We start from the raw sequence: 112,510 nt of genomic DNA on the forward strand, positions 1-112,510 counted from the left end.
GGAGGAGCAGACCGCGACCACCAACGAGATGTCCCGGTCGGTGCAGGAGGCGGCGAGCGGGTCGGGGCAGATCGCGGAGAACATCAGCGGGGTGTCCGAGGCCGCGGGGGCCACCACCCAGGCGCTGACCCAGACCCGTACCGCGGTCGACGAGCTGTCCCGGATGGCCGCCGACCTGCGCACCAGCGTGGCCCGCTTCACCTACTGATCCGCCCGGGAGGGGCCACGTCGGCCCCTCCCGGCCCGGGCCGGCCGGGGCGCAGCCGCCCGGCCGTTTGGGCTTGAGGTTCGGCCTCCCGTGTCCGATGACCCCTCCGAAGCGCGTGCAGCGCCGGAGACGAGAGAGAAGAGCAACGTGGACGGTCTGGACGACATCGTCGAGGAGTTCCTGGTCGAGAGCCACGAGAACCTCGACCAGCTGGACACCGACCTGGTCGCCCTGGAGCAGGAGCCCGACTCCCGGGAGCGGCTCTCGAGCATCTTCCGCACGATCCACACGATCAAGGGCACCAGCGGCTTCCTCGCCTTCCACCGCCTGGAGGAGGTCACCCACGTCGGGGAGAACATGCTCTCCCGGCTCCGGGACGGCGCCCTCGCGCTGACCCCCCGCCGGACCAGCGTGCTGCTGCAGATGGTCGACACCGTCCGCTCGCTGCTGGCCTCCATCGAGGCCACCGGCGGCGAGGGCTCCGTCGACGTCTCCGCCGTCGTCGCCGCCATCAGCGCGGCGATGGACGACGAGCCGGCCGTCGAGGCCGCTCCCGCCCCCGAGCCCGCTCCCGAGGTCGAGGTGCAGGCGATCGCCAAGCCGGCCCCCGCCAAGGCGGGCACCGCCAAGACCGCGGCCAAGGCGAGCACCGCCAAGACCGCCGGCAAGGCGACGGCCGCCAAGCAGCCCGCCGCCACGCTGACCGCCCCCGCGGGAACCGCTCCCGACCCCGTCGCCGAGGTGCCCGCCGCCGTGACCGACACCCCCGTGGTCCCCGCTCCCCGGCCCGAGCCGGTGGCCGAGGCCGCCGACGTGCACGAGGCCGACGTCGCGCCCGCTGCCGACAACGGCGGCGGCCAGACCCGCCGCGCCGTCGCCGACAGCACCATCCGCGTGGACGTCGACCTGCTCGACGAGCTGATGCTGCTGGTCGGCGAGCTGGTGCTGACCCGCAACCAGATCGTCCAGTACGTGGGCCGCACCAACGACACCGATCTGCTGCGCGCCTCGCAGCGGCTGAACCTCATCGCCAGCGAGCTGCAGGAGGGCGTCATGAAGACGCGCATGCAGCCGATCGACCACATCTGGTCCAAGCTGCCCCGCGTCGTCCGCGACCTGGGTCTGCAGTGCGGCAAGTCGGTCCGCCTGGAGATGGAGGGCCGCGACACGGAGCTGGACAAGACGCTGCTCGAGGCGGTCAAGGACCCGCTGACCCACCTGGTCCGCAACTCCGTCGACCACGGCATCGAGTCCCCCGAGGCCCGCGCCGCGGCCGGCAAGCCCGCCGAGGGTGTGCTGTTCCTCCGCGCGAAGCACGAGAGCGGCCAGGTCGTGGTCGAGGTCGCCGACGACGGCTCGGGCATCGACCCGGCCCGGATCGGCGCCAAGGCCGTCGAGCGCGGCCTGGTCACCCCGGACGCGCTCACCCGGATGGGCCCGCAGGACGTCCTCCAGATGATCTTCCTGCCGGGCTTCTCCACGGCCGCGGCGGTCACCAACGTCTCCGGCCGCGGCGTCGGCATGGACGTCGTCAAGACCAACATCGAGTCCATCGGCGGCACCATCGAGGTCGAGTCGATGCCCGGGAAGGGCACCGTCTGCCGGCTGCGCATCCCGCTGACCCTGGCGATCGTCCCGGCGCTGACCGTCGAGTGCGCCGGCGACCGCTACGCCATCCCGCAGATCAGCCTGCAGGAGCTCGTGTCGCTCGACGCCGAGAAGGCCGCCAACGCGGTCGAGGAGGTCGGTGGCGCGCCGGTCTACCGGCTCCGCGGCGAGCTGCTGCCGCTGGTCCGGCTCACCGACGTCCTGGGGCTGACCTCCGACCGGCACGACGGCCACGTCGTCATCGCCGTGCTCCGCTCCGAGGGCCGCCGCTTCGGGCTCGTGGTCGACCGGGTGATCAACACCGAGGAGATCGTCGTCAAGGCCGTCGGCGGCCAGCTCAAGGCGATCGGGCTGTACTCGGGCGCCACGGTGCTCGGCGACGGCACGGTCGCGCTGATCCTCGACGTCCAGGCGCTGGCCCGGCGCGCCCTGCGCACCGAGACCAGCGACCGGCAGGAGTCACGCGCGGCCGCCCTGCAGTCCGCGGTCACCGAGTCGGAGCGGCAGCGGATGCTGCTGGCCGCCATCGGGGGCGGCCGCCGGGTCGCCATCCCGCTGGACACCGTCACCCGCCTCGAGCAGGTGCGGGCCGAGGCGGTCGAGCGGGTCGGCAACCGCGAGGTCGTCCAGTACCGCGGCGCGATCCTGCCGATCGTCCGGCTCGACCGGCACCTGGGTGCCTACGGCGAGACCGACCGCGAGGTCCTCGAGGTCATCGTCTACAGCGACCACGGGCGCAGCGTCGCCATCGTGGTCGAGGAGATCCTCGACATCGTCGACGGCGAGGCGGCCGTCCGCAGCGACATCGACGACCTGGGCCTGCTCGGCTCGGCCGTGCTGGGCGACAAGGTGACCGAGCTGCTCGACGTCCGGGCCGCGATCCTCGCCGCCGACCCGGCCTTCTACTCCGCTCCCGTGACGCCGGCCGGCGTCCCCTCGTCCCTCCTGGAGGTCTGAGATGACCACGGACACCGCGGCCCCCGCCGTGGGCGGCCAGCTGGCCACCTTCTGGCTGGACGGCGACCTCTACGGCGTCGAGGTGGCGCACGTGCAGGAGGTGCTGCGGAGCCAGGGGCTCACCCGGGTGCCGCTGGCGCCCAGCGCCGTCGCCGGCCTGATCAACCTGCGCGGGCAGGTCGTGACGGCGATCGAGCTGCGCGAGCGGCTGGGCCGCCCGCCGCGGCCCGAGGACACCGACGCCGTCGTGATCGTCGTCCGGCTGCACGGCGAGGCGGTGAGCCTGCTCGTCGACGCGATCGCCGACGTCGTGGACGTCGATCCGGCCGACTTCGAGGCGCCGCCGGACACCCTCGACGGCTCCGCCCGCGAGCTGATCCGCGGGGCGTTCAAGCTCGACGGCCAGCTGCTGCTGGCGCTGGACGTCCAGAAGGCGGTCGGTGCCTGAGCGGCACCCCTGATCGTGGCGCGGCCGGACTTCCCCGGCGGCCGACGCCCTTCCCCCCGGCCCCCGGTCCGGCGGTCCTCCTCGGAGGCCGCCGGCCCGGGGGCCGGCCCCTTTCCGGTCACTGTCCGCAACCGGGCGCTGACGCTTCTGCCGAGGACACGCAGGACCCCCCTGACCGGGGTCCGGCGAACGGGTGACGACCACGTGGCGCAGCCTGGTGATCACCGTCAGCATGGGCTGACCTCACCTCGGGGGAAGTGAACTGGGAGGCGCCGCCGTGCCCTACTCGCTGGTCAGTGCCGCCACCCTCGGCTTCGACCTGGTCCGCCTGCCGGCCGGCCGCGCCGTCGCCGACGCACTGCTGGCCGGCCTCGCGTCCGACGCCACCACGCTCGAGCAGCTGGCCTCCGTGCACCCGGCCGCCGGCCGCGACCGGGAGGCGCGGGCCACGCTCGCCGTCCGGTCCCGCCGCGCCCGCGAGCTCGCCGTCGCCGTGCCGCACGTGCGCAGCGCCGCCGACCTGCCCGGCACCGACCGGGCGGCCGTCCTCATCGCCTCGCTCGAGCGCAGCACCATCGGCGACGCCGCCGCCCTCGAACGGGTGGTCCGCGACGACGTGCTGGGCCCGGAGCACCCCGCCGCCGCGCTGGTGGACGAGGACACCCGCGACGCCGCGGCCGACGTCCTCGCCGACGCCGCGGTCGGCTCGTGGGCGGCCGCCGTCCTCCCGCCGCTGGTGCGCCGCCAGCTGACCGGCCCGTTCGCGGTCGCGGTCGCCGCGGGCATGGTCGGCGCCCCGGACCTCGACCTCGGCCCGGCGACCGGCGAGCTGACCGGCCTCCTGGACGGCCTGCGCGGGCTGGACGCCGCCGGGCGGGCCCGCTGGCTGGCCGCCGTCGACGAGGGCCGCGCCCGGCGCCGGCCGTGGGCGACCGCGATGCACGAGGGGTCCTGGGCCGCGCACGTCTCCGGCCGCACCCGCACCCTGGCCATCGCCCAGCTGCTCGCCGTCCAGGCGTTCCTCGACGGCGGCTTCGACGCGGCCGGGGCGGCGGCCGGCGCGTGGAACGCCGTGGCCGGCTGCGTGCAGGGGATCGTCATGGCCGACCTGCTGGGCGCCGACGCGCTCGACGTCCTGCTGGCCCCGCGAGCCTGACCCGGCGCTCTCCCCAGGCATAGGAAGCTCTACCCGCGTCCTGAGTCGCAGGACGTGGGTAGAGCTTCCTATGCCTCGTCGTCGTCGTCGGGGTCGGGGAAGCGGGCGCCGGCGCGGAGCTCGCTGCCCGACGCCACGGTGGCCTCGCGCCCGACGAGGGTGACCTCTCCCTCGCCGCCCACCGACGCGCCCTCCCCGACGTCCACCCGGTCGTCGAGCACCGTGCGGGTGACCGTGGCGCCGGCCCGCACCCGCACCCCCGGCAGCAGCACCGAGTCGACGACGACGGCGCCCTCCTCCACGACGACGCCGGGCGACAGCACCGACCCGATCACCCGGCCGGCCACGCGGGTGCCGCCGGAGACCAGGCTGTCCTCCACCTCCGCGCCTCGCAGCACCCGGGCGGCGCTGTGCCGGCCACCGCGGGTGTGCACCGGCCAGCGGGGGTGGTCGAGGTCGAGCGGGGGCTCGGGGGAGCGGAAGTCCTGGTGGGCCGCCCAGTACGCGTCCACCGTGCCGACGTCGCGCCAGTAGCCGGTCAGCGGGTGGGCGCGGGCCAGCCCGTCGCTGGTCTGGGCCGGCAGCAGGTGCGAGCCGAGGTCCTCCAGGCCGTCCTCACCGTGCTCGGCGGCCAGGGCCTCCAGCCGGTCGAGGGTGGGGTCGGGGCTGAAGACGAACACCTCGTTGGTCGCCGTCGTCGTCCGTGGCTCGTCGGGCTTGTAGGCGTAGTCCCGGATCCGGTCGCCCTCGCCGACCTCGACGATGCCGTAGCGCGCGGCGTCGTCCGCCGCCACCTCGGTGGTGACCATCGTGACCTCGGCGCCGGAGTCCAGGTGGCCGTCGACGACCTCGCGGTAGTCCAGCTCGTAGACGGCGTCGGAGCTGACGACGACCAGCGCGTCGGCGTCGAAGTCCCGGATCAGCGGCGAGTACCGCCACAGCGAGTTAGCCGTGCCCGAGACCCAGCCGGCGCGCTCGGTGCCCTGGTACGGGGGCAGCACGAGCAGGCCGCCGGTGGTGCGGTCGAGGTCCCACGGCCGGCCGTTGGCCAGGTGCTGCGACAGCGAGGTGGGGTGGAACTGCACCGACACCCAGACGTCGGACAGCTGCGCGTGCTGGCAGTTGCTCAGCGGGAAGTCGATCAGGCGGTACACGCCGGCGAACGGCACGGCCGGCTTCGCCCGCCGCTCGGTCAGCAGTTCCAGGCGGCCGCCCGCGCCACCGGCGAGGACGAGGACGAGGACGCGGGGGAGGGCCATGCGGCGCGGGCTACCCGGCGGCCCGGCGCGTCATCCCCCGTGGTCGTCCCGGAGTTCCCGGCACAGGGCCGGAGCCGGGCGTACGGGCGGTGACCGGCCGCGGGCCGGGCGCCACGCCGCGCCGCACCCGTACCCGACGCCGGCAACGGATGTGACGTGGCTCACGCGTGTCTCGCCGGGTGCTCCGCGCTCGACCGCCACCCTCGGCGGCCCGGATCACGGAGACGAGGACGCGGAGGCCCCCATGCCCCACCCCAGCACCTGGTCGACCTGCCCGACGACGACCCGCTGGTGGACCAGCCACCCCGTGTCGACGCGGTGGCTGGTGCCGGATGACGACCTGGCCACGGAGCTCGATCGGTCCACGGCCGCGCTGCGGCGTCCGGGCGACACGGTCGGCGTGAGCGAGAAGGTCGCCGTCCTGCTGACCGGTGGGGCCATCCCCCGGGAGCGGGTCGTCCCGGGGCGGCTGGCCCGGTTCCTGTCCCGGCACGTCCGGACCGTCGGCAGCAGCTGTGGCCTGTCGATCCCGGAGAAGATGCAGCTGGTCCTGGAACGGCAGGGTCGGGTGCGGGTCGTCCTCGCCGCCGCCTGCTGCTCGGTGCTGCGGCCGCTGGGCCTGCGCGGCTCCTTCTACCGGATGGCGGGGTCGTTCGCCCGGGACCTGGACGGGATGCGGCCGCCCTACTTCGACCTGCTGCTGCCGCCCCTGGAGCCCATGGCGGCTCGGGAGCTGGCCGAGCGGCTGGAGCGGCGGCTGGGCGTCGGGGTCGCGATCGTCGACGTCAACGACCGGGGCGGCTCGGTGCGGGCGGTCTCCGGGACCGCACTGCCCGCCTCCGATCTCATGGCCGCGTTGGGGGACAACCCGATGGGGCAGGGCTCGGAGGGCCGGCCGTTCGTCATCGTGCGGCGGTCACCCGCGGGCGACCAGCCCGCGAACGGCGCGCCCCAGCTCGCCCAGCTCCCGACAGCGCAACGCCCACAGCACGACCAGGTAGACCGTCAGGCAGCTCGCCGTCGCGGCCGCCGTGCCTCCGAGCCCGTCCCCGTACCGCGCCAGGAGCGCCGCCGGTACCGCGCCGCAGGCCGCCGCGAGGGCGACCTGGGCAGAGCAGCGGCCCAGGCCGGTCAGTGACAGCCCATCGCCGGCGGAGCGCAGCCGCCACAGCGACAGCGCCGCCACGAGCAGCAGGGACAGCGACGTCGACACGGCGAGCCCCAGGACGCCGAACCGGACCCCCAGGGTGAGGTCGCCGACCACGTTGACGGCCATGCCGAGCAGCCCCAGCGCCACGGGGGTGCGTGAGTCGCCCAGGGACAGGAAGGCCCGGGTCGCCGGCTCGCGCAGGGCCAGGCCCACCAGCGAGGCGGCGTACCCGGTGACCGCCAGGGCGGTGAGCCGCACGGCCTCGGCGTCGAAGGCGCCGCGCTCGAACAGGAGCGACACCACCGGCTCGGCGGCCACGGAGAGGATCACCACGCACGGCGCCACCAGCAGGAGCAGGACGCCGCAGCCGCGCCGCACCAGGTCGTCGAGGTCGCGCGTCCGGCCCGGGCGCGCGGCCGCGGCGAGGGCGGGGTAGAGCGTGGTCGCCACCGTGGCCACGACCAGGGTGTCGGCCAGCCCGACCAGCCGCCAGCCGTAGTTCAGCGCGGTGATCGCCCCCTCGCCGGTCGCCGATCCGACCGCCCGGTCGACGAGGGTGTTGACCTGGGAGACCGCGCTGCCCACCAGGAGGGGCGGGACCAGCGCCACCATCTCGCGGAAGCCACGGTCGCGGACGTCGAGCGACGGGCGCAGCGACTGGCCCACCGCCAGGAGCGGCGGCAGCACGAGCAGCAGCCGCAGCCCGCTCCCGACGACGAACCCGACCGCCAGCGCCGTCACCCCGTACACGCTGCCGAACCCCAGCGCGGCGACGATCAGCGCGATGTTGAAGGGGATCCCCTGGGCCGCGGCCCAGCCGAAGCGCCGGTGCCCCTGGGCCGCGCCGGCCAGCACGTTGGTGGCCGCGATCAGCGCGGTGGCCGCCACCACCAGCCGGGTGAGGCGGACGGCCAGGTCGGCGGTCTCCCCGTCGAAGCCGGGGGCCAGCGCCGCGACGAGCGGGCGGGCCAGCACCGCCATGACGACGGACGCGGCCAGCATCACCAGCACGGTGACGGTGAGGGCGACGCGCACGCTGTGCCGGCCGCGTTCGGGCTCCCCGTCCGCGACCGACCGGGCCACGGTGGGGACGACGGACTTCGCCACGGCGCCGGCCATCAGCGCCAGGACGAGGTTCATCAGTCCCTGGGCGACCAGGTAGGCGTCGATCTCCGAGCCCACCCCGAACACCGCGGCCAGGACCACGTCCCGCAGGAAGCCCAGGAGCTGACTGCCCAGCGTCAGCCCGGCCACGAGTGCGGTCGACCGGGCCAGCCCCCCTCGGCTCACCGGGCGCATCCTGCCGGGCGGAGGCGGCGCCTGACACGTCAGGTCCGTCTGCGGCTCTCTGCGGTCCGTCCGAGACAGGGCTAGACGACGCTCGACGAGCCCCGGCCCACCGTTCCGGGACCCGCCGGCGGAGGTCACCCGGGGCTGCTCCGGCCACCTGTCGACAAATGCTCCGGAATGGTCGGTGATCGCATTCCCGGCCCGGCGAAAAAGGTCCGGGAAATCAGCGGGATCGGCTCAAGGACCGGTCGCGGTGGGCCGACAACTCGGAGGACGGGCACCGCCGTCGGACGCGCCCCACCGGAGCGGCGCGCCCCCGCGCCCCGCGGCCTCCGGGCGGTGCCGTCGATCCACGCACGCGAGAGCCCTGCCGGGCCTGCCCCCAGGGAGACGGAGGACGGATGGACCCGATCCGGGTGATGGTGGTCGACGACTCGGTCGTCGTCCGGAAGATCGTGACCGACGTCCTGTCCGGAGACCCCGCGATCCAGGTGGTCGGCACCGCGGTCAACGGCCGCATCGCGGTCGGCAAGCTCGAGCAGCTGAAGCCCGACCTGATCACGATGGACATCGAGATGCCGGAGATGAACGGCATCGAGGCGGTCCGGGCCATCCGCGCCGCGCGCAGCCGCGTGCCGATCATCATGTTCAGCACGCTCACCGAGCGCGGCGCGGCGGCGACCCTCGACGCACTCTCCTCGGGCGCGAACGACTACGTCACCAAGCCGGCCAACGTCGGCAGCGTCGCGCAGTCGATGGAGAGCGTGCGCGAGCAGCTCATCCCCAAGATCAAGGCGCTGACCGGCCGCCCGGTCACCCCCGGCCGGGCGCGCGCCGCGGCGCCCGCCCCGGCCCGCATCCGTCCCCCGGCACCCCGCCAGGGCCCGGTCAAGCCGCCCGCGGCACTCGTCATCGGCTCCTCCACCGGCGGCCCGGAGGCACTGGCCAAGCTGCTCCCCGTGCTGCCGGCGACCCTGCCGGTGCCGGTGCTGGTCGTCCAGCACATGCCCCCCGTGTTCACCCGCCAGTTCGCCCAGCGGCTGGACCGGCTGTGCGCCCTGCGCGTCGTCGAGGCCGTCGACGGCACCCAGCTGGCGCCGGGCACCGTGCACCTGGCCCCCGGCGACCACCACCTGACCATCCGCAGCACCGGCCGCGGCCTGACCACCGCGCTCAGCCAGAGCCCGCCGGAGAACTTCTGCCGGCCCGCGGTCGACCCGCTGTTCCGCTCGGCGGTCGACGCGTTCGACGGGGCGGTGCTGGGCGTCGTCCTCACCGGGATGGGCTCCGACGGCCGGGCCGGTGCCGGGCGCATCCGCGAGGCCGGCGGCGCCGTCGTCGTCCAGGACCAGGCCACCTCCGTCGTGTGGGGGATGCCCGGTGCGGTCGCGGCGGCCGGTCTGGCCGACGAGATCCTGCCGCTGGACCGGGTCGCCGAGGCGATCCACCGGCGGCTGTCCGCCCCCCGGGCCGCCACCGGGGTCCCGGCAACCGTCGGAGGACGGCGATGACCCTCACCGCGACCGGCTTCGACTGGGTCCGTCAGCTCGTGCACCGGGAGAGCGCGATCGTGCTCGCCCCGGGCAAGGAGTACCTGGTCGAGGCGCGGCTGCTGCCGATCGCCCGCCAGATGGGCCTGCCGGACGTCGGCCAGTTCGTCGACTCCGTCCGCACCCGGCCGAGCCCCGAGTCCACCCGCAAGATCGTCGAGGCGCTCACCACCAACGAGACCTCGTGGTTCCGGGACGGCGACCCGTTCACCGCGCTCACCTCGACGGTGCTGCCCTCGCTGCTGGCCGACCGCAGGCCGGCCGACCGGCTGCAGATCTGGTCGGCGGCCTGCTCCAGCGGGCAGGAGCCGTACACGATCGCGATGCTGCTCGAGGACGCGCTGCCCAACGCCGCGTCCCGGGTCTCCATCACCGCGACCGACATCTCCCGCGAGATGGTCGAGCGGACCCGCGCCGGCCGGTTCAGCCAGCTGGAGGTCAACCGCGGGCTGCCCGCGCCGATGCTGGTCCGGCACTTCTCCCGGGCCGGCACGGAGTGGGAGGTGGCGCCTCCGCTGCGCCGGATGGTCACCGCCAGCGAGTGCAACCTCGCTGCCCCGCTGCCGCGGATGGGCCCGTTCGACGTGGTCTACCTGCGCAACGTCCTCATCTACTTCGACCTGCCCACCAAGCAGGCGATCCTCCGCCGGGTGCGCGCGCTCATGCGCCCCGACGGCTGGCTCTTCCTCGGCGCCGCAGAAACGACCCTCGGCGTCGACGACTCCTGGGAGCGGGTCGTCATCGGCCGCAGCTCCGCCTACCGCCCGCTGAAGGGGGCCTGACCGTGCGTGCTCTGGTGATCGACGACTCACGCGCCATGCGGCGCATCGTGAGCGGGACCCTCGAGGGCTTCGGCTACGAGACCCGCCAGGCTGGCCACGGCCAGGAGGCGCTCGACGTCCTGCACGAGGGCTGGGTGCCCGACCTGTGCACCATCGACTGGAACATGCCGGTGATGGACGGGCTGCAGTTCGTCTCCGCCGTCCGCTCCAACCCCGCCTGGCGGGCGGTGACGCTGATGATGGTCACCTCCGAGGGCGAGCAGTCCCAGATCGTGCGCGCCCTGGCCGCCGGCGCGCACGAGTACGTCCTGAAGCCGTTCACCGCCGACGCCATCCGCGACAAGCTCGCGCTGCTCGGCCTGCTCCCCCAGGAGGTCGTGCTGTGAGCGCGCCGGTCATCACCGCACTGCTCGACGAGGCCACGATCCAGGAGATCGCCGACCAGGCCTGGGCCGCTCTCGTCGGCGAGGACGAGGTCCTCCTGCCGCTGCCGGGCGAGACCGGCCCCGACGCCCTGAGCTCCTGGGTCGAGATCGCCGGCCCCTGGACCGGCACCGTGGTCCTGACCTGTGACCGGGACACCGCCGAGGAGCTGACCCGCGCGCTCCTGCGCGAGCACGCCCCGGCCGAGCTGGAGGCCGAGGACGTCACCGACGCCCTCGGCGAGCTGGCCAACGTGGTGGGCGGCAACGTCAAGGCCGTCCTCCCCGGACCGTCCGTCCTCGGCCTGCCCGAGGTCGGGGTCGCGCCGCGCGCGTCCGCGCCGGCCGACACCTGCCGTGTCGACGCCCAGTGGCGCGGCCGGCCGCTGTCCATCTCCGTCCAGGGGGGCACCCCCGCCGCCCTGGAGCTCCCGGGATCGGACCTCACCCACGAGAACGGAGTGCCCCTGTGAAGATCCTGGTCGCCGACGACAGCCGCGTCATGCGGCAGATCGTCATCCGCACCCTGCGGCAGGCCGGTTACGACGACCACGACATCGTCGAGGCCGAGGACGGCCGTGACGCCTTCGACAAGGTGCGGGCCGAGAACCCGGACCTGGTCCTGTCCGACTGGAACATGCCCAACATGAGCGGGCTGGAGTGCCTGGAGGCGCTGCGCTCGTCCGGCTCCGGCGTCCCCTTCGGGTTCGTCACCTCCGAGGGCTCGCCGGAGATGCGGGAGAAGGCCGCCGACGCCGGCGCGCTGTTCCTCATCGCCAAGCCGTTCAACGAGGACACCTTCAAGGACGCCCTGGACGGGGTGATCGTGTGAGCACGCCCCTCGCCGTCGTCCTGCCGGACGCCAAGCCGGTCAAGGACATGCTCACCGGCCTGGTGGGCAAGCCGGTCGCCGTCGCGCCGGGCGCGCCGGTCACCCCCACCGCGAAGAGCCCCGTCTCGGTCGCCGTCTACGTCGACCCTGGCATGACCGTGAACGCCCTGTGCGTCATGGACCTGGGCTTGTCGGCCTACACCGGCGGTGCCCTGGCGCTCCTGCCTCCCGGCGGCGTCCAGGACGCCGTCGAGGAGGACGGCGAGCTGACGTCCATGCTCACCGAGGCCCTGCACGAGGTCGTCAACGTGCTGTCGGCGCTGTTCAACGTCCCGGGTGCGCCGCACTCGAAGCTCTACAAGCTGTACGCCCCGGGCGACGAGCTGCCCGACGACATCGCCGGCATGCTCGCCGGCTTCAACCGCCTCGACCTGGCGGTGGAGGTCCCGGGCTACGGCAAGGGCGGGCTCTCCCTGGTGGTCCCCTCGGGGGCCTGACCTACCGGACGCCCCGGGACGGCGCCGGAACGCGAGTTCCCGCCGTCCCGGGCGCACTGCACACGCGACGGCCCCGGGGCGATCCCCCGGGGCCGTCGCGTTGCAGAAGGACCCCCGTGCAGGGTCTCGCCCCTCGCACGCTCGCGGCGGGACCCTGCACGGGGACCTGTCAGGAGTACGCGGGCTGGCGGTCCTCGATCGTGGTGGGCAGGCAGGCCCACACGTGCTTGCAGTCGTCGTTGACGTACCAGCCGTGGGCCACCGACAGCCGCGCGACCAGGTACAGCCCCAGCCCGCCCTGCGCGGGGTCCCGGTCCACGGCGGGGGCGGGCATGGTCTCGGGGTCGCGGTCGCTGACGTCGAGCAGCCAGCCGCCGCTGCCGGCGATGACGGTCGCCACCACCGGCGACAGGCCGTGCCGCAGCGCGTTGGACGCCAGCTCGTCGAACGCGAGGACGAGTCGCTCGGCGGCCTGGTCGTCCTCATCGAGGAAGCCGACGCCACCGAGCCGCGAGCGGAGGACCGCCCGGGCGGCGGGCAGCTCGGACACCGTCTCCAGGTCCCAGCGCCACACCTCGCCCCGGCCGTCGGGGAGCGGGCGCAACGGCCACGCGAGTCGACTCACTTCGCCCTCTCCGTCCGTCGGTTTTCTGCGACGGGGAAGGGGTGCCCACCACCTCGGCGGCTCAATCGTCGCGGCCGGTTTCCGACCCCTCGGAGTGAGGCGTCCCTCGGGATGCGCTCAGGCGGGGGACCGGAGGCTGATGGCCACCAGCGCGACGTCGTCGTTCGGTGTGCCGTCCACCATCCGGGCCAGGACCGCGTCGCACAGCCGCTCGAGCGGGAGCGGGGCCAGCTCGGCCAGGTGCTCGCGCAGCCGGGCGACGCCCTCGTCGACGCCGGTGTCGCGCCGCTCGACCAGCCCGTCGGTGTAGAGCAGGACGGTCGCGCCCGGCCGCAACGGGACGGTGAACTCCCGGCGGGCCGCGGTCGGGTCCACCCCGAGCAGCAGGTCGCCCAGGCCGTCGGAGAGGACGGTGACCGTGCCGTCGGGATCGACGACCAGCGGCGGCGGGTGCCCGGCGCTGACCCACCGGAGCAGCGTCCCGCCGCGCTCGAGCCGGGCGATCGCGGCGGTCGCCAGCGTGCCGGGGTGCATCTGCGCCATCGCGGCGTCCAGCCCGTGCAGCACCTCGGCCGGGCCCGCGCCGCTGTAGTGCGCGATGCCCCGCAGCAGGCCGCGCAGCTGGCCCATCTCCGCGGCGGCCGCCGTGTCGTGGCCCGCCACGTCGCCGATGACCACGACCGGCTCGCCGCTGGGGTGCAGGAACGCGTCGTACCAGTCGCCCCCGACGCGGGCGGCCTCGGCGGCCGGCACGTAGCGCACGGCCACCTCGGCGCCCTCGATGGTGGGCGGGTCGGTGAGCAGGCTGCGCTGCAGCGCCTCGGCCAGCTGCGCCTGCTGGCTCTGCCGGTGCACGCGGTCCACCGCGCGCGCGGCCTGCGCGGCCACCTGGGCCGCCGCGGCCACGTCGTCGGCGTCCGCGCTGCGGCCGGGGTCGAGGTACAGGGTCAGGACGCCGACCGGCCGCTCCTCCGCCGTCAACGGCAGGACGACGGCCGACTCGGGGCCGAGCTCCTGCAGCAGCTGTCGCGCCGGCCCGGGCGGCATGAGCGTCAGGATGGCGGCCACCGACTCCTGCGCCGCGGTGCCCGACCGCAGTGCCCGCGCCACCGGCGACGCCTCCGGGAGGGTGTCCAGCCGCACCTGCGCGTAGCGCTCCAGCAGCTCGTGGCGGGCCGGGTCGGTGTGCCACGCGCCGACGTCCCGGGCCCGGCCCTCCCGGTCGATGACGGTGACGATGCAGCCGTCGGCCAGCGCCGGCACCACGAGCCGGGCCAGGCTGCCCAGCGCCGACTCGCCGTCCAGCGCCCCGGAGAGCTCGGCGGTGACCGCGGCCAGCAGGGCCATCCGGGCTCCGGCCCGCTCGGCGTCCCGACGGGCCCGGTCGGCCGCCTGCTGGGCCCGCCGGCGGGGGCTGACGTCGATCAGCGCGACCGCCGGGCCCGCGGGTGCCGGCCAGGCGTGCAGCTCGAACCACCCCTCGCCGATGCCGGGCAGCGCGAGCTCCACGGCGACCGGCCTCCCGGTGGCGACGGCGTCGGCGCACGCCGCGCTGACGGTGCCGCCGACGTCCGCCGGGAAGACCTCCGCGACCGCGCGCCCGAGCAGCTCGGGGAGCGGCCGGCCGAGCAGCCGCACGGCCTCCGGGTTGGCGTAGGCGACCCGCTCCTGCGGATCGAGCGCGAGCAGCGCCGCGGGCAGCGAGGCCAGGACGCCGACGGCGAGGACCGGGTCCTCGACCGGAGCCGGCAGCGGAAGGTGGTCCGCCACGACGACCACCCCCTCCGCTGCGCGCGCCGGGCACCACCCGGGGCGCTTCCCCCGCACCGGCCCGCCGGGGTCGTGGCGGGCTCCCGGATGGTGGCAGGGCGGACCCCCGCTGCCAAGCAGCGCGGCCGTGGCATCGTCCGCCGGCCGGGCGAGCGGTCTCGCACGCGCCGGGCGGGGTACGGCGATGAGGCAGAGTGATCACCGTGAACCGGGACTCCGGGGTGCCGCCCCCCTCCGACCTGCTGCTGCAGGCGGTGGACGGCATGGACCGGCCCCTGTTGGTCCTGGACGACGACTGGCGCTTCGCCTACGTCAACGCCGCCGGCGCCGCGGTCCTCGGCCGGACCGTCGAGGGGCTCGTCGGCCGGGACGTGTGGGCGCAGTTCCCCGAGGCCGTCGGAGGCCCGTTCGAGCAGCTGTACCGGTGGGTGCGCGCCACGGGCACGTCGGGCAGCACCGAGGCGTGGTTCGCGCCGCTGGGCAGGTGGTTCCGCGCCGACGCCTTCCTCACCGAGGCGGGCCTGGTGGTCACCTTCGACGACGTGACCGAGCGGCGCCGGGTCGAGGGGGAGCGCGCCGCGGCGATCGCCGCGCGGGAGGAGGCGGCGCGGGTCGCGGCCGACGCCGCCGCGAGCGCGGAGCGGGCCGGCCGGCACCTCATGCTGCTCGGCGACATCAACCTGGCCATGACCTCCACCGTCGACGTGGACGAGGCCGTCGACCGGTTCGCCCACCTCGTCGTCCCGCTGCTCGCCGACTGGTGCCTGGTCAGCGTGGTCGACCCGGACGGCACCCGGCGGGACGTCGGCCGGGCGCACCGCGACCCCGCCCTGGTCGAGGCGATGCACCGGTACGCCGACGCGCGGGTGCGCACCAACGAGCGCAGCGCGCCGGTGCCCACCGCGCTGCGCAGCGGCCGGCCGGTCGTGATCCAGGAGCTGCTGCCGCACCACGTGGACGAGATGGTCGGCGACCGGGCCACCCGCGCCCTGCTGGAGCCGCTGCGGCCGGCCGCCGTCGCGACCTTCCCCCTCCTGGCCCGCGGCGAGGTGTTCGGTGCGCTCACGCTGGTCAACGGCCCCGACCGCGGCGCGCACACCGAGGCCGAGCTGCGGACGGCGGAGATCGCCTCCCGCCGGGCCGCGCTCGCCCTCGACAACGCACGGCTCGCCGCGGCCGGCCAGCAGGTGGCCGAGCGGCTGCAGCACAGCCTGCTCTCGCCCCCGGTGCAGCCCGAGCGGCTCGAGCTGGCCGTCCGCTACCGGGGAGCCACCCGCGGGGTGTCCATCGGCGGCGACTGGTACGACGCGTTCCAGCAGCCCGACGGCGACACGGTGGTCGTCATCGGCGACGTCATGGGCCACGACATCGAGGCCGCGGCCGCGATGGGGCAGGTCAAGACGCTGGTGCGGGCGATCGCCTTCGACCGGCTGGAGGAGCCCGCCGGCGTCCTGCGCCGGGTCGACCACGCCCTGGTCGGGCTGGCCGTGCCGACGATGGCCACCGCGCTGGTCTGCCGGATCGAGCAGGCGCCCGCCGACCGGTCGACCGGCCGGCGCCGGCTGCGGTGGTCCTCGGCCGGTCACCCCGACCCGATGCTGCTCCACCCCGACGGCACCGTCAGCGACCTCTCCGCGCCGGTCGGGCCGCCGCTGGGCATCGGCTGGCGCGGGCCCCGGGCCGACGGGGTGGTGCCGGTCCCCGACGGCGGAACGGTGCTGCTGTTCACCGACGGGCTCTTCGAGCGGCGCGGCGTGCTCCTCGACGAGGGCCGCGACCAGCTGCGCCGGCTGGTGGCCGCCTCCGCCGGGGAGTCCCTGGACGCGCTCTGCGACCGGCTGCTGGCCGAGATGACCGGCGGCGGCGTGGAGGACGACGTCGCGGTGCTCGCCGTCAGGGCCCACCCGCCGACCTGGGAACGGCCCCGCCCGCCCGCGAAGGGCGGGGAGGACGGGCCTCCTCAGGTCCGCGCGGCGGCGTCCCGGACGGCGGCCGCGATCGCCTCGACCGCCTGCGGGGCCCAGAGGATCGAGTAGTGGTTGGTGTCGGGCACCTCGCGGGCGGTGATCCCCGAGGGCTCGAGCCCCAGCCCGGCCAGCCGCACCTCGTCGTAGAGGCCCGGCGGGCGGTCGGTCAGGCCGCGAGGGGCCCACAGCAGCGTCGCCGGCACCGGCAGGTCGGTGGTCGCCTCCAGCAGCCGCTCGTTGAGCAGCACGTCCCCGCCGTCGACGCGGACCGCCTCCTGCACGCAGGTGCTGCGCAGGGCCGGGGGCTCGCCGGTGACGTCGCGGGCCAGGTAGGCGGCCACCGAGGGGACGTCGATCCACGGCCCCACGGCCGGGTGCTGCGCCCAGAACGCGCGCACCGCGGCGAGGTCGGGGAACGTCATCGACAGCCGGTCGAGCGCCGGGCCGAGGAGGGCGGACAGCATCGCGTCGACGTCGGCCCCGGGCGGCTGGGGGAGGGCCAGGCCGCCGTCGACCAGAACCAGACCGCGCACCCGGTCGCGCGCCGTGCCCGCGGCGGCCAGCGCGGCGACGAACGCGCCCATCGAGTGACCCACCAGGACGGCGGCGTCCGCGCCGGAGCGGTCCGCGCCGAGGGAGTCGAGCAGCGCGGTGAGGTCGGCGGCGTGCGCCTCGATGCCGTAGGGGCCGGGCAGCCCCGCCGAGCCGGCCCGGCCGCGCAGGTCGGGGGCCACCACCTCGAACTCCCCGGCCAGCGCGCCGGCCACCCGGGCCCAGGCCATCGCGTTGGCGGTGATGCCGTGCACGAGGACGGCGATCGGGGCACCGGGCGCGGCCGGCGGCCAGCGCAGCGCGGCGAGCTCCCCGCCGTCGACGGGAACGGTGATCTGCACGGGGTCGACAACCGGGTCGCTCACGGGTCCCACCCTGCCCGGGGCGGGCGCGGGCCGCAGCGCGGGCCGGTCACCGTCCGGCCACGTCGATCGCGAAGGCGACGAGGAAGCCGAGGGTGGTGATGACGCCGGTCCAGGTGCGGGTCCGCTCGAACGCCTCGGGGATCATCGTGTCGGCGATCATGGTGAGGATCGCCCCGGCCGCGACGGCGGTGATGACCGCGATCGCCTCCGGCGGGGCCTCGCCGAGCGCGGCGTAGCCGACCAGCGCCGCGACCCCGCTGGTGACGGCGATCCCGCCCCACACTCCGAACACGTAGCGCGCGGAGCGGCCGCTGGCCTTCATCCCGGCTGCCGAGGAGAGCCCCTCGGGCACGTTGGAGATGAACACGGCCGCCAGCACCGAGGGGCTCACCGACCCGCCGCCCAGCAGCCCGAGCCCGAGGACGACGGACTCCGGGACGCCGTCGAGCAGCGCGCCGATCGCGATCGCGGCCCCGCTGCCGGACTGCTGGTCCTCCGAGGGCTGCTGGGACCCCGAGCGCTTGCGGTGCCGGGCGCCGCGACGGGCCAGCGCGGCGTTGGCGGCGACGTAGGCCAGCGCGCCGCCCACGAACCCGACCGCCGTCGGTCCCAGCCCGCCGGTGTCGGCGGCCTCCGCCATGAGGTCGAAGGCCACCGCCGAGATGAGCACCCCGGACCCGAAGGCCATCACCGAGGCGATGACCGTCTGCGGCACCCGCACGAACCAGGCGACCAGCGCCCCGAGCACCAGGGCGGCACCGCCCAGCAGGCCCCACAGGCCGGCCTCCAGCCACGTCGGCACGGCATCCCCGATCTCGCCAGCGCTGCGTGCACACATCGTGCCCTGTCGAGTGCAGAGACCGCGCTGGGTGTGCGGCATTGGAAGCTCTACCCACGTCAGCGGGCCGGGGACGCGGGTAGAGCTTCCTTTGCCCTAGGGGGAGCTTCAGTCCGGGTGGCTGAGCAGGTAGCGGCCGAAGTGCGGCACGGTGAAGGCGATCTGGCCGCGCTCGGCGGAGTAGACCAGGCCCTTCTTGATCAGCGAGTCCCGGGCGGGGGAGAGGGACGCCGGCTTGCGGCCGAGGGAGACCGCGACCTCCGACGTCGCCACCGCGGTGCCGCCCGGCCCGCCCAGCTCGGCCATGGTGTGCATGTACTCGCGCTCGGCGGGGGTGGCGCGGTCGTAGCGCGAGCCGAAGAAACCGACCGCCAGCTCGGCCTCGGCCACCGGCGCGGCCATGGCGACGTCCGCGGCGGTGACGGGGGAGGCGGCGGCGACGTCCCAGGTGACCTTCCCGTAGGCCTGCACGAAGTACGGGTAGCCGTCGGCGGCGGCGTAGAGGGCGTCCAGCGCACCGGCCTCGAAGGTGACGTCCTCCCGCTCCGCCGGCGCGAGCAGCGCGCGGTCGGCGGCGGGGCGGTCCAGCCGGTCGATCCGCAGGTAGCGGAACAGCCGCTCGGAGTAGCTCTTGGACGCCGAGAGCACCGCCGGCAGGTGCGGCAGCCCGGCGCCGACGACGATCAGCGGCGCGCCCTGCTGGGAGAGCTCGTGGCAGGCGGCGCAGATCGCCGAGACGTCGTCGGCCTGCACGTCCTGCATCTCGTCGATGAACAGCGCGATGCCGCGGCCGACGTCGGCGGCCAGCCCGGCGGCGTCGCTGAGCAGCTCGACCAGGTCGATCTCCATGTCGCCGGAGTCGGCCCGCCCGCCGGCGGCCGGCACGTCGATGCCGGGCTGCCACCGGTCGCGCATCTTCGCGTCCGGCACCTGCCGCAGCGCGAACGCCTTGAGCACCCCCAGGACGGCGTCCATCGAGTCCTGGTCGGGGTGCCGCAGCTCGCGCAGGGCCATGTGCAGCGCGGAGGAGACCGGCCGGCGCAGCGACTGGTCGGGCCGGGCCTCGATCTTGCCCGTTCCCCAGCCGCGGCCGATGGCCGCCGAGCGCAGCTGGTTGAGCAGCACCGTCTTGCCGACGCCGCGCAGCCCGGTCAGCACCAGCGAGCGCTCGGGGCGGCCGTGCGCGATCCGCTCCAGCACGACGTCGAAGGCCGACAGCTCGGTGTCCCGGCCGGCCAGCTCCGGGGGGCGCTGGCCGGCACCCGGGGCGTACGGGTTCCGCACGGGGTCCATGACGAGCACCGTATGGGCGCGTCTAGCCCGGGCCGTAGAGATCGGTAGAAGTGCGTAGCGCGTGTCGCCGTCGACCGTCGTCTGCCGGTGTCTAGCCGGGCGGCTAGACGTGCCTAGACCGCCCGACACGGGCCGGTTCGCGATCTCCGGCCGCTAGCGTGGGGCCGTGATCAGGTTCGCGCTCAAGGTCGTGCTCATGGCCGGCGTCTTCTACGGCGTGGCCTATCTGCTGGACGGCGTCCAGGTGGACGCCAACGCCGCGGGGCCACTGGGGGAGCTGGGCACCTGGTTGTGGATCGCGCTCATCTTCGCGGTGGTGAACGCGATCATCGGACCGATCCTGCGGTTGCTGTCGCTGCCGTTCGTGCTGCTCACCCTCGGGCTGTTCCTGCTGGTGGTCAACGCGGCGCTGCTCGGCCTGACCGCCGCGCTGACCGACCGCCTCCAGGTCGACGGCTTCGGCACCGCCATCCTCGGCGGGCTGCTGCTGGCCATCGGCGGCTGGATCGCCGACCAGCTGGTCGAGAAGGTCTGACCCCGGCCACCCGTCTCCTGGATGGTTGACCCCCCGGCGCGGCACCTCGTACGGTCAACTGCATGCAAAACAGCATTCACAGGGCCGGACCTGCATGAGGGTCATGGGACTGGCCTGGCTCGGCTCCAGCAGTCCCGAGCTCGACGCGATGACCGAGCTGCTGCACGGCCGGCTGGGGCTGCCGGTCGAACGCGAGCAGGCCGGGGCCCGCGTGTTCCGGTTCCCCGACGGCAGCGGCTTCGAGGTGTTCAAGCCGACCGACAGTGACCACGACTTCTTCGAGCACCCGGTCGCCGGGATCCTCGTGGACGACGTCCGAGAGGTCCGGGCCCACCTCGAGGCGGGCGGGATCGAGTTCGTCGGCGAGGTCCACGACGGCGTCGAGGACTCCTGGGCGACCGCGTGGTCGCACTTCCGGGCGCCCGACGGCTACCTCTACGTCCTGGTCAGTCGCCCGGAGCCGGCGCCCGTCCCGCAGCCCACCCCCTTCGACGAGCTGCGGGTCTGCCTGCGGGTCGCTGACCTCGACGGTGCCGTGCGGCTCTACCGCGACGGTCTGGGCATGCAGGTCGTCGACGAGTGGACGCACCCTGGCGGGCAGCGCGGCGTGCTCTTCGGCGCCGTGTACGCCGCGGTGGAGCTGTTCGACGACCGGCAGTGGGATCTGGTCGACCAGTCCGAGACCGGGACGACGCTGGGCCGCGACCACGGTCTGCGAGTCGAGGTCTCCGACGTCGCCGGGCTGCGCGCGCTCGCCGACCGGCTCGAGGCCGTCGGCGCCAAGGCGACCGGGGAGGTCACCCGGACCCCCTGGGAGCAGACCTGTCTGCGCATGACCGATGCGGAGGGGGAGCAGTTGACCCTCTTCGTGCTCCCCGACGAGGAGAGGACCGTCCGCGCCCGGACGCGGAGCCGGCTCACGCCCTGATCCGCCGGCTCCGCGCCGCCCAACCCGTGCTCCCGGGAGCGCGGGGTCGTCGGCGTGCGCTCGACCGGGAGCGGCCCGTCCACGGCCGGGGGACAGCCGTGGAAAACGTGCGCGGACCCATTGACTTGTGGGCTGGATCACGGTTGGTTCTCGGGCACAGAACTGCATGCATTTATGTGTGCAGTGCATCCCGTCCACTGGAGAAGCCCATGGCACTCGCACCGGACCTCTCGGCGCCGCCGCTGACGACCCGTTCCACCGACGACCCGGACGTCGTGGCGAGGCAGCTGGCCGACGACTACAGCAACCACGTGGTCCCCCTCACCGCCCGGGTGGGGCGCTGGCAGCTCACGATGTCGTTCTGGTCGCTGCTCAGTGCGATGGTGTGGCTGTTCTACGGCGCGCTGGCCTCGACCCTCTTCGGCACGCGGGATGCGCTGATCGCGATCGGCCTGTCCGTTGTCACCTATTCCCTCATCAACTGGCTGTTCACCCGCTGGGGGGCGCGCAGCGGGCTGAACAGCACACTGCTGTCGCGCCGCATGTTCGGCGTCGTCGGCGCCTCGCTCACCGCGCTGTTGATCGCGGCCAACACCACCTACTACGCGGTCTTCGAGAGCAGCACCCTCGCGGTGGCCTTCCAGCACTACACGCCGAGCTGGGACATCCGGGTCTGGTACGCGGTCATCGCGCTGGCGATGCTGCCGCTGATGCTCGGCAGCGTGCAGACGTGGATGGCCAAGCTGAACGGCTTCCTCCTGCCCTTCTACGCCGTCGGCGTCATCGCCGCGGTCATCGCAGCAGCGGTCAGGTTCCCCGACTCCGGGTGGCTCGGCTTCGAGGGGGTCGTCCCACCGGAGGCCCGGGCACTCCCCGGCTGGCTCCTGGGCACGATCCTCTACATGGGCATCTACCTGACGATGCCCACCACGGTGGACTTCGCCCGGTTCGCCAAGGTCCAGGACGAGGGGTTCCACAAGAACGTCACGTTCGGCTGGGTGTTCTACGCCTGGTTGTTCGCGGCGAACGGCGCGGCCGGCATCTTCCTCGTCCGCGCCGCGTTGCCCGGTGACCCGACGGCCGAGACCGGCGTCGTCGAGGCGATCATCGCCGCCCTCGGGTTCGTCGGCCTGCTGCTCATCGTCGTGTCGCAGACCCGCATCAACAGCCTGAACTACTACCTGGCGTCGTCGAACTGGGAGCGGCTGCTCACCAACCTGACCGGCCTGCGCCTCCGGCGGGTCGCCTGGGTCGTCGTCACCACGGTCGTGGTCTTCCTGCTCATGCTCACGAACGTCTTCAGCTACCTGCAGCAGGCGCTGAGCTGGCAGGGCGTCTTCCTCGTGGCCTGGGTCGGCATCGCGCTCACCCACTTCGCCCTGGTGCGCGAGGACCGGGACACCCCGGAGTTCCGCGCCACCCGGCTGCCGAAGGTCACCTGGGGCCTGGCGGTGTGGGTCGTGTCCGCCGGCGTCGGCATCTTCCTGCTCGAGACCACGTCCGTCCCGGCGCTGTTCACCGCCGCCGCCCAGGTGGTCGCTCTCGTCCTCAGCGTCGTCCTCTACGCGGTCGTGGTGACGGTGCTGCCGCCGCGGGTCCGCACGGGGCTGGACCCGCGCCAGGAGGTGCCCGACGCCGCGAGCACGTGGATCGAGTGCCACGTGTGCGAGGACTCCTACGTGGCCGCGGAGATGGACCGCGACCCCGGGGCCGACGACGCGCCGGTGTGCGACGCGTGCGCAACGGGACACCGTCGGGCCCACCAGCGGGCCTGACGGTGCGCTCACCGGCGGCCGGAGCCGGTCGCCGGTGAGTTGCCCGTCGCTCTTGATGTGACACGCGCCCCATGCCACACTCTCTACATACAAAAATGCATGCAGAAGGGATCCCGCGATGACGGACACCGCCTCGGCGCCCACCACCGTGAGGCCGCTGTCGATCGCCAGCCCCGAGCACGTCGAGGCCTCGGACTTCCTGGCCTACGAGGCTGAGCTGCTCGACGACCTCCGCGAGCGCGAGTGGCTGGAGACGATGGTCAGCAGGGACGTCGTCTACCAGCTGCCGCTCCGGGAGACCGTCGAGCGGGCCCGGGGGCGCGGTTTCGTCGAGGGCACCTATCACCTCAACGAGAACCACGGGTCCCTGGGCAGCAAGGTCGCCCGGAACGAGACCACCTACGCCTGGGCGGAGGACCCGCCCTCGCGGCTGCGGCACTTCGTCACCAACGTGCGGGTCCGGCGGCACGCCGACGCCGACAAGCTCCTGGTCCGCAGCAACGTGCTGATCTACCGCACCCGCCAGGACCAGACCACCCCCCAGATCCTCGCCGGCGAGCGGCACGACGTCCTCCGTCGCGAGGAGGGCGGGCTGCGCCTGCTGGAACGGGTCGTCTACCTGGACCTCACCGTCATCGGGACGCACAACCTGTCCCTCTTCTTCTGACCCACCTCCACCGACTCCGCGGCCCCTCGAGGAGAGCGACATGACCGAGATCGTCGAGCGCCCGGCCACCCCGGCCGACCCCGCCCTGCACCCGCAGGTCGACCGCCTGCTCACCCAGCTGGACGACGGGCTGCCCAAGGGCCAGGTCCCGGCCACGCTGTTCGGCAACCCGCACGTCTACCAGCAGGAGCTGCGCAGCGTCTTCGGCCGCTGCTGGGTGTTCATGGCGCACGAGTCCGAGGTCGCGGCCAACGGCGACTACGTCGTCCGCAAGATCGGTGAGGACAACTTCATCGTCTCCCGCGACGAGAAGGGCGAGCTGCACGTCCTCTTCGACGCCTGCCGGCACCGCGGCGTGCAGGTCTGCCGCGCCGACTCGGGCAACACCTCGCACTTCCGCTGCCCGTACCACGGCTGGACGTACTCCACCGACGGCTCCCTGGTCGGCGCCCCGCTGTGGCGCAACGCCTTCGGCGGCATGGACAAGGGCAAGAACGGCCTGGTCCCGGCGGCACAGGTGTCGACCTACCTCGGCCTGGTCTTCGCCACGCTCGACCCGACGGCACCGCCGCTGGAGGAGTACCTCGGCGGCATGTCCTGGTACCTCGACCTGATCTTCGGCCTGGACGCCGAGGGCCTGGAGGTGCTCGGTGCGCCGCAGCGGTTCGTCGTCGACGCCAACTGGAAGTCGGGGGCCGACAACTTCTCCGGCGACGACTACCACCTGGGCACCCTGCACCGGTCGGTCTGGGAGATCGGCGCCTTTCCGGTGCCCTTCCGCGAGAACATGATGGGCTACCACATCCAGGCGGCCCCCGGACACTCGCTGTCGTTCTCGATGGCGCCGGACGAGGACGAGCCCGGCCCCCGGTTCTTCGGCTTCCCCGAGGACCTCGCCGACACCTTCGACACCAGCCGGATCAGCCAGCACCAGCTCGACATCGCGCGCCGGTCCCGGGTCTTCGTGGGCAACGTCTTCCCGAACTTCTCGATCCTCGCGCTGCCCATGACCGAGGACGGCAGCGCCCACCCGCCGACCGGGATCATCACGATCCGCACCTGGCAGCCGAAGGGGCCCGGCCAGATCGAGATCTGGAACTGGTTCCTCGGCTACAAGCGCATGACCCAACAGCAGAAGGACCGCGCCTACCGCGCCGGCCTCGGCACCTTCTCGGTCGGCGGCGCCTTCGAGATGGACGACACCGAGCCGTGGATCACCGTCGGCCGCACCGGCCGCTCGGTCGCCGCGGAGGTGCTCGACTTCCAGCTCAACTACGAGATGGGCCTGCCCGGGATCGGCATCTCCACCCGCGTGACGGACTGGCCCGGCCCCGGCATCGCGTACTGGACCCGCTACGAGGAGGGCGTCCAGCGCAACCTCTACCGCTACTACGCGGCCATCATGCGCGCCCGTCCCGGCGACTGGCCGGACCTGCCGCCGGAGTGAGCCGGCGCGAGCCGCACGTGGACCGCAGGTCGGCACTGGGGAGGGACGCATGAGCAGCACCGGGTGGACCGCGGGGGTCCTGGACCGCTACCGGTCCGGGGGCCTCGCCGGCCGGCTCACGCCGGGGTCGTCGCCGGCCGTGGTCGTCGTGGACCTGCAGGACGGGTTCACCGACCCTGCCTGCGGGCCCGGCTTCGAGCTCGGCCCGGTCGTGGCCGGCACCCGGCGCCTCCTGGACGCCGCCCGGGCGGCCGGTGTGCCGGTGCTGTTCACGACGATCGCGTTCCCAGCCGCTGCGCGGAGCACCTGGCTGCGCAAGATGCCGGTCCTCGCCGAGCTGGTCGAGGGCAGCGGCCGGGAGCGGATAGACCCGCGCCTCGCGCCCCGCGCCGGGGAGCCGGTGCTGGTCAAGCAGAACGCCTCGGCGTTCGCCGGCACCGAGCTCGCCGGCGTCCTCGCAGGGTACGGCGCCGACAGCCTGATCGTCTGCGGCGCGACCACCTCGGGGTGCGTGCGGGCGACGGTGGTCGACGCGTGCGCCGCCGACCTGCCGACGTTCGTCGTCCGGGAGTGCGTCGGCGACCGGGAGCACGGGCCGCACGACGCCGCCCTGCTCGACCTCGACGCCAAGTACGCCGACGTGATCTCCCTGGACCGGGCGCTGGAGCTGTTGGCCGCCGTGCCGGCCGGCAGAGGTGTGCGATGAGCGCGCCGGCCGCGCCCACCGTGCCCGCCGCCCAGGCCCTGCTGTACCGGGCGGCCGGCGACCTCGCCCCCGCGCGGACGCTGCCCGGCGGCCCGGCCCGGCTGGTGGTCCCCGGCGTCGAGTCGCCGGAGTGGGGTCTCGCCGACGAGCGGCGCCTGGGCTTCCTCGCCGGCGACGCCGTCGACGGCGTCGTGGACGCGCTGGCCGCGGCCGGCCTGCGCGGCCGTGGGGGCGCCGGCTTCCCCGCCCACGTCAAGTGGCGCACCGTCGCCGACGCCTCCGGCCCGACCGTCGTCGTCGCCAACGGCCACGAGGGTGAGCCGGCGTCGGCCAAGGACCGCTGGCTGCTCACCCGCCGCCCGCACCTGGTGCTCGACGGGCTGCTGCTCGCCGCGCGGGTCGTCGGAGCCGACCGGGCGGTCGTCTACGTGTCCTCGGCCGACAGCGTCGCCGCCGCGCGGCGTGCCGTCGCCGAGGTGGCCGCGGCCGGCCTGGTCCCCGACGGGGTCCGGCTCGAGGTCTTCCGGACGACGGAGGCCTACGTCGCCGGCGAGGAGAGCGCGGTCTGCCGGGCGATCAACGGCGGCCCAGCGCTGCCGCTGGCCAAGCCGCCCCGGGTCTTCGAGAGCGGGGTCGACGGCCGGCCCACCCTGGTGTCCAACGTCGAGACGCTCGCGCAGGCCGCCTGGATCGTGCGCCACGGAGCGCGGGCGTTCCGCTCCGCCGGCACCGACGACTCCGCAGGGACGGCGCTGTTCACCCTCACCGGCGCCGGCGTGGACGGCGCCGTCGTGGAGGCGCCGCTGGGCAGCACCGTCGGCGAGCTGTTCGCGGCCGGGGGCGCCCCCCTGGAGGACCCGAGGGGGCTGCTCATGGGCGGCTGGTTCGGCGGGGTCCTGCACGGCGACCTGTCCGGGCTGGCCTGCTCGCACGCGGAGGTGGCGGCCGTCGGCAGCGGGCTCGGCTGTGCCTCGATCACCGCCCTGGGGCCCGGCGACGACGTCCTCGCCGTCGCCACCGAGCTCAGCGGCTGGTACGCCGCGGAGTCCGCCCGCCAGTGCGGCGTCTGCCGCAACGGCACCAAGGCCATCCACGCCACGCTCACCGCGCTGAGCGACGGGGACGCCGATCCCGAGCACCGGGAGAAGCTCGCCCGCTGGGGGACCACTCTCCCCGGCCGCGGTGCCTGCTCCTTCCTCGACGGCGCGGCGACGCTCGCCCGCAGCGTCGTCGCCTCCCTGACCGCACCAACGCACGGCCACTGAACGGAGAGACGCGATGCGAGTCGTCCTGGACGCCACCCGGTGCGAGGCCTACGGGGCCTGCGCCGATCACTGCCCGAGCCTGTTCGCGCTCGATGAGTGGGGCTACGCCTCGGTCATCGGCGACGGCTCCGTGCCGGCCGGCGAGGAGCAGAACGTGCGGGCCGCCGCCCACGCCTGCCCCGAGAAGGCGATCGCGGTCCTCGACTGAACGAGGACCCCTCCGCCCGACGGCAGCACACGAGAGAAGGACATCCGTTGGACCTGGAACTCACCGGCGGGACCGCCCTGGTCACCGCCGCCTCCCGCGGGATCGGCCGGGCCGTCACCGAGCGGCTGGCCGAGGAGGGCATGACCGTCGTCGCGGGCGCCCGCACGGCCGGCCGCGAGCCGGAGAAGCTGGGCGCGGGGGTCATCCAGCCGCAGGTCAGCGACCTGGCCGACGCCGAGCAGACCGCGGCCCTGGTCGACACGGTCGTCGCCGAGCACGGCCGGCTCGACGTGCTCGTCCTCAACACCCCCGGCCCGCGGATCGTGCCGGCGCTCGACACCACCTGGGCCGACTGGGCGGCCGCGCACGACCTGCTCCTGCGGCCGGTCGTCCAGCTCGCGGTGGCCGGCGGGCGGCAGATGCGCGCGCAGGGCAGCGGCACGATCGTGCTGCTCAGCTCCACCTGGGTGCGCCAGCCGGCCGCGGGCGGGGTGCTGTCGGCGTCCTACCGCTCGGCGGCGGCCGCCCTGGTCAAGACCCTGGCCGCGGAGCTGGCCCCGCACGGGGTCCGCGTCGTCCACGTCATGCCCGGGGCCACCGGAACCGACCGGATGCAGGCCATCGTCGAGAGCAAGGCGGCGAGGAACGGCACCACCACGGACGACGAGGTCGCCGCGGTGGTCAGGGACATCCCCCTGGGCCGGTGGGCGGAGGCCCGCGAGATCGCCGACGTCGTCGCCTTCGCCGCCTCCCCCCGCGCCGGGTTCATGACCGGGTCGGCCGTCGTCGTCGACGGCGGCGCGGTCCGCGCCACCTACTGACCACCAGCACCACCGAGAGAGGACGTCATGCCCAGGACCCTGACCGAGAACTTCGTCGAGCAGTTCCGGCTCTGCAACGTGCAGCCCAGCGAGACCGTCGGCATCATCGCCGAGCTCGGGCAGAAGGACGAGTACGTGGCCGCCGCCGTCGCGGCCGCCCGCCAGCTGGGCGCCAGCGCGCTGGTCCTGCACGCCTCGAGCCTGTCCAACCCGATGCTGCCCCCGTACGCCCCCGACGGCCGCGAGGTCCCGGCCCTGCTGGCCGCCGCCGGTGAGTGCGACTTCGTCGTCGACGTCACCGTCGGCGGTCTGATCCACTCCGACGTCCGCACCCGGATCACCGGCAACGGCAAGCGGATGCTGTTCGTGGCCGAGCCCAACGACGTCCTCGAGCGGCTGATGGGCGGCCCGGAGCTGCGCACGGCCGTCGAGGGCGGCGGCCGCAGGCTGCGGGCCGGCAGCACCCTCCACGTCACCAGCGCGGCCGGCACCGACCTCACCGCGGACATCTCCGGAGAGGACCTGCCGATCACCCACCAGTGGGGCTACGTCGACGAGCCCGGCCGGTGGGACCACTGGCCCAGCGGCTTCGTCGCCTGCTTCCCGAGGGACCGCTCGGCCGAGGGGCGGATCGTCCTGCAGCCGGGTGACGCCCTCATCCCGTGGCAGCGCTACGTCCGCGAGACGGTCACCATCGAGGTCGCCAAGGGCTTCATCACCGGCGTGACCGGGGACGGCGCCGACGCGCACCTGCTGCGCGACTACTTCGACAGCTGGGAGGACCCCGAGGTGTGGGCGCTCTCCCACATGGGCTGGGGCCTGCTCCCGCCGGCCCGGTGGTCGGCCTTCGACGTCTACGACCCGCGCAGCCTGTACGGGCAGGAGCTCCGCTCCACGGCGGGCAACTTCATGTGGTCGACCGGGTCGAACCGGTTCGCCGACCGCGAGACCCCGGCGCACCTCGACGTCCCGATGCGCAATTGCACCGTCGAGATCGACGACGTGGCCGTCGTGCGGAACGGGAAGCTGGTGGAGGGCTGACATGGACCGGTCGACCCTCGAGAACGCGATCCTCGCGCTGGCCCGGGACCCCGAACTGCTCGAGCGGGTGCGCAGCAACCCCGACGCCGCGGCCGCGACGCTCGGCCTGGACGCCTCCTGGGCCCGGGCGATCGTCGACGGCGACCGGGACCGGCTGCGCTCGGCCGGCGTGAACGACGGCATCACCATCCTGGTGAGCCGCTGGTTCAAGGACGACCTCGGTGACTCGGCCAGCCAGGGCGCCTTCGTCGTCGACGAGTCCTCGCCGCTGCCCCCGGCCGACGTCCCGGACGGGCTGGTCTTCGCCGGTGGGTGCTCGCACGTGCCGGACCTGCTGGCCCGGCCCGAGATCGACCCGGCCGACGGCGTCGACCGGCTGCTCGGCGGCTACCGCCGGCTCGCCGAGGACCTCGCTGCGGCGCAGCCCGACGTCGTCCTGGTGACGGCGGACTGCCACTTCCAGAGCTTCGAGACCCAGCACTTCGTGATCGGCGACGGCGCGGCGCACCGGGGGTCGATGGAGTTCTTCAAGCGGCCTGACCTGGACCTCCAGCTCACCGGCATGCCGGCGCTGGCCGCGGCGATGGCCGAGGCGGTGCGGGCGGCCGGCCAGGAGGTGGAGCTGGCCGAGCGGGTCGACCTCGACCACGGGCTGATCGTGCCGCTCCGGCTGCTGCTGCCCCGGCCGGACCTGCCGGTGATCCCGATCATCACCCAGCCGGCGCGCAGCTTCTCGCCGTTCGGGGCCCGGGCCTTCGGGCAGGCGCTGCGCACGGTGATCACGGACTCCGGCCTGCGCGTGGCCGTGCTCGCCACCGGCGGGCTGTCGCACTGGCTGGACCCCGGCAAGTTCGGCGGGGTGGACGTCGGGTTCGACACCTACCTGCTGCAGATGCTGCAGGCCGGGCGCGGGCTGGACCTCGCCTCGCTGGAGCCCTACCCGCTGCTCGACCACGGTCAGTACGAGTTCCTCAACTGGCTGATCATGCTGGGCATCGTGGGCCCGGGCGTGCGGGGCGAGGTCTACGCGTACGAGCCCATGGAGGCCTCCGGCGGTGGCTGGACGGTCGTGCACATGGACCTCGCGGCCGCCCGGGGCGCCGATGCTGGCGCCGGCCGCACCGCCGTCCCGGCGGGGGTGTGACGGTGGGCGGGACGACCAGCTGCCTCCGCGTGGGGGTCACGCAGTGGCACGCCACGACCGACGTGGCCGCAAACCTGGCGGTCGCCCTCGACCTGGTGGGCCGGGCCGCCGCCGACGGGGCGCGGCTGGTCGTCCTGCCCGAGAACGGCCTGATGCTGGGCACCAACGCCCAGATGCGGGCGCGGCTGCTGCGCGAGGACGGCCCCGAGATCCGGGCGCTGGGCGAGGCCGCGGCCGCGCACGGCGTCACGGTGGTGCTCGGCGGGATGAAGAACGCCACCGCCGACGGTGTCTTCAACTCCGCGATCGCGATCGGCCCCGACGGGCTCGTCGCCGGCCGCTACGACAAGATCCACCTGTTCGACGCGCGGGTGGGCGGTCAGTCGTTCGAGGCCAGCAGCGTCGAGCAGGCCGGGAGCGAGCCGGTGCTGCTCGACGTCGACGGGACGACGGTGGGACTGACGATCTGCTACGACGTCCGCTTCCCCGAGCTGTCCCGGGCGCTGGCGACGGCCGGCGCGGAGGTGCTGCTCGTCCCCGCGGCGTTCACGCACCCGACCGGGCGGGCGCACTGGCACACCCTGCTGCGCGCCCGCGCGATAGAGAACGGCTGCTACGTGGTGGCACCGGCGACGGTCCGGTCCCCCGAGGGGCCCGGGCACGACGCCTTCGAGACCTACGGGCACGCGCTGGTGGTCTCCCCGTGGGGCGAGGTGCTCCTCGACCTCGAGGAGCGGACCCCCGCCGTCGCCGTGGTCGAGCTCGACCTGACCACGGTGCGGGAGGTCCGCACCGCGCTGCCGGTGCTGGCTGGTACGAAGCCTGCGGCCTACCGCACGGCCCCACGGACGATCGCCGTCCCGATCCTGGAGGAGCAACGATGAGCCACGACGGTCCACCGGCCGGCACGGGGCGACCCGACGCCGCCGCGGCAACGGACCCCGAGGACCTCGCGGCGGGGGTCACCGAGGCGGGGGAGTGGTTCGGCATCGGGAACGAGTTCACCGGGGTGCGGGTCCGCAAGGTGTGGACCCGCAACGGCGAGCGGCTGGAGCTGCACGTCCCGGCGCGGAACCACCGCATCCTGCTCGACGCGATGCAGCTGGAGATCGTCGCCGCGCAGGACCCGTCGGCGTTCACCCGGCTGTTCCAGCGGCAGCTGGGCTCGGACGAGTCGGACGCGGCGCTGTGAGCACGACCAAGCGCCCCGGCACGGCGGTCGACGACCTCGTCGGTGCACTGCGGGAGCGCATCGTGTCGGGCGAGCTGCCGCCCGGCCTGCGGCTGTCGCAGCAGCAGCTGGCCGAGGACATGCAGGTCTCCCGCACCCCGCTCCGCGAGGCCCTGCAGCGGCTGGCGACCGAGGGCCTGGTCGTCACCCAGGTCAACCGCGGGATGGTGGTCGCGCCGGCGCCGCTCAGTGACGTGGAGGGCTCCTACGCACTCCGCCTGCTCGTCGAGCCGGCGATCGTCTCCGCCGTCGTCGGGACGGTGACCGAGGACGACATCGAGCGGATGACCGCCGCGCTCGCCGCCATGGAGCGGCCGGGGGCCTCCACCCGGGAGTTCCAGGCGGCGCACCTCGACTACCACCAGGTGCTGCTGAGCAGGTATCCACAGCAGGCCTGCGAACTGATCCGGCAGCTGCACACGCGCATCAACCGGCACCAGCGGATCTACTTCTCGCGGCCGCCGGCGGTCGCGGACTTCACCTGGCTGGACCGGATCTTCCTGGACGCCGTGCGGGACCGGGACGGCGACCTCGCCCGGCACCTGCTGGAGTTCCACCTGCTGGACGCGGCGATCGGTCTGGTCGCGGAGGTGGAACCCGAGCACCGCTACGACTCGCTGCGGGTCACCCTCTCCGGGATGGGCGTGGAGGTCGAGGGGCTCGACCGCGACGACCTGCGCCGGCCGGCGTCGCTGCGCTGGCTGCGCGCCACGCCGCCGGGCCTCCCGGAGCTGAAGACCTCGAACCTCGAGTACACCGGCGCGGGCTAGCCCCGCCCTCCCCCCGGTTCCACAGCACGGGCCAGCGCCCCCTCGGGGCGCTCCCACCCGTACCCACGACCAGGCGGCGCCCCTGCGGTCCGCGGAACGGAGTTCCATGACCACCCGTCGTGTCGGTCTCATCGTGCCCAGCTCGAACACCACGATGGAGACCGAGATCCCGGCGATCCTGCGGGCCCGCGCGGAGCTGCGCCCCGACGAGGAGTTCACCTTCCACTCCTCGCGGATGCGGATGAAGCACGTGAGCCCGGCGGAGCTCGCCGCCATGGACGCCGACTCGCTCCGTTGCGCCGCCGAGCTCGCCGACGCCCGCGTCGACGTCATGGCCTACGCCTGCCTTGTGGCGATCATGGCGCAGGGCCTGGGCTACCACCGCAGCTCCCAGGAGAAGCTGGCCGCACAGGCCGAGGCCGAGAGCGGCAGCGCCGTGCCGGTGGTCTCCTCCGCCGGCGCCCTGGTCGAGGGCCTGCACCACCTGGGCGCCGAGAAGGTGGCGGTGATCGCCCCGTACATGAAGCCGCTGACCGCGACCGTCTGCGGCTACCTCGAGCACGAGGGCGTGGAGGTCGTCGACTCGCTCAGCCTGGAGGTGCCCGACAACCTCGCGGTCGGCCGGCTCGACCCCACCCGCCTGGTCGACCTCGCGCAGCGGGTGGACACCTCGGGCGCCGACGCGCTGGTGCTCAGCGCCTGCGTGCAGATGCCGTCGCTGGCCGTGCTCGACGCGGTGCAGCAGCAGTTCGACATCCCGGTCGTCTCCGCCGCGGCGGCGACGGTCTGGCGCATCCTCACCGATCTCGGCCTGGACCCGGTCGCCCCGCGCGCCGGTGCCCTGCTGGCCGGTCGCTGACCCCACACCCTGGGAGGACCGACATGGGAGCACTCGACGGCAAGGTCGTCGTCTTCACGGGAGCCGGCGCCGGCATCGGCGCGGCCGTCGTCCGCCGGTACGTCGCCGAGGGCGCGCGGGTCGTCGCCGTCGACGTCTCCGCGGGCGTCAAGGAGCTCGCCGACGAGCTGGGGGAGGCGGTCCTCCCCGTCGTCACCGACGTCCGGTCGTGGGAGGGCAACGTCGACGCGGCGACGGCGGCGGTCGACCGCTGGGGCCGGATCGACGTCTTCGTCGGCAACGCCGGGATCACCGACGGCGCCCGCCCGCTCGAGCAGATCCCCGGGGAGCACCTCACCGCGGCCTTCGACGAGCTCATGGGCGTCAACGTGCTCGCGCCGATGCTGGGCGTCCGCGCCTGCCTCGGCCAGCTGATCGCCACGCGCGGCGCGGTCATCCTCACCGGCTCGTTCGCCAGCACCAACGCCGCCGGGGGCGGGGCCCTGTACACGGCGTCCAAGCACGCGGTCCACGGCCTGATCCGGCAGCTGGCCTACGAGCTGGCGCCCGACGTCCGGGTCAACGGCGTCGCCCCCGGTGTGGCGCCCACCCGGCTGCGCGGGACCGCGGCCCTCGGCCAGGAGGCGAGCGACTCCGTCCTCCAGGGCACCGAGCGGGCGCTGCCGCTGCAGGAGGTCGCGGGTGTGGACGCCTACAACGGCGTCTTCACGCTGCTCGCCTCGGCGGAGGCCGACGCGATGACCGGCTCCCTGGTGACCGTCGACAGCGGCCTGTCCGTCCGCGGCATCGCCCGCCCGGGCGGCCGGGTCTGACCCGGGCGCCCGCCGCGGAGCTGGCCGAGGCCGGCGTGCCGGTCATGACCATCGGCTCCGCGCAGGCCCCGGGACCGGGTCTACGACGCCATCCACACCGCCTACTTCGCCGCCCGGCACATCTGAGAGGACGACTCCCGTGCAGACGATCGCACCGCAGACCACCGCCCCCGTCGTCGGCGTCGCCCTCCCCGAGCCGCTGCGCGAACAGCTGCGGGCGGTCGCCGGCCCCGACACCGCCTGGTGGGCGGCCGACTCCGTCGCCGACGCCCGGGCCGCCTTGACGTCGGCGGAACCGACGGTCGCCCCGGCGGTGGTCCTGGTCAGCTACGACTGGCGGGAGGCGTGGTCGGTCCTGACGCTGCTCAGCCGGCTGTTCGCGCTCCCCGGCGGGGTGACCAGCCGGGCGCTGCTGGTCACCGAGGCGCCCAGGTCGAGCCTGCCGGTCTGCCTCGCCGACGAGCCGCGCCTGGACGTCGTTGCCCCGGACGCGGCCCAGACGGCCCTCCGGACCCTGCTCGACCGGTCCTCCTGACCGTTCGTCCACCACCCCAGTGAGGAGTGCAGTGAAACCACCGCCGTTCATCTATGAGGATCCCCGCACGGTCGACGCGGCCCTCGCCCTCCTGGCCGAGCACCGGGACGACGCGACGCTGCTCGCCGGGGGACAGAGCCTCGTGCCGCTGCTCACCATGCGCCTGGCCCGACCGGAGGTGGTCGTCGATCTCAACCGGGTCGAGGGACTGGACCGGATCCGGATCTCCGACGACGCCGTCCGCCTGGGGGCGACGGTCCGGCTCAGCACCGTCGAGGCCGATCCCGGGGTCTCGGCGGCGCTGCCGGTGCTGGCCGAGGCGGCGTCGTTCGTCGCTCACCCGCAGATCCGGGCCCGCTCCACGATCGGGGGCACGCTCTGCCACGCCGACCCGACGGCGGAGATGCCGACCGTGGCGGTGGCCCTGGGCGCCCACGTGCACCTCCGCTCGCAGGCCGGGGTCCGCACCGTTGCGGCCGAGGAGTTCTTCGAGTCGGTCTTCCTCACCGCCAAGCAGCCTGACGAGCTGCTCGAGTCCGTCGACTTCCCGCGCCGGTCCGGGATGACGTTCGTCTACAGCGAGGTCGCCCGCCGGCGGCACGGCGACTTCCCCTACGTGGGCCTCTGCCTCGGCGTCGCCCGCGACGGCGGTGTGGTGACGGCGGCCCGCGCGGCCGCCTCGGGAGTGGCCGACCGGCCGCTGCGGCTGGCCGCGCTGGAGACGGCCCTGGTCGGCCGGTCGCTGGCCGCTGCGGTGGAGGACGCGGCAGCCGCGGCGGCCGCCGAGGTGGACCCGCCGGCGGACGCGCACGGCTCGGCGGCGTTCCGGCGCGGCCTGCTCCGCACCCTGGTACGGCGGCTGGCCGCCCGACTCGAGGAGACCCGATGAGCGAGACGGTCCGCACCGTGACGGTCACGGTGAACGACGACGTCCGGACGGCGGAGGTGCCGGCTCGGATGCTGCTGAGCGACTTCCTGCGGCACCGGGTCCGGCTCACCGGCACCCATGTCGGCTGCGAGCAGGGGGTCTGCGGCGCCTGCACCGTGATGGTCGACGGAGCGGCGGTGCGTTCCTGCCTGATGTTCGCCGTCCAGGTCGACGGCTGCAGGGTGGAAACGGTGGAGTCGGTGGCTCTCGACGGCGAGCTCTCCGGCTTCCAGGCCGCGATGAAGGAGCACCACGGACTCCAGTGCGGCTTCTGTACCCCCGGGATCGTCATGAGCGTGACCGCCGCGGAGCGCAACGGCGAGAGTCTCGAACGCACGGAGGACGCCGTGCTCAACGGGCACGTCTGCCGGTGCACCGGCTACCAGGGCATCCGCGCGGCCATCCGCCAGCAGTGGCAGGGGGAGGAGTGACCGTGTCGATCGGACAGCAGGAGCCCGGGAGCACCGGGCTGATCGGTGCGCCGGTGACGAGGGTCCAGGACGACCGCATGCTCCGCGGCTCCGGGTGGTACGTCGACGACCTCGACGAGGCCGGCACCCTGCACGCCGCGCTGGTGCGCAGCCCCGTGGCGCACGGTCGGGTCATCGGGTACGACGCCTCGGCGGCGCTCGCCCTCGAGGGTGTGGCGCTGGTGCTGGGTCCCAAGGAGCTCGAGGAGTTGCTCGCGCCCCTTCCGCATCCGTGGCTCATCCCAGGGCAGCAGATCACCGACGTCCGCCTGGTGGAGAGCGTCGCCCGTTACGTCGGGCAGCCGCTGGCCGTCGTCGTCGCGCGGACCCGGGCGGAGGCCGAAGACGCCGCGGAACTGGTCGACGTCGAGTTCGAGGAGCTCGGTGTCGTGTCGTCGTTGCGCGAGGCCCGCCGCGACGGTGCCCCGCTCGTCCATCCCGAGTTCGGCGTCAACCGGGTGGGCGCCATCCACTTCGGCGACCCGCTGCCGGACCTCGAGGCGTCGTTCGCGGAAGCCGCCCTGGTGGTCGACCGGGTCTTCACCGTCCCCCGGGTGGCCCACAACCCGATGGAGCCCCGAGGGCTGGTGGCCGAGTACCAGCGCGCCACCGGCCGCCTCGACGTCGTCTCCAGCACGCAGGTGCCGCACCTGGTCCGCCAGGAGCTCGGCCGGGCACTCGGCCTGCGCGCCGACTCCGTGCACGTCGTCGCGCCGGACGTGGGCGGTGCGTTCGGGCAGAAGACGTCGCTGTTCCCGGACGAGGCGATGGTCTGCGCCGCCGCCAAGGTGCTCGGCCGGCGGGTGAAGTGGATCGAGGACCGGGCGGAGAGCCTGACGGTCGCGTACCAGGGCCGCGGTCAGGAGAGCCGCGGGCGACTCGCCGTCGCGGCGGACGGGACGTTCCTGGCGCTGCACGTCGACATCCACGGCGACATCGGCGCGTTCCCGAGCACCGGCACGGGTGGCGCGGGGCCGTTCATGGTGTCGGCCCTCATGGCCGAGGGCCCGTACCGGTTCCCTCTGGCCGGGAGCACGGTGACCGCCTGGTACACCAACGCCACCCCGACCGGCGCGTTCCGCGGCTACGGAATGCAGGAGACCACGTTCATCCGTGAGCGCCTGGTCGACGAGGCGGCCCGGTTGCTGGGCGCCGATCCGGTCCAGTTGCGTCGGCGGAACATGCTCACCGCCGCCGAGCTGCCGTTCGTGACCCGGCTCCAGATGCCGTACGACAACGGCGACTATCCCGGCGCGCTGGACCGGGCGGATGCGATGGCCACGGACCGTGCGAGGCCGTCGGCCGGCCGCGTGCGCCGCGGGGTCGGCCTCGCGTCGATGACCGAGATCACCGGCTACGCGCCCACGGCGCTGCAGGAGGCGTTCGGTATCCACTGGACGACGTGGGACTCCGCCCGCATCCGGGTGAACGAGGACGGCACGGTCACCGTCCACTCGGGGGTCACGTCGGTCGGGCAAGGGATCGAGACGTCCCTGGCTCAGGTTGCCGCCGAACGCATGGGGGTGCCGCTCTCCTGGGTCACGGTGCAGCTCGGCGACACCTCGACCGCGCAGTTCAACAACATGGGCTCGCAGGCCAGTCGGGGGCTCACGGTCGCGGGCGCGGCGTTGTGGCAGGCCGCGGCGCGGCTGCGCGAGCGGATGGACGCCCTCGCCGCCGCCCACCTCCAGGTGGAGGCCGATGGCGTCCGCCTGGACGGCGACGCCTACGTCACGGCCGATGGACGGCGGGCGCTCTGGCGAGACATCGCACACCGGGGCTGGATGGGCTGGGGCCGTCGGCCCGACGACCCGATCGCGCTGGAGGAGACCGTCGAGTACGACCCTCCCAGCATCACCTACGGCTACGCGACGCACGGCGCCGAGGTGGCTGTCGACCTCGACACCGGGCGGGTCACCGTCGAGGACTACTGGCTGGTGCACGACGCCGGCCGGGTGGTCAACCCGCTCATCGTGGCCGGCCAGATGACCGGTGGCGTGGCGATGGGCATCGGCGCGACGCTGCTGGAGGAGGTCTCCTACTCCGACACCGGCCAGCCGACCGCCACCACGTACCTCGACTACCTGCTGCCCATCTCCGAAGACGTGCCGGACGTGGAGCAGCACCACGTCGAGACCGCCAGCGATGTCACGCCCGGCGGCTTCAAGGGCGCGGGGGAGAGCGGCCTGATCCCCCCGCCGGCGGCGATCATGAACGCCGTCGCGAACGCGGTGCCGGAGATTGCCGAGCGGCTGGTGGCCATCCCGCTGACCCCGTCGCGGCTGTGGGACCTGTTGGAGGAGGCGGGTCTGACCCGCTGAGGAGGTCGAGGGTCGCCCCGGTGGCCGGAGAGCCACCGGGGCTCCCAGGCCGGGCCCGTCGTTGTGACGGCGGGCACCCGATCGGTCTAGCGTCAGGCGTCATGGCCAGCACCACCGGCACCGCCCCGGCGACCCCGGGGACGGACCCAGCGGACGACCCCACCCCGGCGTCCGCACTCGACGGCACCACGTCCGACCTCGCCGCCTTCGAGGCGGCGCGCACCGAGAAGCGCCGGCTCCTGGAGGAGGCCGCGCAGGCCGCCCTCGGCTCCGGCGACGGGCTGCCGGTGGGCTGCACCGCCGGCGACGTCCCGGCCCTGCTGCAGCGCTACTACTGGAGCGAGCCGGCCGCCGAGGTGCTCGAGCAGGACCCGGCCGACCTCGCCGCCCTCGCCCTGGGCCACCTGCGGCTGGCCGAGGTGCGCCCGCAGGGCTCGGCCACCGTCGAGATCCAGCAGCTGCCCGCACGGTCGGGCGCCGGGGCCCGCTCGATGGTCCTCGTGGTCACCGACGACATGCCCTTCCTCGTCGACTCGGTGACCGCCGAGGTGGTCCGGCAGGGCTTCCGGCTGGAGCACGTCGTCCACCCGGTGGTCGTGGTGCGGCGCGACGTCACCGGCCGGATCCGCGCGTTCTGCGACAGCGCCGAGCCCGGCGCCTGCGGCGCCGACGCCCTCGCCGAGTCGTGGATGGCCGTCGTCCTGGACGGGCCGCTGGACGAGGAGGCCTCCGGCGACCTGGTGGCCGGCCTGCGGACGGTGCTCGCCGACGTCCGCGCGGTCGACGAGGACGCCGGTCGCATGCGCGCCCGCGCCCTGGAGCTGGCCGGCCGGCTGGCGGACCTGCCCCCGCGCGAGGACGGCGACCCGGCCGACGACCCCGCCGAGGCCGCGGAGCTGCTGCGCTGGCTGGCCGACGACAACTTCGTCTTCCTCGGGGCGCGCGACGTCGACCTGCTCCCCGCGCGCGGCCGGACGACGGTCCGCGCACTGCCGGGCAGCGGCCTCGGCGTGCTGCGCAGCGACGCCGACGTGACGGCCGCGCCCGAGGGCGCCGGCGGCCCGTCGCTGCTGGTGGTCACCAAGGCCGACAGCCGCTCGACGGTGCACCGCCGGGCCTGGCTGGACCTGGTCACCGTCACGCTGCCGGACGGCGACGGCGGCCCGGCCCGCCAGCACCGGCTGGTCGGCCTGTTCCCCGGCCCCGCCTACGCGCACGGCGTCCGCGAGGTGCCGCTGGTCCGCCGGCGGGTCGCCGAGGTGATCGAGCGCTCCGGCGTGCCGGCCGACAGCCACACCGGCAAGCAGCTGCTCGACGTCCTGGAGACCTATCCGCGCGACGAGCTCTTCCAGGTGGGCACCCCCGAGCTGCTGCCGGTCGCGCTGGCGGTGCTGCAGCTGCAGGAGCGCCGGCAGACCCGGCTGTTCCTGCGCCGCGACCCCGCCGACCGGTTCTGGTCGGCGATCGTCTACCTGCCCCGCGACCGGTACACGACCGAGGTGCGGCTGGCGATCCAGCAGCAGCTGCTGGAGCGGCTGGGTGGCAGCAGCATCGAGTACACCGCCCGGATCACCGAGTCGGTGCTGGCCCGGCTGCACTTCGTCGTCCGGCCGCCGGCCACCCGCCGCGGCCGGCCCGAGCTACCCGACGTCGACGTCCCGGCGCTGCAGGCGGCGCTGGCCGCCGTCGCCCGCAGCTGGACCGACGACCTCGCCGACGCGCTGGCCGCCCGCTACGGCGCCGACGCCGAGCGGCGGCTGGCCCGGGTCGCCGACGCCTTCCCCGCCGCCTACCAGGAGGACTTCGCCGCCGCGGTCGCGGTCGAGGACCTCGAGCGGCTCGACGCCCTGGCCGAGGGCGAGCTCGGCCTGCTGCTGCGGCGGCCGGCAACGGCCGCGGCGGAGCCACGGCTGGCCGTCTACCGCGTCGGCCGGCGGCTGCTGCTGTCCGACGTCCTGCCGATGCTGCAGCACATGGGCGTCGACGTCATCGACGAGCGGCCCTACGAGATCGACCGCATCGGCGCGCCGCTGGCCTGGATCTACGACTTCGGGCTCACCGCCCCCGGCGGCGAGCTGCCCTTCCCCGGCTCGCTGCCGGAGCGGTTCACCGAGGCGCTGTCCGCGGTGTGGCGGGGCGACGCCGAGGACGACGGGCTGGGCGCGCTGGTGCTGCTGGCCGGCCTCAACTGGCGGCAGGTGACGGTCGTCCGCGCCTACGTGCAGTGGCTGCGCCAGGCCGGGCTGCCGTTCGGGCAGGGGTACGTGGAGACGACGCTTGCCGCGCACCCGGACGTCGTCGCCCGGCTGGTGGCGCTGTTCGAGACCCGCTTCTCCCCGGGCCGCGACGCGGGGCGGGCCGCCCGCCAGGAGGAGCTGATCGCCTCGCTGCGCGAGGCGATCGGCCGGGTCGAGTCGCTCGACGCCGACCGCGTGCTCACCTCGCTCCTCGCCGCGGTCACCGCCACCCAGCGGACGACGTACTACGCGGGCGGTCCGCTGGCGCTCAAGCTGCACCCGGCCACCGTCCCCGACCTGCCCGAGCCGCGGCCGGCCCGCGAGGTCTGGGTGAGCTCGCCGCGGGTCACGGGCGTGCACCTGCGCTTCGGCGCCGTCGCCCGCGGTGGGCTGCGCTGGTCCGACCGGCACGAGGACCTCCGCACCGAGGTGCTGGGCCTGGTCAAGGCACAGATGGTGAAGAACACCGTCATCGTGCCGACCGGCGCCAAGGGCGGCTTCGTCGTCCGCCGGCCCCCGCCCGACGGCGCGAGCCGCGACGAGGTCCTCGCCGAGGGGCAGGCCTGCTACCGGCTGTTCATCGGCGCGCTGCTGTCCCTCACCGACAACCTGGTGGACGGGAAGGTCGTCCCGCCCGACCGCGTGGTCCGGCACGACGGCGACGACACCTACCTGGTGGTCGCCGCCGACAAGGGCACTGCGACCTTCTCCGACCTGGCCAACGCGGTGTCGCTGGAGCGCGGGTTCTGGCTCGGCGACGCCTTCGCCTCCGGCGGGTCGGTCGGGTACGACCACAAGGCCATGGGGATCACCGCCCGCGGCGCGTGGGAGTCGGTGACCCGCCACTTCCGCGAGCTCGACCTCGACGTGCAGAGCCAGGACTTCACGGTCGTCGGCGTCGGCGACATGTCCGGGGACGTCTTCGGCAACGGCATGCTGCTCTCGGAGCACATCCGGCTGGTCGCCGCCTTCGACCACCGGCACGTCTTCGTCGACCCCACGCCGGACGCGGCGGCCTCCTTCGCCGAGCGGCGCCGGCTGTTCGCGCTGCCGCGCTCGTCGTGGGCCGACTACGACCCCACGCTGATCAGCCCGGGCGGCGGCGTGTGGCCGCGGACGGTCAAGTCGATCCCGGTCAGCGAGCCCATGCGGACCGCCCTCGACCTGCCGGCCGACGTCGACACCCTCTCGCCGGTCGAGCTGATCCGCGCCGTCCTGCTGGCCCCGGCCGACCTGCTGTTCAACGGCGGCATCGGCACCTACGTCAAGGCCGCCACCGAGAGCGCGCTGGACGTGGGGGACAAGGCCAACGACGCCGTCCGGGTCGACGGCCGCGACCTGCGGGTCCGGGTGGTGGGGGAGGGCGGCAACCTCGGCCTCACCCAGCGCGGGCGGGTGGAGTACGCGCTGGCCGGGGGCCGGGTCAACACCGACGCGATCGACAACTCCGCGGGCGTGGACACCTCCGACCACGAGGTCAACATCAAGATCGCCCTGGACCGGGTGGTGGAGGCCGGCGAGCTGGACGCCGAGGGCCGGGCCGCGCTGCTGGGCGAGATGACCGACGAGGTCGCCGTCGCCGTCCTCACCGACAACCACGCGCAGAACGCCGCGCTGGCGGTCGAGACGACGTCGGCGCGCAGCCTGCTCGACGCCCACCAGCGCTACCTGCGGGCCCTGGAGCGCTCGGGGCGGCTGGTGCGCAGCGTGGAGGCGCTGCCCGACGACCGGGCGATCACCGAGCGGCGCCGCGACGGGCACGCGCTGACCGGCCCGGAGCTGTCGGTGCTGCTGGCCTACGCCAAGCTGGAGACCGGGGACGCCGTCCTCGCCTCCGACCTGCCCGACGACCCGTCGCTGGAGTCGCTGCTGGTCGGCTACTTCCCCACCGGGCTGCGCCGGCGCTTCCCGGCCGCGGTCACCGGCCACCCGCTGCGGCGGGAGATCGTCGCCACCGCGCTGACCAACCGCGCGGTGAACGTGGCCGGGGTGACGGGGCTGTTCCGGCTGGTCGAGGAGACCGGTGTGCCGCCGGCGGGCGTGGTGCGGGCGCACGCGGTGGCGCGGGCGGTCTTCGAGGTGGACCGGCTGTGGGACGCCGTCCGCCCGCTGGACAACCGCGTCTCCGCGGGCACCCAGGTCGAGCTGTGCACCGAGGCCACCCGGTTGGCCGAGCGGGCCACGCGGTGGCTGCTCGGGCTGCCGGAGCTGTCCGCCGAGCAGGGGGTGTCGGTCGCGGGGGTCAGCGACCGGTTCGCCGCGCCGGTCGCCGCCGTGCGGGCCGGGTTGCCGTCGTGGCTGCTCGGCGCGGAGGCCGCGGCGTACGCCGAGCGGGCGGCCCGGCTGGAGCAGGCCGGCGTGCCACCGGCCCTGGCCGGTGAGGTGGCGGCCGCGCCGCTGCTGCCGGTCGCGCTCGACCTCGCCGTCGTGGCCGAGCGGACCGGCGCCCCGATCGAGCTGGCCGGGCGGGTGCAGCAGTGCCTGGCCGAGCGGCTGGCGCTGGTGCCGCTGCGCGAGCTGGTGATCGCGCTGCCGCGCGACCGCCGCTGGCCCTCCATGGCCCGGGCCAGCCTGCGCGACGACCTGACCGGGGAGCAGGCCGCGCTCACCGCCGAGGTGCTGGCCGGCCGCCGCGCCGACACCGAGTCCGCCGGCGAGCTGGTGCGGCGCTGGTCGGGCGGCTGGGACAACGCCCAGCAGCGGGCGGCGGCCCAGCTCGTCGACATCGCGTCGGGGGACCGGCAGGAGCTGGCCGAGCTGCTGGTCGCCGTCCGGACGCTGCGCGGCCTGCGCCGCCGCACCTGAGAAGGGACCCTCCGCCCCACCACTCGCAGGCTCGCGGCGGGACCCTGCAGGGGCCTAGCAGGGCGGTGTCCAGGCGGGGTCGCGGCCGACGAGCCCGAGCGCGCGGTCCTGCAGCGGCGCGTCGTCCGGCACCTCGACCACCGGGCCGAAGACGACGACGCCCGGGCCGAAGGCGCCGGGCACCCGCATGACGTCGGGGATCTGCTGCAGGCCGGGCCACATGCGCTCGAGCTCCTCGGCGTCGATCGCGTCGTCCTGCCCGGTCGCGCGGGCGAGGTCCCAGCGGTGCAGCACCAGGTCGGCGCTGGCCACCTGGTCGACCATGTCGGCGCCCGCCATCGTGCCGGCGGGGCTCTCCGTCTGCCGGGTCGCCAGGGCGGGGTCGGCCAGGATCGCCTCCACCTCGGCGCGCGCCGTCCGGAAGGCCGCGAGCGGGTCGTCGTCCACGCTCGGGGCCGACGCCGGCGTCTGCCCGTAGGGGCGCAGCATCACGTGGTGCATGTCCACGATGTGCCGGACCACGTCCCGCGCGTCCCACTCCGCGCACGGCGACGGTCGGGACCAGTCGGCGTCGCCCACGGCGGCCACCGTCGCCTCGAAGGCGTCGGCGCGGCGCCGGTAGCGCTCGGTCACCGCGGCGAGGTGCTGCTCGGACACGGCTCGGGGCTCCTCGGTCATGCGGGTCAGACCGTTCCCCCGCGGCGGACTCATCGGTGGGGCGCGTCGAGATCGATCTGTCGCTGTCTAGTCCTTCCGCTAGAGAACGGCAGACGACCTCAGAGCGGCGGACGGCGCTCGCCGAAGCGGGTCGCCTGCTCGAAGGCGTGCCCCACCTCGAGCACCCGCCGGTCCGCCCGCGGCGCGGCCACGACCTGCAGGCCGACCGGCAGCCCGTCCGGCGTGAACCCGGCCGGCACGGACAGCGCCGGGCACCCGGTGGGCGTGATGAGGGTGCAGGCGCGCATCCACTCGAGGTAGTTCGCCAGCGGCACGCCGCCGATCTCGGTCGGGTACTCCTGCTCCACCGGGAAGGGCAGCACCTGGGTGGTCGGCGCCAGCAGGACGTCGTAGCGCTCGAAGAACGCGACCACCCGCTCGTACAGCGCGGTGTGCGTCATCTCCGCCCGGGCGACGTCGGCGCCCGACAGCTTCGCGCCCATCTCGGCGTTCCAGCGGATCGCCTCCTTGAGCTGGTCCGGGTGCTGCCGGGCGAGGTCGGAGAACGAGGCGTCGAACAGCCAGGCGCGCAGCGTGCCGAAGACGTCGTCGGCGCCGGAGAGGTCGGGGCAGTCGGGCGTCACCGTCGCGCCGAGCTCCTCGAACACTCCGACCGCCGCCCCGAGGACCGAGGTGATCGCCGGGTCCACCCGCACCCGTCCCCCGAGGTCCGGCGCCCAGGCCACCCGCAGCCCGTCCAGCCGCTCGGGCAGCGGCGCGGCGAACGGCGCGCCGGGGTCGTCCAGCGAGATGGGGACGCGCCGGTCGGGGCCGGCCACCGCCGACAGGGTCAGCGCCACGTCGGCCACCGTGCGGCCCATCGGGCCCTGCACCGACAGCTGGGACCAGCCGATCGGCGCCGGCCAGGTCGGGACCCGGCCCGGCGTCGGGCGCAGGCCCACGACGTTGCAGAACGCCGCCGGGTTGCGCAGCGAGCCGCCCATGTCACTGCCCTCGGCCAGCGGCACGAACCCCGCTGCCAGCGCCGCGGCCGCCCCGCCGCTGGACCCCCCGGCCGACAGCCCGTGCCGGTACGGGTTGTGGGTGGCGCCGAACAGGGTGTTGAAGGTGTGCGAGCCGGCCGCGAACTCCGGGGTGTTGGTCTTGCCCACCCGGATGGCGCCGGCCGCCCGCAGCCGGGCGACGACCAGCTCGTCCTCCGCCGGCACCGTGTCGACGTGCAGCGGGGACCCCCAGGTGGTGCGCATCCCCCCGGTGGCGTGCGTGTCCTTGTGCGCGACCGGCAGCCCGTGCAGCGGGCCGAGCGCCTCGCCCGCGGCCTGGGCGGCGTCGGCGGCGTCCGCGGCGGCGCGGGCACCCTCGGGGTCCAGCGTGACGACGGCGTTGACCCGCGGGTCGAGCCGCTCGATCCGGTCGAGGCAGGCGTCGGTCAGCTCGCGCGCCGACAGCTGCCGGGAGCGGATCAGCGCGGCCAGTTCCGTGGCGGGGCGCAGGCACAGCTCGTCCGTGGAGGTCGTCACACCGGAAGGCTAGGTGGCGGGCTCCGCGGGAACGACCTCCGGGACGACGTTCGGCCCGGCCTCCGGTGGCCGCGGCCGGTTCTGCGGGTGCAGCCGGACGGCGACCAGCGCGACGTCGTCCTCGGGGCTGCCGTCGACCAGCCGCTCCAGCACCTCGTCGAGCATCTGCTCCAGCGGCAGCCCGGCCAGGTCGATCAGCGCCTGACGCAGCCGCACCATCCCGGCGTCGAGGTCGGCGTCGCGCCGCTCGACCAGGCCGTCGGTGAACAGCAGCACCGTCGCGCCGCGGTCGAGGGTGACCACCGACTCCTGCCGCCGGGTCTCGGGGTCGACGCCGAGCAGCAGGTCGCCGTGCCAGGAGGCCAGCTCGGCGACGCTGCCGTCCGGGTTGATGACCAGCGGCGGCAGGTGACCGGCGTTGGCCCAGCGCATCCGGGTGAGCCCGCGCTCGCGCTCGTCGGGGGTCTGCTCGAAGCGCGCGACGGCGGCGGTGGCCAGCACCCGCGTCTGGAGCACGGCCATGGAGGCGTCCAGGCCGCGCAGCACCTCCACCGGCGGGGCGTCGCTGTAGGTGGCGATGCCCCGCAGCAGCCCGCGGAGGTGGCCCATGGCCGCGGCCGCCTCGGTGTCGTGGCCGACGACGTCGCCGATGACCAGCATCGTCGCCCCGCACGGCTGCATGAAGGCGTCGTACCAGTCGCCGCCGACCCGCGCGGCCTCGACGGCCGGCTGGTAGCGGACGGCGATCTCGGCGTGGTCGGGCTCCGGCGGGTCGGTGAGCAGGCTGCGCTGCAGACCCTCGGCCAGCTGCTCCTGCTGGGCGTAGAGCCGCGCGTTGTCCAGGGCCAGCCCGGCCCGGTCCGCGACGTCCTGGGCCACGGTGACGTCGTCCGGCGTCGACGCGTGGCCCTCGGCGTAGAACAGCGTGAGGAGGCCGACCGTGCGGCCGCGGGCGCGCAGCGGCAGGGCGATCTCGGTGACCGGTGCCAGGACGGCGAGCAGGTTCTTGGCCGGCCCGGGCGGCAGCACGTCGAGGACGTCCTCCCCGGCGAAGGTGACCGCCTCCCCGGTGTGCAGGGCGCGGGCGACCGGCGCGGTCACCGGCATGACGTCCATGCGCACCTCGGCGTACCGCTCCAGGACCGAGCGGCTGGCCGGCTCGGCGTGCCAGCTGCCGACGTCACGGGGCCGGCCGTCGGGGTCGATGACGGTGAGGATGCAGAAGTCGCTCAACGCCGGGACCACCAGGCGCGGGAGCCGGGCGGTGGCGGCCTCGACGTCGAGGGTGCCGGCGAGCTCGGCGCTCACCTGCGCGAGCAGGGCGAGCTGCTGGGCCGACCGCTCGGCGCGCTCGCGCGCCTGGCGCCGCTCGGTGACCTCCAGGAAGTAGACCGACAGCCCCTCGGGGGTCGGCCAGGCCCGCAGCTCGTACCAGCCGTTCAGCGGAGCGGGGTAGTACGCGTCGAAGTTGACCGGCTCCCCGGTGTGGACGGCGTGGCGGTAGCTCTCCTCGAACACGCTCCGGGTCGCGGCCGGGAAGGCCGCCCACAGCACCTCGCCCAGCAGGTCCTCGCGGGAGCGGCCCAGCAGCCGCTCGGCCTCGGCGTTCACGTGCGTGAACCGCCACTCGTGGTCCAGGGAGTAGAAGCCGGCCGGCATCGCCTCCAGCACGCGGGCCACGCGGGCCTGTGCACTGCGGTCCTCGGTCGTGTCGTGGGCGGCGCCCAGCAGCCGGACGGTGGTCCCGCCCAGCCCGGCCAGCGCACGGCCCCGGGCCTGCACCCAGCGGGTCTCGCCGTCCGGGCGCACCACCCGGTACTCCGCCTGGAAGTCCCCCACGTGCTCGATCGAGCTGCGCAGCGCCTCGCCGACCCGGGGCAGGTCGTCCGGGTGCAGGCGGGCGTTGAAAGCCTCGATGGTGCCGTCGAAGTCCTCGGCGGTGTAGCCGAACATCGTCATCAGCGGCTCGTCCCAGATGAGCTCGCCCGTGCGCAGGTCCCAGTCGAAGGTGGCGACCCGGCCGGCGTCCATGGCCAGGACCCAGCGCACCCGCTGGCGCTCGTGCTCGTTGGCCAGCGCGGCGTACTCGAGCTCGGTGACCACCAGGTCGGCCAGGTGCTGCAGGGTCGCCAGGTCGCTGTCGCACCACTCGTGCGGCTCGGCGTCGAACACGCAGAGGACGCCGACGACCAGGTCCGACTCGTCGATCAGCGGCACACCCAGGTAGGAGGCGACCACACCCGACCTGACCGGCTCGAGGTCCCGCACGCGGACGTCGGCGCGGGCGTCGCGGATGGCCAGCGGAGCGCCGAAGGCGGCGGCGAGGGCGCAGGGCGACTGGTCCAGCGGGGACTCCTGGCCGCGCCCGCCGGGGGGCACGCCGGCGATCCCCGCGATGGTGTGGGCGTCGTCCAGGATCGAGATCTGGGCGGACCGGGCTCCGAGCAGTCGCGCGGCCAGCTCCACGAGCCGGTCGAGGGCCGCGGTGCCGAGGCCGGTGGTGCGCAGCCGCCGCGCAGCGCGGACGCGCGCGGGATCCGCGCGCAGTCGTCGGGCGGCGAGGGCAGCATCGAGCACCGGCACGGCGCTGCCGTCCCGCGGGGATTCCGCCACAGGTGCCCTTCTCGTCCGGCGAGGACCGCCGGTGTCTGACGCGGACCACGGGTGTTCGGGTCAACGTCTCACGCCAGTTATGCCACGCGGAACGCGCGCGGGCAAGGAAAACTGACCCAGATCACTGCGACGGTGACCGTCAGTGACCGCTCACCCGGTGGCCTGCGCGGCCGGGACGACGAGCGTGAGCGCCGTTCCGCCGTCGTGTTCCACGTGCAACCCGGCCCGCCGCAGCAGGGCCCGCAGCCGGACGACGTCGGCCGGCTCGGCCGTGGTGGTGGCCAGCAGCCGACCGATCCGGCCCTTGTGCGCCTTGTTGAAGTGGCTGACCACGGCCCGGGTGCCGTCCGGGCGCTCGCTGAGCACGTCGACGGTCACCGCGCCGGGCACCGGGGCCAGCGCCGCGTAGGACCCGCTGCGCAGGTCGACGACGAGCTCGTCGACCGCGGCCAGGACCGGGCCCAGGACCGGCCGCCACAGCGCGCGCACGGTGGGCAGGCCGGGCAGCGCCGAGCCGGCCGAGAGCCGGTAGGCCGGGATGGCGTCGGTGCCGCGGACCAGGCCGAACAGCGCCGAGCCCACGGCCAGCCGCCGGTCGGCCCGCGCCCGCTGGGAGCGGGTCAGCGAGCCGACGTCGAGGGCGTCGTAGAGGACGCCGGTGTAGCGCTCCAGCGCCGGCATCGTCGGGCTGGCGAACAGGACCGCGTTGCGGGCGATCTCGTCGTCCTGCTTCGGGGACAGGCCCAGTGCGGCGCGGGAGGCCGGCAGGTCGGTGGCGAGGTCGGTGAGCGTCTTCGCCAGCTCGGTGCGGACCGGCGTCAGCTCCGGGGAGGACAGTGCGTCGAGGTCGAGCGGGGCGCCGGCCCCGCCGGGGGCCTTGGTCTCCGACGGGGGGAGCAGGACGAGCACGGGGAACCAGGATACGTGCTCGTCCTCCGTCAGTCGGACAGGTCGACGACCACCGGAGCGTGGTCGCTGGCGCCCTTGCCCTTGCGCTCCTCGCGGTCGATGAGCGCGCGGGTGGTGCGCGCGGCGAGGGCCGGCGAGCCCAGCACGAAGTCGATCCGCATGCCCTCGCGGCGGGGGAAGCGCAGCTGGGTGTAGTCCCAGTAGGTGTAGACGCCCGGGCCCGGCGTGTACTCGCGGACGACGTCGGCGTACCCGGCGTCCACGATCGCGCGGAACGCCGCCCGCTCGGGCTCGGAGACGTGCGTGGAGTGGGCGAACACCCGCATGTCCCACACGTCGTCGTCCTGCGGGGCGATGTTCCAGTCCCCGACCAGGGCCACCGCGGCGGCCGGGTCCGCGGTGAGCCAGCCGCCCGCCGTCTCGCGGAGCGCCGCGAGCCACCGGAGCTTGTACTCGTAGTGCGGGTCGGTGAGCGTGCGGCCGTTGGGCACGTAGAGGCTCCACACCCGGACCCCGCCGCAGGTGGCCCCGAGCGCGCGGGCCTCGGCATCCGGATCGTCCCCCCAGCACGGCTGCCCCGGGAAGCCCACCTCGACGTCCTCGAGCCCGACCCGGGACAGGATCGCCACGCCGTTCCACTGCGAGAAGCCGACGTGGGCGACCTGGTAGCCCAGCTCGGTGAAGCGCGACTCGGGGAACTGGTCGTCGCGGCACTTGGTCTCCTGCAGCGCGAGGACGTCGACGTCCGAGCGCTGCAGCCAGGCGACCACCCGGTCGGCACGGCTGCGGATGGAGTTCACGTTCCAGGTGGCCAGGCGCACGTGGACCGAGCTTACGGAGTGGATCCGCCGGCGTTACCCCGACCGGACCCCTCCGTCAGGCCTGCTTCGCCGCCTCGCGGGCGCGCATCCGCTCCCGGCTCTCCACGAACCGGGTGGCCTGGCCGTCGAGGCCGGTGAGGAACTCGGCCAGCTCCTCGCGGGCCTTCTCGCCGGCGGGCCCGAGGTCGGTGCGCTCGAACACCTTCCACGCGCGCAGCACCGGGCTGACGACGTCGTCGTGGTGCAGCCGCAGGTCGTAGATGCCGGCCTTGGCGATGAGCATGGAGTTCTTGCGGAAGCCGGCCATCGTGGCCCCCGGCATCTCGAAGCCGACGACCTCCCGGGTGACCGCCTGCATGGCCAGGTCGGGGTCGATGTCGAACGCCGCGGCCATGAGGTTCCGGTAGAAGACCATGTGCAGGTTCTCGTCGGTCGCGATCCGGGCCAGCAGCCGGTCGGCGATCGGGTCGCCGGTGGCCTTGCCGGTGTTGCGGTGCGAGACCCGGGTCGCCAGCTCCTGGAACGAGACGTAGGCCAGGGCCTCCAGCGGCGTCTTGTCACCGGAGTCGTAGCCGAGGGTCATGTAGTCCATCCGGGCCCGCTCGAGCGCGACGGGGTCCACGCCGCGGGTGACGACGAGGTAGTCCCGCAGCGCGACGCCGTGCCGGTTCTCCTCCGCCGTCCAGCGGCCCACCCACTGGCCCCAGGCGCCGTCCCGGCCGAACCGGGTGGCGATCTCGCGGTGGTAGCTGGGCAGGTTGTCCTCGGTCAGCAGGTTGACGAACATCGCGGCCTTCGCCGGCTCGTCGAGCCGGGACTGCTCCGGCGACCAGTCCTCACCGCCGAGGAAGGCGAAGTCCCGGCCCTGCGACCAGGGGACGTAGTCGTGCGGGTGCCACTCCTTGGCGACGGCGATGTGGCGGTCGAGGTTCTCGGCCACCACCGGCTCGAGCTCGTGCAGTACCGCTGCGTGCGGGGACTGGGACATGCGGACCTCCGGGGATCGACCTGCGCTCAGGTGAGGCACGTGCCGACTCCCCGCTGTGTTCCCCGGAGCGGCCCTCGTCACGCATCTCCCAGCCGGCTCATGGTGTCCTCCCAGGTGGGGCGGGTATCACGGCGGTACCGGCCGGCCGCGAGTGGGACCATGGCCGGATGACCGGCATCGGCCCTGCGGGAGCGTGCACGTGACCCACGACAGGGACGAGACCCGGCCGATCGGTCCGTCGCGGCCGCTCCCGCCCATCCCGTCCGGCCCCGCCGGCCGGCGCCGGGGCCTGCGGCACTTCTCCACCGCCCTGGCGATGACCGTCGTCGGCGCCCTGGTTCCCGGGACGGCGTTCCTCGCGGCCGGCCGCCGCTGGCTCGGCGCCCTCGTGCTCCTGGTCTTCGCGCTGCTCGTCGGCGGCGGGGTGTGGCTGGCCACCGGCGGCCAGCGCACCGCCGCGCGCATCGCCGTCGACTCCACCTGGCTGGGCTGGGTGGTGGGCGGGGTGCTGGCGCTGGCCGTGCTGTGGATCGTGGTCGTCGTCGCCGGCTACCGGGCCCTGGTGCCCGCGGGGACGTCGCGCGTCCGGCACCTGCTCGGCGCGGTCGTCGTCCTGGCGCTGCTGGTGGGGATCTCCTACCCCGCCTACAAGGTCGCCGAGGTGGCCGCGGCCCAGCGCGGGCTGCTGGACGGCCTCTTCGCCGACGACCGGGAGTCCGCAACCGTCGTCGACGTCCCCGACCCGTTCGGCGACAAGGAGCGGGTCAACGTGATGCTGCTCGGCGGCGACGGCGGGGAGGGGCGGGAGGGGGTCCGCACCGACACGGTGATCGTCGCCAGCATCGACACCGACACCGGTGACACCACGCTGATCAGCCTGCCCCGCAACTTGCAGGACCTCCCCTTCCCGCCCGGCAGCCCGCTGGACGAGGCCTATCCCGACGGCTTCGAGGGGGTCAACGAGAGCGAGGGCCTGCTCAACGCCGTCTACCGCAACGGCCCGGCGGAGCACCCGGAGATCCTCGGCGAGACCGACGACCCGGGGGCCGACTTCCTCAAGCTCGGCGTCGGGGAGGCCCTCGGGCTGACCGTCGACTACTTCGTCCTGGTCAACCTCGACGGCTTCAGCCGGGTCGTCGACGCACTCGGCGGCATCACCGTGAACGTCAACTACTACGTGCCGATCAACGGCGACCCGGGCACCGGTGAGCTCCCCGACGACTACATCGAGCCCGGACCCGACCAGCACATGGACGGGTTCACGGCGCTGCAGTTCGCCCGGGGCCGGTACGGGCTGACCGACTACGACCGGATGGCCCGCCAGCGCTGCACGATCTCGGCGATCATCGACGCCGCCGAGCCCGGCACGCTGCTGCAGCGGTACCAGGAGCTGGCCGCCACGACGCAGGACATCGTGAGCACCGACATCCCGCGCTCGGCGCTCGACGACTTCGTCGACCTCGGCTTCCTGGTCAAGGACGCCGAGGTGCGCAGCGTCGTGTTCGACACCAGCCTGATCGACCCGGCGTACCCCGACTACGACGCGATGCGCCGGATCGTCCGCGATGCGCTGACCCCGCCGCGCCCGGCGGCCGACGACGCCCCGCCGAACGGCACCCCGGCCCCGCAGACGACGACCGAGCAGACGCCGACCGAGCAGACCCCGGCCGAGCAGACCCCGGCCGAGCAGACCCCGACGGCCGGCAGCACCGACGGCGACCCCCAGGCGGTGGCCGACGTCGGCGACGCCTGCGCCTACGACCCGGTGCAGGCCCGCGAGGCGGTCGCGGCAGGGGAGCCCCCGAACAAGGCCGACTGAGGCTCAGCCGGTGAGCACGTCGCGACGGCGGAACGCGCCCAGCCCCAGGGCCAGCAGCCCCGCGGCGACGGCGGTGAGGACGGCGAGCGGCAGCGCCGTCCACGGCTCGATCGGCACCGCCGGCGTCCAGCTCAGCGGGGACAGGTCGTCGGCCCAGGCCGGCCAGTCGAGCGAGCCGGCGAGCATCGTGGTGACCGCGACGTAGGCGACCACCACCCAGGCCGCCGCGGCCGCCACCCGCGGCAGCAGCCCCGACAGCGCCAGCGCGGCGCCGGCCATCACCCAGACCGCGGGCAGGTAGCCGAGCGCGGCCGCGAGCAGCCGGCCGAACTCGCCGCCGTCCCCGGTGGCGGCCGCCCGCGTCAGCCCCGTCGCCGCGCCCGAGAGTCCCACGAGCAGCGCGGAGCCCAGCAGTGCGACGGTCGCGTGGCTGCCCAGCCAGGCCGTGCGGCTGGTGGCCGTGGCCAGGACCGGCTCGGCCCGGCCGGCCGACTCCTCGGCCCGGGCGCGCAGCACCGCGGAGACGGCGTACGCGCCGGCGAGCAGGGCGTTGATCGCCAGCGTCGTCGCCAGGTAGGCGTCGACCAGGCTGGCCGCGTCCGGGAGGAACGCGCGGGCCTCCGGGTTGTCGGCGAACAGCGTCTCCACCGACTCGGCCAGGCCGCCGTAGACCAGCCCGAGCAGGGTCAGGCCGACGGCCCAGCCGACGAGCGACCCGCGGTGCAGGCGCAGCGCCAGCCCCAACGGCGAGCGCAGCGACCGGTGTGCCGACGCCGGGCCGGGGCGCGGCGGCACCAGGCCGGCGCCGAGGTCCCGGCGGTCGAGCAGCGCGACGGCGCCCACCAGGAGGGCGGCGGTGGCGGCGAGGCAGACCAGCAGCGGCCAGGCCCGGTCGTCGGAGTAGGGGTGCACGGCCTGGGCCCAGCCGATCGGCGAGGTCCACACGACCGCGCTGCCCTCGATGTCACCCACCGCACGCAGCACGAAGGCGACGGCGAAGACGGCTCCGACGATGCCGTGGGCGGCGCGGGTGGAGCCGGTGACCTGGCCGGCGACCGCGGCGACGGCGGTGAACACCAGACCGGCGGCCCCGATGGATGCCCCGAGCAGGGAGGAGCCCCGGGCCGGCAGCCCGGTCGCGGTGGCCACGGCGCCGATGGCCACCGCGGTCGCGACACAGGCCAGCCCGGAGACCAGCACGGCGGCGGCCAGCGGGGCGTGCCGGCCCACCCGGGTGGCCCGCACCAGCTCGGTGCGGCCGGCCTCCTCGTCGCCGCGGGTGAGCCGCCCGGTGGTGGTCATGGCCATGAGCGCCACGACCAGGACGACGAACGCGGAGATCTCGAAGGCGACGGTGCCCGCGACGGTGTCCAGGCCGACCGGCGGCCCGGCCAGCGCGATCGTGGCGGCGTTGCTGCCGACCGAGGCCTGGTAGGCGGCGAGGTCCTGTGGCGAGTCGTACACCGCCTGGCTGGAGACCGACTGGGTGGCGACCAGCCCGGCGGCCACCGCGATCCACACCGGCAGCCGCACCCGCTCCCGGCGCAGCGCGAAGCGGACCAGCGGACCGGTCCCGGCGAGGGCGACCGCGCTCACGACCGCACCGCCTCGAGCTCGGCGAGGTCCTCGCCGTAGTGGCGGAGGAAGAGCTCCTCCAGGGTCGGCGGGGTGCTGGTCAGCGCCGTGACCCCGAAGTCGCCGAGGTGCCGGACGACGGCGTCGAGGGCGTCGGTGTCCACGTCGAACCGCACCCGCCCGTCGGCGCGGGCCAGGTCGTGGACGCCGGGCAGCGACTCCAGCCCGCTCACCGGCCGCAGGGTCTGCACGGTCATCGTGGTGCGGGTCAGGTGGCGCAGCTCGGCCAGGCTGCCGCTCTGCACCGTCCGTCCGTGCCGGATGATGCTCACCCGGTCACAGAGCGCCTCGGCCTCGGCGAGGATGTGGCTGGACAGCAGCACGGTGCGGCCGTCGGCGCGCAGCCGGCGCACCTCCTCCTGGAACACCGCCTCCATCAGCGGGTCCAGGCCCGAGGTGGGCTCGTCGAGGACGTACAGCTCGGCGTCGGAGGCGAGGGCGGCCACCAGCGCCACCTTCTGCCGGTTGCCCTTCGAGTAGGCCCGCGCCTTCTTGCGCGGGTCGAGGTCGAAGCGCTCGAGCAGCTCCGCCCGGCGCGCGGGGTCCAGCCCGCCCTGCAGCCGGCCGAGCAGGTCGATCGCCTCGCCGCCGGTGATGCCCGGCCACAGCGTCACGTCGCCGGGCACGTAGGCGAGCCGGCGGTGCAGCTCGACGGCGTCGGCCCACGGGTCGCCGCCCAGCAGGCGCACCCGGCCGGCGTCGGCGCGCAGCAGCCCGAGCAGGACGCGGATGGTGGTGGACTTCCCCGAGCCGTTGGGACCGAGGAAGCCGTGCACCTCGCCGTGGGCGACCTCGAGGTCGAGGCCGTCGAGGGCGCGGGTGCTGCCGAAGGTCTTGATGAGACCGGAGACCACGATGGCGGTGTCCATGCGGTCGAAGCTACACACGGTTCACGAAGTTGTGAATGTTGTGCAGCGTGGCCTACCGTGATCACCGGCAGGTGCGGCGAGCGGAGGGCGGACGGCGTGGCGGACGACGGTGAGCGGATCACGCTGCTCCGCTTCGTGGAGCGTTTCGCGCTGGTCCTGCGGGAGGCCGGGATGGCGCCCATGCCGGCGCGCGTGCTGGCCTACGCCCTGGCCGACGACGCCGACGCCTACACGGCCGGTGACCTCGCCCGGGGCCTCGGGGTGAGCCCCGCGGCGATCAGTGGCGCGGTCCGCTACCTCGTGCAGGTCGGCTTCTTCGCCCGGGAGCGCGAGCCGGGGACGCGCAGCGACCTCTACGTCCTCGACGACCGCGACCTCTGGTCCCGCTTCATGTCCGCGGAGCTGCACTCGCTGCGTCGCTTCGGGGAGACCGTCGCCGAGGGGGTGGCCGCCCTGGGCGCGGACCGGCCGGGCGGCCGGCGGCTGGCGGAGACCTGCGACTTCATGACCTTCCTGCACGCCGAGCTCAGCGACGCGGTGCGGCGCTGGCCGGCCGAGCGCGACCGGCTGGCCGCCGGCCGGAGCCCGGTCGCCCCGGCCGGGTGACCGCTCACGCCGCGTGGATCTGCAGGAGGTTGCCGCAGGTGTCGTCGAGGACGGCGGTGGTGACCCCACCCATGGCGGTCGGCTGCTGGGTGAACCGGACGCCGAGCGCGCGCAGCCGCTCGTACTCCTCGTGCACGTCGGCCACGGTGAACGAGGTGAACGGGATGCCGTCGGCGACCAGGGCCTCCTTGAACGGCCGCACCGCGGGGTGCTCGCCGGGCTCCAGGACGAGCTCCACGCCGTCGGGGTCCTCCGGGGAGACGACGGTGAGCCACCGGTGCTCCCCGAGCGGCAGCTCGGTCTTCTTCACGAAGCCGAGCACCTCGGTGTAGAAGCGCAGCGCCTTGTCCTGGTCGTCGACCAGCACGCTGGTCAGGGTGATCCGCACGGGTCCTCCTCGGGAGTGCTTCCTCGGTGTTGCGGCCGCCACCGCTCGGTGATGGCCCGCAGGGGCGTGGTGTCCAGGTGGTGGAACTTGTAGCGGCCCTCGCGGCGGGTCAGCACCAGGCCGGCCTCCTCGAGCACGTCCAGGTGCTGCGAGACCGCCTGCCGGCTCGAGGTCAGCCCGTGCCTGGTGATCAGCCGGGTGCACAGCTCGAACAGGGTCTGGCCGTCCCGCTCCTGGAGCTCGTCGAGGATCGCCCGCCGGGTGGGGTCCGCGAGGGCCTTGAACACGTCGCCCACAGCCGAACGATACGCAAGTGATTACTTGCATGACAAGGGCCTAGGGTCGCGGCATGAGCACTCCCGGACCGGTGGACCGCCGCGAACGGCTGGTCGCCCTGCTCGCCGCCGGGATCGCCGTCGTCCTGCTGGTCTCCTCGGTCACCTGGTTCGCCAGCGACCAGGCCGGCGTCGGCGTCGCCCAGCTGTTCCTCGGCGCCGTCCTCGCCGGTGCCGCCGCTCTCCTGTACCGGCGGGCGCAGCGCCGCTGACGACGTTGCAGGTCACCGGCGCGCACCGCACGCTGGACGACGACGGTCGACGACCGAGCGGAGGTCAGACGTGAAGCTGGACAAGCAGGAGCTGCTGCGGGTGCTGCGCACCGAGGGCGACAACGACACCGCGGACCGGGTGGACGCCCAGCTGCCCGACGAGATCGACACCGACCGGGACGGCGCCGCCCTCGACGCCGTGGGCCTGGACCGCACCCAGCTCATGGCGAAGCTGGCCGGCGGCGGCTTCGGCGGCACGCTCGCTCCCTGACCGGTACGCCCCCTCGGCGCTGGGTGCGGTCAGCCGGTGTGGGGGCGTTCCCGGGCCAGCTCCTCGCGGGCGACCGAGCGCAGGTGGACGGCGTCCGGACCGTCGGCGATGCGCAGCGTGCGGGCCGCGGCGTAGAACCGGGCCAGCACGGTGTCGTTGCTGACCCCCGCCCCGCCGTGCACCTGGATGGCGCGGTCGATCACCGCGCAGGCCACCCGGGGAGCGACCACCTTGATGCCCGCGATCTCCGTCCGGGCGCCCTTCGCGCCGTACCGGTCGATCAGGTCGGCGGTCTTGAGCACGAGCAGCCGGGCCTGGTCGATCTCCAGGCGGGACAGCGCGATCAGCTCGCGGACGGTGCCCTGCTCGGCGAGCGGCCGTCCGAACGCGACCCGGCTCTGCGCCCGCGTGACCATCAGCGCCAGGGCCCGCTCGGCCATCCCGAGGGCGCGCATGCAGTGGTGGATGCGACCGGGCCCCAGGCGGGCCTGCGCGATCATGAAGCCGTCACCCTCGCCGGCCAGCACGTTGGTCGCCGGCACCCGGACGTCGGTGAGCACGATCTCCGAGTGGCCGTGCTGGTCCTGGAAGCCGAACACGGGCAGGTGCCGGACGATCTCCAGGCCCGGGGTGTCCCGCGGGACGAGGACCATCGACTGCTGCCGGTGCGGGGCGCCGTCCGGATCGGTCTTGCCCATGACGATGAAGACCTGGCAGCGCTCGTCGGCGGCGCCGCTGGTCCACCACTTGTGCCCGTTGATCACGTAGTCGTCGCCGTCGCGGACGATCGAGGTCTGGATGTTGCGCGCGTCCGAGGACGCGACGTCGGGCTCGGTCATCGCGAAGCCGGAGCGGATCTCGCCGGCGAGCAGCGGCTCGAGCCAGCGCTCCTTCTGCTCGGGCGTCCCGAACAGCATGAGCGTCTCCATGTTGCCGGTGTCCGGAGCGCCGCAGTTGGTCGCCTCCGGGGCGATGGTCGGGCTCCAGCCCATGATCTCGGCGACGGAGGCGTACTCCAGGTTGGTCAGCCCGCCCAGCTCGGGGGAGAAGAGGTTCCACAGGCCCCGCCGGCGTGCCTCGGCCTTGAGCTCCTCCAGCACCGGGGGGTGCCCGTGGTCGTCGTGGCCACGCTCGGCCCGCCACCGGTCGTAGACCGGCTCCGCGGGGAAGACGTGCTGACGCATGAAGTCCCACATCCGGCCGCAGACGTCCTCGGCTCGAGCGGAGAGGGCGAAGTCCATCCTGGCAACGTAGAGGGGAGGACCGACCGCCGTCCCGTCGCGGGTCAGTCCCAGGGGGTCGTCTCCCGGTCCGGCGGGACCAGCGTCAGCCCCAGGCCGATGAGGGCGCTGACGAGGTGCACCCAGTTGTTCGCCCAGTCCAGCCCCAGCAGGTCCCACGACGCGCCGGTGGCCACGAGCCCGTACACGAAGGACGCGCCGAAGCCCAGGAGCAGCACCCAGCCGAAGGCAGGGACGCCGTACGGCCGGCGGGCCAGGGCGAGGCCGACGATGCCGACGACCAGGTGCACGAGGTTGTGCGTCGGGTGCACCGCGACGCCGAGCAGTTGGTGGCCGGTGTGTTCCGCGGCGCCCTCGAAGCCGGTGACCCCGAAGCCGGCGATCCCGAGCAGGGTGTAGAAGGCGCCCACGGCGAGAGCGAGCGTCCGGGGTGCGGTCATCGGGGCCGCCCCGTCGGCTGCGGGCATGGCGGCTCCTCCATGCGGACGGGATGGCGCCGTGTCGGTTGGCTGACCACTCTCTCCCACGCCGTGCGGGAACGGCCCCCGGATGCGGATTGGACCTTCGTCGCATACCCACCCGCCGCACCGTCGTACGACCGCACCGCCGTGCCGGAGACGCCGGAGGCCGGACCCCCCTGTGGGAGCCCGGCCTCCGGGGCCGTGGAGGTTGGGGTCAGACCCGCGTGGAACGGCCGCCCACGGCCGTCCGGACCGGGCCCAACGCGATGACCAGACCCACGACCGCGGTCAGCAGGTGCAGGATGTTGTCGGCCCAGTTGAGGTTGAGGACATCCCACTCCGTGCCGACGGCGAAGATCCCGTAGACGAATGCCGCGCCGTAGCCGACGGCGAGCAGCCAGCCGTAGGTGCGCGCCCCGGCGAGCGTGCGGCCCAGGACCAGCCCCGCGACACCGATGAGGATGTGCACCACGTTGTGCGCCGGGTTGATCATGAAGCCGAGCAGGTTCTCGTCGACGTGGTGCGGCGTGCCGGCCTCGTTGCCGAAGAAGTCCCCGAAGCCGGTGATGAAGAAGCCGATGATGCCGATGAGCAGGTAGATCGCGCCGAAGGCCAGCGCCAGCATCTGGGGCCAGGTCATGGCCCCGCGGCCGGCGCCGGTGGTGTCGCGTGCAGCGGACATGGGGTTCCTCCCAGAGTTCGTCGGTCCGCCCTTTCTCGGACGGTCCGGGGCCGGAATACCCCTGGTCCGGACGCCGTAACGGTCGTCCCCCGTCCGGGGGACGACCGTTGCCGAACCGATACCTGGCAGATCCGGCCCCGACACCGGTGTGTTCGGCGCCGGCGGGGAGGGCGGTTCAGCGCGCGGTGGCCCGGGGCCGGCGGACGACGAACGGGCCGATCGCCAGCAGGTCCACCGGCGCGGAGCCGAAGCACTCCAGGGCGTCCCGCGGGTCGTCGACCATCGGCCGGCCGGCGGTGTTCAGGCTGGTGTTGACCACGACCGGGAGTCCGGTGCGCCGCTCGAAGCACTCGAGCATGCGGGCGACCAGCGGCTCCTCGGTGCGGTCGACGGTCTGGATCCGCGCCGTCCCGTCGACGTGGGTGACCGTCGGGATCCGCTCCCGCCAGTCGGGGTGCACGTCGTGGACGAAGAGCATGTACCGCGACGGGATCGGGCCCCGGGCGAAGATGTCCGCCGCGCGCTCGGCCAGCACCATCGGTGCCACCGGCCGGAACTGCTCGCGGCCCTTGACGTTGTTCATCCGCTCGAGGTTGGCCTCGAAGCCGGGGTGGGCGAGCAGCGACCGGTGGCCCAGGGCGCGCGGGCCGTACTCGCTGCGGCCCTGGAACCAGGCGACGATCCCGTTGTTCGCGAGCACCTCGGCGACGGCGTCGGCGACGTCGTGCGGCCGCTCGTAGTCGATGGCCGCGGTGATCAGCCAGGTCTCGATCTCCTCGTCGGTCCAGCCGCGGCCGAGGTCGGCGCCGGGCATGGGCGCGGTCACGTCGCCCAGTTCGGTCGCCACGGCCATCGCGCCGCCGAGGGCGGTGCCGGAGTCGCCGGCGGCCGGCTGCACCCACACGTGGTCGAACGGCCCCTCCGCGTGGATCCGGCTGTTGGCGACGCAGTTGAGCGCGACGCCGCCGGCCAGGGTGAGCGCGGTGTCGCCCGTCCGGCCGTGCAGCCAGCGGGCGAGGTCGAGCATCGTCTCCTCCAGCCGCAGCTGGACGCTGGCGGCGAGGTCGGCGTGCGCCTCGGTCCACTCGTCGCCCTTGCCCAGCCGGGGGGCCAACTCGGTGAAGTCGATCCGCTCGGTGCGGAACCCGCCGTCGCCCGTGGCGTGCACGTAGGACTCGAGCTCGCCGGCGAAGCGCGGCTTCCCGTAGGAGGCCATCGCCATGACCTTGTACTCGTCGGAGCTGCGCAGGAAGCCCAGGTGCTCGGTGAGGTCCTCGTAGAGCAGACCCAGGGAGTGCGGGAGCGCCTGGCTGGCGAGCACCTCCAGCCGGCCGTCGACGTACCGCCCGGCGAGGTGGCTCACCGCCTCGCCGCGGCCGTCGAGGACCAGCACGGAGTTGGTCGGGTACGGCGCGGCGAGCCCGGCCGACGCCGCGTGCGCCACGTGGTGGGGGACGAAGCGGACCCGGTCCTCGGTCAGCCCCGGCAGGTGGTGGGCGAGGAAGGACGGCGCCTTCTCGGCGTACATCTTCCGCATGACGTCGCCCTCGTCGTGGAGCCCGGTCTCCTCGGGGCTCGGCATCAGGCGCGGGTCGAACGAGTAGGCGACGGCATCCAGGTCGGCGGGGGTGAGCCCGGCCTCGGCCAGCACCCACGCGGCCGACAGTTCGGGCAGTTCCCAGGCGCTCCACGGCAGCGGCCGCTTGCCGTGCTTGCGGCGGCTGAACCGCTCCTCCTCCGCGGCGGCGACCACCTGGCCGTCGACGACCAGAGCCGCGGCCGGGTCGTGGTAGAGCGCGTTGATGCCGAGGACCTTCACCCGTCAACTCCTCCCGCCGGGGGGCGATCCACCCGGTCTCGAGCTCGATGATCACGTCGTCGCCCGCGTTCCGCAGGCCGAGCTGGGACTTTCGGCGCGGAAAGTCGTCAGTCGCGGCGCGCGAGGAGGTCGTTGCCGAGGACGGCGGCGAGCCCGAGGGTCTTGTAGCCGACCTCCTCGAACAGGACGACGACCCGGTCGTCCTCCACCCGCATGACCACGCCCGGCCCCCACTCGGCGTGCTGGACCGCCGTCTGCGCGGGGAACGGCGTGTCGGCGTCGTCGGCCCCGGGCTGCTCCTGGGACGAGCCGGCGGAGCAGTTGTCGCAGTTGCCGCACGGCTTCTCCAGCTGCTCGCCGAAGTAGCCGAGGAGGAACTGTCGCCGGCACTCGGTGGTCTCCGCGTAGCCGCGCATCATCTCCACGCGGCTCTGGTCGACCCGCTCGTGGTGCTCGGCCAGCTCGCGGGCGGCGGCGGCCGCCTCCCCGGGGGCCGGGGCGCTCTCGGCCCGGTGCGCGGCGCCCTCCTCGTCGAGCACCACCGCCGACACCTGCTCCAGCAGGTTCAGGTCGCGGGCCAGCGGGGTGGCGCCGCGGCCGGTCTCCTCGCGCAGCTGCCGGACGTCGACGCCGCCGTCCAGCCCGGCGGCCTCCGCCGCCCCGACCAGCCCGGCGACCTGCTGCAGCTCCTCCTCGGCGGGGACGCCGGCGGCGAAGAACCTGCGCAGCCCGAGGTCCTCCTGCCGGTAGACCAGCACCGCCAGTGCCGGCTCGCCGTCCCGCCCGGCGCGACCGATCTCCTGGTAGTAGCTGTCCACCGAGTCGGCGGGCTCGGCGTGGACGACGAAACGGGTGTCGGGCTTGTCGATGCCCATGCCGAACGCCGTCGTCGCGACGACGACGTCCAGCTCGTCGTCCATGAACGCCCGCTGGGCGTCGTCGCGGTCGGCCTTCCGGAGGCCCGCGTGGTAGGGGCGGGCCCGCAGCCCCCGGTCGGTGAGCGCGGCGGCGAGCTCCTCGGTGCCCTTCCGGGTGGCGCTGTAGACGATCCCCGGGACGTGTCCCTCGCCGACCTCGGCGAGCACCCGGTCGAGCACCGCATGGTGCTTGCCGTGCGCGTCGGCGTGCTGCTCGACCTCCAGCCGGATCTCCGGGCGGTCGAAGCCGGCGACGACGGTGTTCGCGTTCCGCATGCCCAGCCGCTCGACGATCTCCGCGCGCACCGGGGGCGCGGCGGTGGCGGTCAGCGCGAGCACGGTGGGATGGCCGAGCTGCTCGATGACCGACCCCAGCCGCAGGTAGTCGGGGCGGAAGTCGTGCCCCCAGGCCGACACGCAGTGCGCCTCGTCGACGACGACCAGCGCCGGGTGGGTATCGGCGATCGCCTCGACGACCTCGGGCTTGGTCAGCTGCTCGGGTGCGAGGAAGAGGTAGCGGACCGTTCCGTCACGGAGCCCCTCGAGCGCGCCCCGCTGGTCGCCGGCGGAGAGGGCCGAGTTCAGCTGCGCCGCCTCGCCGTCGAGGCCGTCCAGCTCGTCGAGCCGGTCGACCTGGTCGCGCTGCAGGGCGATGAGCGGCGAGACGACGAGCACCGGACCGTCGGTCAGCTGTCCGGCGACCTGGTAGACGGCGGACTTCCCGGCCCCCGACGGCAGCACCGCGAGGGTGTCGCGCCCCGAGACAACCGACTTCATGGCCTCCTCCTGGCCGGGCCGGAAGTCCTCGAAGCCGAGCAGCTCGCGAGCGACCTCCCGGATGCGGCGGGTGCGGACGGAGGCGGACGCCCCGGCGGGGTTGGTCTCGTCGTTGCGGGGCACCGGCACCCACTCCCCGGGTGGTGTGATCGGCAAACGACCCGCGGTGCGGTCCTGGTCACGACGACCGCCTCGCGTGACCGGGTGTGCTGACCGGCGTTCCGGCGGGAACGCCGGTCAGCTCGTCACCGGTGTCTTCGAGGGGCTGGGTGCCACGACAGAGGCCGCTGGTCACAGGGGTGTGACGTCCCCGCGGGAACGTGGCGCGGTGCGCCGGGAGCGGCGGGGACCGGCGGGCTCGAGGAGGCGGCGCGGCGGACGCGAGGGGACCTGGGCCGGGCGTCGACCCCGGGTCAGCGCACCGAGGGCCGCCGCGGGCCGACGTCGGCGCGGTCGGCCGCTGCCCGGCCGGCGTACCAGCCGCCGCCGTCGACCGATCCGCGGCTCCGGCTGCTGCGTACCCGCGGGAACAACTCGGTGACCACCGCGTCGACAGCCTCCGCCCGGCGCCGGAGGACCGGCACCAGATCAGCGCCGCGCTCGGCGGCGGCCTGCGTCGTGGCGCGCTCGCGGGCGGCCGTGAGCCGTTCGCCCACGCGGTGCGCATAGCCCAGCAGGAAGGCCCGCCGAAAGGCGCGCGACGCCGCGCCCCGTCCCGCGTCCCTCTCCGCCGACGCGAGCGCCCGGGAGGCCTGGAGCAGCAGGGACGTGAACAGCAGCTCCACCGCGGCCAGGTCCGGGGCTGCGCCCACCAGGTTCGCGATCCCGAGGCCCTGGTACCAGACCAGGCGCACGCCGTTGGCGTCGGCCACCGCGCCCAGGAGCTGCATCTTCGCACGCACGTACGGGTCGTCGACGTGCACGCGGCGGGTGCCGATCCCGGCTCCGGCCGACGGACCGGCCTCCGCGTCCAGCAGCGCGGCGTCGACGGCGTGGCGGGTCATGAGCTGCTGCGCCTTGGCGGTCAGGGCCTCGGCCTCGTCGGGGAAGTCGCTCGACTCCGCCTTGGCCAGGAGGCCGCGGATGCGCCGGAGCACCCGCCCGTCGTCCGGCGTCCGGGTGCGTTCGGCGCCGGCCGGCCCCGTGCCTCCGGTGCCCGGCCCCCAGCGGGACGGGGGCGGCACCAGCTGCTCGATGCGGGCCAGCCTGCGCAGCGCGGAGGCGAGCACCAGGACGACCCGCCACGCGTCGGCGGCCGACCGCCGCTCCGCCCGGTGCCAGGCGCCGACGACGCCGACGACGTCGGCGTCGCCGGGGCGCAGGGCACCCAGCTCGCGCAGCTGCTCGAGCCACCCCGCCGGCGCCCGCGACGCGGCGTCCCGGACCCGGGCGTCCTCCGCGATGAGTGCCAGGGTCAGCGTCCGCGCCCGAGCGGTCGCCCCCCGACCGATCACGTGCACCACGTCGGCGGGCTGCCAGCCGCGTTCCCAGGCGTCGTCGAGGGCGGCGAGCAGCGCCCTCGTCGCGCCACCGGTCCGGTCGACCGCGGGGTCGCGTTCGGCCAGGACGCCGGCCATCTCCCCGGTGTGGCGGAGATCGGCCGGCCAGTCGCCGTGCAGCAGCAGCTCGCGGAGCCAGGCGTCGTCCGCGGGGTCGGTAGCCATGGCCCGCATGGTGCCCGGCCGCTGCGACGGAGCCCGGCTCGTCCTGTGGACGACGGAGCGCTGTCCACAGGTCCGCACCTGCCGAACCGGAACGCGCGGGACGCCGCAGGTGCGGGGTTAGGGTGCGGCGTGGCCGCCTCCTACCGCATCGCCGAGGCCGCCGAGCTGCTCGGGGTCAGCGACGACACGGTGCGCCGCTGGATCGACGGCGGCCGGCTCCCGGCCTCGCGGGAGGGAGGCGGGCCGGCGCACATCGACGGCGCCGATCTGGCCCGCGTCGCCGCGCAGCTGCGCGAGGCGCCCGAGCCGGGTGCCACGCGGCACTCCTCGGCCCGCAACCGGCTGACCGGCATCGTCACGCGCGTCGTCCGGGACGGCGTGATGGCCCAGGTCGAGATCCAGGCCGGGCCGTTCCGGGTGGTCTCGCTGATGTCCCGCGAGGCCGCGGACGAGCTCGGCCTCGACGTCGGCGTGCGCGCGGTCGCGACCGTGAAGGCGACCCAGGTCAGCGTCGACGTCCCCTGACCGACCGAGGGCTCGGACACGAGCGCGCGTCGTACACCCGCAGATGCGGGCGCACCTCGTCTAGTGTGCCGCGGGTGCGGACTCCTGCCTCCCTCGTCCTCGCGGCGCTCCTGCTGACCGGCTGCGGCACCGCGCAGTCCGGTGCCACCGACGGCGGCGGGGAGGGCCGGGACGGCGGCCTGACCGGCACGCTCACCGTCTTCGCGGCCGCCTCGCTCACCGACGTCTTCACCGAGCTGGGCGACCAGCTGGGGCAGGACAACCCCGACCTCGACGTGCAGTTCAACTTCGCCGGCAGCTCCGCGCTGGCCACGCAGCTGACCCAGGGGGCGCCGGCGGACGTCTTCGCCTCGGCGAACCAGGCGCAGATGACCGTGCTCACCGAGGCGGGGCTGCAGGCGGAGGACCCCGTGGTCTTCACCGCGAACGTGCTGCAGATCGCCGTTCCCGCGGGCAACCCCGCCGGGGTGTCCGGCCTGGCCGACTTCGGGCGGGAGGACCTGACGCTCGCGGTCTGCGCGCCGGAGGTGCCCTGTGGCGCGGCCGCCGACGACGTCTTCGCCGCAGCGGGCGTCACCGCCGTGCCCGACACCCTGGAGGAGGACGTGCGGGCGGCGCTGACCAAGGTCGAGCTCGGCGAGGTCGACGCCGCGCTGGTCTACACCACCGACGTCACCGCGGCCGGTGACGCGGTCGAGGGCCTCGACTTCCCCGAGGCCGAGGACGCGGTGAACGACTACCCGATCTGCACGCTGGCCGACGCCCCCAACCCCGCGGCGGCCGCCGCCTTCGTCGACCTGGTGCGGTCCGAGAGCGGGCAGCAGGCGCTGGCCGACGCCGGCTTCCGCACCCCGTGAGACGACGGGGGGCCGGGGTCCCGCTGCCGCTGCTCGTCCCCGCCTCGATCGCCGTCGCCTTCCTCGTCCTGCCCCTGCTCGGCCTCGTCGTCCGCACGCCGTGGACGGACCTGCCCGCGCAGCTGGCGGACCCGGCCGTCGGCGAGGCGCTGCGCCTCTCCCTGGTGTCGGCGACGCTGGCCACCGCGGTCTCGCTCGTGCTCGGTGTGCCGCTGGCCTGGGTGCTGGCCCGCTCGCGGGCCCGGGGCCGGTCGGTGCTGCGCGCCCTGGTCACGGTCCCCCTGGTGCTGCCGCCGGTCGTCGGCGGGGTCGCGCTGTTCCTCGTGCTGGGCCGGCAGGGGATCGTCGGCCGCTGGCTGGACCAGGGCTTCGACGTCACGATCCCGTTCACCACGACGGCGGTGGTGATCGCCGAGACGTTCGTGGCGATGCCGTTCCTCGTCATCAGCGTCGAGGGGGCGCTGCGGGCGGCCGACGCGCGGTTCGAGGACGCCGCGGCAACCCTCGGGGCCGACCGGTGGACGACGTTCCGCCGGGTGACCCTCCCGCTCGTGTCCCCGGGCATCGCCGCGGGCGCCGTGCTCTGCTGGGCCCGCGCGCTCGGCGAGTTCGGCGCCACGATCACCTTCGCCGGCAACTTCCCGGGGACGACGCAGACGATGCCGCTGGCCGTGTACCTGGCGCTGCAGCGCGACCCGCAGGCGGCGATCGTCCTCTCCCTCGTGCTGCTCGTGGTCTCCCTCGCCACGCTGCTGCTCCTCCGCGACCGCTGGCTGTCTAGCGCCGGAGCCGCGGCATGAGCCTCGCGGCCTCGATCACCGTGGCCCGCGGCGCGCTCACCGTCGACCTGCACCTCGACGTCGCCGACGGGGAGGTGCTCGCCGTCCTCGGCCCGAACGGAGCGGGCAAGTCCACGCTGCTGCGGGTGCTGGCCGGGCTGCTGCCACCCGACGGCGGCCGGGTGGCGGTCGACGGCCGCGACGTCTGGGACGACGTCGCGGCCGGGGTGCACGTGCCCGCCCACGAGCGCCGGCTGGGCATGGTCTTCCAGGACCACCTGCTCTTCCCACACCTGACGGTCACCGACAACGTGGCCTTCGGGCTCCGCACCCGGGGGCTGCGGAAGGCCGCGGCGCGGGCGGCGGCGGGGGAGTGGCTGGGGCGGGTCGGGCTGGCCGATCTCGGCGACCGCCGGCCCGGCCAGCTCTCCGGGGGGCAGGCGCAGCGGGCCGCGCTGGCCCGCGCGCTGGTCGGCGACCCCGCCGTCCTGCTGCTCGACGAGCCGTTGTCGGCGCTGGACGCCCGCACCCGGCTGGTCGTCCGCGCGGAGCTGCGCCGGCACCTCGCCGCGTTCGCCGGCAGCACCGTGCTGGTGACGCACGACCCGGTCGACGCGATGGCGCTGGCCGACCGGGTCGTCGTCGTCGAGGAGGGGCGGGTCGTCCAGGCCGGCACCCCGGCCGACGTCAGCCGGCACCCGCGCACCGACTACGTGGCGCGGCTGGTCGGCCTCGCCCTCCTGCCCGGCACCGGCGCGGGGTCCACCGTGCGGCTGGAGGGCGGCGGCGCGGTCGCGGTGGCCGAGGAGACGGCCGGGCCGGTGTTCGTCGCCGTCCGGCCCGAGTCGGTGGCGCTCTACCTCAGCGCCCCGCACGGCAGCCCGCGCAACGTGTGGCCGCTGCGGCTGGTGTCGGCCACCCCGCACGGCGCGACGGTCCGCTGCGAGCTGGACGGCGAGGTGCCGCTGGTCGCCGACGTCACCGCGACCGCCTTCGCCGAGCTCGGCCTGGCCCCGGGGTCGGCGGTCTGGGCCACGGTGAAGGCCTCCGAGGTGGCCGTCTACGCCCGCTGAGAGGCTGGGGCCATGAGCGCAGTCGCAGGGCTCGTCCTCGCCGCCGGGGGCGGCCGCCGGTACGGGATGCCGAAGGCGCTGGTCGAGTACGAGGGCAGCCTGCTGGTCGAGCGGGCGGTCGCGACGGCGCGGGCGGTGTGCGACCCCGTCCTGGTCGTGCTGGGCGCCCGGGCGGTCGACGTGTGGCGCACCGCGGACCTGGACGGCGCGACGGTGCTGGCCAACCGCGACTGGGAGACGGGCATGGCGTCGTCCCTGCGCACCGGGCTGGAGGGGCTGCGCGGCTGGCCGGGACGGATCGAGGCCGCGCTCGTGCTGCTGGTCGACATGCCGGGCATGACCACCGTGGCCCTGGAGCGCCTGGCCTCGCACGCGGCACCGGACGCGCTGGCGATCGCCACCTACGACGGCGTCCGCGGGCACCCCGTCCTCCTCGGCCGCGAGCACTGGGCGGGGGTGGCCGAGACCGCGACCGGCGACGAGGGTGCCCGGCGCTACCTCGCGACCCACCCCGTCACCGAGGTCGACTGCACGGGCCTGGCGGACCCCACCGACCTCGACGTCCCGCCTCCGGGCCCGGCCCCCGGGGTACCGTCGGCGCCGTGATCGCCCGAGTCGTCGACGCGCCGCTCTCGGTCGCCGAGCACGAGGACGCCGTGGCGGACAAGGCGGCCGGCGCGGTCGTCTCCTTCTCCGGCGTCGTCCGTGACCACGACGGCGGCCGGTCGGTGACCGAGCTGGAGTACGTCGGCCACCCGACGGCGCAGTCGGTCATCGAGGAGCTGGCGCAGGAGTTCGCCGCGCGGCCCGACGTGCACGCCGTCGCCGTCTCCCACCGGGTCGGCATGCTCGGCATCGGCGACGTCGCGCTGGCCTGCGCGGTCAGCGCCTCCCACCGTGGCCAGGCGTTCGCCGCCTGCGCCGAGCTCGTCGACGAGGTGAAGAAGCGGCTGCCGATCTGGAAGCGGCAGGTCTTCACCGACGGCGACGAGGAGTGGGTCGCCTGCCCCTGAGGCGCGGGTGGCGGGTCAACGCTCGACCAGCACCACCTCGTACCGGTCCGCGGTCGGGGGGATGCCGGTGTCGAACTTGGCGTTCACCACGGCCAGGTCGTCGTCGACCACGATCAACGTGGTCGGGATCTGGAAGTCGTCGTCGGTGATCGTCTCCTCGACCGACCCGGAGGTCAGGTCCGGGCTCAGCCGGGCACGGACCACCTGGTTCAGCTGGTTCTGCACGGCCCAGAGGTCGTGGCCCTCGAGCTGGATGCCGTCCACGCTCGGCACGTCGACCCCGGCGATCTCGGCGCTCGCCCCGGTGCCGGGGTCCACGGTGTAGACGCGGCCGGTTCCCGAGTGCGCCACGATCAGCGTGTCGCCGTCCGGCGTGGCGGCGATGCCGTTGAGGCTGATGTCCGTGGGCCGCTCGGCCGCCGGGCCGGTGAGCTCGAGGGTGCGTGCCGTTCCCGGCTCACCGTGCCGGACGGGGACGAAGTGCAGCCGGGGTTCCAGACTGTCGGTGAACCACGCGCCGTCCGGGGTGACGGTGACGTCGTTGACGAAGGACGTGCCCGGGTCGCCGAACTCGTAGGCGGCGACCGTGTTCCCCGTGCAGAGGTCGTACACGTACCCGAGACCACGGGACGTGCTGGGGCCCCCGGGGAAGGCGCCGCCGCCCGCCACGAACAGCAGGTCGTGCCGGAGGTCGGCGAACATGCCGATGGCCATCCGGCCGTCCGGAGCGTCGATGAACAACTCCGCCGTCCGCCGCCCGAGGTCGCCGCGGAAGATGTCCCCGGCGAACAGGTCCCCGGCGTAGAAGGTGTCACCGCCCCCGTGGGCGATGCCCTCGGCCGAGGTCGCGCCCGGGAGCACGATGACGTCGTCGTGCGGGTGGGCCGCCGCGGGGGCGACGGTCGCGGCCCCCAGGCCCAGAGTGGCCGCCACGAGCACTGTCGCGCGGACGGACGATCGGGGGAAGGCAGACCTGGACATCCGTGCCTCCTGATCGGCGCCGCATCGCGCCGGACGGGACTGCGGGGGTCTGGCCGCCACCTTGGCACCACCGGGCTCCGACCGGAAGGGCACGACCGGTAGCGAGCCCTCCGTGGTCAGTCGGCGCGCAGCAGCCGGGCCTCCACGATCTTCGTCGCGCCGGCCGCGTGCATCTCCACCGCGTCGGTCCGTTCCCGGACCCGGTCGAGCATCTCGGTGTCGCTGATCGGCATCGTGACCACGAGGCGCTGTGCCTTGTCGACCTCGGGGTGCTCGAGGACGGCGTCGACGAGCCGGCTCCGGGTGCCCACGGGCAGGTGGCCGGACGCGACGTGCAGCTCGGAGTGGACGACGCCGGTGCCGTCGGTGGGGTGCACGTCGGCGTCGGCGAGAACGCGCCCGCCGGCGAGGATCTGGACGGAGAACGCCCGTACGGGGGACTCGCGGAGGCCGGTGGGCTCGGTCAGGGCGGATCGGTCGTCGGATCGTGTCATCGCTGGGCTCCGCACGGTCGAGGGGGAGGACGGCCCGTCGAGGGCCTCCGCGAGGGGCCCGGCGCCCGGGCCCACGACGGTGCGACGCTGCACGGTCGATCCCAGCCTGGCCGAGTCGCGGCGTGACGTGCACCACGCGATCGGGAAACGCCGCGGAGGAGCGCGCTGCGCGTCGGTTCCGACGCGGAGCGCCACATCGGAGGCCGAGCCGATCAGGAGTCCGGTGCGGGCGGGCGCAGGCCGGCGGCCATGAGCGTGCTCAGCATGCGCGCGACCATCTCCACGAGCGGGAGGTCCCGGCTCGCGCTGCGCGGCCGGGCGCGGAACCCCACCGCGCAGACGGTGCCGAACAGCTCGCCGTCGGCGGTCACCAGCGGAACGCCGAGGTAGGCCGCCACCCGGGTGACCGGTCCGAGGGAGCGCGAGGCGTACTCCGGCACCGCTGCGGTCACCGTCGCCGCACGCGGCGCCTCACCGGCCACCATGAGCCGGCAGAAGCTGTCCTCCCAGGACAGCGACGCCCCCGGTGGCAGCCCCTCCGCGGGGTGGGCGTGCAGCACCACCTGGCGGTCACCGACGACGCGGGTGACCGTCCAGACGTCCCAGCCGAGCTGCTGGTGCAGGAACTGCAGGGCACCGCACGCGGCGGCGGCGAAGTCCGGCCACGGCGCCACGTCCGCGATCCCGGGTTCTGGATCCATCGCGACCGGTGCCCCCCTCCGCGCACGGCCTCGGTCCGCGCGTACGGCGCGGCGGGCACGGTCAGTGTCGCGCAGGCGCCTCGCCGTCGTCGCGTGGGGCGCGCTCGGCAGCCTCCTCCTCGGCCTCCCCCTCGAGCCGGCGGGCTTCCCCGGCCGCCTTGGCCGCTTCGTCGCCGTGCGACTCGCCGTAGACCTCCTCGGCGCGGCCGATCAGCTCGGTGGCCTTCGCCCTGGCCCTGCCCCAGATGCTCATGCCGCCATTCTCCGGTGTCGTGATCACCGGTGCAGCACCTCCGCGCGCGGGATCACCGGTGCACGGCGTCGCGGATCTCGCCCACCAGTTCCTCGAGGATGTCCTCCAGCGCCACCACGCCCAGCACCGCGCCGCCCTCCGTCACCGCGGCGAACTGCGCGCCGTCGGCCTGCATCGTCTGCAGCGTGGTGCGCAGGTCGCCGGTGGCCGGCACCCGCGGTAGCGGGCGGGTGATGTCGGCGACCCGCACCTCGGGGTCGCCGTCGGCGACCAGCACGTCCTTGACGTGGACGTAGCCGGTGAACTCGCCGTCGCGGACGACCGGGAAGCGGGAGAAGCCGGTGCGCGCCGCGGCCCGCTCGACGGCCAGGGCGCCGTCGTCGGGCGACACCGTGGTCAGCTGCGCCCTCGGGATCAGCACCGCCCGGGTGTCCCGGTCCTCGAGCGACAGCGCGCCGGTGAGCAGGTCGTGCTCGCGCTTGTCGAGCAGCCCGCCGGCCCGGGACTGGTCGAGCAGCCCCGCGACCTCGTCCCGGGTGAAGGAGCTGCTGACCTCGGTCTTCGGGTCCACCCGGAGCAGCCGGAGGATGCCGTTGGCCAGGGCGTTGAGGCCGGCGATCACCGGCTTGAGCACGGTCACCACCGCCGACAGCGGGGGAGCCAGCGCCAGCGCCGCGCGGTCCGGGCCGGCCAGTGCCAGGTTCTTCGGCACCATCTCGCCGATCACCACGTGCAGCGCGACCACGACGGTGAGCGCGATGACGAAGGCGATCGGGTGGACCAGCGCCTCCGGCACGCTCAGCGCCTCGAACACCGGCTCCAGCAGGTGCGCGACGGCGGGCTCGCCGATGGCCCCGAGGCCCAGCGAGCAGACGGTGATGCCGAGCTGGGCGCCGGCCATCATCAGCGAGACCCGCTCCATCGCCGCCAGGGTGGTGCGGGCGCGACGGGAGCCGGCCTCGGCCAGCGGCTCGATCGACGACCGCCGCGCGGAGACCAGCGCGAACTCCGCGCCCACGAAGAAGGCGTTGGCCAGCAGCAGGACGACGGCGACGAGCACTCCGGTCCAGTCACCCACGGGGGGCCTCCTCGGTCTCGTCCCCGGCGGGGATCGCGCCGACGCGGGCGCGGTCGACGCGCGTGCCGTCGAGGGTCTCGACCTCGACCCAGACCCCGCCCGGGTGTCCCTCGGCCTCCGCGGCGAGCTCGGGTGGGAGCTGGCGCAGCGCGGTCACCCGGTCGCCGGGCTCCGGGATGCGGCCCAGGTGGTGCAGCACGAGGCCGCCGAGCGTCTCGTAGTGCCGGTCGGCGGGGACGGCGAGCCCGGTCAGGGCGCTCACCTCGTCGGGACGCAGCAGCCCGGACACCGACCAGGTGCCGTCACCGCGGTCGACGACCTCCTGCTCGAGCAGCTCGTCGTGCTCGTCGGAGACCGCCCCGACCAGTTCCTCGACGAGGTCCTCGACGGTCACCACGCCGTCCGTGCCGCCGTACTCGTCGATGACGACGGCCATCTGCAGCCCGCCGCGGCGCAGGTCGACGAGCAGCTCGTCGAGCTGGCGGGAGGTGGGGACGAACAGCGGCGCGATCATCACCTGCTCGACCGGCACGGTCGACCGCTCGTCCCGCGCGACGGCCAGTGCGTGTTTCACGTGGACCATCCCGACCACGTCGTCGGCCCCGGCCCCGGCGACCACCGGGAACCGGGAGTGCCCGGACTCCCGTGCGGTGGACAGGACGGCGGCGACGGGGGCGTCCACCGGCACGGTGGTCATCCGGATCCGCGGGGTGGCGACGTCGCTGGCGCGCAGCTCGCCGAAGGCCAGCCCCCGCTCGAGCAGCCTCGCCGTCTCGACGGGCAGCGTGCCGACCGTGCGCGAGCGGCGGACCAGGGAGGTCAGCTCCTCCGGCGACCGGGCCGACGCCAGCTCCTCCTGCGGCTCGACGCCGAAGACCCGGCGCAGGATGCCGTTGGCCCAGCCGTTGAGGAACCGGATGAGCAGCGCGGTGGACTTGGTGAAGCCGCGCTGGAACCCGGACACGGCCTTGGCCACCCGCAGCGGGTCCGAGATCGCCAGGTTCTTGGGCACCAGCTCGCCGAACACCATGGTCAGCACGGTGGCCAGGACCAGCGCGACGGTGATCGACACCGAGCGGGCCGCCGCGCCGGACAGGCCCATCGAGGCGAGCGGGCCCTGCAGCAGCGCGGCGATCGACGGCTCGGCGACGAAGCCGATCGCCAGGTTGGTCACGGTGATGCCGAGCTGGGCCCCGGAGAGCTGGGTGGACAGCGTCTTCATCGAGGTCAGGACGCCGGCGGCCCGGGGCCGGCCGGCCTCGACCTCACGCTCCACGGTGGCGCGGTCGACGGTGACCAGCGCGAACTCGAAGGCGACGAAGCCGGCGCAGCCGAGGATGAGCAGGACGCCGACCGCGACGAGCAACCACTCGATCATCGGACGCTGCCGGCTCGGCGGGACCTCGCGGGGTCGGTCAGTTCAGGGGACGGGCGATGGTGAGGCAGCGCCTTCACGAGCGGGGGGTCATCCTCCGGCGAACGGGGGCAGCACGTCGACGACCGCCCCGGGTTCCAGGGCCAACGCGCGGTCCCGCGTCTGCGTTCCGTCGACGAGGAACGAACAGGCGGTGAGCACCCGCTCCAGCTTCTCGCCGTGGCTGTCCACGATCTGCCCGATCAGCTCGTCGAGCGTGGTCGCGGTGCGGATCTCGGTGTCCACGCCCGCGGCGGCGCGGGCCCCGGCGAAGTACCGCACGGTGACCGATGTCATCGTCGGCCCTCGCGGTCGGCGGCACTCCCGGCCACGTCAGCCACCGATCGCCGACATCGGCCGGGACGGCTGCAGGAAGCTCGGGTCGTCGATGCCGTGCCCGGGCAGCTTGGCCAGCGTGGCGATCCGCCAGCGGTCGGCCAGCTCCTGGTCGGTCGCGCCCTCGCGCATCGGCGTCCGCAGGTCGGACTCCTCGCGGGCGAACAGGCAGTTGCGGATCTGCCCGTCGGCGGTCAGCCGGGTGCGGTCACAGGTGCCGCAGAACGAGCGGGTCACCGAGGCGATGACGCCGACGGTCGCGGGGCCGCCGTCGACCAGCCAGCGCTCCGCAGGCGCCGACCCGCGCTCCTCGGTGTCGGGGGTGAGCGTGTGGGCCGCCGAGAGCCGCTCGAGGATGTCCTCGGCGGTGACCATCCGGCCGCGGGTCCAGGCGTGGTGGGCGTCCAGCGGCATCTGCTCGATGAACCGGAGCTGGTACCCCTGCTCCAGGCAGAAGTCGAGCAGCGGAACGGCGTCGACGTCGTTCATCCCGTGCAGCAGGACGGCGTTGACCTTCACCGGGGTCAGGCCGGCGTCCCGGGCGGCGGCGAGACCGGCCAGGACGTCGTCGAGCCGGTCGCGGTGGGTGAGCTGCTTGAACCGGTCGCGGTCGAGGGTGTCGAGGCTGACGTTGATCCGGTCGAGGCCGGCCGCGGCCAGCGCCGGGGCGATGCGCACGAGGCCGATCGCGTTGGTGGTGAGGCTGACCTCGGGGCGCGGCGCGAGCGCGGTGGCGGCCTGCACGATGCCGACCAGGCCGGGGCGCAGCAGCGGTTCGCCCCCGGTGAAGCGGACCTCGCGGATGCCCAGCTGCTCCACGCCGATGCGCACCAGCCGGGCGATCTCGTCGTCGGTCAGCACCTCGACCTTCGGCAGCCAGTCCAGGCCCTCCGGCGGCATGCAGTAGGTGCAGCGCAGGTTGCAGCGGTCGGTCAGGGACACGCGCAGGTCGGTGGCGACGCGGCCGTGCCGGTCGACCAGCCCACCGGAACCGGGCACCGGGTCGGGCCGGCGCAGCACCGGGTCGGGCAGCGGGCTCGTCGAGGTCACCCCTCGAATGTAGTGGCGGAGGACGACGGTGTGCCGCGTCCCGGACGTGCGACGGGGGCGACCGGAGCTCCGGTCGCCCCCGTCGGGGTGTGTCGGTCAGCCGATCGGGGTGGGGGACACCGGGTCCGGCGGCACCGGGACCGAGCCCTGGATGCGGTTGCGGGCCTGACAGTCGGTGGTGCAGTTGGTCGCGCCGGCCGACAGCTCGATCGCGTCCTCGCCGAGCACGCCGCCCATCCGGCCGCCGGAGGCCACCGACCAGCGGGTCGTCGTCCCGTCCTGGTACAGCTTCGTGGCCACCTGCGGGCTGTCCTTGCCCAGCAGCATCTGGTGCGTCGCGTCCCCGGCGACGCCGTCGCCGAAGTTGATCTTCCCGGTGAACTCGTTGACGAAGAAGAACAGCGTCGGGCCGAGGGTGTGGACGTACTCCACCGGGCCGCCGAACTCCTGTTCCATCTGGAAGATGCCGCCCTGCGGGGCGTCCTTGGCCTGGACCTTGAACTTCCCGCCGGCGGCCGAGAACTCGGCGACGAGGACGCCGTCGCGCAGCCGCAACTCGGTGATCCGGACGCCGCGCAGCTGCGCTGCGGTCAGCTGCGGCACCTTCGAGGCGAAGACGACCGTCGGCGCGGTGACCATGCGCTGCGGATCCGGCGCGCCGGTCAGGGTGTAGGCGTAGACCCCGAGCGTCGCCGGGTCGATCGTGAAGGTGACGTGCCGGCCCCGGACGGCGATCGGCCCGGTGGGCGTCACGTCCCGCAGCCGGGCCTCGTTGCCGGCGGTCGGGTTGGTGGTCCGGCCGTTGACGGTGACGGCGAAGTCCCCGGCGGTCACGGCGCCGCCGCCGGCCCCGCCGCCCCCGTCGTCGGATGCCGCTCCGTCGTCGCTGCCGCCCTTCGCGGCGGCGACGCCCGGGACGAGCAGGACGCCGAGGGCGAGCAGGAGGGCGAGCAGGGGAGCGAGCGGGAGGCGCGGGCGGGCGGTCGGTGGCACGGGGCTCCTCCGAGTGAGGTGAATGCTCCGCGTGTGCGGTCGCTCACACAGCGTCCATGAAGGTTCATGGACTGCGGCGGCGCCACGCCATCGGCCCGCGAGAATCCGGCGGCGGGCCGGCGGCGGGCGTTGCTACGGTCGAGCGGCCACCCGAGAGACCGGCGGCCAGCCCCGCACTCGCTCGTGGCCAGGAAGCGCGAGAGTCCCGTGTCGCCCCGCACCGTCTTCGCCCCCTACGCCCGCCTGTTCGCCGTTCCCGGCTCGGTGGCGTTCTCCTTCGCCGGGTGGGTCGCCCGGCTGCCCATCCCCATGCTCGGCCTCGGCGCGGTGCTGCTGGTCGCCGGCGAGACCGGCAGCTACGGCCTGGCCGGTGCCGTCTCGGGCACACTCGCCCTCAGCTTCTCCGTCGCCAGCCCGCAGTGGGCCCGCGCGATGGACCGGCGCGGTCAGGGCGCCGTCCTCCGCTGGGCGATGACCGCCTACCTGCTCTCCGGTGTCGCCTTCGTCGCCGCGGTGACCGCCGGGGCGCCGCGCTGGTCGTGGTTCGCGCTCGCGGCGGTGTGCGGGGCGAGCGGGCCGAACATCGGCTCGCTGGTGCGCGCGCGGTGGGTCGCGGCCCTGGAGGACGCCGGCCGCCGGCAGACCGCCTTCGCGCTGGAAGCCGTCGTCGACGAGGTGGTCTTCGTCGTCGGCCCGCCGCTGGTGACGCTGCTCGCCACGCTGGTCGCCCCGCCGGTCGGCTTCCTCACCGGCATCGTGCTCGGCTCGGCCGGCGGGTTCTGGCTGGCCGGCCAGCGCGGCACCGAACCGGCGCTGCACCGGCCCGACCCGGCGTCCCCGGTCCGGCGCTGGGCGGCGGTCAACGCCACGGTGCTGGTCGTCGCGGTGACCTACGTGGCCGTCGGCGCGGTCTTTGGTGCGGTGGACGTCGTCGTCGTGGGGTTCGCCGACGCCGAGGGTGCCCCCGCGCTGGCCGGGCTCGCGCTGGCCGTCTACGCCGGCGGCAGCCTGGTGGCCGGGTTGCTCTACGGCGTCGTCCGGCTGCCCGGCACGCTGACCGCGCGCTTCCTGGCCACCGCCGTGGCCTTCGGCGTCGCCGCCCAGCTGATGTGGGGCGTCAGCTCGCTGGTCGTTCTGGTCGGTGCCGGCTTCCTGGCCGGCCTGGCGATCGCCCCCGTGCTGGTCTCGGGCACCTCGCTGGTGGAGTCCCGGGTGCCGCGCGCCGCGCTGACCGAGGCGCTGTCGTGGACCACCACCGGGCTCACCCTCGGCGTCACCGCGGGCTCGGCGCTGGCCGGGGCGGCCGTCGACGCGTGGGGTGCCGAGACCGCGTTCGCCGTCCCCGCGACGGCCGCCGCGCTGGCCGCTCTCGTCGCCCTGGCCGGCGCGCCGCTGCTGCGCCGCCGACCCCCGGCGGCCACGGGCGCACCCGCTGTGCGGGTTGACGACGGCGTCATCGGGTAGCGGGCTGCCGGGCCGCACCACCGCGACCGGAGTGTGCCGCCCTCCCCGACCCGAGAGGAACTGCCTGTGGCCACCGTGCCCACCATCCGTCTGAACAACGGCGTCGAGATCCCGCAGCTGGGCTTCGGCGTCTTCCAGATCCCGCCGGCCGAGACCGCCGAGGCCACGCGCACCGCGCTGGAGATCGGCTACCGGCACATCGACACCGCGCAGATGTACGGCAACGAGAAGGGCGTGGGCGAGGCCGTCCGCGACTCGGGCCTCCCGCGCGAGGAGGTGTTCGTCACCAGCAAGCTGAACAACAACCGGCAGACGCGCGACGACATCCTCCGCGCGTTCGACGAGAGCCTCGCCCAGCTCGGTCTCGACCAGCTCGACCTCTTCCTCGTCCACTGGCCGCTGCCGACCGTGAGCGACTACGTGGCCCGCTGGACGGTGATGGAGGAGATCTACGCGAGCGGCCGGGTCCGGGCCATCGGCGTCTCGAACTTCCAGCCCGAGCACCTGCGCGACCTCTTCGCGGCCACCGAGGTCCGCCCGGCGGTCAACCAGATCGAGGTGCACCCCTACCTGGCCAACGACGAGGTCCGGGCGTTCGGGGCCGAGTACGAGATCGTCACGGAGGCGTGGTCGCCGATCGCCAAGGGGAAGGTCGCCACCGATCCCGTGATCGCGGAGATCGCGGCCGGCCTGGGGCGGACCCCGGCGCAGGTGACCCTCCGCTGGCACGTGCAGCGGGGTGACGTCGTCTTCCCGAAGTCGGTGACCCGCAGCCGGGTGGAGGAGAACTTCGCGATCTTCGACTTCGAGCTCGACGAGTCGGCGATGGCCGCCATCAGCGGCCTCGACCGGGCCGAGCGGACCGGGCCCGATCCCGACACGTTCGCGTTCATCCCCCAGTGAGCCCGTTGGAGTGGATCCGTGGGCGTGACGCCCACGGATCCACTCCATCAGCGGTGCTGCAGCAGGGCCGCGCGGACGAGCGCCAGCACCGTCTCGCCGTCCACGCCCGCCGCCCGGGCCCGCACGACGAGGTCGTCCGCGGCGCTGCGCAGCCCGGTCGTGTCCGGTGCCGTGGTCGGGGCCCCGGTGACGACGGTGCCGGTGCGGCGCCGGCTGGCGACCAGCCCGGCCGCCTCCAGCTCGGTGTAGGCGCGCGCCACCGTGCCCGTGGCCACCCCCAGGTCGGCCGCCAGGGCGCGCATGGCGGGGAGCCGGTCGCCCGCGCGCAGCAGGCCGGCGTGCACGTAGGCGGCCACCTGGCTGCGGATCTGCTCGTACGGCGGCGTGGGGCTGGCGACGTCGACGGTGATGTCCAGCGCCATGACGGTCAGGCGGGCACCGGCCGGTCGGCGGGGACGCCGGGTGCCCGGACGCAGGCGACGAGCACCCCGGCGAGCAGGGCGGCCAGCCCGCAGCCGCCCACGCCGACGCCCAGTACGGCGAGCACTCCGCCTCCGGTGGTGGAGGAGATGCTCCACGCCGCGTTGCCGGCCACGGCCAGCAACCCGCCGGCGACCACCAGGGTCGTCGCGGCCGCCGCGCGCAGGACGCGGTGCGCCGAGGCCCGGCGCACCGCGTCCTCGATCCGGTCGTCCTCGGTCACGACGGCGGAGCGGGTGGCGACGATCCACAGCGCGGCCACGGTCACCGCGGCCAGGACGAGCAGCCCGAGCCCGGCCGGGCGGCCGTAGACGAGCCCCGGGAACGGGCCCGCCGTCGACCGGAACGGCGGGTCCTCGACCAGCAGGCTGCGGCCGTCGGGGGCGGCCAGCGCGGCTCCCAGGGCGATGGTGACGACGGCGGCGACCCCGGCGCCCACCGTCGTCCGGACCAGCCACCGCGGCGCGGCGTCCAGCAGCCGGCGGCGCACCAGCCGGGCGCGCCGGACCTGCCCCTGCGGGCGCGGCCAGGTGAGCTCCCCCAGCCCCAGGACGACGACGTGCACGACCCCCGCGGCGACCGGCACCAGGAGGGCGGTTCTGCCGAGGCTGCCGGGCGAGGCGTTCCCCAGCCCCGCCACGCCGACCGCTGTCGCTGCGGCGGCGCCCGCCAGCAGCGCCGTCGCCGTCGTGCCGACCGCGTGGGTGCGGGCGGCCGCGACGGTGGTCTCCCGGCTCGGCGGTGAGCGCCGGGCCACCGCGGTGCCGACGGCGAGCGCGCCGGCCAGGGCCAGCACCAGCAGGAGCGGCACCAGCGCCACGACGTCCTCCACTGCCTCATTGAGTCAAGCGATTGACACAATGGAGGTCGGGGGCGCCGGGCGCAAGGGCCCGGGCGCTCCGGTCAGTCGGTCGTGACGAAGTCGATGAGCTCCTCGACCCGGCCGATCAGCGCCGGCTCCAGATCGGTCCACGTGCGCACCCGGGCGAGGATGCGCTGCGCCCAGACGTAGCCGGTGTCGTCCTCCCAGCCCAGCCGGCGGCAGACCCCCTCCTTCCACGACTCCCCCTTGGGCACCGTCGGCCAGGCGCGGATGCCGACCACCTGCGGCTTGACCGCCTGCCAGATGTCGATGAACGGGTGCCCGACGACCAGCGCGTGCTCGCCGGTGACCCGGTCGGCGATCCGCGACTCCTTGGAGCCCGTCACCAGGTGGTCGACCAGCACGCCCAGCCGCCGTCCGGAGGAGGGGCGGAACTCCCGCACGATCGCCGGCAGGTCGTCGACGCCGTGCAGCGGCTCGACGACGACGCCCTCGATCCGCAGGTCGTGGCCCCAGACCTTCTCGACCAGCTCGGCGTCGTGCTTGCCCTCGACGTAGATGCGGCCCTCGCGGGCGACCCGCGCCCGGGCGCCGGCGACGTAGGTCGAGCCCGACGCGCTGCGGGCCGGCGCGGCCGGCGCCTGCGGCTTCGGCCGCACGAGCACCACGGGCCTGCCGTCGACCCAGAACCCGGGGCCGAGCGGGTAGGCGCGCACCTTCCCGAACCGGTCCTCGAGGTGGACGACGTCCTTCTCGCAGCGCACCACGGCGCCCACGAAGCCCGAGCTGGGGTCCTCGACGACGAGGTCGCGCTCGGCCTCGACCTGCGGGCTGGGCTTCTTGACGGTGCGCGGGTGGACCAGGTCGTCGTACGGCGAGCGGGGAGGCACGCCGTCCAGGATGAGCAGAGACCGGCCCGCTCACGGAGGCGACGCGCCGGGTGGCGACGAGCACGACACGCCCGGCGGTGTCCCGCTCACCGTTGGTGAACGGATGGACCGGCCGGTTCCGGTTCCCGGCGGCGCCGCGTGTCCGCGCGTCTGACCAGCGCGGACGGCGCGTTGCGCGACCGACGGCCGGCCCCGGCCCGGTGGCGCGTCGGCGTGCCGGGCATGTTGCAACGGCCGTTGACCGTTTCGCGGGCCCGTGCCCGGTCACTCATCTGCCGACCGTTCCACCAGTGCTCAGATGGGAGCGACGAACGACGATGATCGGAACCGAGACCATCAGCCGCGTGATCGGCAAGGACGTGTACGACGAGAGCGGCGACAAGATCGGGTCTGCCTCCGAGGTGTACCTGGACGACGAGACCGGCCAGCCGGAGTGGGTGACCGTGCGCACCGGGCTGTTCGGGACGAAGGAGTCCTTCGTCCCCATCCGGGACGCCGACCTGACCGACGACGGCCTGCGCGTGCCGGTCAGCAAGAGCGCCGTGAAGGACGCCCCGAAGATCGACACCAACGGGCACCTCTCCCCGCAGGAGGAGCAGGAGCTCTACCGCTACTACAACCTGCAGGCCGGCACCGGCACCAGCGGCCGCACCGACACCACCGTCGGCCGGCACGAGACGACCGCCGGCACGACCGACCGGGACCGCGACCTGACCGGTCGCGACACGACCGGGGTGGACACCCGTCCCGCCGTCGGCCGCGACACCTCCGGCCCGACCACGGACAACGCGATGACCCGTTCCGAGGAGCGGCTCAACGTCGGCACGCGTACCGAGGAGGTCGGCCGCGCCCGGCTGCGCAAGTACGTCGTCACCGAGAACGTGACCGAGACCGTGCCGGTCTCCCGCGAGGAGGTCCGGGTCGAGCGCGAGCCGATCACCGAGGGCAACGTCGGCAACGCCATGGACGGCCCCGCCATCAGCGAGGAGGAGCACGAGGTCACCCTCCACGCCGAGCGCCCGGTCGTGGAAAAGGAGGCCGTACCGGTCGAGCGCGTGCGCCTGGACACCGAGACGGTGACCGGCCACGAGACCGTGTCGGAGGACGTGCGCCGGGAGGAGATCGACGTCGACGGGGACACCACCCGCGACCGTCGCGTCTGACTCCCCGCCCGGCGCGTGCCGGGCGACCCGCACCGGCAGTGGCCGGCCGAGACCCGTTCTCGGCCGGCCACTGCCGTCCGGGGGGAGCCGCCGCGCCGCGGGTGGGATGCTCGGGGCGTGAGTGAGAGCACGGTCGCCCGCGTGGCCACCTCCGACGTCGGTTTCGCCGACCCCGACGAGCTCGCCGCGGCCCTGGAGGCCACCGGGTACCTGCCCGACGAGGGCCTGGCGACGGCGGCCTACCTGGCCCTGGCGATGCACCGGCCGCTGTTCCTGGAGGGGGAGGCCGGCGTCGGGAAGACGGCGCTGGCGCAGGCGCTCGCCCAGGTCACCAGCCGCCCGATCTACCGGCTGCAGTGCTACGAGGGGCTGGAGGCCAGCCAGGCGCTCTACGACTGGGACTTCGGCCGTCAGCTGCTGCACCTGCGCGCCGCCGAGGCCGCGCACGCCACGAGCGACACCGAGAGCCTCGAGGCCTCGCTCTACGACCGCCGCTTCCTCCTGGCCCGGCCGCTGCTCCAGGCGCTGGAGGACTCGCCCAGCGTGCTGCTGGTCGACGAGGTCGACCGCGCCGACGACGAGTTCGAGGCGTTCCTCCTCGAGGTGCTGTCGGACTTCACCATCTCCATCCCGGAGCTCGGCACGATCCGCGCGGTCACCCCGCCGCTCGTCGTCCTCACCTCCAACCGCACCCGCGAGGTGCACGACGCGCTCAAGCGGCGCTGCCTCTACCACTGGTTGCAGCACCCGGACTTCGACCGCGAGGTGGCGATCCTCCGCCGCCGGCTGCCCGACGTGACCGAGCAGCTGGCCCGCGAGGTCGCCCGGGCGACGGCGAAGCTGCGCACGCTCGACCTGCTCAAGCCGCCCGGCATCGCCGAGGCCATGGACTGGGCGACCGCCCTGCACACCCTCGGCGCCCGCGACCTCGACCCCGACGTCGCGGCCCGCACGCTGGGCGCGGTCCTCAAGTACCGGGAGGACACCGACCGGGTGCACAGCCTGGTGCGGGGGACCCTCTTCGGTGGCTGAGTCCAGCGGTTTTGGAAGCTCTACCCACGTCCGGGACCCCTCCGACGCGGGTAGAGCTTCCAATGCCTCGGCGCGGCGGGACGTCGTCGACACGGTGCTGGGCTTCGCGCGCACCCTCCGGCACGCCGGGGTGACCGCGTCGCCGGACCGGGTCGAGGCGATGCTGGCCGCCGTCGGCGCGCTCGACGTCCTCGACGCCACCGACGTCTACTGGGCCGGCCGGCTGACCCTCTGTGCCGGTCCCGACGACCTCGACCGCTACGACGCCGCCTTCGCCGCGTACTTCGGCGGCGAGGCGCCCCGGCCGACCCGCTCGACGCAGCAGCCGGAGCGACAGCTGGCGACGACGGCGCCGCTGGAGCCGGGGACGGGCACGGACGACGAAGCCGACCAGCCCCGCGAGCTCGCCGGCACGGCCAGTGCCGAGGAGGTGCTGCGCCACCGCGACGTGGCCGAGATGACCGTGGCCGAGCGCGAGCACCTGCGCCGGCTGTTCGCCCTGCTGGTGCCCGCGTCGCCGATGCGCCCGTCGCGGCGCCGGCGGCCCAGCGCCCACGGCGCCGTGCACGCCTCCCGCACCGTGCGGCACGCCCTGCACGACGGCGGCGAGGTCAGCCGGCTGCTCTACCGGCGGTCGCGGCCCCGCCCGCGGCGCGTCGTGCTGCTCATCGACGTCTCCGGCTCGATGAGCCCCTACGCCGACGCGCTGCTGCGGTTCGCGCACGCGGCGGTGCGGGCGCACCCTTCCGCGACCGAGGTGTTCACCATCGGCACCCGGCTCACCCGGGTGACCCGCGAGATGCGGCTGCGGGACGCCGACAAGGCGCTGGCGGCCAGCGGCGGGGCGATCCCGGACTGGTCGGGCGGCACCCGCCTCGGCGACGTGCTCAAGGCCTTCCTGGACCGGTGGGGGCAGCGGGGGACCGCGCGCGGTGCGGTGGTCGTCGTCTGCAGCGACGGCTGGGAGCGCGGCGGCACCGACGTCCTGGGCGAGCAGATGGCGCGGCTGCACCGGCTGGCGCACGCGGTGGTCTGGGTGAACCCGCACAAGGGGCGGGAGGGGTACGAGCCGCTCACCGCGGGCATGCAGGCGGCGCTGCCCTCGATCGACCACTTCGTCGCCGGGCACAGCATGGTCGCGTTCGAGGAACTGGTGGGAGTGATCTCCCGTGCCTGAGGCGTTCACCGGAGTGGGTTCGTCGGCGTCACCGCCACGGATCCACTCCGAGCAGAGGAGGAGCAGCGATGCGTGACGTTCTCGAGGACCTGATCGGCTGGTGGCAGGCCGGCGAGACCGTCGGGATGGGGACGGTGGTCGCCACCTGGCGCTCGGCGCCCCGGCCGGCGGGCGCGTCGATGCTGGTCGGCCCCGACGGCACCGCGGTGGGCAGCGTCTCCGGCGGCTGCGTCGAAGGCGCGGTCTACGAGGAGGCCAAGGACGTCGTCGAGACCGGCGTCCCCACGCTGGAGCGCTACGGCGTCAGCGACGACGACGCCTTCGCCGTGGGGCTGACCTGCGGCGGCATCCTCGACGTCTTCGTCGAGCGGGTCTCCCGCGAGTCGTTCCCGGAGCTCGGCGAGATCGCCGAGTCCGTCGAGCGGCACGAGCCGGTCGCCGTCGTCACGTGCGTCGCCGGTCCGGACGACCGGGTCGGCCGGCGGCTGGTCATCTGGCCCGACCGGAGCTCCGGCACGCTCGGGCTGCAGCGGCTGGACGACGCCGTCGCCGCCGACGCCCGCGGCATGCTCGCCGCCGGCCGCACCGGGATGCTGCACGTCGGGCACGACGGTGAGCGCCGCGGCGACGAGCTGTCGCTGTTCGTCAACTCCTTCGCCCCGGCGGCCCGGATGGTCGTCTTCGGCGCGATCGACTTCGCCGCCGCCGTCGCCCGTGTGGGTGCCTTCCTCGGCTACCGGGTCACCGTGTGCGACGCCCGCCCGGTGTTCGCGACGCCCAAGCGCTTCCCTGACGCGCACGAGGTGGTCGTCGAGTGGCCGCACCGTTACCTGCAGGCCGAGGTCGACGCCGAACGGATCGACGAGCGCACCGTGCTGTGCGTGCTCACCCACGACCCGAAGTTCGACGTCCCGCTGCTGGAGGTCGCGCTGCGGATCCCGGTCGCCTACGTCGGCGCCATGGGCTCGCGGCGCACGCACGAGGAGCGCCTGGTCCGGCTGGAGGAGGCGGGACTGGACAAGGAGGAGCTGGCGCGGCTCTCCTCGCCGATCGGCCTGGACCTCGGCGCGCGGACGCCGGAGGAGACGGCCATCTCCATCGCCGCCGAGATCATCGCTGGGCGGTGGGGTGGCTCCGGTGAGCGGCTGACCGGCATCGAGGGGCCGATCCACAAGACCGCCGACCGCTGAGACTGAGCCGAGGGCAGAAATGGCCATTTCTGCCCTCGGCCGGGTCCCGTCATAGCGGCGGAGGTATACCGTTGCAGGTATGCCGCCGTCGCCGCGCCGGTCGAGGTTCCCGGGTCTGGAGGGCCTGGGCGAGCGGCGCCGTGAGCTCATCGAGGAGCTGGTCCGGGCCCGCCGGGAGAGCGAGCTGAGCCAGACGGAGATCGCCGCGCGGATGGGGACGTCGCAGTCCGCCGTCGCCCGGCTGGAGAGCGGTGAGCTGGACGCCCGGCTGTCGACGCTCGAGCGCTACGCGGCCGCACTGGGCCGCACCGTCGACTGGCGAATCCGACCGTCCGAGGAGTCCCCGTGAGCCGTCCCCTGGGCACCACCCCGCCACTGCCGCCCGAGCCGTTCCCGCCGGAGCCGCCGCGGTTCCCGCGCAGCCCCTGGCAGCCCGAGCCGCGCCCGCCGTCGCACGGGCCGGTGTCGGCGACGGCCTCCCTGGTCGTCGGTGCGCCCGACTGGCTGGCCGAGCGGCTCCTCGACCAGCGCGTGGTGGTCCTCTCCGGGGAGCTGGACGCCGACGCGGTGAACCGGGCGGTGGCCGAGCTGGCGTTGCTCGACGCGACCGGTGACGGACCGGTCCGGCTGCGGCTGTCCGGGGTGGCCGCCGACCTCGACGGCGCCCTCACGCTCGTCGACGCGATCGACCTCGTGGGCGTCCCCGTCCACGCAACCTGCCTGGGCGCGCTGACCGGGCCGGCCGTCGCCGTCCTCGCGGTGGCCGACCGGCGGATGGCCGGGGCGCACGCGACCGTGCACCTGTGCGAGCCGCGGGCGCCGCGGGGGGTGCCCCGGCACGAGGTCGAGGCGTGGGCGGCGGCGCACGCTCGGCAGCTGCACCGGCTGCAGGAACGGCTGGCCGAGGCGTGCGGGCGACCGGTCGAGGAGATCGCGGCCGACATGCGTGCCGGACGGCTGCTCGACGTCGCGGAGGCCCGCGCCTACGGCCTGGTGGACGATTAGGCCCCCTCCCGGGTCCCGCCCCGAGCGTGCGAGGGGTGGGGAGGAGGGGGTCCTCCTCCGGTACGACGTCGAGGTCGTCGGGCTGCTCGCCTCGCCGGTGCACCGGTACGACGGGCGGCCCGGCGTCAGCCCGCCCGACGGGGACGGCGACCATCGCGCGGCGATCGAGGTGCGGGCCGGGATCGGGGTGGTCGGCGACCGCTACGCCGGCCGGCCCGCGCACCGCGACGCCCAGCTCACGGTGCTCGCCGTCGAGGCGCTCGAGGCACTGGCCGCCGAACTCGGGACGCCCCCGTTCGACCCCCTGCTGGCCCGGCGCACCGTGGTCCTGCGCGGCGCCGAGGTGGAGGCGCTGCGGGGGCAGGAGTTCGCGCTCGACAGCGGCGGCGGCCGGGTCCTCCTGCGCGGGGGACGGCCGGCCAACCCGTGCGCGTGGATGGACGTCGTCCTCGCGCCCGGCGCCCACCGGGGGCTGCGGGGGCGCGGCGGAGTGCGCTGCGCGGCGCTGTCCGACGGCGTGCTGCGGCTGGGCCCGGCCGTCCTCACGTCCGCCGTCCCCCTCGACCCCCCTCGCGCCGGGGACGCCGTCGTCCGCAGGCCCGGCCGGGGCAGCTGAGGCGCACGAGGCAGAAGGCATGCTCCGCGACCCGGCTGTGGGCTCGACCGGTGGTGTCGTCGACTCCCGGCTCAGCCCAGCACGGCGCGCACCGCGGCCGGCGCCTGGGTGGGGCGGTGCAGCGGGGCGACCCGGCCGTCGCCCGCCGCGGCGAGCGCGGCGCAGTTGGCCACGGACTCCGGGTCGTCGGACAGCGACAGGACGTGCAGGTGCGCGCCGGCGCGGGCGAGGGCCGCGGCGGCCGGTAGCGGGTCGGGGCTGTCGGTGGGCATGCCGTCGGAGAGCAGCAGCACGTCACGGGCGGCCGCGCGGGAGCGGGCCAGCTGCGCGGCCGCGGTGCGCAGCCCCAGGTCGAGGTCCGTGGTGCCGCCGCCCTCGAGGTCGAACAGCCGGTCGATGACGACGTCGGTGCGCGGGTCGGGCGAGAGCGGCCGCAGCACGACGGCCTGCGACCAGAACGCGACGACGGCCAGCTCGTCCTCCGGGCGCATCCGCTGGGCCAGGGCCGAGGCGGTGAGGACGGCGACCGCCAGCTCGTCCCCGGCGACCGACCCGGAGGCGTCCACCAGCAGCACGCAGGCCCGGCCGGTGGAGCGCCAGCCGCGGGTGTGCAGGTGCTCGGCCCGCCAGTGCGGCTCGGCCCCGCGCGCGGCCAGCGTGGCGTCGAGGTCGATGTCCGTGCCGGTCTCGTCCCGGCGGGTCACCACCCGGCGGGTGCCGGGCCGGTCGGGGACGCCGGCGCGCGGGGTGGCCACCGGCAGCCGGCCGGCCAGCGCCCGGGCGGCGGCGCGCAGCCGCGGGTCGAAGGCCCGCCCCATCGCGGTGAGCAGCCGGTTCGCGGCGTCCGGGTCGCGGGCGGTGAGCTCGCTCATCGCGTCCTCGTCGAGCTCCCCGAGCTGTGGGGAGACCTGCTGGAAGTCCGGGTGCGCGCGGGCCAGCTCCTCCCGCCCGGCCCGCCGTGCGGTGTGCTGCTTGAGCAGCTGCTCGACGTCGTCGGCGTCCTCCACCGGCGCGGGCTGCGGCGGCCGGCGTCCGGGCGGGTCCTTGAGCCCGCCGGCGCCCGGTGGGGGCGGCGGGGGAGGGGGCGGCTCGGCGTCGGGGTCGCCCGGCTCCTCGGGCGTCAGGCTTTTCCCAGCTCCTCACCCGCCCGGCGCCAGATGTCGGCGACGACGTCCTCGACCGGCCGGGCCGTGCCGTCGGCGAGGGTGACCTTGCCGGTGAGCGCGGCGAGCGCGGCGTCCACGCCGGTGCTGTCCTCCACGGCCTCGTTGCCCCGGACGGTGGCGAGCTCCAGCGCGATGAGCACGGCGTCGAGGGCGCCGCGCACCGACGAGCCGATCCGCAGCTCCGGGTGGTCGCGGGTGATCCGCACCGCGCGCACCGCCTGGGCGACCAGCGCCTCCGGGCCGCCGGTGGCCGCGCCGACGACGGCGAGCTCGGCCTCCTCGTCCTGGTAGCCCATCGCCACCCGGCAGGAGCGGTCGTAGAGCGCGGGGGTCACCCGCGCGGTCCCGACGGCGTCGAACGGGTTCATGGCCGCGACCAGCCGGAACGTGGGGCGCGCGGTCACCCGGCCGAACCGGGGCACGTGCATCTCCCGTTCCGACAGGACACCGAGGAGGACGTTCATCGTCTCCTCGGGGACCCGGTTGAACTCCTCGACGTAGAGGATCGCGCCGTCGGTCATCGCCCGGGTGAGCGGGCCGGGCACGAAGTTCTCGGCGCGGTAGTCCTCGGTGAGCACGCGGGAGGCGTCGTGGTGGCCGACCAGCCGGGTGGGGGTCAGCTCGGCGTTGCCCTCGACCAGCACCAGCGGGACGCCGGCTCCGTCGGCCAGCGCGCGCAGCAGCGTCGTCTTCCCGGTGCCCGGCGGGCCCTCCAGCAGGACGTTGCGCCCGGCCGACAGCGCCGCGGCGACGACCTCGGCCTCGCGCAGGCGGGCGACGACCCGCTCCCGGGCGACGCGGACCATGCCGGCCACGTCGAGCCGCCGTGCGGTGGTGGTGCTGCTCACGAAGGGGATGCTCCTCGGGTCGTTCGACGCGCGACCGGGGCGCCCCCCTCAGGGGAGCGCCCCGGTCCCGACCGGCCCCCGTCAGGGGGTCCTTCCTCAGTCGTGGATGATCACGCCGCGGAGGTTCTTGCCGGCGTGCATGTCCTCGTAGCCCTGGTTGATGTCGTCGAGCTTGTACTTGTTGGTGATCAGCTCGTCGAGCTTGAGCTTCCCCTCCTGGTAGAGCCGCAGCATCTTCAGCATGTCGGCGCTGGGGTTCTGGTCGCCGAACAGGGCGCCGCGGATCTCCTTGGTGAACAGCGCGAGCATGCTCGGGTTGATCGGGATGCCGACGTCGGTGAGGTCACCGAGGCCGGTGACGACGACCCGCCCGCCCTTGCCGATCGCCTCGAACGCCTGGGCCACGTGCTCGCCCTTCAGCACGCCGACGGTGATCAGCGCCTTGTCCGCGCCCTGGCCGTTGGTCACGCTGCGGCCGAACTCGGCGGCCTCCTCGATGCTGCCGAAGGCGTGCGTCGCGCCGAACTCCTGCGCCTTCTCGCGCTTGAACCCGACCGGGTCGACGGCGATGACGTGGCTGGCCCCGGCGTGCGCCGCACCCTGCACGGCGTTGATGCCGATGCCGCCGATGCCCATGACGATCACCGTGTCGCCGGCCTTCACCTCACCGGCCTGTACCGCGGTGCCCCAGCCGGTGCCGACGCCGCAGCCGACGAGGCAGGCCACCTCCAGCGGGATGTCGTCGGGGATCTTCACCGTCGAGCGGACGTCGACGGTGGTCACCTCGGCGAAGGTGCCCAGGCCGCACATCTGTCCGACCCGGGTGCCGTCGGAGGTCTGGAAGCGGAAGCTCTCCGCGTCGTCCCAGCGGGAGCCCACGAGCAGGTTGGCGCCGGAGTCGCAGATGTACTGCTGGCCGTTGGCGCAGTAGCGACAGCGGCCGCAGCCGGGCAGGAAGGAGAAGACGACGTGGTCGCCCTCCTTGAAGCCCCTGGTCCCGGGACCGACCCCGGTGACCACGCCGGCGCCCTCGTGGCCGCCGAGGAAGGGGTAGTGGCCGACCGGCATGTCGCCGGTCGCGATGTGGTCGTCGGAGTGGCAGAGACCCGAGGCGGCCACCTTGACCTGGAGTTCGCCGGCCTGCGGATCATCCGCCTCCAGCTCGACGACCTCCCACTTGCCGGGAGCGGAGCGCAGGATCGCTCCGCGCGTCTTAACGGGCACAGGTGACCTCCTCGTCGCCCTCGTCGTCGAGGGCTCTCGCGCATGCAGGGCGCATGACCGTGCCGACCACGCTATGGCGTGGCTCACACGAATGGGAAGCCGGGTGCAACCTTTCCGCTACCCCGCTCCGACCCCCTGGGAGAGTGGCCGCGTGGGAGGCAGCCCGGTCGTCGTGGTGGGCGCCGGCCCGGTCGGGCTGACCGCGGCCCTGCTCCTCGCCCGGCGCGGGCCGGCCGTGGTGGTGCTCGAGCGGCAGCCGGCCCCGTACGACCGGCCGCGCGCGGTGCACCTGGACGACGAGGCGCTGCGGGTGCTGGCCGACGCCGGGGTCGCCGCGCCGTTCCTGGCGGCCAGCCGGCCCATGGCCGGGCTGCGGCTGCTGGACGGGCGGCGGCGGGTCCTCGCGGAGTTCCGCCGGGACGTCGCCGGCGGGGTGCACGGCTGGCCGCAGGGCTCGATGTTCCACCAGCCCGACCTCGAGGACCTGCTGCTCGCCGCCGTCCGCCGCACCCCGGGCATCGAGCTGCGCACCGGCGTGGAGGTGGTGGGGCTGGGCCGCGACGGCGGGCTGAGCGTGACGGCCGTCGACCGCTCCTCGGGCGCCCGGACGGAGCTGGCCGCCGCCGCGGTGCTCGGCTGCGACGGCGCGAACAGCACCGTCCGCGGGTTGGCCGGGTTGCCGATGCGCGACCTCGGCCGCCCCGACCGCTGGCTGGTCGCCGACCTCCGCTCCGCCACGCCGCTGCCGGTGTGGCCCGGCGCGCACCAGGTCTGCGACCCGCACCGGCCGGCCACGTTCATGCCGGTCGCCGGCGACCGCTACCGCTGGGAGTTCCGGCTGCGGCCCGGGGAGACGGCCGACTCGTTGTCCGGCCGGCTGCCCGAGCTGCTGGCCCCGTTCGGCGCGGCGGACGCCGAGGTGGTGCGCGTCGCCGAGTACGCCTACCGGGCCCAGGTGGCCGACCGCTGGCGGGCGGGCCGGGTGCTGCTGGCCGGCGACGCGGCGCACCTGACCCCGCCGTTCATCGGGCAGGGTCTGGGCCTCGGGCTGCGCGACGTCCACCAGCTGTCCTGGAAGCTGGCGGCGGTGCTGGCCGGGGAGGCGGACGAGGCCCTGCTGGACACCCACGGCGCCGAGCGTGGCCCGCACGCCCGCTCCCTGGTGCGGGTCGCGCTGCTGATCGGCGTCCTCATGACCGGTGGCGGACGCGCAGCGGCGGTGCTGCGCCGGGGGGTGCTGGCCGGCGCCGGCCGGCTGCCCGCCGTCGCCGGGCTGGCCACCGACAGCCGGACGCCGCCACTGCGCCCGGGTCCGCTGGTGGTGCGGCGCGGCCGGGCGGGACGGCGGCTGGCCGGCACCCTGCTCCCACGCGCGCCGGTGGCCGACGGCGGCCGGACCTGCCCGGTGGACGACGTCCTGGGGGCCGGGTGGGCGCGGGTGCGGCTGCTGCGGCCGGGGCGGGTGGCGGTGCGTCCGCGGGGCGGCGCGGAGGTCGAGGTGGCCGACGTCGAGGGCGTGCTGACCGCGTGGCTGCGGCGGGCCGGGGCGGCCGAGGTCGTCGTCCGCCCGGACCGGATCGTCGCGTCCGCGCGCTGACCCGTGCGGACCGGCTCGCGGCGGCTGGGCATCCTGGCGGGGTGAGCTACGACGTCGACGCCGTCCGGTCCTGCTTCCCGGCGCTGCGTGCCGGGGCCGCGCACTTCGACGGTCCGGGTGGGTCGCAGGTGCCCGAGTCGGTCGCCGCGGCGGTCGCGGCCACGCTGACCGCACCGATCGCCAACCGCGGCCGGGTGACGCAGGCGGAGCGCAACGCCGACGACGTCGTCGTGGCCGCGCGCCGGGCGGTCGCGGACCTCGTCGGCGGGGACCCCGGCGGGGTCGTGTTCGGGCGCAGCATGACCGCGCTGACCTACGACCTGTCCCGCGCGCTGTCCGCGGAGTGGGGCCCCGGCGACGAGGTGGTGGTGACCCGGCTGGACCACGACGCCAACGTCCGGCCGTGGGTGCAGGCGGCGCAGCGGAGCGGGGCGACCGTCCGGTGGGCGGAGTTCGACCCGGCCACCGGGGAGCTCCCGCCCGAGGCGGTCGGCCGGCTGCTCACCGACCGGACCCGGCTGGTGGCGGTGACCGGGGCGTCCAACCTCATCGGCACGCGCCCGGACGTCGCCGCGATCACCGCCCTGGCGTCGGCCGCCGGGGCGCTCAGCTACGTCGACGGGGTCCACCTGACCGCGCACGCCCCGGTGGACGTCGCGGAGCTCGGCGCGGACTTCTACGCCTGCTCCCCGTACAAGTTCCTCGGCCCGCACTGCGGCTGCGTCGTCGCGGCGCCCGCCCTGCTGGAGACGCTGCACCCAGACAAGCTGCTGCCCTCCACCGATGCCGTCCCCGAGCGGTTCGAGCTGGGCACGCTGCCCTACGAGCTGCTGGCCGGGACGACCGCGGCGGTCGACTTCCTCGCCGGCCTCGGCGGCCCCGAGGGCGACCGCCGGGCGCGGCTGCGCGCCGGCCTGGCGGCGGTGGCGGCGCACGAGGACCGGCTCCGGGAGCGCATCGACGACGCCCTCGGCGCGCTGCCGGGGGTGACGGTGTGGTCGCGGGCGCGGTGGCGCACGCCCACCCTGCTGCTGACCTTCGCCGGGCGGGACGCCTCCGACGCCGCGCGCGCCCTCGCCGCTCGCGGGGTCAACGCCCCGGCCGGCTCCTTCTACGCGATCGAGGCCTCGCGGTGGCTCGGGCTGGGCGACGCCGGCGGCCTGCGGGTGGGGCTGGCGCCGTACACCGACGACTCCGACGTCGACCGCCTGCTGGCCGGCCTGGAGGCGTGGGCCGCCGGCTGACAGCGGTCCGGCTGGACGGCGAGGCCGGCTGGACGGGCGGGGTCGGCTGGACGCAGCCTGGGAAGTTGCTGTGATCAACCGTCTGCCAGGCCGGTCGCACCGTCGGTGAGGACACGACCGCGAGCGGGTGCCCACCCCCCACAACAGGGCGCTGGACGCGCCCCACCTTCCGGGTGGGAGGCCGTCGACCTGCCGGGGACTCTTTCGGCGATACCAGCTCGGGGGTCCCGGAAGGAGCCACAACCGTGCCCAACCCTCGTCTCACCCGCCGCGACGCCCTCAAGGTGGGAGCCTTCGGAGCGGCCGCCGTGGCGCTGCCGTTCGCCGCGACGCTCCACGCGGCATCGGCGTCGAAGATCGCGGCCAGCAAGCTGCCGAAGCCGTACACCGTCCCCTTCGACGCGCCGGACCCCGCGGTCGGCACCGTTACCACCGCCCACGGCGGAGCCACCTTCTACCGCCTCGAGCAGAAGCTCGCGACGCCGGAGATCATCCCCGGCTTCAAGACCCCCCTCTTCGGCTACAACGGCCTGGTCCCCGGCCCGACGATCATCGTCAACCAGAACGAGCGGGTCGTCGTCCGCCAGGTGAACTCCCTGCCGGAGAACCACCCGGCGCTCGCCTACCGGGACTGGACCTCCACCCACCTGCACGGCTCGCCGTCCAAGCCGCAGTACGACGGTTACGCCAGCGACATCACCCAGCCGGGCGAGTGGAAGGACTACGTCTACGAGAACACGATGAACGCCCGCACGCTCTGGTACCACGACCACGGCGTGCACCACACCGCCGAGAACGCCTACATGGGCCTGGCCGCCATGTACATCGCCTACGACCCGGTGGAGCGGGGGCTGCCGCTGCCCAAGGGCTACAAGAAGTACGACTGGCCGCTGATCCTCAGCGACAAGGCGTTCGCCGCCGACGGGTCCCTGCTGATGGACGACCGGGGCCACTCCGGCATCTACGGCGACGTGGTCCTCGTGAACGGCCGGCCGTGGCCGACGCAGAAGGTCCAGCGCCGCAAGTACCGGTACCGGGTGCTCAACGCCTCCACGGGCCGCAGCTACCGGCTCGCGCTGAGCGACGCCTCGTCGTTCCAGGTGATCGCCACCGATGGCGGCCTCATGCAGGCGCCGCAGACGATCACGGACTTCCGGATCGGCATGGCCGAGCGGTACGAGATCGTCATCGACTTCGCGAAGTACCAGGCCGGCACCAGGGTCCAGCTGGTCAACAAGGGCCTGCCGAACTCCCCGAACTTCGACAACACCGACAAGGTCATGCAGTTCGAGGTCGTCGCGGACCCCCCGGAGGACCTGGCGAACAACGCCGTCCCCGACGTCCTCTTCCCGGGGACGCCGGCGATGGACCTCACCCGGGGCCAGGTCAAGCGCGAGCTGCAGGTCACCCGCGACAACGGCATCTGGACCCTCGGCGGGCTCACGTGGGACCAGGTCGTCGAGTCCGAGTACGACAAGGTCTTCGCCAACCCGCAGCCGGGGACGACCGGCGTCACCGAGCAGTGGACGATCGTCAACAGGTCCGGCGGCTGGTTCCACCCGGTGCACATCCACCTCGTGGACTTCAAGATCGTGGCGCGCGACGGCAAGCCCCCGCACCCCTACGAGAAGGGGCCCAAGGACGTCGTCTACGTCGGCGAGAACGAGCGGGTGGACCTGCTCATGCGCTTCCGGCCGGAGGACCACGGGCGGTACATGATCCACTGCCACAACCTGTCCCACGAGGACCACGACATGATGACCCAGTTCCGGGTGGGCGACGAGAAGCCGGTCCGCGCCGACGCCGACCACCCCGAGCTGGGCGCGCACTTCACCGACGGCGACCCGTTCCTCGACGACGACGGCGAGCAGGTGGCCTGCGACGTGGACGACCCGATCTTCGCCGCGCACCCCTGCGCGCACGGGGAGACCGAGGTCTGAGCGACCCGCGTCCCTCCGCCGGCCCCGGGCACGGGGCCGGCGGAGGCGTCAGCGGGTGCGCAGCGTGGGGAAGCCGGCGGCGAGCTGGTCGAACGCGGTGTGCAGGTCGTCGGCGAGGGACGTCGTGCCGTCGGCGAGCCACACCTCGAAGGCCGTCGTCGCCGCGGCGCGGGTGGTCGTCGCGACCAGGCGCGGGAGCAGCGCGGCGGGCGTCTCGCCGGTGCGCCGGCCGACGTGCTCGGCGACCACCCGGTCGACGTCGGCGTAGCGCACCTGGGAGTGCGCCTGCAGCGCCGGCTCGCCGAGGATCAGCGCCATCCGCTGGCGCAGCATCGGCAGGTCGGCCGCGGCGTAGGCGTTGACCTCGACGTAGGCCGCGCAGATGGAGGCCAGCACCGGCTGGTCGGTGCGGGCGGTGGCGAGCAGGTGGTCCAGCCGGTCGACGTGCGACGCGAAGTCGCCCCACACCGCGTCGGCCTTGGTGGCGAAGTAGCGGAAGAAGGTGCGCCGGCTGATCCCCGCCACGTCGGCGATCTCGTCGGTGGTGACCTGCTCGAAGCCCTTGCGGGCGAACAGGTCCAGCGCCGCCTGCTCGATGCGGGCGCGGGTGTCGGCGCGCGCATCGGGCAGCAGGTCCGTCACGGGTCCATCTTGCGCCACACCGGAGCCGAACCGGCGCGACTGCACGGCGCGCACCGCCGCCCGGTCCCCCGGACGCGGGACCCGCTGGCGGCGGCCCGCCCGGCCGGACCCCGGTGTTGCCGGTGGCACTGGGTGTCACTAACGTCCCCTTCGCTCCGTAACCCCGATCACAGGAGGCGCCATGCCAGAGACCACCGACACCCAGGCCGCCGAGGCGCCCGCCGCGGAAGAGGTCCTGGTCGAGGAGTCGCTCGTCGAGGAGGTCTCCATCGACGGCATGTGCGGGGTGTACTGATCGACGCCCCCGCCGCGACGCCGGCGGCACCCGTGAGTGACGCCGGCGTCGCACCCTCGTTCGACCCGTCCCTGCCCTGGCGACGGGCCCGCTCGGTGGCGCTGCGCCCCGAGCCGTTCGGCGCGCTGGTCTACCACTTCGGCAACCGGAAGCTGTCCTTCCTCAAGTCGAAGACGCTGGTCACCGTCGTCGAGACGCTCGCCGACCACCCCAGCGCCGAGGCCACCCTCGTCGCGTGCGGGGTTCCCGAGTCCCAGCGGCCCGCCTACGTCAAGGCGCTGGCCGACCTCGCACGTTCGCAGATGATCGAAGTCCGGGAGAGCCCTGCATGAGCACCCCACGACGTTGCGCCGCTCCGCTCCACGACGCAGCGGGGACCCCGCGGTGACCGCCGTCCTGCCGTCCCGCGCCCCCGTCCCCGAACGCCCCGTCGGCGGCCGGCTCATCGACCAGTTCGAGTACGGGCTGGACGCGCCGATCTGCCTGACCTGGGAGCTCACCTACGCCTGCAACCTGGCGTGCGTGCACTGCCTGTCCTCGTCGGGCCGGCGGGACCCCCGCGAGCTCAGCACCGCCGAGGCCGAGGCGGTCATCGACGAGCTGCAGCGGATGCAGGTCTTCTACGTCAACGTCGGCGGCGGCGAGCCCACCGTGCGGCCGGACTTCTGGCACCTGCTCGACTACGCGATCGACCACCAGGTCGGGGTCAAGTTCTCGACCAACGGCGTGAAGCTCGACAAGACCCGCGCCGCGCAGCTGGCCCGCACCGACTACGTCGACGTCCAGATCTCCCTCGACGGCGCGACCGCCGAGGTCAACGACGCCGTCCGCGGGACCGGCTCGTTCGCCACCGCCACCCGGGCGCTGGAGAACCTGGCCGAGGCCGGGATGAAGGACTTCAAGGTCTCGGTCGTCGTCACCCGGGAGAACGCCGGCCAGCTCGACCAGTTCAAGGCGCTCACCGACTCCTACGGCGCCCAGCTCCGGATCACCCGGCTGCGCCCGTCCGGCCGCGGCGCCGACGTCTGGGACCAGCTGCACCCCACCCAGCAGCAGCAGCGGGAGCTCTACTCCTGGCTGCTGGCCAACGGCGAGCACGTCCTGACCGGTGACTCGTTCTTCCACCTGTCCGCCTTCGGCGAGGCCCTGCCCGGCCTGAACCTGTGCGGCGCGGGCCGCGTGGTGTGCCTGATCGACCCGGTGGGCGACGTCTACGCCTGCCCGTTCGCCATCCACGAGAACTTCCTCGCCGGCAACGTCCGGGACGAGGGCGGCTTCCAGCGGGTGTGGCAGCAGTCGGAGCTGTTCGCCGACCTGCGCAGCCCCCAGACCGGCGGCGCGTGCACCAAGTGCAGCCACTTCGACGCCTGTCGCGGCGGGTGCATGGCGGCCAAGTTCTTCACCGGCCTGCCGCTCGACGGGCCCGACCCCGAGTGCGTGCAGGGCTACGGCGAGGCGGCCCTGGCCTCCCGCGACCTCGAGCTGGTCACGCCCCGGAGCCACATCGACCACTCGCACACGGGCCCGGTCCGCGGCCAGCCGACGCTGCTCGGCATGCCGTCCGTCCCGCCCGCGAAGATCTGCGACGAGTCGCCGCTGGCCGGGCTCGACCTGCGCTGAGACTCCTCGACCCGCTGGTCCTGGCGGGCCGGACGGCGCCCTCGCGGGTGCTGTTCGGCCCGCACGAGACCAACCTCGGTCGCGGGCGGTCGCTGTCGGAGCGGCACGTCGGCTACTACGCCCGCCGGGCCGCCGGCGGTTGCGGGGTGCTGGTCACCGAGACCGCCTCGGTGCACGGCAGCGACTGGCCCTACGAGCGCGCTCCGCTGGCCGCGGACTGCGGCCCCGGCTGGGCCGACGTCGTCGCCGCCTGCCGACGGCACGGCACGCTCGTCCTCGCCGGCCTGGGCCACACCGGCGGGCAGGGCACCTCGGCGTACGCGCAGACCGCGCTGTGGGCGCCGTCCCGGGTGCCCGACGTCGCCACCCGCGAGGTGCCGGCCGAGATGGAGCTGCCCGAGATCGTCGCGCTGGTCGACGGCTTCGCGGCGGCCACCCGCCTCGCCACGGCGGCCGGGGTGGACGGCGTGGAGGTCGACGCCGGGCCGCGGTCGCTGCTGCGCCAGTTCGCCTCCGGGCTGACCAACACCCGTACCGACGCCCACGGCACCGACCGGTGGCGGCTGCTGCGCGAGGTGCTGTCCGCCGTCCGCGGAGAGCTCGGGTCGGGGCGGGTGCTGGCGCTGCGGCTCTCCTGCGACGAGGGGGCGCCGTGGGCCGGGATCACGCCCGAGGTGGCCTGCGCCGCCGTCGCCGGGCTCGCCCCGCTCGTCGACCTGCTGGTCGTCGTCCGGGGCAGCGCGCTCGCGCCGTCGGCCTACCGGCCCGACGGGCACACCCCGCCGGGCTCCACCACCGGGCTGGCCCGGGCCGTGCGCGCCGCGGCCGGCGGGACGCCGGTGGTGCTGCAGGGCTCGGTGGTCGACGTCGCCGCGGCCGAGGCCGCGCTGGCCGGCGGGGTCGCCGACGCCGTGGAGATGACCCGCGCGCAGATCGCCGAGGCCGACCTGGTGGCCCGGGTCCGGGCGGGTCTGCCGGTACGGCCGTGCACCCTGTGCAACCAGGCCTGCCAGGTGCGCGACGTCCGGAACCCGCTGGTCAGCTGCGTCGCCGACCCGGGGAGCGGCCACGAGACCGAGGAGCCGGCCCCGGAGGGCAGAGATGGCCATCCCTGCCCTCCGGAGCGGGAGGTCACCGTCCTGGGTGGCGGGCCGGCCGGGCTCGAGGCCGCGCGGGTGCTGGCCGGTGCGGGGGCGGCCGTCCGGCTGGTGGAACGGTCGGACCGTCTGGGCGGGGCACTGCCGCTGGTCGCGGCGCTCCCCGGGCGCGAGCGCTTCGCCGACCTGGCCCGGTGGCTGGCCGACGAGTGCCGGCGGCTGGGGGTCCGCGTCGAGCTCGGCACGGCCGCGGCGGACGGCGACGTCGTCGCGACCGGCGCGCGTCCGCGGCCGCCCGCACCCGTCGGCGCGGTCGCCGCCGCCGACGTCCTCGCCGGCGCCGAACTCCCGGCCGGTCCGGTGGTCGTGCACGACCCCGCCGGCGGTCCGGCCGGCACGGGTGTGGCCGAGCTGCTGGCCGCGGAGGGCCGGCCGGTCACCGTGGTGACGCCGGACGACGTCGTCGGCGCGCGGCTCGGCGGCGACCTGGCGCCGGCCAACACCCGGCTGCTGCGGGCGGGGGTGCGGCGCGAGACCGGGTGCGTGCTGCGGGCGGTCGGCGACGGCGAAGCCGTGGTCGCGGACCGCTGGACGGGGGAGGAGCGCCGCATCCCCTGCGCCGTGCTGGTCGACGCCGGCCCCCCGCTGCCCGGCGAGCCGTCGGGCTCCGGGATCCCCGCGGGGGACGTCGTCGCGCCGCGCACCGTGCTGGAGGCGGTGCTGGAGGGCCGGCGGGCCGCGTTCGCCGTGCTCGCGGGAACGGGAGGTTGTCCGCCGGCATAAGGGCCGCATAGTTTGTGGCCCACCTCACAGCGCGTGACACGGAGGAGCGGCATGGGCAGGCTCGACGGCAAGGTCGTCTTCATCACCGGTGCGGGGCGGGGCATGGGCCGCAGCCACGCGGTCCGGTTGGCGCGCGAGGGCGCCGACGTCATCGGGATGGACATCTGCGGGCCGATCCCGAGCGCGAACGGCCCGGTGACCACGCCGGAGGACCTCGCCGAGACCGTCCGCGCCGTGGAGTCGCTGGACCGTCGCATGGTGTCCTTCCAGGCGAACGTCACCGACGAGGAGGCGCTCACCGCGGGCCTGGCCGAGGGCGTGGCCCAGCTCGGCCGGCTCGACGTCGCCGTCGCCAACGCCGGCATCGGCGTCCCGCCGCACGAGGTCGCCGAGACGCCGGCGCAGGAGTGGCGGGACATGATCGAGACCAACCTGACCGGCGTCTTCCTCACCGCCAAGGCGGCGATCCCGCACCTGCGCGCGCACGGGGACGGCGGCGCGCTCATCCTGATCAGCTCCGCGCTCGGCCTGCGCGGCATGCAGAACGTCGCCTCCTACGTGGCCGCCAAGCACGGCGTGGTCGGGCTGATGCGCAGCCTGGCGATCGAGCTCGCCCCCGACAGGATCCGGGTCAACTCGATCCACCCGACGAACGTGGACACGCCCCTGATCCAGAACGAGAACGTCTACAAGCTCTTCCGGCCCGACCTCGAGCACCCCACCCGCGACGACGTGAGCGACGTCTTCCAGTCGCTCAACCTGCTCGCGACGCCGTGGGTGCAGCCGGAGGACGTCAGCGAGGCGGTGCTGTACCTGGCCGCGGACTCCGGTCGCTTCGTCACCGGCACCCGCCACACCGTCGACGCCGGCTGGATCACCAAGTGACCGGGGCGCGGTGAGCAGCACCGCGCCGTCCCGAGAAGAGGGGAGCACGCCGTCATGGGCAAACTGGAGGGCAAGGTCGCGTTCATCACGGGGGCCGCGCGCGGGCAGGGACGCTCGCACGCCGTCCGCCTCGCCCAGGAGGGCGCCGACATCATCGCCGTCGACCTCTGCGAGCAGATCGGCACCGTCCCCTACCCGATGGCGACGCCGCAGGACCTCGACCAGACGGTCAAGGAGGTCGAGGCGCTCGACCGGCGGATCGTGGCCGGCCAGGCCGACGTGCGCAGCATCTCCGCCCTGCGGGACGCCGTCCGGGACGGCGTGGCCCAGCTGGGCCGGCTCGACATCGTGCTCGCCAACGCCGGGATCGCCCCGGTGGGCGACGGCGACGACCCCGACCAGGCGTGGCAGGACGTCATCGACGTGAACCTCACCGGCGTCTGGAACACCCTGCGGGCGGCGACCCCGGCGATGGTCGAGGGTGGCGGGGGTGGCGCGATCGTCATCACCAGCTCCACCGCCGGCCTCAAGGGCATCGGCGGCGAGGCGGCGGGCATGCTCGGCTACACCGCGGCCAAGCACGGCGTCGTGGGCCTCATGCGCTCGTACGCCACCGCCCTCGCACCGCACAGCATCCGGGTGAACAGCGTGCACCCGACCGCGGTGAACACCCCGATGGTGGTCAACGACTTCATGCAGAAGTGGCTGGAGGAGGACCCCGCCATCGCCGGCGCGATGACCAACATGCTGCCGGTGGAGATGATCGAACCGGTCGACATCAGCAACGCCATCGTCTGGCTGGTCAGCGACGACGCCCGGTACGTCACGGGCGTGACCCTGCCCGTCGACGCCGGCTTCACCACCAAGTAGGGAGTGGGAACGTGCCAGGACGCGTCGAGGGCAAGGTCGCCTTCATCACGGGGGCGGCCCGCAGCCAGGGCCGCAGTCACGCGCTGCGGCTGGCGCAGGAGGGTGCCGACATCATCGCCGTCGACATCTGCGAGCCGGTGCCGAGCATCCAGATGTACCCGCCGGCCACCGAGGAGGACCTCGCCGAGACGGTCCGCCAGGTGGAGGCGCTCGACCGGCGGATCGTGGCCACCAAGGCCGACGTCCGGGACACCGCGGGACTCAGGGCGGCGGTGGACGACGGGGTGTCGCAGCTGGGCCGGCTGGACATCGTGCTGGCCAACGCCGGCGTCTTCGAGCTGGCGCCGGCGCTGGAGCTCGGCGACGACGCGTGGCAGGAGATGATCGACATCAACCTCACCGGCGTCTGGAACACCTGCAAGGTGGCGCTGCCGCACCTGATCGACGGCGGCCGCGGCGGGTCCATCGTCATCACCAGCTCGACCGCCGGGCTCAAGGGGACGGCGAACACCATCCACTACACCGCGGCCAAGCACGGCGTCATCGGCATCATGCGGACGCTGGCCAACGAGTTCGGCAAGCAGGCGATCCGGGTCAACACGGTGCACCCCACCGGCGTCGACACGGTGATGATCCAGAACCCGAAGACCTGGGGGCTGTTCACCCCGGACGACCCGGAGCCCAGCCGGGAGAAGTTCGCCGAGCTGTTCGAGACGCTGCACCCGCTGCCGGTGTCCTACGTGGACCCGGTCGACATCTCGAACGCGATCCTGTTCCTCGTCTCCGACGAGGCGCGCTACATCACCGGCGTCACCCTGCCCGTCGACGCCGGCTACACCATCCGCTGAGCGCACCGGGTGCGGCGGCCGGCCGCCGCACCCGGGCCGTCAGAGGTCGACCTTCGCGTTCTCGCCGGCGTCGATGCGCTGACCGGTGGCCTTGGCCTTCACGAAGCTGAACGCGGTCGCCAGGCGTCCGCCGGGGGCGTCCCAGTACTCCGCGGAGTCGGCGTCGACCTTCACGAGGACCACCGAGGGGTCCTCGGGCCCCTGGGGCAGCCACGCCTCGGCGCCGCTGTTCCACAGCTCCTTCTTCTTCGCCGGGTCGGTGACGACGAGGGCGTGCCCGGTCAGCGACACCCACGTGCCCCCGGAGCCGACGCCCACGTTGACCTCGGGCGACGCCGCGATGTGGGTGATCCAGTCGGAGTCCCGCTCCGCGAAGAACCACAGGTCGCCGTCGAACTCGACCTCCTGCAGCGCCATGGGGCGGCTGGTCAGCTTCCCCTCGGGCGTCGTGGTGGTGAGGAAGCCGAAGCGCTCCCCCTGGAGGAGCTCGGCGACCTTGCGGGTGTCCTCGGCGCTCATGTCGTCCTCTCGTCCTGGAACCGGTGTCCTCCCCTCCCTGCCCACGCCGCCGGACCCCGACACCGCAGGGCAGAAATGGCCATTTCCGCCCTCGAGGGGCCTTTGTGGCCACGATGACCCTCAGAGGGCGTCGAGGTAGCGCCAGGCGCCGTCCTCGCGGACGAACCGGCTGACCTCGTGCTGGGAACCCGTCTCGCCCTCGTGCCGGTACCAGGCGCGGAACTCGACGGTCCCCTCGCCGGCCAGCAGCCCGCCGCCGGTGGTCGCGAGCACGTCGAGCCCGGTCCAGCGCACCGCGGGGTCGAGCGCCAGCGACGCCGGCCGCGTCGCCGGGTGCCAGGTGGCCAGCAGGTACGCCGGGTCGCCGACGGCGAAGGCGCTGTAGCGCGACCGCATGAGCTGCTCGGCGGTCGCCGCGGCGGCGGTGCCCTCGAGCAGCCGGCCGCAGCACTCGGGGTAGGGCAGACCGGTGCCGCACGGGCAGTGTCGCGGTGCCATGCGGGAGAGTGTCCCGGGCTGGTCGGGCGGGAGGAGGCGGAGTGGGACACGAGCGGCTGTCCGCCCCGCTCCGGGTCGGCCCGGTCACCGTCCCCCGCCGGGTCGTCTTCCCGGCCCACCTCACCAACTACGCCGTCGACGGGCTGCCCACCGCGCGGCACGCCGCCTACTACGCGGCCCGGGCCGCCGGCGGCGCCGGCCTGGTGGTCACCGAGGAGTCCACGACCGACCCGGCCGACCGGCCCTACGAGAAGCTGGTCCGCGGGCACGACCCCGCCGTCCTACCCGGGTACCGGCTGGTCACCGACGCCGTCCACGCGCACGGGGTGCCGGTGATCGCGCAGCTCAACCACAACGGCGGGCAGTCCGACGGCCGGCACACCCGCCGGCCGGTGACCGCACCGTCCGCCGTCCCGGACCCGCTGTTCCGCGAGGTGCCACGGGCGGCGACCACCGCCGAGATCGCCCGGCTGGTCGCGGGCTACGCCGACGTCGCGGCCCGCTGCGCCGCGGGCGGGTTCGACGGCGTGGAGGTGCAGGGCTCGCAGTCCTCGCTGGTCCGCCAGTTCCTGTCCCGCGCCACCAACCGGCGCACCGACGGCTACGGCGGTCCGCTCGAGCACCGCGCCCGCTTCCTGGTCGAGGTGCTCACCGCGGTCCGGGAGGCGCTCGGGCCCGGTCGCGCGCTGGGCGTCCGGCTGGCCGGCGAGGAGGGGGTGGACGACGGGACGACGCTCGACGAGGCGGTCGCCACCGCCCGGCTGCTCGCCGCCCGCGGCCTGGTCGACTACGTGAGCACCACCGTCGGCGTCGCGACGGCGACCCTCCACCTCGTCATCCCGCCGATGACCACCCCGCCCGGCTACGCGCGGCACGTCGCGGCCGCCATCCGGGCCGCGGTCGACGTCCCGGTCATCGGGGTCGGCCGGTTCCTGACCCCTGGCCAGGCCGAGCGGGCGCTGGCCGACGGGGACTGCAACCTCGTCGGCGTCGTCCGCGGTCAGATCGCCGACCCGCAGTTCGCCGCCAAGGCGCTCGCCGGCCGGGCCGGGGAGATCCGCACCTGCCTGGGCTGCAACCAGGAGTGCGCCGGAGCCGTGGGGGTGAACCGGCCGCTGGGCTGCGTGACCAACCCCCGCGCCGGGCGGGAGGCGCCGCTCCCGGTGCCGGTCCGCCGCCGCCGGGTGCTCGTCGTCGGCGGCGGGCCGGCCGGGCTCCGGGCCGCCGCGACGGCGGCTCAGCGCGGGCACGCGGTCACCCTGCTGGAGCGGGGAACGGCGACCGGCGGCGCGATCCGCCTCGCGGCGTCGGCCCCCGGCCGGGAGGGGCTGCGGCCGCTGGTCGACGACCTGGCCGCCGAGTGCGCCCGGGCCGGCGTCGACGTCCGGACCGGGGTGCGGGCGACCGCCGACGTCGTCCGCGCGCAGGCCCCCGACGTCGTCGTCCTCGCCACCGGCGCGCGCCCGGCCCGGCCCGCGTGGGCGGGGGGAAGCGACCGGGTGGTCGACGTGCGGGAGGTGCTCGCGGGCGGGGCCGCCCCCGCCGGCGACGTCCTGGTCGTCGACGAGCTGGGTGCGGCGGCCGCGACCTCCGTCGCCGAGCTGCTCGCCGGGCGCGGCTGCACGGTCGAGGTGACCACCGCGGCGATGGTCGTGGGCCAGGACCTCGGCCTGACCCTCGACCTGCCGCGCTGGCGCCGCCGGGCCGCCGAGCTGGGCATCCGGCTGAGCACCGACCGGGTGGTCGAGGGGATCGAGGGACGGCTCGTCCGGCTGCTGCACCACCCGACCGGGGTCGTCGAGACCCGCACCGTCGACCGGGTGGTGGTCGCGGCGCCGGCCGAGCCCGCCGACGAGCTGTGGCGGACGCTGCGCGGCAGCGGGCTGGAGGTGCACCGGATCGGCGACTGCCTCGCCCCGCGCCGGGCCTCGGCGGCCACCCTGGACGGCGAGCGGCTGGGCGCGGCCCTCTAACGCTCGTACCGGGTGCGCAGGCCGGCGACCAGCAGGTCCAGGCCGAACTCGAAGGTGGTGCGGTGCGGCTCGTCGAGCACCTCGGTGATCGCGGCCAGCAGGGTCGGGTGCCCGGCCAGGATCTCCTCGCGCAGCGCGGTGAGCTCGGCGTCGTCCTTCGTGGGCAGCGGCTGGCCGGCGCTGCGCTCGGCCTCGGCCTGCCACTCGATCGCGCTGCCGAGCACGTAGGAGCCCAGGGCGAACAGGGCGTGCTGGGCGTCCCCCGGGGCCAGGCCGGCGTCGACGAGGACGGCGAGGGCGCGGTCGATCGAGGCCAGGCTGTCCCGGCTCGGCCGGTTCCCGGCCAGCACGCGGGGGGCGTCCCGGGTGGCGACGAGCGCGTCGAACATCCGCTCGGCGTCCGCCCGCAGCCACTCCCACCAGGGCTGTCCCGGCGCGGGCCCGGCGTGGTCGACCCCCGCGCGGCGCAGCAGCTCCTCGGCCATGAGGTCCATGAGCTGGCGCTTGTTGTCCACGTGCCAGTAGAGCGTCGGCCCGGCGACGCCGAGCCGCGCCGCGATCCGCCGGAACGACACCGCCTCCAGACCGCCCTCGGCCAGCAGGGCCAGGGCCGCGTCGACGACCGCCTCGCGGGTCACCGGGGAGCGCTCTGCCGCTTTCACGCTTGACACCCTAACGGTGTTAGAGAACTCTCCTCGCCGTGCCTGACGCTGCGAGAGTGCCGGCCATCGAGGTGGCCGGGTTGACCAAGACCTACAAGACCGGCGACTCCGTCGTCGAGGCGGTCAAGGGGATCGACCTGCGGGTGGAGACCGGGCAGACCTACGGCTTCCTCGGCCCCAACGGGGCGGGCAAGTCCACGACCATCGAGATGCTCTGCACGATCCGGAACCCCAGTGCCGGCGCGGCCCGGGTGGCCGGCTTCGACGTCGTCCGCCAGCGCGACCAGGTGCGCCGCCGGATCGGCCTGGTCTTCCAGCAGCAGACGCTGGACCTGCAGCTCACCGCCGAGCAGAACCTGCGCTTCCACGCCGAGCTCTACGGCCTGCCGCGCGCGGTCGCCGAGCGCCGCATTCGCGAGGTGCTGGAGATGGTGGCGCTGACCGACCGCCGCACCGACACGGTGCAGCGCTTCTCCGGCGGGATGAAGCGCCGGCTGGAGATCGCCCGCGGGCTGGTGCACGCCCCGCAGGTGCTCTTCCTCGACGAGCCGACGATCGGCCTGGACCCGCAGACGCGCGCCGCGATCTGGGACTACCTGCACGACCTGCGCCGGACGACGGAGATCACCGTCTTCGTCACCACGCACTACATGGACGAGGCCGAGCACTGCGACCGGATCGCGATCATGGACCACGGGGAGATCGTCGTGGAGGACACGCCGGAGGCGCTCAAGTCCAGCATCGGCACCGACCGGATCGCGTTGCGCACCGACGACGACGAGCTGGCGATCGCCCGCGTCCGCGAGCGGCTGGGCATCGAGGCGGGCATCCACGAGGGCCAGGTGACCCTCGCCGTCGCGCACGGCGCGCAGGTCGTGCCCCGGCTGTTCACCGAGCTCGGCGTCGGCATCCGGTCGGTCACCGTGACCCGCCCCAGCCTGGACGACGTCTTCCTGACCTACACCGGCCGCACCATCCGCGACTCCGAGGGGCCCGGGCACCCGGCGTTCCCCTTCGCCGGGAGGCGATGACATGACCGACTCCGTCGACGAGCACGACATGACGACCCGCGACACCGCCGTTCCGCCCGCGCCGAGCCCGGAACTGCTGCCCGAGGTCCGCAGCGACCTCGCCCACGAGCTGCGCGCCACCTGGGTCGTCATGCGCCGGGAGCTGATCCGGCTGCGCCAGGACAAGGCCCGCATCCTCACCATGCTGCTGCAGCCGGTGCTGTTCATCTTCGTGATGGGCACCGGGCTGGCCAGCATCGTCGACACGGGCGGCGGCACCAGCTTCCGCACGTTCCTCTTCCCCGGCGTGCTGGCGACGTCGGTGCTGTTCACCGCCGCGTTCGCCGGCATCTCGCTGGTGTGGGACCGGGAGTTCGGGTTCCTGCGCGAGATGATGGTCGCGCCGATCTCCCGCGAGGCGATCATCTGGGGCAAGTGCCTCGGCGGCGCCGTCGTCGCCACCGTGCAGAGCCTGGTGCTGCTGGCGCTGGTCGGCACCGTCGGCATCCCCTACTCGCCGCCGCTGCTGCTCGCCCTGGTCGGCTGCCTGTTCCTCGGCTCGCTGCTGCTGACCGCGCTGGGCGTGCTGCTCTCCACCCGGATCAAGACCATCCAGACGGCGATGCCGGTCAGCCAGCTGCTGATCATGCCGATGATGTTCCTGTCGGGCGCGCTGTTCCCGGTCTCCGCGTTGCCCGACTGGCTCGCCGTCCTGACCCGGCTCAACCCGCTCACCTACGTGGTCCAGCCGATGCGGTACCTGACCCTGCAGCACCTGGCCCTGACCGCGGAGGAGCGCGAGCGGCTGCTCCCGGTGCTCACCTGGTGGGGCTGGGAGGTGCCGGTCGGCGTCCAGCTGCTCACCGTCGCCGTCATCACCCTCGGCCTGGTCACCCTCGCGGCACGGGTCTTCCGGACGACGGAGTGACAGGACCCCGTCCTCCTCGCCGCTCGCAGCGGGACCCTGGACGGGGCCGTCCGTAGGCTGCCCCGGTGAGTTCCCTCGCCGGGGCGTTCTGGCCCGAGCTGCCCGAGCGCCCGCTCCTCCTCGTTCCGCTCGGCGCGGTCGAGCAGCACGGCCACCACCTCCCCCTGGCGACCGACACCACGGTCGCCTGCGCGGTCGCCGGGACCGCCGTCGACGACCTGGACGGCGCGCTGCTGGCCCCGGCTCTGGCCTACGGCGCCAGCGGGGAGCACGAGGGCTTCCCGGGCACCGTGTCGATCGGCACCGAGGCCCTGACCGGGCTGCTCGTGGAGTACGGGCGGTCGGCGTGCCGCTGGGCCGGCCGGCTGGTGCTGGTGAACGGGCACGGCGGCAACCTCGACGCGCTGCGCACGGCGGTCCCGCAGCTGCGGTCGGAGGGCCGGGACGTCGCCTGGTTCCCGTGCGGGTCGCCCGGCGCCGACGCGCACGCCGGCCGCACCGAGACGTCGCTGGTGTTGCACGTGGAACCTCGGGCGGTGCGGCTGGACCGGGCGGTGGCGGGGGAGACCGCCCCGATCGCCGAGCTGCTGCCGCGGCTGCGCGCCGAGGGCGTCCGCGGGGTCAGCCCCACCGGCGTCCTCGGCGACCCGGCCGGCGCCTCGGCGGAGGAGGGCGCCGCGCTGCTGGTGGACCTGGCCGGCCGCCTGGCCGGCGCCGTAGGAGCGTGGGACGTCGACCCGGCCGGCCGGCTGCGGGGCTGAGCGCGGACTTCCGCGGTGTGGGCGTCAGCCGCTCGCGGCGCCTGTGCGGGTCCCCGCGCACCGTGTGGTGATCTCGGCAGGGCGTCGGCCGGGACGACCCCGGCGGGCGAGATCCGGGCGCTGTCAGACAGTCCGGTCGGCCTGCGTACGGACGCGGAAGCGGAGGATGGTGGCGTCGCCCGACCGCGTGCTGCTGATCGGTTCCAGATCTGTCCGCGCCACGCCCGGTGACGAGAAGCGGATGCCGTCGCCGAGCAGGACCGGCAGGACGTACACCAGGATCTCGTCGACGAGTCCCCGCTGCAGGCACTGGCCGGCCACGTCGGCACCGAGGATCTCGAGGTCCTTGCCGCCGGCAGCGTCCAGTGCCGTGGCGACCGCTTCGCCGATGTCGCCGGTGAGGATCGTGACGTTCGCGTTCGGCGGCACCAGCGGCCTGTGGGTGAGGAGGAACATGGATCCGGAGAAGGGGTAGTCGGCGCTGCCCGGCTTCTCGGCCTTCATCCGCTCGCCCACCTCCCAGGTCCGCCGGCCGACGAGCATGGCGCCGGTGGCCGCTGCGATCTGCGCGAGATCGTCCGGTGCCACGAAGTCGGCGAGATCCCGGTCGTCCCCCCAGTCCATGGAATCGCCGGGACCGGCGATGAAGCCGTCGAGCGACATGCACCGGTTCACGACGACCTTGCTGCTCACGTCACGACCGCCATCCCCGGTTCGTCACCGCACGTCTGCCCTCTCCCGAGCCGACGTCTGCGAGACCTCGGCGCGCTGTCACGGGTCGGATCTTCCCGCCCGTCGAGGCAGTCGGGGAAGTGCCGCGCCAACTCGACCACGCGTGACGACCCGGCCGGGCAGTGCCTACGTCACGGGTAGCGGCACCGAGGGCGTGCCGAGACTGCGGGCGAAGCCGAACTGCAGGGCGGCGTCACGGTCGGCGATGAACCGCTGGGACACCGCGGCGTGCGGGACCATGCGGTCGAACCCGTGGTGGGCGGCCCGGTAGACGTGCAGCTCGGTCGGGACGCCTGCCCGCATGAGGCGCTGGGCGTAGTCGATGTCCTCGTCGACGAACAGGTCGAGCTCCCCGGTCAGCACGGTCGCCGGGGGGAGACCGGCCAGGTTCTCCATCCGGGTCGGCGCGGCATAGGGAGAGACGTCGTCCGTGCCGTACGCGTCACCGAGGTAGCCGCGCCAGCCGATCTCGTTGCTCGTGCGGTTCCACACCTGGGCGTCGGTCACCAGATGGCTGAACGGTGTGGAGTTGGTGTCGTCGAGCATCGGGTAGATGAGCAACTGGTGGGCGACGGTGAACTCGCCACGATCGCGGACGAGCAGAGCGAGCCCGGCGGTCGAGCCCCCACCGGAGCTGTGCCCGCCGATCACGATCCGGCTCGGGTCGATGCCCAGCTCGTCGGCCTGGGAGACGGTCCAGGCCAGGCCGGCGTAACAGTCCTCGGCAGGTGCCGGGAAGGGGTGCTCGGGCGCTCTGCGCCAGTCGACCGAGACGACGACGCACTCGTGCCTGTCGACGATCTCCTGGCAGAACTGGTCGTCCATGTCGGGAGCCGTCAGGACGTAGCCGCCGCCTTGGGTCCAGTACAGACACGGCAGCAGCCCCGAGGCGGCGGCGACGGGACGGAAGACCCGGACCATGACGTCGGGATTGCCGTCGCGTCCGGGCGCCATGTGGTCCGCGTGGCTGACGCGCGGGTTGGGACCGCCGGTGTTGATCTGCGCGTAGAGCTCCGCGAGCGAGGCGCGAGCGGCCGGGATGTCGGTGAGGTCGAGCGCCGGGATCTGCTCGACGACGACCCGCAGCTCCGGGTCGAGACGGTCCATGATCGACACGCGTGCCTCCTGGTCGGCAACCGGTCACATCGAAGGGTGGGGAACGCTACGCCCGGCCGGTGGTGCCCGGAAGTCGCGGTCGGGTGGCTGCCCCGGCCCGGGTCAGTCGGAGAAGGGGGTGCGCGGCCGCGCCTGCCGCACGCCGTCGACGACGACGTCGACCTTCTCGTCGTAGAAGGCCACCAGCCCCGCGATGGCGAGCATCTCGCGGGTCGGGAAGTCGTAGGACCACGCGAGGTCCGGGCGCACCGTGCCGCCGAGCTCGACCGACCAGTACGCGCTCGTCTGACCCTTGTAGGGGCACTGGGTCCGGGTCGCGCTGGGCACGAGGTGGGTGAAGTCGACCGCGGAGCGGGGGAAGTAGGTGCGCGGCGGCAGCCCGGTCTCGAACACCACGACCGGTGACGAGGACTCCGCCAGCACGGCGCCGTCGAGCTCGACCCGCACGTGCCGGGTGGAGCGGAGCGCGTCGACCCGCGAGTAGGGGTTGCGCGGGTGGACGAAGACCTCCTCGTCCTCCTCGAACCACGCGTCCAGCGCCGACCACTCGAACCGGACGGTGTCCCGCAGCGGCTCGGGGGCGTCGGCGCCGTACAGCCACGCCGCACCGGGCCGGCGCACGTCCCCGGCCACGAGCGCGGCCCGGCGGGCGGTGCCGCGCGGTGTCGCCTCCGTCGTCCCCTCGTCGGCCAGCAGCGCGGTGTCGACGTCGGCGAGCGGGACGTAGTACTGCGGATACGGCGGCCACTCCCACACGTAGCGGGCGCGCACGGTGTCCAGGACGGGCCGGCCGGCCAGGAACGCGCGCACCCGGCGCGGCGCGGGCGCGACGGCGTCGGCCGGGACGAACGACGGCGGGTACTCGGACACCGGGCCTCCTCTGCCGGCAGGGCGCTCCGGGCGGACGGTTATCGTCCGAAGCATGGCAGCGCCGCCCGGTTGGTTGGTCGTCGTCGACTACCAGGAGGTCTTCCGCGACCCCGGCTCCCCCTGGACGACACCCCGCTTCGACGAGATCCGGCCGCGGGTCCGCTCGCTCGTGGAGGCCTTCGGCGACCGGGTGGTGTTCACCCGGTTCGTCGTGCCCGAGGAGCCGACCGGCGCCTGGGTGGACTACTACGCGAAGTACGCCTACTTCCGCGAGCCGCACGCGATCCCGCTGTTCCAGCTCTCCGAGGACCCGGGCGACCGTCCCGTGGTCGACGCCCCGACCTTCGGCAAGTGGGTCCCGGCCGTCACGGAGCTGGTCGGCGGCGGGCCGGTGACCGTCGCCGGCGTCGCCACCGACTGCTGCGTGCTCTCGACCGTGCTCCCCGCGGCCGACGCCGGCGTGCCGGTGCGCGTGGTCGCCGACGCGTGCGCCGGGGCGAGCGACGAGGCGCACGAGGACACGCTGCAGGTCCTCGGCTGCTACGCCCCGCTGATCGAGGTGACGACGACCGCCGAGGTCCTCGCCGAGGGATGACCTCGGTCCCCGCGCCGCCCCCGGACCGGCTGCCCGACGGGTTCGCCGTCCGGCTCGACCCGCGCACCCGGCGGCGGGACGGGGGGACGGCGCTGCTCGGCGGCTCACCCCTGCGGCTGCTCCGCCTGCTGCCCCGGGCCCGCGACCTGCTCCGCGGCGACCGGCTGGTCGTCGGCGACGCCGCGACCGCCGCGCTCGCCGCCCGGCTGCTCGACGCGGGGCTCGCCCACCCGGAGCCGGCCGCCGCGGCCTCGGCCGACCTCACCGTCGTGGTCCCCGTGAAGGACCGCCCGGCCGAGCTGGACCGGCTGCTCGGCGCCCTGCGGGCGGATCCCGCCACCGCCGCCGTCCCGGTGGTCGTGGTGGACGACGGCTCCGCGGACCCGGCCGCGGTGTGCGCGACGGCCGGCCGGCACGGCGCGCGGGTGCTGCGCCACGACGTCAGCCGCGGCCCCGCCGCCGCCCGCAACGCCGGGCTGGCCGCGGCCGGCACCGACCTCGTCGCCTTCCTCGACTCCGACTGCGTGCCGCGGCCGGGCTGGGCCGGGGTGCTCGCCGGCCACACCGCCGATCCGCGCCTGGCCCTCGTCGCCCCCCGGATCACCGCGCTGGAGTCCGCCGCCGGCGGGTGGGTGGAGCGCTACGAGGCGGCGGTCAGCGCCCTGGACATGGGGCGGCACCCCGCCCGGGTCGCTGCGGGGACGGCGGTCTCCTACGTGCCCAGCGCCGCGCTGCTGGCCCGCCGCGGCGCCCTCGGGACGGGGTTCGACGAGTCGATGCGCGTGGCCGAGGACGTCGACCTGGTCTGGCGGCTCACCGTGGCCGGCTGGCGGGTGCGCTACGAGCCGGCGGCCGCCGTCGCGCACGAGCACCCCGCGACCACGCGGGAGTGGCTGCGCCGGCGGGCCTTCTACGGCACCGGCGCCGCGCAGCTCGCCGCCCGGCACGGCGCGGCCGTCGCCCCGGTGGTCGTCTCGCCGTCGACGGCGGCGGCCTGCGCGCTGCTCCTCTCCGGACGCCGCCCCGCCGTGCTGGCGGCCGGCGGGGTCCTCGCCGTGACCGCGGGCCGGCTGGCCCGGAGGCTGGCGCGGCCCGGGCAGCGGGCGCCGGCCGGGCTGGCCGCCGTCCTGGTGCTGCGCGGGAGCGCCGCCGCCGGCCGCACGCTGGCCCGCTCGGCCACCCGGCACCACTGGCCGCT

General features: G+C 74.7%; 111 protein-coding genes and 2 pseudogenes. 68 read left to right on the top strand and 45 right to left on the bottom strand.

Translation table 11 applies throughout. The features are described from left to right. The 4 genes and pseudogenes from MY520_RS09950 to MY520_RS09965 all read left to right on the top strand — a co-directional run. Window positions 1–208 (top strand): annotated as a pseudogene (locus MY520_RS09950) (methyl-accepting chemotaxis protein); the annotation flags it as partial. 147 nt (window positions 209–355) lie between these two features. After that, window positions 356–2,773 (top strand): chemotaxis protein CheA, encoded by a 2,418-nt coding sequence (locus MY520_RS09955; protein ID WP_436691930.1) that lies wholly within the window; start codon window positions 356–358, stop codon window positions 2,771–2,773. A 1-nt stretch (window position 2,774) separates the two neighbouring features. Further along, window positions 2,775–3,221, top strand: coding sequence for a chemotaxis protein CheW (locus MY520_RS09960; RefSeq protein ID WP_436691931.1), 447 nt, complete (start codon window positions 2,775–2,777; stop codon window positions 3,219–3,221). Window positions 3,222–3,498: 277 nt separating this feature from the next. Further along, on the top strand, window positions 3,499–4,377 hold the full coding sequence (locus tag MY520_RS09965; protein WP_436691932.1) for a hypothetical protein: 879 nt from the start codon (window positions 3,499–3,501) through the stop codon (window positions 4,375–4,377). Window positions 4,378–4,445: 68 nt separating this feature from the next. On the opposite strand, the gene MY520_RS09970 is transcribed toward MY520_RS09965, so the two are convergent. Beyond that, the gene (locus MY520_RS09970; RefSeq protein WP_436691933.1) at window positions 4,446–5,636 is read right to left on the bottom strand and encodes a glucose-1-phosphate adenylyltransferase family protein; all 1,191 of its coding nucleotides are present in this window, start codon (window positions 5,634–5,636) and stop codon (window positions 4,446–4,448) included. A gap of 916 nt (window positions 5,637–6,552) precedes the next feature. Further along, window positions 6,553–8,076 carry a murein biosynthesis integral membrane protein MurJ gene (gene murJ / locus MY520_RS09975; protein ID WP_436691934.1) on the bottom strand — a complete coding sequence of 508 codons (1,524 nt, stop codon included), beginning with the start codon at window positions 8,074–8,076 and terminating at the stop codon, window positions 6,553–6,555. Window positions 8,077–8,477: 401 nt separating this feature from the next. Here murJ and MY520_RS09980 point away from each other — a divergent pair, with 401 nt between their 5' ends. From MY520_RS09980 to MY520_RS10005, 6 genes are read left to right on the top strand one after another with little or no spacing between them, the layout of a single operon-like run. Beyond that, entirely contained in the window at window positions 8,478–9,587 is a 1,110-nt protein-coding gene (locus MY520_RS09980; RefSeq protein ID WP_436691935.1) for a protein-glutamate methylesterase/protein-glutamine glutaminase, read from the top strand. Continuing rightward, window positions 9,584–10,408: a CheR family methyltransferase gene (locus MY520_RS09985; protein WP_436691936.1), complete on the top strand. Its 825-nt coding sequence runs from the start codon at window positions 9,584–9,586 to the stop codon at window positions 10,406–10,408. Before MY520_RS09980 ends, MY520_RS09985 begins: the two co-directional genes overlap by 4 nt. Before the next feature lie 14 nt (window positions 10,409–10,422). After that, complete coding sequence (locus MY520_RS09990; RefSeq protein WP_436691937.1) at window positions 10,423–10,794, top strand: response regulator; 372 nt, start codon at window positions 10,423–10,425, stop codon at window positions 10,792–10,794. Then, the gene (locus MY520_RS09995) at window positions 10,791–11,303 is read left to right on the top strand and encodes a chemotaxis protein CheX (RefSeq protein WP_436691938.1); all 513 of its coding nucleotides are present in this window, start codon (window positions 10,791–10,793) and stop codon (window positions 11,301–11,303) included. Before MY520_RS09990 ends, MY520_RS09995 begins: the two co-directional genes overlap by 4 nt. Then, window positions 11,300–11,662, top strand: a complete 363-nt coding sequence (locus tag MY520_RS10000) for a response regulator (protein ID WP_436691939.1) — start codon at window positions 11,300–11,302, stop codon at window positions 11,660–11,662. The genes MY520_RS09995 and MY520_RS10000 overlap by 4 nt, the downstream gene beginning before the upstream one ends. Beyond that, entirely contained in the window at window positions 11,659–12,159 is a 501-nt protein-coding gene (locus tag MY520_RS10005) for a hypothetical protein (protein ID WP_436691940.1), read from the top strand. The genes MY520_RS10000 and MY520_RS10005 overlap by 4 nt, the downstream gene beginning before the upstream one ends. 169 nt (window positions 12,160–12,328) lie before the next feature. On the opposite strand, the gene MY520_RS10010 is transcribed toward MY520_RS10005, so the two are convergent. Further along, window positions 12,329–12,784 (bottom strand): ATP-binding protein, encoded by a 456-nt coding sequence (locus MY520_RS10010; RefSeq protein WP_436691941.1) that lies wholly within the window; start codon window positions 12,782–12,784, stop codon window positions 12,329–12,331. A gap of 117 nt (window positions 12,785–12,901) precedes the next feature. Continuing rightward, window positions 12,902–14,554 carry a SpoIIE family protein phosphatase gene (locus MY520_RS10015; protein ID WP_436691942.1) on the bottom strand — a complete coding sequence of 551 codons (1,653 nt, stop codon included), beginning with the start codon at window positions 14,552–14,554 and terminating at the stop codon, window positions 12,902–12,904. Between the two features lie 194 nt (window positions 14,555–14,748). On the opposite strand from MY520_RS10015, the gene MY520_RS10020 reads away from it, so the two are divergent. After that, window positions 14,749–16,590, top strand: coding sequence for a SpoIIE family protein phosphatase (locus MY520_RS10020; RefSeq protein WP_436691943.1), 1,842 nt, complete (start codon window positions 14,749–14,751; stop codon window positions 16,588–16,590). Here the strand turns inward: MY520_RS10020 and MY520_RS10025 are convergent. The 3 genes from MY520_RS10025 to MY520_RS10035 all read right to left on the bottom strand — a co-directional run bounded on the left by MY520_RS10025 (window position 16,515) and on the right by MY520_RS10035 (window position 19,569). Next, complete coding sequence (locus MY520_RS10025) at window positions 16,515–17,438, bottom strand: alpha/beta fold hydrolase (RefSeq protein WP_436691944.1); 924 nt, start codon at window positions 17,436–17,438, stop codon at window positions 16,515–16,517. The two genes, MY520_RS10020 and MY520_RS10025, sit on opposite strands and share 76 nt — an antisense overlap. A gap of 46 nt (window positions 17,439–17,484) precedes the next feature. Next, window positions 17,485–18,240 (bottom strand): ZIP family metal transporter, encoded by a 756-nt coding sequence (locus MY520_RS10030; protein WP_436691945.1) that lies wholly within the window; start codon window positions 18,238–18,240, stop codon window positions 17,485–17,487. 144 nt (window positions 18,241–18,384) lie between these two features. Next, the gene (locus MY520_RS10035; RefSeq protein ID WP_436691946.1) at window positions 18,385–19,569 is read right to left on the bottom strand and encodes an AAA family ATPase; all 1,185 of its coding nucleotides are present in this window, start codon (window positions 19,567–19,569) and stop codon (window positions 18,385–18,387) included. 166 nt (window positions 19,570–19,735) lie between these two features. On the opposite strand from MY520_RS10035, the gene MY520_RS10040 reads away from it, so the two are divergent. From MY520_RS10040 to MY520_RS10140, 21 genes are all read left to right on the top strand, one after another. Further along, window positions 19,736–20,104, top strand: coding sequence for a phage holin family protein (locus MY520_RS10040; protein ID WP_436691947.1), 369 nt, complete (start codon window positions 19,736–19,738; stop codon window positions 20,102–20,104). A gap of 94 nt (window positions 20,105–20,198) precedes the next feature. Continuing rightward, window positions 20,199–21,032: a VOC family protein gene (locus tag MY520_RS10045; RefSeq protein ID WP_436691948.1), complete on the top strand. Its 834-nt coding sequence runs from the start codon at window positions 20,199–20,201 to the stop codon at window positions 21,030–21,032. Between the two features lie 209 nt (window positions 21,033–21,241). Continuing rightward, window positions 21,242–22,807, top strand: a complete 1,566-nt coding sequence (locus MY520_RS10050; RefSeq protein WP_436691949.1) for a purine-cytosine permease family protein — start codon at window positions 21,242–21,244, stop codon at window positions 22,805–22,807. Between the two features lie 118 nt (window positions 22,808–22,925). Next, complete coding sequence (locus MY520_RS10055) at window positions 22,926–23,474, top strand: aromatic-ring-hydroxylating dioxygenase subunit beta (RefSeq protein WP_436691950.1); 549 nt, start codon at window positions 22,926–22,928, stop codon at window positions 23,472–23,474. A gap of 40 nt (window positions 23,475–23,514) precedes the next feature. After that, complete coding sequence (locus MY520_RS10060; protein WP_436691951.1) at window positions 23,515–24,921, top strand: aromatic ring-hydroxylating oxygenase subunit alpha; 1,407 nt, start codon at window positions 23,515–23,517, stop codon at window positions 24,919–24,921. A 49-nt stretch (window positions 24,922–24,970) separates the two neighbouring features. After that, entirely contained in the window at window positions 24,971–25,627 is a 657-nt protein-coding gene (locus MY520_RS10065; protein WP_436691952.1) for an isochorismatase family protein, read from the top strand. Then, window positions 25,624–26,892, top strand: a complete 1,269-nt coding sequence (locus MY520_RS10070) for an NADH-ubiquinone oxidoreductase-F iron-sulfur binding region domain-containing protein (RefSeq protein ID WP_436691953.1) — start codon at window positions 25,624–25,626, stop codon at window positions 26,890–26,892. Before MY520_RS10065 ends, MY520_RS10070 begins: the two co-directional genes overlap by 4 nt. A gap of 13 nt (window positions 26,893–26,905) precedes the next feature. Further along, complete coding sequence (locus tag MY520_RS10075) at window positions 26,906–27,100, top strand: ferredoxin (RefSeq protein ID WP_436691954.1); 195 nt, start codon at window positions 26,906–26,908, stop codon at window positions 27,098–27,100. Between the two features lie 47 nt (window positions 27,101–27,147). Continuing rightward, a complete protein-coding gene (locus tag MY520_RS10080; RefSeq protein WP_436691955.1) occupies window positions 27,148–27,921 on the top strand; it encodes an SDR family oxidoreductase in 774 nt (257 codons plus the stop codon). A 27-nt stretch (window positions 27,922–27,948) separates the two neighbouring features. Further along, window positions 27,949–28,962, top strand: coding sequence for a hypothetical protein (locus MY520_RS10085; RefSeq protein WP_436691956.1), 1,014 nt, complete (start codon window positions 27,949–27,951; stop codon window positions 28,960–28,962). Between the two features lies 1 nt (window position 28,963). Next, the gene (locus tag MY520_RS10090; RefSeq protein ID WP_436691957.1) at window positions 28,964–30,106 is read left to right on the top strand and encodes a hypothetical protein; all 1,143 of its coding nucleotides are present in this window, start codon (window positions 28,964–28,966) and stop codon (window positions 30,104–30,106) included. Window positions 30,107–30,135: 29 nt separating this feature from the next. After that, window positions 30,136–30,990 carry a carbon-nitrogen hydrolase family protein gene (locus MY520_RS10095; protein WP_436691958.1) on the top strand — a complete coding sequence of 285 codons (855 nt, stop codon included), beginning with the start codon at window positions 30,136–30,138 and terminating at the stop codon, window positions 30,988–30,990. After that, entirely contained in the window at window positions 30,987–31,298 is a 312-nt protein-coding gene (locus tag MY520_RS10100) for a hypothetical protein (RefSeq protein ID WP_436691959.1), read from the top strand. The genes MY520_RS10095 and MY520_RS10100 overlap by 4 nt, the downstream gene beginning before the upstream one ends. Beyond that, on the top strand, window positions 31,295–32,107 hold the full coding sequence (locus MY520_RS10105; RefSeq protein ID WP_436691960.1) for a GntR family transcriptional regulator: 813 nt from the start codon (window positions 31,295–31,297) through the stop codon (window positions 32,105–32,107). The genes MY520_RS10100 and MY520_RS10105 overlap by 4 nt, the downstream gene beginning before the upstream one ends. Window positions 32,108–32,213: 106 nt before the next feature. Further along, window positions 32,214–32,966, top strand: coding sequence for a maleate cis-trans isomerase family protein (locus MY520_RS10110; RefSeq protein ID WP_436691961.1), 753 nt, complete (start codon window positions 32,214–32,216; stop codon window positions 32,964–32,966). 23 nt (window positions 32,967–32,989) lie between these two features. Then, a complete protein-coding gene (locus MY520_RS10115) occupies window positions 32,990–33,778 on the top strand; it encodes an SDR family NAD(P)-dependent oxidoreductase (protein WP_436691962.1) in 789 nt (262 codons plus the stop codon). 139 nt (window positions 33,779–33,917) lie between these two features. Beyond that, the gene (locus tag MY520_RS10120; RefSeq protein ID WP_436691963.1) at window positions 33,918–34,313 is read left to right on the top strand and encodes a hypothetical protein; all 396 of its coding nucleotides are present in this window, start codon (window positions 33,918–33,920) and stop codon (window positions 34,311–34,313) included. A gap of 31 nt (window positions 34,314–34,344) precedes the next feature. Next, window positions 34,345–35,202 (top strand): FAD binding domain-containing protein, encoded by an 858-nt coding sequence (locus MY520_RS10125; RefSeq protein ID WP_436691964.1) that lies wholly within the window; start codon window positions 34,345–34,347, stop codon window positions 35,200–35,202. After that, window positions 35,199–35,672, top strand: coding sequence for a (2Fe-2S)-binding protein (locus tag MY520_RS10130; protein ID WP_436691965.1), 474 nt, complete (start codon window positions 35,199–35,201; stop codon window positions 35,670–35,672). Before MY520_RS10125 ends, MY520_RS10130 begins: the two co-directional genes overlap by 4 nt. A gap of 2 nt (window positions 35,673–35,674) precedes the next feature. Next, window positions 35,675–38,032: a xanthine dehydrogenase family protein molybdopterin-binding subunit gene (locus MY520_RS10135; protein ID WP_436691966.1), complete on the top strand. Its 2,358-nt coding sequence runs from the start codon at window positions 35,675–35,677 to the stop codon at window positions 38,030–38,032. Window positions 38,033–38,133: 101 nt separating this feature from the next. Next, a complete protein-coding gene (locus MY520_RS10140) occupies window positions 38,134–43,074 on the top strand; it encodes an NAD-glutamate dehydrogenase (protein ID WP_436691967.1) in 4,941 nt (1,646 codons plus the stop codon). Between the two features lie 54 nt (window positions 43,075–43,128). Here the strand turns inward: MY520_RS10140 and MY520_RS10145 are convergent, their stop codons facing one another. The 6 genes from MY520_RS10145 to MY520_RS10170 all read right to left on the bottom strand — a co-directional run bounded on the left by MY520_RS10145 (window position 43,129) and on the right by MY520_RS10170 (window position 50,603). Then, window positions 43,129–43,731, bottom strand: coding sequence for a TIGR03086 family metal-binding protein (locus MY520_RS10145; protein ID WP_436691968.1), 603 nt, complete (start codon window positions 43,729–43,731; stop codon window positions 43,129–43,131). 119 nt (window positions 43,732–43,850) lie between these two features. After that, the gene (locus tag MY520_RS10150) at window positions 43,851–45,272 is read right to left on the bottom strand and encodes an amidase (protein ID WP_436691969.1); all 1,422 of its coding nucleotides are present in this window, start codon (window positions 45,270–45,272) and stop codon (window positions 43,851–43,853) included. 9 nt (window positions 45,273–45,281) lie between these two features. Continuing rightward, entirely contained in the window at window positions 45,282–47,885 is a 2,604-nt protein-coding gene (locus tag MY520_RS10155) for a SpoIIE family protein phosphatase (protein WP_436691970.1), read from the bottom strand. A 150-nt stretch (window positions 47,886–48,035) separates the two neighbouring features. After that, window positions 48,036–48,794, bottom strand: a complete 759-nt coding sequence (gene yaaA, locus MY520_RS10160; RefSeq protein ID WP_436691971.1) for a peroxide stress protein YaaA — start codon at window positions 48,792–48,794, stop codon at window positions 48,036–48,038. Window positions 48,795–48,823: 29 nt separating this feature from the next. Further along, complete coding sequence (locus tag MY520_RS10165; protein WP_436691972.1) at window positions 48,824–49,615, bottom strand: exodeoxyribonuclease III; 792 nt, start codon at window positions 49,613–49,615, stop codon at window positions 48,824–48,826. A gap of 55 nt (window positions 49,616–49,670) precedes the next feature. Continuing rightward, on the bottom strand, window positions 49,671–50,603 hold the full coding sequence (locus tag MY520_RS10170; RefSeq protein WP_436691973.1) for an acyl-ACP desaturase: 933 nt from the start codon (window positions 50,601–50,603) through the stop codon (window positions 49,671–49,673). A 199-nt stretch (window positions 50,604–50,802) separates the two neighbouring features. Here MY520_RS10170 and MY520_RS10175 point away from each other — a divergent pair, with 199 nt between their 5' ends. After that, window positions 50,803–52,422, top strand: a complete 1,620-nt coding sequence (locus tag MY520_RS10175) for an LCP family protein (protein ID WP_436691974.1) — start codon at window positions 50,803–50,805, stop codon at window positions 52,420–52,422. Window positions 52,423–52,425: 3 nt separating this feature from the next. Here the strand turns inward: MY520_RS10175 and MY520_RS10180 are convergent, their stop codons facing one another. Together MY520_RS10180 and MY520_RS10185 are read right to left on the bottom strand one after the other, a co-directional pair. Then, window positions 52,426–54,018 carry an ABC transporter permease gene (locus tag MY520_RS10180; RefSeq protein ID WP_436691975.1) on the bottom strand — a complete coding sequence of 531 codons (1,593 nt, stop codon included), beginning with the start codon at window positions 54,016–54,018 and terminating at the stop codon, window positions 52,426–52,428. Beyond that, window positions 54,015–54,926, bottom strand: coding sequence for an ABC transporter ATP-binding protein (locus MY520_RS10185; RefSeq protein ID WP_436691976.1), 912 nt, complete (start codon window positions 54,924–54,926; stop codon window positions 54,015–54,017). The genes MY520_RS10180 and MY520_RS10185 overlap by 4 nt, the downstream gene beginning before the upstream one ends. A gap of 57 nt (window positions 54,927–54,983) precedes the next feature. On the opposite strand from MY520_RS10185, the gene MY520_RS10190 reads away from it, so the two are divergent. Continuing rightward, window positions 54,984–55,532: a GbsR/MarR family transcriptional regulator gene (locus MY520_RS10190; protein WP_436691977.1), complete on the top strand. Its 549-nt coding sequence runs from the start codon at window positions 54,984–54,986 to the stop codon at window positions 55,530–55,532. A gap of 4 nt (window positions 55,533–55,536) precedes the next feature. On the opposite strand, the gene MY520_RS10195 is transcribed toward MY520_RS10190, so the two are convergent. Next, entirely contained in the window at window positions 55,537–55,920 is a 384-nt protein-coding gene (locus MY520_RS10195; protein ID WP_436691978.1) for a VOC family protein, read from the bottom strand. Beyond that, window positions 55,905–56,216: an ArsR/SmtB family transcription factor gene (locus MY520_RS10200; protein WP_436691979.1), complete on the bottom strand. Its 312-nt coding sequence runs from the start codon at window positions 56,214–56,216 to the stop codon at window positions 55,905–55,907. Before MY520_RS10200 ends, MY520_RS10195 begins: the two co-directional genes overlap by 16 nt. Window positions 56,217–56,269: 53 nt before the next feature. Between MY520_RS10200 and MY520_RS10205 the strand changes: the two genes are divergently transcribed. Together MY520_RS10205 and MY520_RS10210 are read left to right on the top strand one after the other, a co-directional pair. After that, complete coding sequence (locus MY520_RS10205) at window positions 56,270–56,467, top strand: hypothetical protein (protein WP_436691980.1); 198 nt, start codon at window positions 56,270–56,272, stop codon at window positions 56,465–56,467. A gap of 70 nt (window positions 56,468–56,537) precedes the next feature. Continuing rightward, complete coding sequence (locus tag MY520_RS10210; RefSeq protein WP_436691981.1) at window positions 56,538–56,738, top strand: hypothetical protein; 201 nt, start codon at window positions 56,538–56,540, stop codon at window positions 56,736–56,738. A 29-nt stretch (window positions 56,739–56,767) separates the two neighbouring features. On the opposite strand, the gene MY520_RS10215 is transcribed toward MY520_RS10210, so the two are convergent. The 6 genes from MY520_RS10215 to MY520_RS10240 form a co-directional block, all read right to left on the bottom strand. After that, a complete protein-coding gene (locus tag MY520_RS10215) occupies window positions 56,768–57,979 on the bottom strand; it encodes an acyl-CoA dehydrogenase family protein (RefSeq protein WP_436691982.1) in 1,212 nt (403 codons plus the stop codon). Window positions 57,980–58,023: 44 nt separating this feature from the next. Next, a complete protein-coding gene (locus MY520_RS10220; protein WP_436691983.1) occupies window positions 58,024–58,446 on the bottom strand; it encodes a DUF4383 domain-containing protein in 423 nt (140 codons plus the stop codon). Window positions 58,447–58,654: 208 nt separating this feature from the next. Next, a complete protein-coding gene (locus MY520_RS10225; protein WP_436691984.1) occupies window positions 58,655–59,122 on the bottom strand; it encodes a DUF4383 domain-containing protein in 468 nt (155 codons plus the stop codon). Window positions 59,123–59,297: 175 nt separating this feature from the next. Beyond that, window positions 59,298–60,941, bottom strand: a complete 1,644-nt coding sequence (locus MY520_RS10230; RefSeq protein ID WP_436691985.1) for a carbamoyltransferase family protein — start codon at window positions 60,939–60,941, stop codon at window positions 59,298–59,300. Between the two features lie 107 nt (window positions 60,942–61,048). Continuing rightward, window positions 61,049–62,758 carry a RecQ family ATP-dependent DNA helicase gene (locus MY520_RS10235; RefSeq protein WP_436691986.1) on the bottom strand — a complete coding sequence of 570 codons (1,710 nt, stop codon included), beginning with the start codon at window positions 62,756–62,758 and terminating at the stop codon, window positions 61,049–61,051. Between the two features lie 290 nt (window positions 62,759–63,048). Then, window positions 63,049–64,299, bottom strand: a complete 1,251-nt coding sequence (locus MY520_RS10240) for a DUF2786 domain-containing protein (protein WP_436691987.1) — start codon at window positions 64,297–64,299, stop codon at window positions 63,049–63,051. Between the two features lie 129 nt (window positions 64,300–64,428). Between MY520_RS10240 and MY520_RS10245 the strand changes: the two genes are divergently transcribed. The 7 genes and pseudogenes from MY520_RS10245 (at window position 64,429) to MY520_RS10275 (ending at window position 68,546) form a co-directional block, all read left to right on the top strand. After that, entirely contained in the window at window positions 64,429–64,824 is a 396-nt protein-coding gene (locus MY520_RS10245) for a TOBE domain-containing protein (RefSeq protein WP_436691988.1), read from the top strand. Window positions 64,825–64,898: 74 nt separating this feature from the next. Continuing rightward, on the top strand, window positions 64,899–65,681 hold the full coding sequence (gene modA / locus MY520_RS10250; protein ID WP_436691989.1) for a molybdate ABC transporter substrate-binding protein: 783 nt from the start codon (window positions 64,899–64,901) through the stop codon (window positions 65,679–65,681). Beyond that, window positions 65,678–66,481, top strand: a complete 804-nt coding sequence (modB, locus tag MY520_RS10255; protein ID WP_436691990.1) for a molybdate ABC transporter permease subunit — start codon at window positions 65,678–65,680, stop codon at window positions 66,479–66,481. Before modA ends, modB begins: the two co-directional genes overlap by 4 nt. 29 nt (window positions 66,482–66,510) lie before the next feature. Beyond that, a pseudogene (locus MY520_RS10260) lies at window positions 66,511–66,957 on the top strand (ATP-binding cassette domain-containing protein); the annotation flags it as partial. A gap of 120 nt (window positions 66,958–67,077) precedes the next feature. After that, window positions 67,078–67,533 (top strand): TOBE domain-containing protein, encoded by a 456-nt coding sequence (locus tag MY520_RS10265; protein ID WP_436692038.1) that lies wholly within the window; start codon window positions 67,078–67,080, stop codon window positions 67,531–67,533. A 12-nt stretch (window positions 67,534–67,545) separates the two neighbouring features. After that, the gene (locus MY520_RS10270) at window positions 67,546–68,139 is read left to right on the top strand and encodes a nucleotidyltransferase family protein (protein WP_436691991.1); all 594 of its coding nucleotides are present in this window, start codon (window positions 67,546–67,548) and stop codon (window positions 68,137–68,139) included. Continuing rightward, window positions 68,136–68,546, top strand: coding sequence for a molybdenum cofactor biosynthesis protein MoaE (locus tag MY520_RS10275; RefSeq protein ID WP_436691992.1), 411 nt, complete (start codon window positions 68,136–68,138; stop codon window positions 68,544–68,546). Before MY520_RS10270 ends, MY520_RS10275 begins: the two co-directional genes overlap by 4 nt. A 15-nt stretch (window positions 68,547–68,561) precedes the next feature. On the opposite strand, the gene MY520_RS10280 is transcribed toward MY520_RS10275, so the two are convergent. The 9 genes from MY520_RS10280 to MY520_RS10320 form a co-directional block, all read right to left on the bottom strand. Beyond that, complete coding sequence (locus MY520_RS10280) at window positions 68,562–69,527, bottom strand: SMP-30/gluconolactonase/LRE family protein (protein ID WP_436691993.1); 966 nt, start codon at window positions 69,525–69,527, stop codon at window positions 68,562–68,564. A 116-nt stretch (window positions 69,528–69,643) separates the two neighbouring features. After that, the gene (locus tag MY520_RS10285) at window positions 69,644–70,021 is read right to left on the bottom strand and encodes a hypothetical protein (RefSeq protein ID WP_436691994.1); all 378 of its coding nucleotides are present in this window, start codon (window positions 70,019–70,021) and stop codon (window positions 69,644–69,646) included. Between the two features lie 212 nt (window positions 70,022–70,233). Further along, the gene (locus tag MY520_RS10290; RefSeq protein WP_436691995.1) at window positions 70,234–70,722 is read right to left on the bottom strand and encodes a GAF domain-containing protein; all 489 of its coding nucleotides are present in this window, start codon (window positions 70,720–70,722) and stop codon (window positions 70,234–70,236) included. Between the two features lie 61 nt (window positions 70,723–70,783). Continuing rightward, a complete protein-coding gene (locus MY520_RS10295; RefSeq protein WP_436691996.1) occupies window positions 70,784–70,975 on the bottom strand; it encodes a hypothetical protein in 192 nt (63 codons plus the stop codon). A gap of 52 nt (window positions 70,976–71,027) precedes the next feature. Continuing rightward, on the bottom strand, window positions 71,028–72,053 hold the full coding sequence (locus tag MY520_RS10300) for a hemolysin family protein (protein ID WP_436691997.1): 1,026 nt from the start codon (window positions 72,051–72,053) through the stop codon (window positions 71,028–71,030). Next, window positions 72,046–73,431, bottom strand: coding sequence for a hemolysin family protein (locus MY520_RS10305; protein ID WP_436691998.1), 1,386 nt, complete (start codon window positions 73,429–73,431; stop codon window positions 72,046–72,048). The genes MY520_RS10300 and MY520_RS10305 overlap by 8 nt, the downstream gene beginning before the upstream one ends. 87 nt (window positions 73,432–73,518) lie before the next feature. Continuing rightward, window positions 73,519–73,764 carry a MoaD/ThiS family protein gene (locus MY520_RS10310; RefSeq protein ID WP_436691999.1) on the bottom strand — a complete coding sequence of 82 codons (246 nt, stop codon included), beginning with the start codon at window positions 73,762–73,764 and terminating at the stop codon, window positions 73,519–73,521. A gap of 36 nt (window positions 73,765–73,800) precedes the next feature. Next, window positions 73,801–74,853: a GTP 3',8-cyclase MoaA gene (gene moaA / locus MY520_RS10315; RefSeq protein ID WP_436692000.1), complete on the bottom strand. Its 1,053-nt coding sequence runs from the start codon at window positions 74,851–74,853 to the stop codon at window positions 73,801–73,803. Between the two features lie 96 nt (window positions 74,854–74,949). Next, a complete protein-coding gene (locus MY520_RS10320; RefSeq protein WP_436692001.1) occupies window positions 74,950–75,846 on the bottom strand; it encodes a hypothetical protein in 897 nt (298 codons plus the stop codon). Between the two features lie 207 nt (window positions 75,847–76,053). Between MY520_RS10320 and MY520_RS10325 the strand changes: the two genes are divergently transcribed. Both MY520_RS10325 and MY520_RS10330 read left to right on the top strand, forming a co-directional pair. Continuing rightward, window positions 76,054–77,310, top strand: coding sequence for an MFS transporter (locus MY520_RS10325; protein ID WP_436692002.1), 1,257 nt, complete (start codon window positions 76,054–76,056; stop codon window positions 77,308–77,310). A 66-nt stretch (window positions 77,311–77,376) separates the two neighbouring features. Beyond that, entirely contained in the window at window positions 77,377–78,213 is an 837-nt protein-coding gene (locus MY520_RS10330) for an aldo/keto reductase (protein ID WP_436692003.1), read from the top strand. Between the two features lie 47 nt (window positions 78,214–78,260). Here the strand turns inward: MY520_RS10330 and MY520_RS10335 are convergent, their stop codons facing one another. The 3 genes from MY520_RS10335 to MY520_RS10345 form a co-directional block, all read right to left on the bottom strand. Next, a complete protein-coding gene (locus MY520_RS10335) occupies window positions 78,261–78,635 on the bottom strand; it encodes a GntR family transcriptional regulator (protein ID WP_436692004.1) in 375 nt (124 codons plus the stop codon). 5 nt (window positions 78,636–78,640) lie between these two features. Continuing rightward, a complete protein-coding gene (locus tag MY520_RS10340) occupies window positions 78,641–79,513 on the bottom strand; it encodes a hypothetical protein (RefSeq protein ID WP_436692005.1) in 873 nt (290 codons plus the stop codon). A gap of 83 nt (window positions 79,514–79,596) precedes the next feature. Further along, window positions 79,597–80,406 (bottom strand): DUF3097 domain-containing protein, encoded by an 810-nt coding sequence (locus tag MY520_RS10345; protein ID WP_436692006.1) that lies wholly within the window; start codon window positions 80,404–80,406, stop codon window positions 79,597–79,599. A gap of 317 nt (window positions 80,407–80,723) precedes the next feature. Here MY520_RS10345 and MY520_RS10350 point away from each other — a divergent pair, with 317 nt between their 5' ends. The 7 genes from MY520_RS10350 (at window position 80,724) to MY520_RS10380 (ending at window position 86,589) form a co-directional block, all read left to right on the top strand. Continuing rightward, entirely contained in the window at window positions 80,724–81,569 is an 846-nt protein-coding gene (locus tag MY520_RS10350) for a DUF2382 domain-containing protein (protein ID WP_436692007.1), read from the top strand. Between the two features lie 117 nt (window positions 81,570–81,686). After that, a complete protein-coding gene (locus tag MY520_RS10355; protein WP_436692008.1) occupies window positions 81,687–82,601 on the top strand; it encodes an AAA family ATPase in 915 nt (304 codons plus the stop codon). Between the two features lie 130 nt (window positions 82,602–82,731). Continuing rightward, on the top strand, window positions 82,732–83,778 hold the full coding sequence (locus tag MY520_RS10360) for a vWA domain-containing protein (protein WP_436692009.1): 1,047 nt from the start codon (window positions 82,732–82,734) through the stop codon (window positions 83,776–83,778). A 68-nt stretch (window positions 83,779–83,846) separates the two neighbouring features. Next, on the top strand, window positions 83,847–84,968 hold the full coding sequence (locus MY520_RS10365) for an XdhC family protein (RefSeq protein ID WP_436692010.1): 1,122 nt from the start codon (window positions 83,847–83,849) through the stop codon (window positions 84,966–84,968). A gap of 79 nt (window positions 84,969–85,047) precedes the next feature. Further along, the gene (locus MY520_RS10370; RefSeq protein ID WP_436692011.1) at window positions 85,048–85,317 is read left to right on the top strand and encodes a helix-turn-helix domain-containing protein; all 270 of its coding nucleotides are present in this window, start codon (window positions 85,048–85,050) and stop codon (window positions 85,315–85,317) included. Next, window positions 85,314–85,973, top strand: coding sequence for an ATP-dependent Clp protease proteolytic subunit (locus tag MY520_RS10375; RefSeq protein ID WP_436692012.1), 660 nt, complete (start codon window positions 85,314–85,316; stop codon window positions 85,971–85,973). Before MY520_RS10370 ends, MY520_RS10375 begins: the two co-directional genes overlap by 4 nt. A 97-nt stretch (window positions 85,974–86,070) precedes the next feature. Further along, complete coding sequence (locus tag MY520_RS10380) at window positions 86,071–86,589, top strand: MOSC domain-containing protein (protein ID WP_436692013.1); 519 nt, start codon at window positions 86,071–86,073, stop codon at window positions 86,587–86,589. A gap of 71 nt (window positions 86,590–86,660) precedes the next feature. Here MY520_RS10380 and MY520_RS10385 read toward each other — a convergent pair whose 3' ends face one another. From MY520_RS10385 to MY520_RS10395, 3 genes are all read right to left on the bottom strand, one after another. After that, window positions 86,661–87,596 carry a vWA domain-containing protein gene (locus MY520_RS10385; protein ID WP_436692014.1) on the bottom strand — a complete coding sequence of 312 codons (936 nt, stop codon included), beginning with the start codon at window positions 87,594–87,596 and terminating at the stop codon, window positions 86,661–86,663. Window positions 87,597–87,709: 113 nt separating this feature from the next. Next, window positions 87,710–88,603, bottom strand: a complete 894-nt coding sequence (locus MY520_RS10390) for an AAA family ATPase (protein WP_436692015.1) — start codon at window positions 88,601–88,603, stop codon at window positions 87,710–87,712. Between the two features lie 96 nt (window positions 88,604–88,699). Continuing rightward, window positions 88,700–89,827, bottom strand: a complete 1,128-nt coding sequence (locus tag MY520_RS10395; protein ID WP_436692016.1) for an NDMA-dependent alcohol dehydrogenase — start codon at window positions 89,825–89,827, stop codon at window positions 88,700–88,702. Window positions 89,828–89,978: 151 nt separating this feature from the next. Here MY520_RS10395 and MY520_RS10400 point away from each other — a divergent pair, with 151 nt between their 5' ends. The 3 genes from MY520_RS10400 to MY520_RS10410 all read left to right on the top strand — a co-directional run bounded on the left by MY520_RS10400 (window position 89,979) and on the right by MY520_RS10410 (window position 94,608). Then, window positions 89,979–91,424: a bifunctional 3-(3-hydroxy-phenyl)propionate/3-hydroxycinnamic acid hydroxylase gene (locus tag MY520_RS10400; RefSeq protein ID WP_436692017.1), complete on the top strand. Its 1,446-nt coding sequence runs from the start codon at window positions 89,979–89,981 to the stop codon at window positions 91,422–91,424. A gap of 41 nt (window positions 91,425–91,465) precedes the next feature. Beyond that, the gene (locus MY520_RS10405; protein ID WP_436692018.1) at window positions 91,466–92,668 is read left to right on the top strand and encodes a cysteine desulfurase-like protein; all 1,203 of its coding nucleotides are present in this window, start codon (window positions 91,466–91,468) and stop codon (window positions 92,666–92,668) included. A 245-nt stretch (window positions 92,669–92,913) separates the two neighbouring features. Beyond that, window positions 92,914–94,608 (top strand): multicopper oxidase family protein, encoded by a 1,695-nt coding sequence (locus MY520_RS10410; protein ID WP_436692019.1) that lies wholly within the window; start codon window positions 92,914–92,916, stop codon window positions 94,606–94,608. Window positions 94,609–94,656: 48 nt separating this feature from the next. Here MY520_RS10410 and mftR read toward each other — a convergent pair whose 3' ends face one another. Next, the gene (mftR, locus tag MY520_RS10415; protein WP_436692020.1) at window positions 94,657–95,250 is read right to left on the bottom strand and encodes a mycofactocin system transcriptional regulator; all 594 of its coding nucleotides are present in this window, start codon (window positions 95,248–95,250) and stop codon (window positions 94,657–94,659) included. A gap of 181 nt (window positions 95,251–95,431) precedes the next feature. Between mftR and mftA the strand changes: the two genes are divergently transcribed. From mftA to MY520_RS10450, 7 genes are read left to right on the top strand one after another with little or no spacing between them, the layout of a single operon-like run. Beyond that, window positions 95,432–95,545 (top strand): mycofactocin precursor MftA, encoded by a 114-nt coding sequence (mftA, locus tag MY520_RS10420; protein WP_436692021.1) that lies wholly within the window; start codon window positions 95,432–95,434, stop codon window positions 95,543–95,545. Between the two features lie 32 nt (window positions 95,546–95,577). Beyond that, a complete protein-coding gene (gene mftB / locus MY520_RS10425; RefSeq protein ID WP_436692022.1) occupies window positions 95,578–95,877 on the top strand; it encodes a mycofactocin biosynthesis chaperone MftB in 300 nt (99 codons plus the stop codon). 52 nt (window positions 95,878–95,929) lie between these two features. Next, window positions 95,930–97,165: a mycofactocin radical SAM maturase gene (gene mftC, locus MY520_RS10430; protein WP_436692023.1), complete on the top strand. Its 1,236-nt coding sequence runs from the start codon at window positions 95,930–95,932 to the stop codon at window positions 97,163–97,165. A 14-nt stretch (window positions 97,166–97,179) separates the two neighbouring features. Then, on the top strand, window positions 97,180–99,045 hold the full coding sequence (locus tag MY520_RS10435; protein ID WP_436692039.1) for a mycofactocin system FadH/OYE family oxidoreductase 1: 1,866 nt from the start codon (window positions 97,180–97,182) through the stop codon (window positions 99,043–99,045). A gap of 51 nt (window positions 99,046–99,096) precedes the next feature. Further along, window positions 99,097–99,930 (top strand): mycofactocin-coupled SDR family oxidoreductase, encoded by an 834-nt coding sequence (locus MY520_RS10440; protein WP_436692024.1) that lies wholly within the window; start codon window positions 99,097–99,099, stop codon window positions 99,928–99,930. Window positions 99,931–99,984: 54 nt separating this feature from the next. Next, window positions 99,985–100,800, top strand: a complete 816-nt coding sequence (locus MY520_RS10445; protein WP_436692025.1) for a mycofactocin-coupled SDR family oxidoreductase — start codon at window positions 99,985–99,987, stop codon at window positions 100,798–100,800. An 11-nt stretch (window positions 100,801–100,811) separates the two neighbouring features. Beyond that, a complete protein-coding gene (locus MY520_RS10450; RefSeq protein ID WP_436692026.1) occupies window positions 100,812–101,648 on the top strand; it encodes a mycofactocin-coupled SDR family oxidoreductase in 837 nt (278 codons plus the stop codon). A gap of 39 nt (window positions 101,649–101,687) precedes the next feature. On the opposite strand, the gene MY520_RS10455 is transcribed toward MY520_RS10450, so the two are convergent. Then, window positions 101,688–102,167 (bottom strand): pyridoxamine 5'-phosphate oxidase family protein, encoded by a 480-nt coding sequence (locus MY520_RS10455; RefSeq protein ID WP_436692027.1) that lies wholly within the window; start codon window positions 102,165–102,167, stop codon window positions 101,688–101,690. Between the two features lie 120 nt (window positions 102,168–102,287). Further along, window positions 102,288–102,665, bottom strand: a complete 378-nt coding sequence (locus MY520_RS10460) for a YchJ family protein (protein WP_436692028.1) — start codon at window positions 102,663–102,665, stop codon at window positions 102,288–102,290. A 41-nt stretch (window positions 102,666–102,706) separates the two neighbouring features. On the opposite strand from MY520_RS10460, the gene MY520_RS10465 reads away from it, so the two are divergent. Continuing rightward, window positions 102,707–104,638 carry a mycofactocin system FadH/OYE family oxidoreductase 2 gene (locus tag MY520_RS10465; RefSeq protein ID WP_436692029.1) on the top strand — a complete coding sequence of 644 codons (1,932 nt, stop codon included), beginning with the start codon at window positions 102,707–102,709 and terminating at the stop codon, window positions 104,636–104,638. On the opposite strand, the gene MY520_RS10470 is transcribed toward MY520_RS10465, so the two are convergent. Then, window positions 104,635–105,300: a TetR/AcrR family transcriptional regulator C-terminal domain-containing protein gene (locus MY520_RS10470; protein WP_436692030.1), complete on the bottom strand. Its 666-nt coding sequence runs from the start codon at window positions 105,298–105,300 to the stop codon at window positions 104,635–104,637. The genes MY520_RS10465 and MY520_RS10470 overlap by 4 nt on opposite strands. A 56-nt stretch (window positions 105,301–105,356) precedes the next feature. On the opposite strand from MY520_RS10470, the gene MY520_RS10475 reads away from it, so the two are divergent. The 3 genes from MY520_RS10475 (at window position 105,357) to mftE (ending at window position 107,999) form a co-directional block, all read left to right on the top strand. Further along, window positions 105,357–106,331, top strand: coding sequence for an ATP-binding cassette domain-containing protein (locus MY520_RS10475; RefSeq protein WP_436692031.1), 975 nt, complete (start codon window positions 105,357–105,359; stop codon window positions 106,329–106,331). 1 nt (window position 106,332) lies between these two features. Next, on the top strand, window positions 106,333–107,238 hold the full coding sequence (locus MY520_RS10480; RefSeq protein ID WP_436692032.1) for an ABC transporter permease: 906 nt from the start codon (window positions 106,333–106,335) through the stop codon (window positions 107,236–107,238). 65 nt (window positions 107,239–107,303) lie between these two features. Further along, a complete protein-coding gene (gene mftE, locus MY520_RS10485) occupies window positions 107,304–107,999 on the top strand; it encodes a mycofactocin biosynthesis peptidyl-dipeptidase MftE (protein WP_436692033.1) in 696 nt (231 codons plus the stop codon). A 123-nt stretch (window positions 108,000–108,122) separates the two neighbouring features. Here mftE and MY520_RS10490 read toward each other — a convergent pair whose 3' ends face one another. The 3 genes from MY520_RS10490 to MY520_RS10500 form a co-directional block, all read right to left on the bottom strand. Next, window positions 108,123–108,692, bottom strand: a complete 570-nt coding sequence (locus tag MY520_RS10490) for a dihydrofolate reductase family protein (RefSeq protein WP_436692034.1) — start codon at window positions 108,690–108,692, stop codon at window positions 108,123–108,125. Between the two features lie 165 nt (window positions 108,693–108,857). After that, window positions 108,858–109,838 (bottom strand): alpha/beta hydrolase, encoded by a 981-nt coding sequence (locus tag MY520_RS10495; protein ID WP_436692040.1) that lies wholly within the window; start codon window positions 109,836–109,838, stop codon window positions 108,858–108,860. A gap of 111 nt (window positions 109,839–109,949) precedes the next feature. After that, window positions 109,950–110,717: a DUF427 domain-containing protein gene (locus MY520_RS10500; RefSeq protein ID WP_436692035.1), complete on the bottom strand. Its 768-nt coding sequence runs from the start codon at window positions 110,715–110,717 to the stop codon at window positions 109,950–109,952. A gap of 52 nt (window positions 110,718–110,769) precedes the next feature. On the opposite strand from MY520_RS10500, the gene MY520_RS10505 reads away from it, so the two are divergent. Both MY520_RS10505 and mftF read left to right on the top strand, forming a co-directional pair. Then, entirely contained in the window at window positions 110,770–111,312 is a 543-nt protein-coding gene (locus tag MY520_RS10505) for a cysteine hydrolase family protein (protein WP_436692036.1), read from the top strand. Beyond that, window positions 111,309–112,510: mycofactocin biosynthesis glycosyltransferase MftF (mftF, locus tag MY520_RS10510; RefSeq protein WP_436692037.1), on the top strand; the 1,202-nt coding region annotated here is incomplete at its 3' end. The genes MY520_RS10505 and mftF, both read left to right, overlap by 4 nt.

This window comes from Geodermatophilus sp. CPCC 205506 (assembly GCF_051383635.1).
In the GTDB taxonomy this organism is placed as follows: domain Bacteria; phylum Actinomycetota; class Actinomycetes; order Mycobacteriales; family Geodermatophilaceae; genus Geodermatophilus.

Bases quoted from the DNA above. Each gene is read 5' to 3' on its own strand.
- MY520_RS10305 (WP_436691998.1), bottom strand. From the start codon at position 73,431: ATGATCGAGTGGTTGCTCGTCGCGGTCGGCGTCCTGCTCATCCTCGGC.
- MY520_RS09980 (WP_436691935.1), top strand. From the start codon at position 8,478: ATGGACCCGATCCGGGTGATGGTGGTCGACGACTCGGTCGTCGTCCGG.
- MY520_RS10215 (WP_436691982.1), bottom strand. From the start codon at position 57,979: ATGGACTTCGCCCTCTCCGCTCGAGCCGAGGACGTCTGCGGCCGGATG.
- MY520_RS10225 (WP_436691984.1), bottom strand. From the start codon at position 59,122: ATGTCCGCTGCACGCGACACCACCGGCGCCGGCCGCGGGGCCATGACC.
- MY520_RS10205 (WP_436691980.1), top strand. From the start codon at position 56,270: ATGAGCACTCCCGGACCGGTGGACCGCCGCGAACGGCTGGTCGCCCTG.
- MY520_RS10085 (WP_436691956.1), top strand. From the start codon at position 27,949: ATGCCCAGGACCCTGACCGAGAACTTCGTCGAGCAGTTCCGGCTCTGC.
- MY520_RS10370 (WP_436692011.1), top strand. From the start codon at position 85,048: ATGCCGCCGTCGCCGCGCCGGTCGAGGTTCCCGGGTCTGGAGGGCCTG.
- MY520_RS10480 (WP_436692032.1), top strand. From the start codon at position 106,333: ATGACCGACTCCGTCGACGAGCACGACATGACGACCCGCGACACCGCC.
- MY520_RS10310 (WP_436691999.1), bottom strand. From the start codon at position 73,764: ATGACATCGGTCACCGTGCGGTACTTCGCCGGGGCCCGCGCCGCCGCG.
- MY520_RS10220 (WP_436691983.1), bottom strand. From the start codon at position 58,446: ATGCCCGCAGCCGACGGGGCGGCCCCGATGACCGCACCCCGGACGCTC.
- MY520_RS10115 (WP_436691962.1), top strand. From the start codon at position 32,990: ATGGGAGCACTCGACGGCAAGGTCGTCGTCTTCACGGGAGCCGGCGCC.
- MY520_RS09960 (WP_436691931.1), top strand. From the start codon at position 2,775: ATGACCACGGACACCGCGGCCCCCGCCGTGGGCGGCCAGCTGGCCACC.
- MY520_RS09970 (WP_436691933.1), bottom strand. From the start codon at position 5,636: ATGGCCCTCCCCCGCGTCCTCGTCCTCGTCCTCGCCGGTGGCGCGGGC.
- MY520_RS10185 (WP_436691976.1), bottom strand. From the start codon at position 54,926: ATGGACACCGCCATCGTGGTCTCCGGTCTCATCAAGACCTTCGGCAGC.
- MY520_RS10045 (WP_436691948.1), top strand. From the start codon at position 20,199: ATGAGGGTCATGGGACTGGCCTGGCTCGGCTCCAGCAGTCCCGAGCTC.
- MY520_RS10365 (WP_436692010.1), top strand. From the start codon at position 83,847: ATGCGTGACGTTCTCGAGGACCTGATCGGCTGGTGGCAGGCCGGCGAG.
- MY520_RS10090 (WP_436691957.1), top strand. From the start codon at position 28,964: ATGGACCGGTCGACCCTCGAGAACGCGATCCTCGCGCTGGCCCGGGAC.
- MY520_RS10050 (WP_436691949.1), top strand. From the start codon at position 21,242: ATGGCACTCGCACCGGACCTCTCGGCGCCGCCGCTGACGACCCGTTCC.
- MY520_RS10445 (WP_436692025.1), top strand. From the start codon at position 99,985: ATGGGCAAACTGGAGGGCAAGGTCGCGTTCATCACGGGGGCCGCGCGC.
- MY520_RS10495 (WP_436692040.1), bottom strand. From the start codon at position 109,838: ATGGACCGTCTCGACCCGGAGCTGCGGGTCGTCGTCGAGCAGATCCCG.
- MY520_RS10440 (WP_436692024.1), top strand. From the start codon at position 99,097: ATGGGCAGGCTCGACGGCAAGGTCGTCTTCATCACCGGTGCGGGGCGG.
- MY520_RS10270 (WP_436691991.1), top strand. From the start codon at position 67,546: ATGAGCGCAGTCGCAGGGCTCGTCCTCGCCGCCGGGGGCGGCCGCCGG.
- MY520_RS10140 (WP_436691967.1), top strand. From the start codon at position 38,134: ATGGCCAGCACCACCGGCACCGCCCCGGCGACCCCGGGGACGGACCCA.
- MY520_RS10070 (WP_436691953.1), top strand. From the start codon at position 25,624: ATGAGCGCGCCGGCCGCGCCCACCGTGCCCGCCGCCCAGGCCCTGCTG.
- MY520_RS10455 (WP_436692027.1), bottom strand. From the start codon at position 102,167: ATGAGCGCCGAGGACACCCGCAAGGTCGCCGAGCTCCTCCAGGGGGAG.
- MY520_RS10350 (WP_436692007.1), top strand. From the start codon at position 80,724: ATGATCGGAACCGAGACCATCAGCCGCGTGATCGGCAAGGACGTGTAC.
- MY520_RS10295 (WP_436691996.1), bottom strand. From the start codon at position 70,975: ATGAGCATCTGGGGCAGGGCCAGGGCGAAGGCCACCGAGCTGATCGGC.
- MY520_RS10035 (WP_436691946.1), bottom strand. From the start codon at position 19,569: ATGGACCCCGTGCGGAACCCGTACGCCCCGGGTGCCGGCCAGCGCCCC.
- MY520_RS10335 (WP_436692004.1), bottom strand. From the start codon at position 78,635: ATGGCGCTGGACATCACCGTCGACGTCGCCAGCCCCACGCCGCCGTAC.
- MY520_RS10240 (WP_436691987.1), bottom strand. From the start codon at position 64,299: ATGGCTACCGACCCCGCGGACGACGCCTGGCTCCGCGAGCTGCTGCTG.
- mftA (WP_436692021.1), top strand. From the start codon at position 95,432: ATGCCAGAGACCACCGACACCCAGGCCGCCGAGGCGCCCGCCGCGGAA.
- MY520_RS10100 (WP_436691959.1), top strand. From the start codon at position 30,987: ATGAGCCACGACGGTCCACCGGCCGGCACGGGGCGACCCGACGCCGCC.
- MY520_RS10280 (WP_436691993.1), bottom strand. From the start codon at position 69,527: ATGTCCAGGTCTGCCTTCCCCCGATCGTCCGTCCGCGCGACAGTGCTC.
- MY520_RS09985 (WP_436691936.1), top strand. From the start codon at position 9,584: ATGACCCTCACCGCGACCGGCTTCGACTGGGTCCGTCAGCTCGTGCAC.
- MY520_RS10055 (WP_436691950.1), top strand. From the start codon at position 22,926: ATGACGGACACCGCCTCGGCGCCCACCACCGTGAGGCCGCTGTCGATC.
- MY520_RS10110 (WP_436691961.1), top strand. From the start codon at position 32,214: ATGACCACCCGTCGTGTCGGTCTCATCGTGCCCAGCTCGAACACCACG.
- MY520_RS10060 (WP_436691951.1), top strand. From the start codon at position 23,515: ATGACCGAGATCGTCGAGCGCCCGGCCACCCCGGCCGACCCCGCCCTG.
- MY520_RS10460 (WP_436692028.1), bottom strand. From the start codon at position 102,665: ATGGCACCGCGACACTGCCCGTGCGGCACCGGTCTGCCCTACCCCGAG.
- MY520_RS10065 (WP_436691952.1), top strand. From the start codon at position 24,971: ATGAGCAGCACCGGGTGGACCGCGGGGGTCCTGGACCGCTACCGGTCC.
- MY520_RS10285 (WP_436691994.1), bottom strand. From the start codon at position 70,021: ATGACACGATCCGACGACCGATCCGCCCTGACCGAGCCCACCGGCCTC.
- MY520_RS10170 (WP_436691973.1), bottom strand. From the start codon at position 50,603: ATGTCCCAGTCCCCGCACGCAGCGGTACTGCACGAGCTCGAGCCGGTG.
- MY520_RS10075 (WP_436691954.1), top strand. From the start codon at position 26,906: ATGCGAGTCGTCCTGGACGCCACCCGGTGCGAGGCCTACGGGGCCTGC.
- MY520_RS10265 (WP_436692038.1), top strand. From the start codon at position 67,078: ATGGCGCTGGCCGACCGGGTCGTCGTCGTCGAGGAGGGGCGGGTCGTC.
- MY520_RS10290 (WP_436691995.1), bottom strand. From the start codon at position 70,722: ATGGATCCAGAACCCGGGATCGCGGACGTGGCGCCGTGGCCGGACTTC.
- MY520_RS10505 (WP_436692036.1), top strand. From the start codon at position 110,770: ATGGCAGCGCCGCCCGGTTGGTTGGTCGTCGTCGACTACCAGGAGGTC.
- MY520_RS10130 (WP_436691965.1), top strand. From the start codon at position 35,199: ATGAGCGAGACGGTCCGCACCGTGACGGTCACGGTGAACGACGACGTC.